This window comes from Psychrobacter sp. SZ93C1, from assembly GCF_015864635.1.
GTDB lineage: Bacteria > Pseudomonadota > Gammaproteobacteria > Pseudomonadales > Moraxellaceae > Psychrobacter > Psychrobacter fozii.
On sequence record NZ_JADYWY010000005.1, the window covers coordinates 1 to 115,343 of the forward strand.

At 43.2% G+C, this 115,343-nt stretch carries 93 protein-coding genes, 1 tRNA gene, 1 pseudogene and 1 CRISPR repeat array (1 of these 96 running past the window's edge); of the genes and pseudogenes, 60 read left to right on the plus strand and 35 right to left on the minus strand.

Annotated elements, in window-relative coordinates:
- Positions 1-14: 14 nt before the first annotated feature.
- The 8 genes from I6E83_RS07760 (at position 15) to I6E83_RS07795 (ending at position 8,128) form a co-directional block, all read left to right on the plus strand.
- A complete protein-coding gene (locus I6E83_RS07760; RefSeq protein ID WP_227680873.1) occupies positions 15-1,088 on the plus strand; it encodes a copper resistance protein B in 1,074 nt (357 codons plus the stop codon).
- A gap of 13 nt (positions 1,089-1,101) precedes the next feature.
- Positions 1,102-1,587: a DUF305 domain-containing protein gene (locus I6E83_RS07765; protein ID WP_197100958.1), complete on the plus strand. Its 486-nt coding sequence runs from the start codon at positions 1,102-1,104 to the stop codon at positions 1,585-1,587.
- A gap of 431 nt (positions 1,588-2,018) precedes the next feature.
- On the plus strand, positions 2,019-2,297 hold the full coding sequence (locus I6E83_RS07770; protein WP_197100960.1) for a DUF5676 family membrane protein: 279 nt from the start codon (positions 2,019-2,021) through the stop codon (positions 2,295-2,297).
- Positions 2,298-2,437: 140 nt separating this feature from the next.
- The gene (locus tag I6E83_RS07775; protein ID WP_227680874.1) at positions 2,438-5,113 is read left to right on the plus strand and encodes a copper-transporting P-type ATPase; all 2,676 of its coding nucleotides are present in this window, start codon (positions 2,438-2,440) and stop codon (positions 5,111-5,113) included.
- Between the two features lie 80 nt (positions 5,114-5,193).
- The gene (tatA, locus tag I6E83_RS07780; protein WP_197100962.1) at positions 5,194-5,454 is read left to right on the plus strand and encodes a Sec-independent protein translocase subunit TatA; all 261 of its coding nucleotides are present in this window, start codon (positions 5,194-5,196) and stop codon (positions 5,452-5,454) included.
- Between the two features lie 55 nt (positions 5,455-5,509).
- Positions 5,510-5,881: a Sec-independent protein translocase protein TatB gene (tatB, locus tag I6E83_RS07785; RefSeq protein ID WP_197100963.1), complete on the plus strand. Its 372-nt coding sequence runs from the start codon at positions 5,510-5,512 to the stop codon at positions 5,879-5,881.
- Entirely contained in the window at positions 5,878-6,744 is an 867-nt protein-coding gene (tatC, locus tag I6E83_RS07790; protein WP_197100964.1) for a twin-arginine translocase subunit TatC, read from the plus strand. The genes tatB and tatC overlap by 4 nt, the downstream gene beginning before the upstream one ends.
- A 91-nt stretch (positions 6,745-6,835) precedes the next feature.
- Positions 6,836-8,128 carry a hypothetical protein gene (locus I6E83_RS07795; RefSeq protein ID WP_197100965.1) on the plus strand — a complete coding sequence of 431 codons (1,293 nt, stop codon included), beginning with the start codon at positions 6,836-6,838 and terminating at the stop codon, positions 8,126-8,128.
- A gap of 40 nt (positions 8,129-8,168) precedes the next feature.
- On the opposite strand, the gene I6E83_RS07800 is transcribed toward I6E83_RS07795, so the two are convergent.
- Positions 8,169-8,528: a hypothetical protein gene (locus tag I6E83_RS07800; RefSeq protein WP_227680875.1), complete on the minus strand. Its 360-nt coding sequence runs from the start codon at positions 8,526-8,528 to the stop codon at positions 8,169-8,171.
- Positions 8,529-8,751: 223 nt separating this feature from the next.
- Between I6E83_RS07800 and I6E83_RS07805 the strand changes: the two genes are divergently transcribed.
- Positions 8,752-8,994, plus strand: coding sequence for an EamA family transporter (locus tag I6E83_RS07805; RefSeq protein ID WP_197100967.1), 243 nt, complete (start codon positions 8,752-8,754; stop codon positions 8,992-8,994).
- Positions 8,995-9,913: 919 nt separating this feature from the next.
- Here the strand turns inward: I6E83_RS07805 and I6E83_RS07810 are convergent.
- The 12 genes from I6E83_RS07810 to paaZ form a co-directional block, all read right to left on the minus strand.
- Positions 9,914-10,096: a hypothetical protein gene (locus I6E83_RS07810; RefSeq protein WP_197100968.1), complete on the minus strand. Its 183-nt coding sequence runs from the start codon at positions 10,094-10,096 to the stop codon at positions 9,914-9,916.
- A 14-nt stretch (positions 10,097-10,110) separates the two neighbouring features.
- Positions 10,111-11,244, minus strand: coding sequence for an SEL1-like repeat protein (locus I6E83_RS07815; protein WP_197100970.1), 1,134 nt, complete (start codon positions 11,242-11,244; stop codon positions 10,111-10,113).
- 140 nt (positions 11,245-11,384) lie between these two features.
- Positions 11,385-13,514: a CRISPR direct-repeat array (repeat unit 28 nt; unit sequence TTTCTAAGTCACCTATGCGGTGAGGAAG).
- Positions 13,515-13,692: 178 nt separating this feature from the next.
- Complete coding sequence (cas6f, locus tag I6E83_RS07825) at positions 13,693-14,307, minus strand: type I-F CRISPR-associated endoribonuclease Cas6/Csy4 (protein WP_197100972.1); 615 nt, start codon at positions 14,305-14,307, stop codon at positions 13,693-13,695.
- Between the two features lie 3 nt (positions 14,308-14,310).
- A complete protein-coding gene (gene csy3 / locus I6E83_RS07830; protein ID WP_197100973.1) occupies positions 14,311-15,336 on the minus strand; it encodes a type I-F CRISPR-associated protein Csy3 in 1,026 nt (341 codons plus the stop codon).
- Positions 15,337-15,407: 71 nt separating this feature from the next.
- Positions 15,408-16,376, minus strand: coding sequence for a type I-F CRISPR-associated protein Csy2 (gene csy2, locus I6E83_RS07835; RefSeq protein WP_197100974.1), 969 nt, complete (start codon positions 16,374-16,376; stop codon positions 15,408-15,410).
- Positions 16,373-17,752, minus strand: coding sequence for a type I-F CRISPR-associated protein Csy1 (gene csy1 / locus I6E83_RS07840; RefSeq protein ID WP_197100975.1), 1,380 nt, complete (start codon positions 17,750-17,752; stop codon positions 16,373-16,375). The genes csy2 and csy1 overlap by 4 nt, the downstream gene beginning before the upstream one ends.
- A gap of 74 nt (positions 17,753-17,826) precedes the next feature.
- Positions 17,827-21,315 (minus strand): type I-F CRISPR-associated helicase Cas3f, encoded by a 3,489-nt coding sequence (cas3f, locus tag I6E83_RS07845; RefSeq protein ID WP_197100976.1) that lies wholly within the window; start codon positions 21,313-21,315, stop codon positions 17,827-17,829.
- Positions 21,316-22,311 carry a type I-F CRISPR-associated endonuclease Cas1f gene (gene cas1f, locus I6E83_RS07850; RefSeq protein ID WP_197100977.1) on the minus strand — a complete coding sequence of 332 codons (996 nt, stop codon included), beginning with the start codon at positions 22,309-22,311 and terminating at the stop codon, positions 21,316-21,318.
- A gap of 428 nt (positions 22,312-22,739) precedes the next feature.
- Positions 22,740-23,306: a hypothetical protein gene (locus I6E83_RS07855; RefSeq protein ID WP_197100979.1), complete on the minus strand. Its 567-nt coding sequence runs from the start codon at positions 23,304-23,306 to the stop codon at positions 22,740-22,742.
- A gap of 69 nt (positions 23,307-23,375) precedes the next feature.
- The gene (locus I6E83_RS07860; protein WP_197100980.1) at positions 23,376-23,861 is read right to left on the minus strand and encodes a hypothetical protein; all 486 of its coding nucleotides are present in this window, start codon (positions 23,859-23,861) and stop codon (positions 23,376-23,378) included.
- 608 nt (positions 23,862-24,469) lie between these two features.
- Positions 24,470-25,792 carry an MFS transporter gene (locus I6E83_RS07865; protein WP_197100981.1) on the minus strand — a complete coding sequence of 441 codons (1,323 nt, stop codon included), beginning with the start codon at positions 25,790-25,792 and terminating at the stop codon, positions 24,470-24,472.
- Between the two features lie 239 nt (positions 25,793-26,031).
- Positions 26,032-28,083, minus strand: a complete 2,052-nt coding sequence (gene paaZ / locus I6E83_RS07870) for a phenylacetic acid degradation bifunctional protein PaaZ (RefSeq protein ID WP_227680877.1) — start codon at positions 28,081-28,083, stop codon at positions 26,032-26,034.
- Positions 28,084-28,346: 263 nt separating this feature from the next.
- Between paaZ and paaA the strand changes: the two genes are divergently transcribed.
- The 16 genes and pseudogenes from paaA to I6E83_RS07950 all read left to right on the plus strand — a co-directional run.
- On the plus strand, positions 28,347-29,285 hold the full coding sequence (gene paaA / locus I6E83_RS07875) for a 1,2-phenylacetyl-CoA epoxidase subunit PaaA (protein WP_197100983.1): 939 nt from the start codon (positions 28,347-28,349) through the stop codon (positions 29,283-29,285).
- A gap of 23 nt (positions 29,286-29,308) precedes the next feature.
- Positions 29,309-29,599: a 1,2-phenylacetyl-CoA epoxidase subunit PaaB gene (paaB, locus tag I6E83_RS07880; RefSeq protein ID WP_197100984.1), complete on the plus strand. Its 291-nt coding sequence runs from the start codon at positions 29,309-29,311 to the stop codon at positions 29,597-29,599.
- A gap of 15 nt (positions 29,600-29,614) precedes the next feature.
- On the plus strand, positions 29,615-30,370 hold the full coding sequence (gene paaC, locus I6E83_RS07885; RefSeq protein ID WP_197100985.1) for a 1,2-phenylacetyl-CoA epoxidase subunit PaaC: 756 nt from the start codon (positions 29,615-29,617) through the stop codon (positions 30,368-30,370).
- Between the two features lie 24 nt (positions 30,371-30,394).
- A complete protein-coding gene (gene paaD, locus I6E83_RS07890; RefSeq protein WP_197100986.1) occupies positions 30,395-30,895 on the plus strand; it encodes a 1,2-phenylacetyl-CoA epoxidase subunit PaaD in 501 nt (166 codons plus the stop codon).
- 72 nt (positions 30,896-30,967) lie between these two features.
- Complete coding sequence (gene paaE, locus I6E83_RS07895) at positions 30,968-32,026, plus strand: 1,2-phenylacetyl-CoA epoxidase subunit PaaE (RefSeq protein ID WP_197100987.1); 1,059 nt, start codon at positions 30,968-30,970, stop codon at positions 32,024-32,026.
- Positions 32,027-32,123: 97 nt separating this feature from the next.
- A complete protein-coding gene (locus I6E83_RS07900) occupies positions 32,124-32,894 on the plus strand; it encodes an enoyl-CoA hydratase-related protein (protein ID WP_197100989.1) in 771 nt (256 codons plus the stop codon).
- On the plus strand, positions 32,894-33,685 hold the full coding sequence (gene paaG, locus I6E83_RS07905) for a 2-(1,2-epoxy-1,2-dihydrophenyl)acetyl-CoA isomerase PaaG (protein WP_197100991.1): 792 nt from the start codon (positions 32,894-32,896) through the stop codon (positions 33,683-33,685). Before I6E83_RS07900 ends, paaG begins: the two co-directional genes overlap by 1 nt.
- A gap of 2 nt (positions 33,686-33,687) precedes the next feature.
- On the plus strand, positions 33,688-35,214 hold the full coding sequence (locus I6E83_RS07910; RefSeq protein WP_197100993.1) for a 3-hydroxyacyl-CoA dehydrogenase: 1,527 nt from the start codon (positions 33,688-33,690) through the stop codon (positions 35,212-35,214).
- 31 nt (positions 35,215-35,245) lie between these two features.
- The gene (gene pcaF, locus I6E83_RS07915; RefSeq protein ID WP_197101227.1) at positions 35,246-36,451 is read left to right on the plus strand and encodes a 3-oxoadipyl-CoA thiolase; all 1,206 of its coding nucleotides are present in this window, start codon (positions 35,246-35,248) and stop codon (positions 36,449-36,451) included.
- Between the two features lie 65 nt (positions 36,452-36,516).
- Positions 36,517-37,818, plus strand: a complete 1,302-nt coding sequence (gene paaK / locus I6E83_RS07920; RefSeq protein ID WP_197100995.1) for a phenylacetate--CoA ligase PaaK — start codon at positions 36,517-36,519, stop codon at positions 37,816-37,818.
- A gap of 67 nt (positions 37,819-37,885) precedes the next feature.
- Positions 37,886-38,821 carry a PaaX family transcriptional regulator C-terminal domain-containing protein gene (locus tag I6E83_RS07925; RefSeq protein ID WP_197100997.1) on the plus strand — a complete coding sequence of 312 codons (936 nt, stop codon included), beginning with the start codon at positions 37,886-37,888 and terminating at the stop codon, positions 38,819-38,821.
- A gap of 51 nt (positions 38,822-38,872) precedes the next feature.
- On the plus strand, positions 38,873-39,472 hold the full coding sequence (locus tag I6E83_RS07930; RefSeq protein ID WP_197101230.1) for a gamma carbonic anhydrase family protein: 600 nt from the start codon (positions 38,873-38,875) through the stop codon (positions 39,470-39,472).
- Between the two features lie 78 nt (positions 39,473-39,550).
- Positions 39,551-41,881 (plus strand): primary-amine oxidase, encoded by a 2,331-nt coding sequence (gene tynA / locus I6E83_RS07935; RefSeq protein WP_197100998.1) that lies wholly within the window; start codon positions 39,551-39,553, stop codon positions 41,879-41,881.
- Between the two features lie 164 nt (positions 41,882-42,045).
- Positions 42,046-43,470: an aldehyde dehydrogenase family protein gene (locus I6E83_RS07940; protein ID WP_197100999.1), complete on the plus strand. Its 1,425-nt coding sequence runs from the start codon at positions 42,046-42,048 to the stop codon at positions 43,468-43,470.
- 222 nt (positions 43,471-43,692) lie between these two features.
- Positions 43,693-45,351 carry a GMC family oxidoreductase gene (locus tag I6E83_RS07945; protein WP_197101000.1) on the plus strand — a complete coding sequence of 553 codons (1,659 nt, stop codon included), beginning with the start codon at positions 43,693-43,695 and terminating at the stop codon, positions 45,349-45,351.
- Positions 45,352-45,467: 116 nt separating this feature from the next.
- A pseudogene (locus I6E83_RS07950) lies at positions 45,468-45,661 on the plus strand (IS3 family transposase); the annotation flags it as partial.
- 594 nt (positions 45,662-46,255) lie between these two features.
- Here the strand turns inward: I6E83_RS07950 and I6E83_RS07955 are convergent.
- From I6E83_RS07955 to I6E83_RS07965, 3 genes are all read right to left on the minus strand, one after another.
- A complete protein-coding gene (locus tag I6E83_RS07955; RefSeq protein WP_197101001.1) occupies positions 46,256-47,374 on the minus strand; it encodes an NAD(P)-dependent alcohol dehydrogenase in 1,119 nt (372 codons plus the stop codon).
- 96 nt (positions 47,375-47,470) lie between these two features.
- Positions 47,471-48,517 (minus strand): TRAP transporter substrate-binding protein, encoded by a 1,047-nt coding sequence (locus I6E83_RS07960; protein WP_197101002.1) that lies wholly within the window; start codon positions 48,515-48,517, stop codon positions 47,471-47,473.
- Between the two features lie 106 nt (positions 48,518-48,623).
- Positions 48,624-49,985: a lyase family protein gene (locus tag I6E83_RS07965; RefSeq protein ID WP_197101003.1), complete on the minus strand. Its 1,362-nt coding sequence runs from the start codon at positions 49,983-49,985 to the stop codon at positions 48,624-48,626.
- A gap of 34 nt (positions 49,986-50,019) precedes the next feature.
- On the opposite strand from I6E83_RS07965, the gene I6E83_RS07970 reads away from it, so the two are divergent.
- The 25 genes from I6E83_RS07970 to I6E83_RS08090 all read left to right on the plus strand — a co-directional run bounded on the left by I6E83_RS07970 (position 50,020) and on the right by I6E83_RS08090 (position 74,884).
- Positions 50,020-50,808 (plus strand): IclR family transcriptional regulator C-terminal domain-containing protein, encoded by a 789-nt coding sequence (locus tag I6E83_RS07970; protein ID WP_197101004.1) that lies wholly within the window; start codon positions 50,020-50,022, stop codon positions 50,806-50,808.
- Between the two features lie 582 nt (positions 50,809-51,390).
- Positions 51,391-52,443 carry a TRAP transporter substrate-binding protein gene (locus I6E83_RS07975; protein WP_197101232.1) on the plus strand — a complete coding sequence of 351 codons (1,053 nt, stop codon included), beginning with the start codon at positions 51,391-51,393 and terminating at the stop codon, positions 52,441-52,443.
- 119 nt (positions 52,444-52,562) lie between these two features.
- On the plus strand, positions 52,563-53,474 hold the full coding sequence (locus I6E83_RS07980) for a TauD/TfdA dioxygenase family protein (protein WP_197101006.1): 912 nt from the start codon (positions 52,563-52,565) through the stop codon (positions 53,472-53,474).
- 12 nt (positions 53,475-53,486) lie between these two features.
- The gene (locus I6E83_RS07985) at positions 53,487-54,266 is read left to right on the plus strand and encodes a class II aldolase/adducin family protein (RefSeq protein ID WP_197101007.1); all 780 of its coding nucleotides are present in this window, start codon (positions 53,487-53,489) and stop codon (positions 54,264-54,266) included.
- Positions 54,267-54,512: 246 nt separating this feature from the next.
- On the plus strand, positions 54,513-55,724 hold the full coding sequence (gene pcaF / locus I6E83_RS07990) for a 3-oxoadipyl-CoA thiolase (RefSeq protein WP_197101008.1): 1,212 nt from the start codon (positions 54,513-54,515) through the stop codon (positions 55,722-55,724).
- Positions 55,724-56,896, plus strand: coding sequence for an alpha/beta fold hydrolase (locus tag I6E83_RS07995; RefSeq protein ID WP_197101010.1), 1,173 nt, complete (start codon positions 55,724-55,726; stop codon positions 56,894-56,896). Before pcaF (I6E83_RS07990) ends, I6E83_RS07995 begins: the two co-directional genes overlap by 1 nt.
- 76 nt (positions 56,897-56,972) lie before the next feature.
- Positions 56,973-57,701 carry a protocatechuate 3,4-dioxygenase subunit beta gene (gene pcaH / locus I6E83_RS08000; RefSeq protein WP_197101011.1) on the plus strand — a complete coding sequence of 243 codons (729 nt, stop codon included), beginning with the start codon at positions 56,973-56,975 and terminating at the stop codon, positions 57,699-57,701.
- Positions 57,702-57,704: 3 nt separating this feature from the next.
- The gene (gene pcaG / locus I6E83_RS08005) at positions 57,705-58,337 is read left to right on the plus strand and encodes a protocatechuate 3,4-dioxygenase subunit alpha (RefSeq protein ID WP_197101012.1); all 633 of its coding nucleotides are present in this window, start codon (positions 57,705-57,707) and stop codon (positions 58,335-58,337) included.
- A 75-nt stretch (positions 58,338-58,412) separates the two neighbouring features.
- Positions 58,413-59,603, plus strand: coding sequence for a 4-hydroxybenzoate 3-monooxygenase (pobA, locus tag I6E83_RS08010; RefSeq protein ID WP_197101013.1), 1,191 nt, complete (start codon positions 58,413-58,415; stop codon positions 59,601-59,603).
- A 45-nt stretch (positions 59,604-59,648) separates the two neighbouring features.
- A complete protein-coding gene (locus I6E83_RS08015; protein ID WP_197101014.1) occupies positions 59,649-60,323 on the plus strand; it encodes a 3-oxoacid CoA-transferase subunit A in 675 nt (224 codons plus the stop codon).
- The gene (locus I6E83_RS08020; protein WP_197101015.1) at positions 60,320-60,964 is read left to right on the plus strand and encodes a 3-oxoacid CoA-transferase subunit B; all 645 of its coding nucleotides are present in this window, start codon (positions 60,320-60,322) and stop codon (positions 60,962-60,964) included. The genes I6E83_RS08015 and I6E83_RS08020 overlap by 4 nt, the downstream gene beginning before the upstream one ends.
- Positions 60,965-61,134: 170 nt before the next feature.
- A complete protein-coding gene (locus tag I6E83_RS08025; RefSeq protein WP_197101016.1) occupies positions 61,135-61,662 on the plus strand; it encodes a TRAP transporter small permease in 528 nt (175 codons plus the stop codon).
- Positions 61,659-62,948: a TRAP transporter large permease gene (locus I6E83_RS08030; protein ID WP_197101017.1), complete on the plus strand. Its 1,290-nt coding sequence runs from the start codon at positions 61,659-61,661 to the stop codon at positions 62,946-62,948. Before I6E83_RS08025 ends, I6E83_RS08030 begins: the two co-directional genes overlap by 4 nt.
- Positions 62,949-63,076: 128 nt before the next feature.
- Positions 63,077-64,531 carry an aldehyde dehydrogenase family protein gene (locus I6E83_RS08035; RefSeq protein ID WP_197101019.1) on the plus strand — a complete coding sequence of 485 codons (1,455 nt, stop codon included), beginning with the start codon at positions 63,077-63,079 and terminating at the stop codon, positions 64,529-64,531.
- A gap of 139 nt (positions 64,532-64,670) precedes the next feature.
- Entirely contained in the window at positions 64,671-65,717 is a 1,047-nt protein-coding gene (locus I6E83_RS08040) for a TRAP transporter substrate-binding protein (RefSeq protein WP_197101021.1), read from the plus strand.
- 123 nt (positions 65,718-65,840) lie between these two features.
- On the plus strand, positions 65,841-67,448 hold the full coding sequence (gene mdlC, locus I6E83_RS08045; RefSeq protein WP_227680878.1) for a benzoylformate decarboxylase: 1,608 nt from the start codon (positions 65,841-65,843) through the stop codon (positions 67,446-67,448).
- A 159-nt stretch (positions 67,449-67,607) separates the two neighbouring features.
- Positions 67,608-69,062: a NosD domain-containing protein gene (locus I6E83_RS08050; RefSeq protein WP_197101024.1), complete on the plus strand. Its 1,455-nt coding sequence runs from the start codon at positions 67,608-67,610 to the stop codon at positions 69,060-69,062.
- A gap of 524 nt (positions 69,063-69,586) precedes the next feature.
- On the plus strand, positions 69,587-70,138 hold the full coding sequence (locus I6E83_RS08055; protein WP_197101025.1) for a hypothetical protein: 552 nt from the start codon (positions 69,587-69,589) through the stop codon (positions 70,136-70,138).
- A 6-nt stretch (positions 70,139-70,144) separates the two neighbouring features.
- Complete coding sequence (locus tag I6E83_RS08060) at positions 70,145-71,824, plus strand: hypothetical protein (RefSeq protein ID WP_197101026.1); 1,680 nt, start codon at positions 70,145-70,147, stop codon at positions 71,822-71,824.
- Complete coding sequence (locus I6E83_RS08065; RefSeq protein WP_197101027.1) at positions 71,821-72,462, plus strand: hypothetical protein; 642 nt, start codon at positions 71,821-71,823, stop codon at positions 72,460-72,462. Before I6E83_RS08060 ends, I6E83_RS08065 begins: the two co-directional genes overlap by 4 nt.
- Positions 72,459-73,004, plus strand: a complete 546-nt coding sequence (locus I6E83_RS08070) for a DUF4376 domain-containing protein (protein ID WP_197101028.1) — start codon at positions 72,459-72,461, stop codon at positions 73,002-73,004. Before I6E83_RS08065 ends, I6E83_RS08070 begins: the two co-directional genes overlap by 4 nt.
- Complete coding sequence (locus tag I6E83_RS08075) at positions 73,001-73,453, plus strand: enoyl-CoA hydratase (RefSeq protein WP_197101029.1); 453 nt, start codon at positions 73,001-73,003, stop codon at positions 73,451-73,453. Before I6E83_RS08070 ends, I6E83_RS08075 begins: the two co-directional genes overlap by 4 nt.
- Before the next feature lie 47 nt (positions 73,454-73,500).
- The gene (locus I6E83_RS08080) at positions 73,501-74,019 is read left to right on the plus strand and encodes a hypothetical protein (RefSeq protein WP_197101030.1); all 519 of its coding nucleotides are present in this window, start codon (positions 73,501-73,503) and stop codon (positions 74,017-74,019) included.
- Entirely contained in the window at positions 73,997-74,353 is a 357-nt protein-coding gene (locus I6E83_RS08085) for a hypothetical protein (protein ID WP_197101032.1), read from the plus strand. Before I6E83_RS08080 ends, I6E83_RS08085 begins: the two co-directional genes overlap by 23 nt.
- Before the next feature lie 36 nt (positions 74,354-74,389).
- Positions 74,390-74,884 (plus strand): glycoside hydrolase family 108 protein, encoded by a 495-nt coding sequence (locus I6E83_RS08090; RefSeq protein ID WP_197101033.1) that lies wholly within the window; start codon positions 74,390-74,392, stop codon positions 74,882-74,884.
- 353 nt (positions 74,885-75,237) lie between these two features.
- Here I6E83_RS08090 and I6E83_RS08095 read toward each other — a convergent pair whose 3' ends face one another.
- From I6E83_RS08095 to I6E83_RS08110, 4 genes are all read right to left on the minus strand, one after another.
- Positions 75,238-76,449 carry a tyrosine-type recombinase/integrase gene (locus I6E83_RS08095; RefSeq protein WP_197101034.1) on the minus strand — a complete coding sequence of 404 codons (1,212 nt, stop codon included), beginning with the start codon at positions 76,447-76,449 and terminating at the stop codon, positions 75,238-75,240.
- Positions 76,450-76,623: 174 nt separating this feature from the next.
- A tRNA-Arg gene (locus tag I6E83_RS08100) sits at positions 76,624-76,699 on the minus strand.
- A gap of 73 nt (positions 76,700-76,772) precedes the next feature.
- A complete protein-coding gene (locus I6E83_RS08105) occupies positions 76,773-77,582 on the minus strand; it encodes a hypothetical protein (protein WP_197101037.1) in 810 nt (269 codons plus the stop codon).
- A 72-nt stretch (positions 77,583-77,654) separates the two neighbouring features.
- A complete protein-coding gene (locus I6E83_RS08110) occupies positions 77,655-78,182 on the minus strand; it encodes a hypothetical protein (protein WP_197101039.1) in 528 nt (175 codons plus the stop codon).
- A 443-nt stretch (positions 78,183-78,625) separates the two neighbouring features.
- On the opposite strand from I6E83_RS08110, the gene I6E83_RS08115 reads away from it, so the two are divergent.
- From I6E83_RS08115 to recD, 3 genes are all read left to right on the plus strand, one after another.
- Positions 78,626-83,107: an exodeoxyribonuclease V subunit gamma gene (locus I6E83_RS08115; RefSeq protein ID WP_197101040.1), complete on the plus strand. Its 4,482-nt coding sequence runs from the start codon at positions 78,626-78,628 to the stop codon at positions 83,105-83,107.
- Between the two features lie 76 nt (positions 83,108-83,183).
- Entirely contained in the window at positions 83,184-87,647 is a 4,464-nt protein-coding gene (locus I6E83_RS08120; protein ID WP_197101041.1) for a UvrD-helicase domain-containing protein, read from the plus strand.
- A 74-nt stretch (positions 87,648-87,721) separates the two neighbouring features.
- Positions 87,722-89,914: an exodeoxyribonuclease V subunit alpha gene (gene recD, locus I6E83_RS08125; RefSeq protein WP_197101042.1), complete on the plus strand. Its 2,193-nt coding sequence runs from the start codon at positions 87,722-87,724 to the stop codon at positions 89,912-89,914.
- A gap of 114 nt (positions 89,915-90,028) precedes the next feature.
- Here recD and I6E83_RS08130 read toward each other — a convergent pair whose 3' ends face one another.
- Positions 90,029-90,592: a hypoxanthine-guanine phosphoribosyltransferase gene (locus I6E83_RS08130; protein ID WP_110923410.1), complete on the minus strand. Its 564-nt coding sequence runs from the start codon at positions 90,590-90,592 to the stop codon at positions 90,029-90,031.
- 102 nt (positions 90,593-90,694) lie between these two features.
- Positions 90,695-91,363 (minus strand): hypothetical protein, encoded by a 669-nt coding sequence (locus tag I6E83_RS08135; RefSeq protein ID WP_110923411.1) that lies wholly within the window; start codon positions 91,361-91,363, stop codon positions 90,695-90,697.
- A gap of 316 nt (positions 91,364-91,679) precedes the next feature.
- Here I6E83_RS08135 and I6E83_RS08140 point away from each other — a divergent pair, with 316 nt between their 5' ends.
- The 3 genes from I6E83_RS08140 to I6E83_RS08150 all read left to right on the plus strand — a co-directional run bounded on the left by I6E83_RS08140 (position 91,680) and on the right by I6E83_RS08150 (position 94,937).
- Positions 91,680-93,371, plus strand: a complete 1,692-nt coding sequence (locus I6E83_RS08140) for a carbon starvation protein A (RefSeq protein ID WP_110923412.1) — start codon at positions 91,680-91,682, stop codon at positions 93,369-93,371.
- Between the two features lie 220 nt (positions 93,372-93,591).
- A complete protein-coding gene (locus tag I6E83_RS08145; protein WP_110923532.1) occupies positions 93,592-93,858 on the plus strand; it encodes a cory-CC-star protein in 267 nt (88 codons plus the stop codon).
- Between the two features lie 62 nt (positions 93,859-93,920).
- The gene (locus I6E83_RS08150; protein ID WP_197101043.1) at positions 93,921-94,937 is read left to right on the plus strand and encodes an ArsA family ATPase; all 1,017 of its coding nucleotides are present in this window, start codon (positions 93,921-93,923) and stop codon (positions 94,935-94,937) included.
- 67 nt (positions 94,938-95,004) lie between these two features.
- Here the strand turns inward: I6E83_RS08150 and I6E83_RS08155 are convergent, their stop codons facing one another.
- From I6E83_RS08155 to I6E83_RS08165, 3 genes are all read right to left on the minus strand, one after another.
- Positions 95,005-96,567, minus strand: a complete 1,563-nt coding sequence (locus I6E83_RS08155; RefSeq protein WP_197101044.1) for a DUF3482 domain-containing protein — start codon at positions 96,565-96,567, stop codon at positions 95,005-95,007.
- A 47-nt stretch (positions 96,568-96,614) separates the two neighbouring features.
- The gene (locus I6E83_RS08160; protein ID WP_197101045.1) at positions 96,615-97,589 is read right to left on the minus strand and encodes a sterol desaturase family protein; all 975 of its coding nucleotides are present in this window, start codon (positions 97,587-97,589) and stop codon (positions 96,615-96,617) included.
- An 83-nt stretch (positions 97,590-97,672) separates the two neighbouring features.
- Positions 97,673-99,046: a DUF2868 domain-containing protein gene (locus tag I6E83_RS08165; RefSeq protein ID WP_197101047.1), complete on the minus strand. Its 1,374-nt coding sequence runs from the start codon at positions 99,044-99,046 to the stop codon at positions 97,673-97,675.
- A 254-nt stretch (positions 99,047-99,300) separates the two neighbouring features.
- Here I6E83_RS08165 and I6E83_RS08170 point away from each other — a divergent pair, with 254 nt between their 5' ends.
- Positions 99,301-100,047, plus strand: coding sequence for an SDR family oxidoreductase (locus I6E83_RS08170; protein WP_197101049.1), 747 nt, complete (start codon positions 99,301-99,303; stop codon positions 100,045-100,047).
- Between the two features lie 27 nt (positions 100,048-100,074).
- Here the strand turns inward: I6E83_RS08170 and I6E83_RS08175 are convergent, their stop codons facing one another.
- The 3 genes from I6E83_RS08175 to prpF form a co-directional block, all read right to left on the minus strand.
- Positions 100,075-100,701, minus strand: a complete 627-nt coding sequence (locus tag I6E83_RS08175; protein WP_197101051.1) for a GNAT family N-acetyltransferase — start codon at positions 100,699-100,701, stop codon at positions 100,075-100,077.
- A 119-nt stretch (positions 100,702-100,820) separates the two neighbouring features.
- Positions 100,821-102,674, minus strand: coding sequence for an ABC transporter ATP-binding protein (locus I6E83_RS08180; protein ID WP_227680879.1), 1,854 nt, complete (start codon positions 102,672-102,674; stop codon positions 100,821-100,823).
- A 67-nt stretch (positions 102,675-102,741) separates the two neighbouring features.
- Positions 102,742-103,995: a 2-methylaconitate cis-trans isomerase PrpF gene (prpF, locus tag I6E83_RS08185; protein ID WP_197101053.1), complete on the minus strand. Its 1,254-nt coding sequence runs from the start codon at positions 103,993-103,995 to the stop codon at positions 102,742-102,744.
- A 104-nt stretch (positions 103,996-104,099) separates the two neighbouring features.
- On the opposite strand from prpF, the gene I6E83_RS08190 reads away from it, so the two are divergent.
- Positions 104,100-104,321: a TA system antitoxin ParD family protein gene (locus I6E83_RS08190; RefSeq protein ID WP_068404729.1), complete on the plus strand. Its 222-nt coding sequence runs from the start codon at positions 104,100-104,102 to the stop codon at positions 104,319-104,321.
- A gap of 17 nt (positions 104,322-104,338) precedes the next feature.
- Complete coding sequence (locus tag I6E83_RS08195; RefSeq protein WP_197101055.1) at positions 104,339-104,629, plus strand: type II toxin-antitoxin system RelE/ParE family toxin; 291 nt, start codon at positions 104,339-104,341, stop codon at positions 104,627-104,629.
- A gap of 109 nt (positions 104,630-104,738) precedes the next feature.
- Here I6E83_RS08195 and acnD read toward each other — a convergent pair whose 3' ends face one another.
- From acnD to I6E83_RS08225, 6 genes are all read right to left on the minus strand, one after another.
- Entirely contained in the window at positions 104,739-107,396 is a 2,658-nt protein-coding gene (gene acnD / locus I6E83_RS08200) for a Fe/S-dependent 2-methylisocitrate dehydratase AcnD (protein ID WP_265091212.1), read from the minus strand.
- A 653-nt stretch (positions 107,397-108,049) separates the two neighbouring features.
- Complete coding sequence (gene prpC / locus I6E83_RS08205) at positions 108,050-109,177, minus strand: 2-methylcitrate synthase (RefSeq protein WP_197101056.1); 1,128 nt, start codon at positions 109,175-109,177, stop codon at positions 108,050-108,052.
- Positions 109,178-109,273: 96 nt separating this feature from the next.
- On the minus strand, positions 109,274-109,927 hold the full coding sequence (locus tag I6E83_RS08210; protein WP_110923424.1) for a DUF2059 domain-containing protein: 654 nt from the start codon (positions 109,925-109,927) through the stop codon (positions 109,274-109,276).
- Positions 109,928-110,024: 97 nt separating this feature from the next.
- Complete coding sequence (prpB, locus tag I6E83_RS08215) at positions 110,025-110,918, minus strand: methylisocitrate lyase (protein WP_110923425.1); 894 nt, start codon at positions 110,916-110,918, stop codon at positions 110,025-110,027.
- A 352-nt stretch (positions 110,919-111,270) separates the two neighbouring features.
- Entirely contained in the window at positions 111,271-112,545 is a 1,275-nt protein-coding gene (locus tag I6E83_RS08220; RefSeq protein WP_110923426.1) for an NRAMP family divalent metal transporter, read from the minus strand.
- A 225-nt stretch (positions 112,546-112,770) separates the two neighbouring features.
- Entirely contained in the window at positions 112,771-113,784 is a 1,014-nt protein-coding gene (locus I6E83_RS08225) for a LysR family transcriptional regulator (protein WP_110923427.1), read from the minus strand.
- A 230-nt stretch (positions 113,785-114,014) separates the two neighbouring features.
- Between I6E83_RS08225 and I6E83_RS08230 the strand changes: the two genes are divergently transcribed.
- A complete protein-coding gene (locus tag I6E83_RS08230) occupies positions 114,015-114,920 on the plus strand; it encodes a hypothetical protein (RefSeq protein WP_197101057.1) in 906 nt (301 codons plus the stop codon).
- Positions 114,921-115,018: 98 nt separating this feature from the next.
- Here I6E83_RS08230 and I6E83_RS08235 read toward each other — a convergent pair whose 3' ends face one another.
- A protein-coding gene (locus I6E83_RS08235) for a VIT family protein (protein ID WP_197101058.1) crosses the window boundary here: on the minus strand, positions 115,019-115,343 show its final stretch. The gene runs 374 nt beyond the window's last position; the window shows 325 of its 699 coding nt (coding positions 375-699); its start codon lies beyond the right edge, outside the window; its stop codon occupies positions 115,019-115,021.

Consider the following 115,343-nt stretch of genomic DNA (forward strand, 5'->3'; position numbering starts at 1 on the left):
ATATGAGGCTTATTATGAAAATATCTAAGAAAAATCTGCCATTTATTGGTTTGTCATCGCTAGTCTTGCTCACATCATCCTTTGCAACAGCTGCTGAGATGTCTGATATGGATCACAGTGGTATGGATATGTCGGGCGATATGTCTGATATGGATCACAGCGGCATGGATATGTCAGGTGATATGTCTGGCATGGATCATAGCGGTATGGATATGTCAGGTGATATGTCTGATATGGATCACAGTGGCATGGATATGTCAGGCGATATGTCTGATATGGATCATAGCGGTATGGATATGTCGGGCGATATGTCTGATATGGATCATAGTGGTATGGATATGTCAGGCGATATGTCTGGTATGGATCACAGCGGCATGGATATGTCAGGCGATATGTCTGGTATGGATCACAGTGGCATGGATATGTCTGGTATGCAAGGTGGGCAGCCACCAGCCGATGCTCGCAGTCCAGACTATTCAAATGGGGTTCCCTACGGACAGTATGGTAAGCCAATGATGATGGGCAGCATGCCATTATGGGGAGTGTCAGTAGACGACTTGGGCTATCAGTTTGATGAAGACCAAATCAACTTCGAGGCGACGGGTTGGTACGGTACTGATAGCAATCGTATAAGACTACGCACGGAAGGTAGTGCTCAGACTAAAGATGATAAAGAAATAGATAGCTTGAGCTCGCTTGCTTATTGGAAACCACTGAGCATTTTTTGGAATGGTGAAGCTGGTGTCGCTTACGATACTGAAAACGATAACGCTGCAGTGATGGCAGGTATTGTCGGCACCGCGCCGTATTTCATCGAAACAGATGCGAGAGCCTACTTATATACCGATGGTCAACTTCGTCTTGATCTGGGCGCAGAGTACGAATGGCGTTTGGATCAGCATTGGGTGGTCATACCAGAGGTTGGATTGACTGCCTTTAGTAAAGATGACCATGATAATGGTATTACCAAAGGCTTTAATGAAATGGAAACCGAGGTAAGGCTGACTTACGAGATGTTCAGTCGCCAGCTAGCCCCTTATGTGGGTGTTAGTTATGAGACAGCGCTTGGCAANATATTATTAAAATAATAGAAGATATACTATGAATACTTCAGATCAAAACAACATGAATCATCAACAGGGCATGAACCCGTATGTAAAGTTCACCCTGATGATTGTGACGTCTACGATTGTGATGTACATCATGATGTATTTCAATACTTATGAATGGGATCATATTTACTTTAGTGAAACCCGAGCTTATATGGCGCTATATATGGGTGCCGGTATGGCAGTGGTCATGTTGGCATTTATGACCAATATGTATAAGAAGACCAAGGTCAATTTGATGATCTGTGGTCTAAGCGTATTGATGTTTGCCGTCGGAATTTGGGGCGTTAGATCACAAGCAACTGTCGATCAAGTCGATTGGATGCAAGCGATGATACCGCATCACTCGATTGCTATTCTCACCAGTAGTCGCGCTGATATTGAAGATCCGCGTGTACAGCAGCTTGCTGACGATATTGTAAAAGCACAAAAGCGTGAAATCGCTGAGATGAAGCAATTGATTGATGAGCTTGAATAACGATCTATACTGATAGGAATATTTTAAACAAATAAAATAATGGTCTATCAAATGATAGACTTAAGCATATAGGTCTTTTTATTCAAAGCTACTTTCACTACAGAATCAAAACATTGCTCATGAAAAAGCAATAAAAGGCTGAGTATGCATGGTTCACTTTCCCTACTGGCCTTCTGGCTGCTGCAATTGTTGTCTCTTTTAGTGCTTACTCCTATATCAAAATCTCTAACGCTTACCCGTCAGCTGGCGGTGCTGCGACGTACTTGCATCAAGTATATGGAGACTGTTTGACGACCGGTTTTAATGCTCTGCTGATGTAATTTTCTATAATTATTGCGCAAAGCTTTCTGGCTCGGATGTTCGGGTCATATACCATACCGTTGTTTGGTGGTGACGAAAGCGGTGTATAGCATCCACCAAGGAGAGTCAAGATGAACGAATTGAATTCAAAAGCGAATACTTTAAGAATTGGTCCTGTGGGCAACAGCTTTTCTCTGTTTCTGCTCATTAGCTATCTCTTGTGCATAGGCTTTGGCCTACTCGCACCTGAGCAGATAAGCATGCATGAGGCTTGGGCACCGCTGCTACCTGGTTTTGAATGGCTGACATGGTCAGGTTTCCTAATTGGATTTGTCGAATCCTATCTTTATGGTTGGTATTTTGCGATTGTGTTTGTACCGCTATATCGCTGGTTTGCTAAAGCAGGATGAGTCTAGCGTAGCCATTGAATCTTCGGCTCAGATAGGTCAGCTATGCTGAGAACGACGGACAGTGCGCCAATCTTGGATGGGATCAAAAGCTGGTGACTTAGACCTAAACTATCATTGCAATCAATAACGGGAACATAGTCATGAAACACGATACGACGAAAAATACTTCGGATAGCGAAGACCATGATTGCTGTGACGGTACAGCTAATACAGGCATAGAATCCAATAAAGATACCACTTACGATAAGGTACCAACTGGTTACAGTGGAACCATTTATACCTGTCCGATGCATCCAGAGGTGAGAGACGTTACAGATAGCGGCTGTCCAATATGCAAAATGTCTCTTAAATCTGCAGACACTGTTGCCGAGATGGTAGCAATGAAAGATGACCATGCAAGCTGCCATAGCCCGTCGAATACCGATGCCCATCTTACTAAAGAGAGTAAATACGACAAAGTACCAGAAAATTACAGCGGTACCGTTTATACCTGTCCTATGCATCCCGAAGTCAGAGATGTGGAAAAAAGCGATTGCCCAATATGCGGTATGTTTCTCAAACCTGAGGACGAGGTTGCTGATGAAGACAGTCATGCACACTGTCATGGAAAGAATACTGACCGTACTAAGGTAAACTCTATAAAAGGCGGCAAGTACGATAAGGTGCCAGCTGGCTACAGCGGAATCATTTATACCTGCCCTATGCATCCCGAAGTCAGAGATATTGAGAATAGTGGTTGTCCCATATGTGGCATGGCACTTGAATCAGAGACTGTTACTAGTGGTGAAGAGGATACCTCAGAGCTCGATGACATGACTCGGCGTTTTTGGATTTGTACCGTGCTGACCGTTCCTTTATTTTTATACGCAATGAGCGATATGGTAGGTATAAATTTAGACAGCTTCATTCAAGGCGGTCAGGGCGATATCGCTGGGCAGATTGCTCAGTGGATACAGTTGGCGCTTGCGGTACCAGTGGTGTTATGGGGAGCAGCACCTTTCTTCGTGCGAGGTTGGCAATCCATAAAAAGTCGCAACCTAAATATGTTTACCCTAATTGCGATAGGTGTAGGCACAGCATTTGGTTTCAGTCTGGTAGCAACCTTTATTCCGGGCATTTTCCCAGACAGTTTTAGGGATGCATCTGGTCGAGTCGGTGTTTATTATGAAGCAGCAGCGGTTATCACGACATTGGTACTACTAGGTCAGGTTCTAGAGCTTAAAGCCCGAAGCCAGACTTCTGGCGCAATTCGTGCTCTTCTTGAGTTGGCACCACCAAATGCAAGGCGGGTAGATGAGCAAGGCGTTGAGACAGAAGTTTCCCTTGACGAAGTTATCAGTGGCGACAAATTACGGGTTAAGCCAGGAGAGAAACTCCCTGTAGATGGCATTGTGCTTGAAGGCAGCAGCAGTATCGATGAGTCGATGGTAACGGGGGAACCTATTCCGGTTTCTAAAGCAAAAGGCGATACGGTTACTGGTGGTACAGTAAACGGCACGGGAACCCTACTGGTTGAAGCGGTTGACGTGGGTGATGACACGGTACTGTCCAAGATCGTCAAAATGGTTGCTGAAGCCCAGCGCAGTCGTGCACCAATACAGAAGCTGGTGGATAAGGTGGCTGGATGGTTTGTGCCAATTGTCCTTATCTGCTCTATCATAACTTTTATCGTCTGGGCTATTTTCGGACCTGCGCCTGCCATGGCCTTTGCACTGGTCAACGCTATTGCAGTGTTAATCATCGCTTGCCCTTGTGCGTTAGGACTTGCCACGCCTATGTCGATTATGGTCGGTACTGGCAAGGGTGCTCAGAATGGCGTGCTTATCAAAAACGCTGAAGCGTTAGAGAGCATGGAAAAAGTCGATACCATCGTTGTCGATAAAACGGGAACATTAACCGCAGGCAAACCAGAGCTCACTGCCATCGAAACACTTGGTGGCTTAGATGAAAATGAACTGCTTATACTTGTCGCTGCGGTAGAGACTGCCAGCGAGCATCCTTTGGCAGAAGCTATCGTTAAAGCTGCGCAGGAAAAATCTCTTGATATTGCTAAAGCCAGTGATTTTAGCTCAACCACTGGCGAAGGCGCACAAGCGCTGGTTAATGGCAAGCAAGTCGCTGTAGGCAACTCAAAATTTATGCAACGTCTTGATAGCTTTGACAGTACGCTTTCAGAACGTGCTGATAAGCGCAGAAAAGACGGCGAAACGGTAATGTTTGTAGCAGTAAACGGCCAAGCTGCTGGTTTAATATCAGTCGCTGATCCGATCAAGCCGAGTACCAGCGAAGCGATATCTTTACTGCATCAGGCTGGACTAAAAGTGGTCATGCTAACAGGTGACAACGAAATAACCGCTAGAGCCGTTGCCAGTAAGTTAAATATTGATGAGGTACATGCTGACGTCTCTCCAGAAGACAAAAACCGTATTATCAAAGAGCTACAAAATAGCGGCAAGGTCGTGGCGATGGCGGGTGACGGTATTAACGATGCTCCCGCTCTTGCACAGGCTAACGTTGGCATTGCCATGGGCACAGGAACAGATGTGGCTATGGAAAGTGCTGGCATCACGCTAGTGAAGGGTGATCTGATGGGAATCGTCAGAGCCCATAAACTGAGTCATTCTACGATGCGAAATATCAGACAAAACCTGTTTTTTGCGTTTATCTACAATGCGCTTGGTATACCGCTTGCGGCAGGCGTTCTGTATCCATTCTTTGGGCTGTTGCTCAGTCCAATGATAGCGGCCGCTGCGATGAGTCTATCTTCAGTATCTGTTATTGGCAACGCGCTGCGATTGCGTCGCTTGAAACTGTAATTTCGGTACGGTAGAGCAGTTTCTAAAGCACACATATACATACTGGTGTTATCAAGACTTTAAAATATAAGGATCACGTTATGGGCAGCTTTTCTATTACACATTGGCTGATTTTATTGGTTGTGGTGGTCGTCGTATTTGGCACCGCTAAGCTTAAAAATGCGGGCAAAGATTTAGGCGGTGCAGTAAAGGGTTTTAAAGAAGCAGTCAAAGATGAAGAAACCTCGCATGCTCGCAATAATCGTTCACTTAACCATGAAAATAGTAGTCCAGTTGCAAATACTCAGATTGATGATACAGAAATCAGCCCTGTCACCACTGATGATCAGCACAAAGCATGAAGCGCGCCGCTTATAAATAGCGGCACTAAATAGTCTTTTAATATATGTGACTGTTATGTTTGATATCGGGTTTTCCGAGTTACTCTTGTTTGGCATCATTGCTTTAATCGTATTGGGCCCAGAGAAACTGCCGCAGGCTGCGCGTACGGCTGGGCAATGGTATGCCAAACTGCGCCGTACAGTATCCACTCTACAGTCTGAAATAGAAGCTGAGCTAGATCTGGCTGAAACGCGCCAACAAATACAAAGTGAGCTTGTAAAAATCCGTCAGACTGAGTCAGATATGAAGCGTGAACTAGCAGAGATGCGCGGTAGTATGCAAAAGTTTGAAGACTCGCAGAATCAGAGCTTAGACGCTTCACATCAACCAACCGATTCTCATCAGCCAAACATTTCTTCTTCACCTATAGAAAAGGTGAATGAATGAGCTTATTTAAACGCCAAAAAAATCGACAGAAAAAGTTAGTGGATACAAATGCTAAAGTTCCAGACACTGCCCATAGTGATGAGGCTGATAATGTGCTGAATGCGCTCAGTGATATGCCTATTACTGAACATTTGATTGAACTACGCAAGCATCTCATCAAAATATGCGTAGCCGTTTTGATTGTTTTCTTAGCATTGGTAGGATTTTCACGCGAGCTCTATAATCTTTTATCAGACCCATTGGTAGCGCAGTTGCCAGCTAATTCGACTATGATTGCCACTGATATAACGTCAAACTTTATGGCACCCATTCGCTTAACGGTTTTTGTCGCCGCATTTTTAGCGATGCCTTATATTCTGTATCAAATTTGGTCGTTTGTCGCCGCTGGCTTATATAAGAAAGAGAAGAAAATTGCTATTCCTGTGCTGTTATCTTCGATATTTTTATTCTATACGGGTGTTGCTTTTGCCTACTTCGTCGTGCTCAAAGGTGTATTGAAATTTTTTATCCTATTCGCGCCGCAGAACGTTATACCGATGACCGATATTGACAGTTATCTGAGCTTTGCCCTCAAGTTGTTTATGGTGTTTGGACTGACTTTTGAAATTCCAGTGGTTACCTTACTACTGATAATGGTTGGAATCGTTTCTACTAAGAGTTTAGAAGACAAGCGCCGTTATATCATTGTCGGCTGCTTTGCGGTTTCAGCGGTAGTAACACCGCCTGATGGTATATCCATGCTCTTGCTAGCGATTCCTATGTGGCTATTGTTTGAGTTGGGTTTATTCTTAGCAAAAATGTTAATCAAAGAGGAACGAAGCACCACTTTAGACTCAGGAAGTGAGACATTAAAAAGCAACTAGCATCATCGTAAAAAAGCCAAATACCCCTTTTGTTTTTTGCTGTTTACTAGAGTATGTCAGCGTAAGTAATCTACTTAACGACGAGGTTTAAATGGAACACTTAACCAGCAACAACGATGAGACGAATGACGGTCTCGCAAATCGACTGAATCAAGAGTGCTACTGTATTACTCTCGATCGTAAAGCGCTCAATACAAGCCTTCAAGATCAATTAATGGAAACTAGAAGCAATCCAATAGGAGCGAATGAGCTTAATAAGCTTTTTTCAGCAACACCGGTGTTCGTCCCCAAGACAGAGATAGCGACGATGGAGCAGATCGTTGACGCTATCGAGTTGGCTGCCAAGCTGTCGCCGTATCAAGAGCAAGCGCTGTCGTGGGCACCAGAAATCTCTGCTTTTGACCCTGGTCCAATAGGGGCTCTCATGGGCTATGACTTTCACTTGGGTCGTGACGGTCCTCAGCTCATTGAGGTCAATACCAATGCTGGTGGCGCGTTTCTTAATGTGTTGCTCGCTCGTGCACAAAAACGCTGCTGTAATGCCTCACAGCAGAGCGCTTTAACCACTCAAATGCTAGACGCATTTGAGGAGTCAGTGTTTACTATGTTCAAACAGGAATGGCAAAGACAGTCTGCTGTTGCTATGCCCAACCGAATAGCTATCGTGGATAATGATCCTAAGAGTCAGTTCATGTTTTTGGAGTTCCAGTTAGCACGTCAACTGCTCCAAGCTAGAGGCATTGACACTGTGATACTAGATCCCTCTGAACTCGACTATGTCGATGGCAAGCTGACAGCGCATGGTAAGCCCATTGATATGATCTATAATCGGTTGGTCGACTTCGCATTTGAGGAGCCTGACCATGCACTGCTTAAGCGTGCGTATCTAGAAGGTGCTGTGGTAGTAACGCCTAATCCTCATGTCCATGCTATGTTGGCTAATAAGCACAATCTGACCTTGCTATCCGATCCGCAAACATTGCGCGCTTGGGGACTGAATGATGCAGCAGCAGAATGTCTCGAAAAGTCTGTGCCAAGGACTAAGCTCGTATCAAGAGACGAGACAGCAGAGTTGTGGCGTACTCGGCAACAGCTGTTTTTTAAGCCAGTTGCTGGTCATGGAAGCAAAGGGGTCTATCGCGGTAGCAAGCTGACTCGACGCGTTTTTGAGAACATTCTTGATGAGGATTATATCGTACAGACCTTTGTTCCTGCAGGAGAGCGATCAATAAAAATTGATGACACTGTAACAACGAGAAAGGTGGATATACGTCTTTATACGTATGACGGACAACTGCTACTACCTGCGGCGCGTGTGTATCAAGGTCAGACGACTAATTTCCGTACACCAGGAGGTGGGTTTGCGCCCGTCTTTCAGGTGTAATGAGCTAAATAGCACCAACTGCTCTTAATGCTAACCTCTATTAATTGGATATCTGCCAACCTAGGAACATCCACTTGACAGTGTAGATTAACAGTATCGGAATGACCACCCACTGAACGAGCGGCAACGCACCTATGCTTAATAACGGAACATCAGGCATCAGCCCACTATAATTCCACCTTTGGCCAGCGCCAGTTGCCCAGTATTCAAAGAGTATTGTTACGGTCAGGCCAACGCCAAGGTATATCGATAAAGTCGACAGATGCCACGGCTTTGCAATCCAAAGCCAATCTTTTACAAACAATGCCGCAAGCACGTAGGCGCCAAAAGCAATATTGGCATCACCGACGGTCGCACGCGTACAAAGCCAGACCACGTCCCAGTGTCTCGCTTCGGCCATACCGGAGAAGAACGGTACCTGTGCCATCTCCCAAAAAAAATGGAGAAAGAAACTTACGCTCCATATCATTAGGGCAAGCACTGCTGATGTCGCTGCTCGGCGGGATAGGTTTGCAAGAGTCATCATTCCTCCAAAAATAGCCATAGCAATAAATACAATTTTATGTTTACTCGATCGTCGTTACCAGACCGAAACGCCGCTTACTGGCGTCTCCTAAAGGCAGATGAGCATTTACATCTCAACCCTGATTGGCTTTGTACTGTGGCCATATTTGCTCAGTCGAAATACTGCCTCCAAGGTTATGCCGTTTCCTCTACTAATGCCAGCATTTGGTATGGCAATCTCAGTATTGCTCACAGGAAAAATAGTGACGTGGTGGAAGATGCGGGCGATGATTTTGGTTTTGTCAGGGTTGTTATTGGCAAATATGAAGATAAAGCTGGAAAGAAAGTACCAGCCAATATAACGTTAGCTGTTCTTGTCCTCATAAACAGAGTTTACGTTAAATGTTTTTGAGACAAAAAACTGAATTCACAATGGATAGTTTTTCATAAGTAATAAGCATCATATGCACAAAAAACCGTAGTAGCGGTGAGTGCTGCCACTTATTCGTTTGGTCTCTATGGTCTTGACTAGCAATACCGATATGGAATGCGTTTTTCGAATCATTAGATTGCTGTTTAATGTCTTGATAATCGGCAGATGATATGCTTTTCTTCGTTTGGACAGATAAGTACCGTAGTTGTTTGGAAGTTAGCGATCGATACTATCTATTAGTGCTTATCACTTAGGTAATGAGTTGATGACTTGGTCGTTATATCCTGTATATTGACCTCCACTAATAATTTACGAGGATTAGCAAACAATTAAAAGCCAATTTGTTAATATTGGAAGCAAAATAATGAAATACACGACAGCAGGTGACGCCTTGCTATGCTTTTAAGCTTTTAGAGACAAAATTGATGACAATTCTATTTAGAGTGACTCAGGAATTAGCTAGAGTTTGTAGGTGTATGAATGGATAAGATAACTAGAAAAGTAGTTTAGGGTGATAGCTTGGGAGTGGAAAGTGGAGCGAAAACGTTCTATTAATAGAAGAGTAAAGCTTAGACTCCTGATACAGATTGACCTGTAATTATAAGATATCAAAATAAGGTTTGATGTTATTTTAAATCACTTCTTAAAATTTATAATATTTTTCATTATTAATCCATATAGCTCAAGCTACTTTTTGTTCAATGAACACATGCATGACAGACTCGATTAATTATCGACATGAAAGAAATGTTGATCATAAACGCGAATGCCTGTGTGTCTAAATCATATAAATTTGGTGGTAAGGATAAGTGGTTTGTACTGAAGGTGGCTTTGACACCATTATTCACTCATAATACAATAGCTGATAAGGTTCTACTGCTTTCTTTAGTATAGATATTGAGTAAGGCAGTCTCTACCGGAAATTGATTCACTACTTGATCGGTATCATCGAGCGATGAGTTGGTTTTTATCTCCGCCGCGTGAGCGCTTAAAACTAGGCTGGCTAGTAGACAGAATGTGACTGTTTTCATATGGACTTGTTCTATTATTGGGTTAATTCTCGATATTGAATACAGCCGTAGCGATTACCGTTTTGACAAGCTTTAGCATACCATTTGGTTGCTTCAGCATCGTTTTGAGTGACTCCATCGCCATTGAGATATAACGAAGCAAGCATCAATTGAATAGAGTAGTCGTCTTTGCCACTTTCTACTATTTTATTTAACCATTTAAACGCTTGAGTATAATCTTGCGCGACATCTTCACCATCGTAGTACATCATTGCTAGCCCCGTCTGCGCCAGCAAACTCCCTTGATTCGCTGCTTTTTTATACCACTTTATAGATTCATCATGACTTTGAGCTACACCCTCACCTCTAGAGTACATCCTAGCAAGCTCTGTTTGCGCGCTAGTATGTCCGTGCTCAGCCGCTTTTTGATACCAGTAGGCTGACTTCTGATAATCTTCTTCAGTACCATAACCATCGTAGTACATAAAGCCTAATGCGTACTGAGAACGAACAACATACTCATCGTCTGGGTCATCTCCATTAGCCATTTTTTTAAATAATTCAAGCGCTTTTATTTGACTTTCATGATCGTCGTAGTGATCATGATACTCATATGCAAGATTAAACAAAGCGGGAACATAGTTTTGTTCTGCTGCTTTTGTAAGCCAATATTTTGATTTTTCTGGATCTTTAGGTACTTCATTGCCGTAAGCATATATTAGCCCTAAACCAAACTGTGCTTCGGCTACGTTTTCTTTGATTGCTTTTTGATACCACTTAAAGGCTTCAGAGTAATCTAGCTTGACATGTATACCATCATGATAAATACCGCCAACCTTCGCTTGGGCGACAGCATTACCTTGCTTAGCCGCTTTTAGGTACCAGCTCAAAGATTTTTTAGCATTTTTATCTACTGCTTTACCTTCATAATATAATTCTTGAGGTTCAAAGTTAACAACTTTACGATCCCGTTTTTCTAGCGCTTCATATTTTTCGGCAAGCTCAAGCTGAGCATTGACATCTCCTGATTCTGCTAATGCTTTAATAGACTCAAAATCTGCTGCTAATGCGGAACCACTTATACCCAAGACTAAGACTACTATGCCTATTTTCTGGATAAAGGTTTGAAACAAACTCATCTTTTTATCTTCCAGTATTTTAATAAACAAATGTTACACTATTTTAAGGGTGTTCTATAATTAAATGATTGTCAGTTTAAGATATCGAACGTATACCCTGCTATCATTAGCTCACTATAACTACCAATATCTTCCAAAGTATTTAGGAAATATATTTGCATCACACGAGATTTCTAAGTCACCTGAGCGGTGATGAAGCTTGTTTGGTCATCATTTACCCATGCACCATATTTCTAAGTCACCTGAGCGGTGATGAAGATTGGTGACGATTCCGAATCTGTACTTGGTTGTTTCTAAGTCACCTATGCGGTGAGGAAGGCGGGCATCCTCACGCGACTGGACGCACTGGATTTCTAAGTCACCTATGCGGTGAGGAAGTAGTATTACGACTGTTTATGATTGATGTTTTATTTCTAAGTCACCTATGCGGTGAGGAAGATGGTGGTTTATTGGCTGACCCATCTATCGGTTTTCTAAGTCACCTATGCGGTGAGGAAGTATTTCGGATCGGCGGCTTGGAAAGCGTTTATTTTCTAAGTCACCTATGCGGTGAGGAAGTTGCTCGGCTTCCAACAGGCGTTACTTACAGATTTCTAAGTCACCTATGCGGTGAGGAAGTGGTCGTTTAGCCACTCTTGATCCAGTGGGGTTTTCTAAGTCACCTATGCGGTGAGGAAGTAGCAAATAGCCCTCTGGAACAGGTTTCAGCGTTTCTAAGTCACCTATGCGGTGAGGAAGATACATAATGTAATCTTGCGACGCCGTTATTATTTCTAAGTCACCTATGCGGTGAGGAAGACGGTAATAGTTGGTCAACCCCTCTTGAGTATTTTCTAAGTCACCTATGCGGTGAGGAAGGCTAGAATGGGTTTTTTGTACTTGGGGCGGTTTTTCTAAGTCACCTATGCGGTGAGGAAGAAACAAAAAGACTTGTCTTGTTAAGTGGGTAAATTTCTAAGTCACCTATGCGATGAGGAAGAGGTTTTTGTTAGCTCGGTTTTCTGCAATCACTTTCTAAGTCACCTATGCGGTGAGGAAGAACATCAATCTTAATGGCTGTGAATACTCAGATTTCTAAGTCACCTATGCGGTGAGGACGATCGCTTTAATGTTACTCTTCTTGCCCCATAGTTTCTAAGTCACCTATGCGGTGAGGAAGAGCAGCCCAAGCAGGCGCACCAGTGGCAGAAGTTTTCTAAGTCACCTATGCGGTGAGGAAGTATCCTTATAAACCTACATCTGATTGGGTTAGTTTCTAAGTCACCTATGCGGTGAGGAAGTATCCTTATAAACCTACATCTGATTGGGTTAGTTTCTAAGTCACCTATGCGGTGAGGAAGGCCACTTAGAGAAGACCACTAAGGAGAATAAATTTCTAAGTCACCTATGCGGTGAGGAAGAAATGGATACCAGTACAATACTTTGATGATAATTTCTAAGTCACCTGAGCGGTGATGAAGGCTCAAGCAAGGCTTATGCTGCTATCACATACTTTCTAAGTCACCTGAGCGGTGATGAAGGCTTTGGTGCTAATGAACCTTTACCTTTTGGCTTTCTAAGTCACCTGAGCGGTGATGAAGTCCTTCTTTATCAACTGAAACACCCTATTTAATTTCTAAGTCACCTGAGCGGTGATGAAGTATATAATACTTATGTGCCTAGTCATTTAAGTTTTCTAAGTCACCTGAGCGGTGATGAAGAGAACTGACGGGAATACCACCAAACATAGTTGTTTCTAAGTCACCTGAGCGGTGATGAAGTCAGGAACTTCTAAAGGTGTGATTCCTTTCATTTTCTAAGTCACCTGAGCGGTGATGAAGTCTATTGAGTCGGCAAGGTAGCCACTTGATAATTTCTAAGTCACCTGAGCGGTGATGAAGCAATGTGGTGGTGGGTTGGAATGTTTGCTCTTTTTCTAAGTCACCTGAGCGGTGATGAAGGATGAGTACATACCGCAAATAACGTGGCAAATTTTCTAAGTCACCTGAGCGGTGATGAAGCTGGCTGTATTTATCATTAAAGGCGAGGGGGTTTTCTAAGTCACCTGAGCGGTGATGAAGATCAGTGAAGAAGCAGAAGCTAGCGATATAGTTTTCTAAGTCACCTGAGCGGTGATGAAGTAGAGTGGCTTCTAATGTGCTTCCTATGCAAATTTCTAAGTCACCTGAGCGGTGATGAAGTATTTATCCAATACCATAGATTATGCCTATCATTTCTAAGTCACCTGAGCGGTGATGAAGGGAATAGATACGGTACAGGTAGAACTTATATATTTCTAAGTCACCTGAGCGGTGATGAAGAGGAATTATACCTCAAAAAAATCAGTTACAACAAGGCGTAGAGGGCAAAACACCCTATTTTACCCTCCAATTTTCACATTGATATAACTTATTGATTTAACTACAAGTTTTTAAACAGTCGGAAAAAAGGGTTTTTACGCCCTATTTTTGGGTAATTCGTCATTACCTCGACCAGTGCTTACCAATGTGGCACGGTAATACTGTTTGTCATACCGTTCATACCATACACCGTAAATCGACCTGCTTTTGCCTCACTACGAGGCTGTTGCAAGACTTTTAAGGGGTAATAACTCTTATTGGTTTCGCTACGCATTCGAATAAATGGCAGTGCCATTTCAGGCTTGCGTTTGGCGACGATAACCATCGCTTCATCGTAGCTGATCGATAGCTTTTTGGCTAAGGTTTGCGCTTGCACATCGATAGGCTTGAAGCGATAGCGATGTACGCTAACATAGCTAATTGCTCTATCTGTCGGTACTTGTTTGATGCCTTTGATATGCACATAATCGGTTAATCTCTCTAACCATTTATCGAGATTGAGAGTGTCTAGCTCTCTTTGGCTAGGAGAGAAGACGCGAAGTTTCAGCCCTAATTTAGATGATTTACCTTTTTCATCATAATGATAATCAGGGAAGCTGACACCGATGGATTCAATGCCATGCTTGTTTTTCATTTCTGCTAGTGCAATATGAAATTGGGCAAATAATTTACTCCAAATAAAATAAGGCGCTATTTCAGGGTCGGGGATGATGGTAATCTCGCAGTAATGGATAAGGCTTGTTGATTCAGTCATCACTTACTCCTTGCCGCTAGCACCGAACACGCCACCACGGATAAGTACACCCATGACATAGTGCTGCTGATTGACGTCTGGCGCATCACCCTTCAATACCCAATTATCAAACAGGCTATAGAAGTCCATTTTTTCTTTAGGTTGACGGAAAGCGGTGCCCAAAGTTGTGACCGCACCATACGGCTCGACAGCGATAGGGAACTCGGCATTAGGATACCAATCATCGATAGTGCGAATAGCATTGCTGATCTTTTGAGAATGCATGCCTGCATTATTCTCAGAGCCTTTGCAGTCACTGACGCGGTACAGTACCTTACTTTTTTTGCTACCAGTATCTAGAATGAGCTCCTGTGAAGGATATACCTCTTGACCATAGCCAATGATCGCTTGTGCTTCTACATATAGGATAATGAACGCTTCGCCATTTAGACCTGCTTTAACCCAATCAGCTACTTGTTTGATATTTGCGTCATCACTATCAAAACCCTTTAGCCCATAGGCTTTTGCATCGTCAACAGTGACGGTTTGCTCATTGCACTTAACCGTTACTTTGATACTTTCAGTGCCTACACGATTGCGCCATAACCAACGCGCATTTAGTACATTGATCGCATACCGACGCGCCAATTCATCAACACCTTGAGCGTCGATATAATCAGTGACCACTTGCTCTAAAGCCTGTTGATAGTCTTGATCATTACAGACGTTAGGCTTGCCAGTAAAAGGCAAAACTTTCAGGCTGAAGCGTGCGATTAAAGTATCGTTGTTCTCGTCCAATGACGCCGAATCTACTTTTTGCAAATTGGCTTTTTCGGTCTCGGCATCTAGTTTGGCTGGATCATTAGTAATGGCATTTTTTAATCGATTACTAATCGTTCCACGTACGGATTTTTCTTTGACGATGACGGGTGAAGCCGTTTTATTCTCGCTACTTCCTTGACTATCTTTTTGCCATAGATAGGCATCTGATACATCTAAGTTACGCTCAAAGGCCAGAACGGAAGCGGTTTTTAGGGCTATTTTTGACATGTAATTCTCCATGATTATAATAAATGAAAAGTTAATTGAACGGATTAATAAGTGATTAGAACAAAATAAAATTAAAACTCTTGATTTTGAGTGACTAAATAAAGTGATTCATCATCGTAACGGTAGCGCCAAAAGGCATTAGCGATATCATTGTCACCGCCTACACTATTTAAACGCTGCGGATATACCCATTTACCAAGACTATATAGAGCTTCAACATATTGACTAGGATATTCAGGATTGCGCACGTTTTGCATCGTTCCAGCGTCATATAAATCAGAAATGCCTTGATAACCTATTGGCATTGGAACTAACCAGCCATGACCGCTTTTACGTGAAGTCGTTAGCCATTTCGTCTCTCCATTCTTTTGGGTTTCGGGAATATGATGTAAAGCACTAACATCTATCAAAGCATCGAGTGGTGTGGCATCAGGATTGACTGTTTGAAGGTCATTGATGATTTGGGCAAACTCATCTTGCGCGTCCATTAATACAAAGGCAGGTAAAAGCTGCGGTATGACTGCGCTAATATCATCACTGTCGAAAAACTGCACTGGCTCAAATCTTGCTAAGCCCTGTACGCTACCACCAGCCATACGCTGCTGCTGTAGCCATTGCTTGGTTTTTTGTATGGCATGGCCTTGTTGCTCATGGCTTAAGGTGTCTGTACCTAATATCTCAACTACAAAGCTCATCGTTAAATGGCATTTACCTTCTTCAATAATTGACGCGGTTTTGCCATCCTTTTTGATAGGATTACGTGTCTGATTAAAAGTGTAATTATTATAACTATTAGGTCGATACATGTGCGGTTGGCAGTCGTGACAGGCCAGCAATACACCGCCTAAACATATATCAGACAGCTGCTCATCATCCGCCATCTTGCGCGACATCGCATGAAAACTACCCAAAAAACCAGTGATAGCAGGGAATCCATAAGTCAGCGGACTTGAGATAGTATTCGCCCCCTCAATAACGACTTTCTTGAACAGCAAATAGCCAATCACACCAATACTATTATCATCATCTATGCGGCTCATAAAAATACTCCTTTGCCCGCGCGCTCATAGCGTTTTTTCATATCTTCAATCTCGCGCTCCCATTCTAAATGCGCGGTATCGCCAAAATCACTGGCAATTTGCTTAAATTCAGCTTGCATCAAGGTATTGAGCCAACGCGCAAAACGGTGAATAATTTGACTATGCCAAGCGTCATCTTGCTCACGCTCTGCTTTGAAATCTTCTTCACTATCGAGATCAGCGCGTTTGGGGTCGAGCCAGAGTTTCTCAATGCGGTCAAGCTCGTAGTCTTTTGACCAACCAGCGGGTAGGTTGCTGCGAATATCCTCTGCTGTGGCAAATATCTGATACAACACTTCATCGATAGCGTGTTTGCGAGCATCTCTGACATTGACAATATTGCGAGTGTCTTTGATAGCTTTAAAAATATTTTGGATTGCCTCACGCGCGTTATATTCCATAGCAGTATTAAAAATACTATTGGCGAATTTGGATAATTTAAACTCGCGTTCTTGTTTGATAATGGGTGGAAGAGAAGGGAGGAGATAATTGCGACCACCTTGTTTGCTCATGAGTAGGCTGACGTTCTGTGGTTTTGTACCGCCAAGTTGAAGGGTCGCTAAATCATTCAAGGTAACATAAGGTTGCTGTTCAGCAGTCTTTTTAAAACGGTTATCACGAGCAGCTTTATTGTCATCAGAAAACTTAAGGTGATTGACGCGTTGGTAAACTTCATGGGTAAGTACAGAAGGATAAAGCGGGACGATATTAATATAATTAAGCTGCTCAATATCGGTCTCTTCATAAGCGTCAATGACCCATAAGGTCTGTTTGTTACGCTCATGAGTAACTGGCTCAGTAATGTTATTTTGCAAAGCCTCTTTAAAAGTTTGGTGGTAAGTATTTGCAAGAGTTTGGTCACTGTTAAGTGAAGCAACAAAGTCAGTATTATCTGCTAAGATAAGGTCACGAATTTTAGTTGTCTCATTTATTTCAAAATCGAAAAAAGCGGCCAGGGGCAGGGCAGCGGCATTACCATTGGCATCAATATAGCTACTGTCTATTGAGTGCGTACCGACGATGGTTTGGGGTAAATTATTTATGGTTTCAAAACTGACATTATCGCCTTTGGCATCAGGGTGTACCCCTTTTGAGATATGCGTACCAAAATTTAATTGCTTTGCCATACGCGTTGCAGCGTCAGCAATCCAATTATTGACGCTATATTTATCTTTAGCATCTGCCAAGGTTTCTTTGAGTTCCGAGACCTTTTCGTGGTCGCCACACTCAACAGCTTTAATGAGCTGCTTTTGCTGCGTTTCAGTTTTTTTATCGTATTGACTGGCAAGGAAGGCTTTGACAGCATTACTTGCTAGCTCTAGTGGTATGTCGTTCAAGATAAGCTCCTTTTGTAACTTGTAAAATGAGTCTGTCAAATTATTGATCAGTGATACTTTTTTATGCCTGTAAGTTAATCGCGAACAAAGCCAAAAAACTCATGAAATGCCCAACCACGACTGTTATTAGCTTTGATACTGTCAAGCGACACCGACGAGTAGGTAATAGCTAATGAACGTAAACTCTTATCAGGCTGAGCCACTTTTAAGTCCTGCAAGACGTCATTCAATGAGGTGGTCAGCCAAGGTTTTATTTGCGAGTGCCCAAAATCAAAAGTTAGCGGCTGAATGGTTTTATTATGAATGGTAGATTTAACTAAGCCCTGTTCAAAGACATCTTCTGCAAAGTAAGCATCAAATCCTGTTGTGGGTATGTTGGTATCCTCGTCATCATGTACCATGCGCGGAATTAATAACCAGTCGTCTTGCGGAGTGCCTGCTCGAAAGGGACTTATTTGCTGTAAATGGGTATGGGCACGGTTAGCAGTGGCTTTGCTATCCCAGTACGCATTGATATAGTTGAGCTTGGGATTGTTTAATAAATGCCGCATAACTTGGTGTTCGAGGTCGCTCAGCGTTTCTACTGTTTTATCATGAGCTGCTTTAATCCTAGGTCTGGCATCAACTTGTGCTAATTGTTCTGAGGTCATCAGTTCATTCAAATCGTAGCTTGGAGGTTTAAACAGCGTGGTCTCAAACCCTGGGTGGGTAAAGATAGGGCGCTTGCCATTAGGATGTTTAAAGTAACGAATGTTATATTGCAGCAGTAAGATATTCGGCTCATTGGCGATTTTGTCAGGACGATGTCGCCAGACACGCCCAGCTAGCTGAATGATAGAGCGCATAGAGGAAGGTTCTACGATTGCCCAGTCATAATCATGGTCGCGCCCGACTTCTGCGACAGGAGTAGCAAGTACCATAAAGATATGATTTTTATTAGGGTTATTAGCAATGGTTTGCTTAATCTCAGAATGGTTAAAAATGCCAACTTTACTGTCGCTACGGTCTAAAATTCTATCCAGCTTATTTTCTAAAGCATTGCGTAGTAGTAATAGCTGCTTGGCGTGATAGCACGCTACATGGATCACCGTGTCATCTGGCACCGTTATGCCGTCTGCTTTAAATAACTGCATCGCAATATTGGTGATGTTGTTAATATTGGCAACGCGAATTAGTCCAATGCTTGCTTGCGTTTTTTTATTAGATTTATTTTTATTAGTATTAGGCAGCACCTCATGATGCTTATAGTGCAAGCCTATGGCAGCATCAACTAAAGTCTGCGCCAAAGTGTCATAAAACTGCGACACTTTATCCTTTGTATAGTCAGCTGAAAAAGGCAGTATTTCTGCTTGTCGTCTAATAGGTTGCTTGGCTAAATAACTGGCACGTTTTTCACAAAATTGTTTATGACTGTTTTGAAAGTCATTAACGTCGCTGCATTGTTTGGATAGCATCGCTTTGGGTTGTTCATCGAACCATGCGCAAACTACTTTTGGCGTAGGTTTATTCTGACTTTGATTAAATAGTTTGCGCCCCTCCATATAGGCTTCAAACAGTCCTGTCACCAAATCGGGGGTTAAGGTCGCAGACGAAAGCAGCACCCGCGTGCCAAAGAGTCCAGCAAGGTGTACCAAACGTGACAGCGCAGGCAGGTCAGCTTGATCAAAGTCATCAGGCTCATCGAGTATCAAGTCACTACTGAGCAGTCGGAGCATGGGGGCAATATATTTACCGCCGCGTTTGCATTCGCTAGCTTGGATAATATGGTCAACGGTGCAGGTCACGATAGGCGCAAATATTAAATCGCGTGCTTTAGGGCTAGCGATGACGGTATCAAGATTTAGATCTTCATAGTCTTTATAATCAATGTCGCTATCTACTATCTCATCTAACAAATCCTCGCTGGATTCACTACCAAAGCTTGTAGAGTCATTATCAGGCTCACCGTCTTTTTTGTAATCACCAATAATATCGGTGAACTCATCGTTTTTATGATCATATGCCATTTCAAACAGCTTTTTGTTGGCGCTACCGCCAACCAGTATCGCTAATTGATCGCCTTCCAACTTTAGGTTTTTTCGAAAGCTCAGGCCTGTTTGTAGGGTTAAAATGCGTAGGCCTAAAGCGATAGTAAAGCGCGCGCCCTTTTTGGGATCAGCTAAGGCATACATAATACGTGCATTACCGATGGTTTTACCTGCACCTGTCGATGCCATATTGACGCCAAAAAAACCATGCTCACGCGTGACTTCTTGTAAATCATAAGTCATCTTGAAGGCTTGATTCTGCCATTTAAAGCGCTCGATACCTGTGGGCTTGGCTAATGGGTCGTGATTACGCAGTGTTGGCATTTCGCTGGCGATAATAGGCAACGCACGGCAAAAGTGAGCAGTGAACGCACCAACGCCTAATAGATGTTCTTCAAGAGATTGTTTAACCGTTGGTGTGCTGGCGGTTCGGTCGGTATTAGCAGCTAGGTCTTTGAAGCGGCTATCCACTTTCATACAGCGAGCATCGTCTTCTTTGAGACTAGAGTAGTTATGATCGCCGACCATCAAGCACAGGCGAGATAAATGTAATAAAAATGGGTCGCTGATAGCTTTTTTAGATTCAAGCGCTTGTTGGCCAAGCTGGACTAGAGTAGGGTCATTTAATGCTTTTTTAGACCAGCGCTTGATGGTTTTTTGCCATGCTGGGCTATTGATTACCAATTGATCAAATTGCCAAAAGTCTTTTAGTTGTGCATCGGTCATTTCATCCAATGACTTGGGGTTTTTCACCCAATAGTCGATAGGACTTAACTTGCCATAAAATTGGCTTAACTCTGCTTTGATGTCTATCAATCCACTAGAGCTTTTTAAGCGTTCAATTTGTCTTGGTGAGTAATAGACTTTTTTAATCGGCGGCAGACGATGGTGAGTAACGATTAGCCAAGCGACCCACTGAGCCACTGGTGGCATCCCTTGTATATTGACGGTGTTTTGATTGGTATTAGACAGTAATTTTTCTATATCGTGGGTTACCAGCCACTTATCTAATTGCAGAAAATGGTTAAGCCATGCTTCGTCAGTGGTGCAATCGCCAATCATCAGCTCAAACAGCTTTAATGATATCCATTCATGGCGATAAGAATCCCCTTGTTTGCTACCTTCCTTGAGCTTCTTTTGGAAGCCAATTGTTGATTTTCCAATGTCGTGCAGTAGGGCGGCAAGTGTAGCAATAATCTGAATACTACTGGCATAACTCCATTCGTTTTCCCATTCACTATGTAGGATGTTTCTTTTGGTACGGTTGACCGGCACTATGCCAACTTCATTAAATTTACGCTTATTGCCCACTACCCATACTAGCTCCGTCAGCTGGCGCGTCTTATTACGATGACAGCTTACTGCCGTAGACTTAGTCGCTGATTTTCGTAGTAGTTGCTTAACCGTCTTAAGACCTTCCTCCGTAATGGCAGTTTGCCAAACATTACTACCAATACGATTAGCAAAAGCGTCTAAAATACGTCGTGTGCGTTTAAGCGATTTTTTCTCACACTGAGAGACAAAAGTAACAATCATTTATGCCTCCCAGTTTTTGGTCATCGCCAGGTTTTTAACTACCTCAAACTGATAATCCAACGCCTTGTGCTTGGTAAACATATTCAAGCATTCTTGCCTAAATTGCTGCTCACTCATGTTTTCAGCTGCGCATATAAAGGCGAGAGGTAGCACAAGTGCGTCCTTGATAATATCGGCAATATCAAACACCAAGGCACCGCGACGTGTTTTACCATGCATTACTGCAAAGCCATGCGGAATACCGAGCGTCCATGCTGTCGTAGCACCGAGACCGTAAGCCAGATAGTTGCCGTGATTAAGGAAGCCGTTCGCTTTATCGATACCGTCATGCTCACGAGTAAAGCCGTCATAGCCGGTATTTTTTGCCGCAAGCTTATAGAGCTGCTTGGTCAAGCGGGCTTCAAGCTGGAGTAAGTGCATGACCTCCTGTTGTTTATTTATTTGGTGAGTATTGGCGTCAAATAGGGTTTGTATCGCTTCTAGAGTACTATCAAAACCCCAGCGTTTTAGGTCGCTGTCTTTATTCCACACCATTTTTAGGTAGTCTAGGCGCGCATGCTGCAAATGTTTAGCAGCGGTTAAGCGTTTATGATCATCCCACCACCAGCTCATCCAACCTTGAATATATTCTGTAGGGCGATATTCACTTTGCGGGGTCATCCATTCAACATAAACTTCCCTTTCAGCGCCCATAAACAAAGGTGAACCACCACCGCCACAAAAACCTACCAAGACCCCAGCCTGTGATAGCAGACGCATCGCTGCTTGAGTGATAGAAGTGCCCGTACCTAGCAAGATAGAAGTGGTATTAGCGATCGGAATGTTATAATAGAGATTGGCTTTATCATCTTCAGTTAGATACAGCACGCGCCCATCTTTTTGCATAACACGGCAGTGCGATAGATAGTAGATATTGGCACGTTTAGAGTGCAGAATGTTTTTGAGATCTGAGGAGTCGAAGCTATTGTCAGTGTAGGCGTTACTAGGTTTTGCCATAATAGTTCCGTCCATCAGAGGCAGTATGCATTTTAATGAAAATTTACTTTAACGAAATTTTGTTGATAAAACAATGTGTAAAAGGACTTTGGCGACAACCCCTGATATTAACAACCTCACCTAAGAATAGTAAAGGCCTGAGAAGTCTATACGTCATATACAGCCTATCTTTAAGGGTCTTGAGGATTTTAGTCTCTCAGATAGGTTATGTAATATTGATATATTGACTACTATAAAAGTACTGCCATCGTTACCTGAAAGAATTTATTTTAGCAGCAGATAACGGCTCCGTGTTCGAACTAATTTTGCGGTAGTGCTTTGCAAGTGAGCCTGATATAAGAATGACGAGCGTATCCTCATTTTGATCACCATTTTCAAAATGAGGATAGGAACTAGGCTACTGATTATCGTTGCTCACAATGATATTTTTACCAAAATTCACAGGTCACCATTTTGTTTTTAGGATTGTAGATAGCGCCTAGGTCCTCTATTTCACCCCAGTACTCCACTTGACGAGTTTGAAAGTTTGACATAATAGTAGATATATTGGCATTGGATGAGAACTTTAAAGTGTTTTGACCACCTGATGATTCAGGTATAAAACTAAATATATATTCCTCTAGAGGTTGCCCACGGTAAGTGACGCCCTTATTAAAAATGACTCGATACTCAGTGTATATATCACCGATGTTCATTTTTACCTCTTTTATCGTATTACGATATTCTGACGACCACTGCGCCTTTGGCTTGACGAAATCCTCATAAGGTCTTTGACCCCTAATACTATTTATAAATACTGCATGTTTATCATAAACCTTTTTGTAAGGTGGCTGTTCACCATCACAGGCATCCTCCATCCAGCCAAATACATGAACCATATCACTGCTTTTAGTGCTGCTGAGGCTCTTAGAGAGTTCAGGTGCAGCCAGTGTATTAGCAGACAATAAAGACGCAGTTACGAACAACGCCAAAGAGGGTAGGTGAATTAATTTCATAATGACTCCAATAGATAAATGTAGCTGGTTAATGTGTAGCGTAATCAATAAACGATGGCCAAATAATGATTAAGAGATTCTATTGATAAACTCATAAGACACGCAGAAAGCAGCGTCTTGCTTAACGTATTTGAAACACTGTAGAACATCAGAAAAGTCAGGTTTTATGCTTTCATAGCGACTTTCTATGTCTTTATCAGAGATTTTTTTAAATGTTTTATGATGGAGTCTTACAACCTCGGCTGTCTTACCATTGAGTGAGACAGTCTCTTTTAAGTTTTGTATTTTTCCACTTGTATTAAAGTCAAACGTCGCATCATCCACGGTACGATAGATACTGCCATTAGAGAGTTTAAAATTCAGTTGGCTAATGGCATAACTCATACTTCCTCCTACGGCACCCTCATAAGTACAAGATTTTACGATGGCTTTATTTTTAATAATAGAGTTAACGATGGTACATTTGGTACTACCGTTGATATCGGCCATACCTGCAATAGCACTAACAGAGAGTAATGACAACGGAAGCGCCATGAGTATTTTTGAGAATTTCATTGATATGTCCTTTTATGGGTTTTTAACTTGAGCCGGAATGACTGCATTTTTTGCTGTTGAGTTCATTATAGCGACTAAAAAAACAGCTATTCTCTAGACCTGATGAACGATCGTTTGTCTAACGAAAGTCTTTTAGCATTACCCTGTTTTTAATAGTTAGAGCTTTTAGTGGCATTCGGAAGCAGATGAGTTCAGAGTCAACGCACAGCAGGATGGTATTGGAAAATTATCAATAAAGGAGGGAGTTGTATTTTTAGATCAAACTCTAACTTTAAACTACTCGCCCACATAAAAGCACAGATAAAAAAACACCCTTTAAGCTATATAAAACATAGCTTAAAGGGTGTTTTTTTATCCATAAAATACGTGATAGCGATGCTGTTTAATCACAATAGTTGTATTTTCTATCATCTAAAAATGAATTAGAACATCCTCTGCCATGTCAATGTATGTCAACCAAATATAGTAATACGAAAAACTTCGGTATTTCGATAGTTAGTCAGCTTTTCAACCGTTAAAGGTGAGGTGGGGCTAATTTTTTGTCGTATGCTGAGAAAATTTTTATACCATTTATATGGTGACATTTTCCACTATCTCTCTAAATTTATTTAGAGAGATAGATCAACGCCTTGTGGGTCTTTTTTAATCGTGTAAAGTGTGAATAGTGAAATTAATGAGACGATAGTAATATACAAACCAATCATCCATGACTGTTGATAAGTTGCCATAATCCATTGCGCAATCATCGGAGCGAACGCACCACCAATAATGGAACCTAATGCATAGCTGATGGATACCCCTGAAAAACGTACTTTTGCAGGGAACATTTCAGCAAATAGGGCTGATAATGGACCATAAGTAAAACCTAGGGGAATAGTCCAAACCACTAATGCTAGCATAAATAAAATGGGAGATTTGGTATCAATCAAAAACCACATTGGAATCGACCATAACGACAATAAGATATAGCCTAGTTTAAAAATCTTTAGACGACCAATCTTATCACCTAACATGCCGCCCCAAAGGGTTGATACTAACCAAGAGAAAGCAGCCGCAACTACGATTAGCATGGTTAAAGTAGGACTAAGTCCTAAGGCTTTTTGACCGTAACCCACCATAAAAGCGATGAGAATATAACCACCTGCATTCACTCCCATAAAGATTAAAGCCGCTTTAAGAACTGTTGGCGTGTGATCTTTGAATAACAATGACAACGGTGCAGAGGCTTCAGCTTTACGGCGATGCATGGCTTCAAACACTGGTGATTCTTTAACTGAACGACGGATAAAGGTGCCCACGATGATTAATGCAATTGATAATATAAATGGAATGCGCCAACCCCACTCGAGGTAGGCTTCTTTACCCAAAATCAAATTTAAGAGTAGCAGGACACCAGTCGCTAAAATCATACCGATGGGCACGCCAATCTGTGGGTAAGCCCCAAATAGTGAGCGTTTATCAAGGGGTGCATGCTCGACAGATAACAACGCTGCACCGCCCCATTCACCACCTGCAGAAAAGCCTTGGATAATACGTAAAAATACCAAAGCCAAGGGTGCTAATACACCAATTTGCGCATAAGTCGGCAAGAAGCCTATTAAGGTCGTTGACGCACCCATCAAAATCAGGGTTGTTACCAATACCATCTTGCGACCGTACTTGTCACCCAATCGACCACATACGATTGCGCCTAATGGGCGAAATAGGAATGAGATACCAACGGTAGCAAAAGCGATGATTTGGGCTAGCATAGGGTTAGATTTGCTGACTTCCGCGAAAAATAGGGGAGCAAATATAAGACTTGCGGCTTGTGCATAGATGAAAAAATCATACCATTCAATCGCAGTGCCAACTAGGGTGGCAGTGAGTACTTTCTTATCCTGATGTACAGCAAGCGAGGCGTTTTCAGCCATCGTGGTGGTAGTTGTCATTAGTGACTCCTTGTCTATATATTGTCCTAGAAACGACTCAACTGTTTAGCTATCCTAGCCAAATATTACCTAATATAAATTAATGATACTTTTTATTTATTAAAAATAAAATTATGTATCTCTTTTTTATAATTTAGCCATTATATAACCTGACGTCAATATGTTTTATCAATAAAGTTTACTTTAGTTGGCATAAAAGGAGTCATGACGCCCCCTTTTATGCCAAATCCGTATAGCTATCAAGCCTTACGCTCAACTAAGGTCAAGATGTCGTAAGTTGCGACCAAGTCGTTGCGTTGGTTCTTAACTTTGATATCCCATACTACAACGCCATGAGCTTTTTCCGCTGGGTCGCGTTGTGCCTTTGACGTCTTTTGTTTACAAGTTAATTCAACTTGAATGGTGTCACCAATCTTGACAGGCTCGACGAAGCGTAGGTTTTCCATACCGTAGTTAGCGATGACTGGACCAGGTGATGCGTCAACAAACAAGCCAGCGGCCGCTGATACGATAAAGTAACCATGGGCGACACGCTCGCCAAAGAACGAATCTGCAGCCGCAATTTTGTCCATATGAGCGTAAAAGTGATCACCACTTAAGCAGCCAAAGTTGACGATATCTGCCTCAGTCACTGTACGACGTGCGGTCAATAGACGCTCTCCAATACGAAGTTCATCGAATGATTTTTTGAACGGATGGACACGATCTTCAAACACTTGCGCACCAGCTGTCCAGCTGTGACCGACTTGGGTCAAGGCATTGGGCGAGCCTTGGATGGCAGTACGTTGCATGTAGTGTTTAACGGCTCGCAGACCACCAAGTTCTTCACCGCCACCGGCACGGCCTGGGCCACCGTGTACAAGTAATGGGAGAGGTGAACCATGACCCGTACTTTCACGAGCACTTTCGCTATCTAGGATATGTACACGGCCATGCCAAGGGGCAATTTTTTTCAATAAGGCTTCGATGTTTTCGTCTGCATTGCGCACGATAGAGGCAACTAAGCTACCTTCACCACGTGCTACAAGTGCACCAAGTTCATCTAGGTCGCCGTATGGCATTAGGGTGACAACTGGACCAAATGCTTCGATGCGATGGATATTTTCGGCTTGGCTTGGGTTATTACAGACCAACACGGTTGGTGGGTAACATGCTGATTTTTCTGCGTCGTCTACTTGTAAAGTGAAATCTTCACGTAAGTGACTACCGAATACCACTTCGGCTTCTTGGCTCAGTTGCTCGACTTTTTCTGCGACGTCAAGTTTTTGCTTCACGCTAGCTAATGTACCCATGGTCACGTTTTCACGGTTTGGGTCACCGACCACGACTTTTTGTAGTTTTTCAACTAGGCGAGTTTGCGCTGTTTCTAGCAAGGCGGCAGGAACAAACGCGCGACGAATCGCAGTACATTTTTGTCCAGCTTTGATAGTAATTTCGCGGAAGACTTCGCGTACAAACAAATCGATAGTTTCATCGTTGGCAGCTGGGCTTAAAATGGCACTGTTCACCGAATCGGCTTCCATGGTGAAAGGAATTGAATGGGCGTTTAAGTGTGGATGGGCTCGTAGTTTTTGACCCGTTACTGCAGAACCTGTGAAGGTTATGGTGTCTTGGGGATTCAGATGGTCAAACAAGTCATAGGTTTGTCCACATATCAGCTGCAATGAACCCTCTGGCAATAGACCACTTTCATGAATCGCGGCTACCACGGCATGAGTCAGCTCAGCGCCTTCTGTTGCAGGCTTGACGATACAAGGGACACCAGCTAATAGAGTCGGTGCGACTTTTTCTAACATGCCCCAGATAGGGAAGTTAAACGCATCAATATGAATGGCCACGCCCGTTTTCGGGCTCAAGATATGCTGAGCGCCAAACGTACCATTTTTTGATAGAGGAATCCAAGCATCTTCAACTAAGGCAGTCTCATCGCTGAGCTCACGGCGCACGAGGCTCGAATATGCAAATAAGGTACCGATACCTCCTTCAACATCGACCCAGGCATCTTTGCGTGTCGCACCCGTTGCCGTGGCTAAGGCATAAAAATCTTCTTTACGTTGAAGTAGATATTGTGCGACCAATTTTAGTGCATTAGCGCGCTGGTGGAATGTCCAGTTAGCAAGCGCTGAGCCATATTCTTTGGCGTACTCAACCACTTTTTTGGTATCGATACCAGCGCTACTGACTTGATAAATTGGTTCGCCGGTGACCGCATGATGCACGGTGCGAAAATCGCTTTGTGCAACGTAGGCTTTACCGAGGACGAGTGAGCTTAACGTTTTAATGTCTGACATATAAAAACTCCTTTTACGATACATTATAGATAAAAATATAAACTTAACGTGTCATAATCTGTATTCAAATCACTAAAAAGTCAAGCGTATTTAATATTATTAATATTTTTTTAAAAATTTAATATTATAAATATTTATTTAAAACAATAACTTATGAATAAAATAGCTAAAAAATAAAACGATACATAAAAATAGGTATTGATTTTAAAACAGTATCGCTTTAAATTAGATGACACAAACACTTGTTAAAGACGAGGTATCAAATGAACACGCAAGTAGAATTATTTGACAACAAGATTGAAAAGGACATTTCAATTGAGCCAAAAGATTGGATGCCAGATGCTTATCGTAAAACACTCATTCGCCAGATTGGTCAGCATGCACATTCAGAAGTGGTTGGTATGTTACCTGAGGGTAATTGGATTACTCGTGCACCAACACTCAAGCGTAAAGCCGTATTGTTGGCTAAAGTCCAAGATGAAGCAGGTCATGGATTGTATCTATACAGCGCCGCTGAAACCTTAGGCGCAGATCGTGACGATATGATGGACAAACTCGTTGCCGGCCGCATGAAATACTCATCAATATTTAACTACCCAACTCTAACGTGGGCTGACATCGCTGCTATCGGCTGGTTGGTTGACGGCGCCGCTATCGTTAACCAAGTGGCGCTTTGCCGGACGTCATATGGTCCATATGCTCGCGCCATGGTTCGTATCTGTAAAGAAGAAAGTTTCCACCAACGCCAAGGCTTCGAAGCCATGATGGTATTGGCGAATGGTACACCTGAACAAAAAGCCATGGCACAAGATGCAGTCGATCGCTTCTGGTGGCCAGTGCTAATGATGTTCGGTCCAAATGATGATAATTCACCCAATAGTGCTCTTAGCATGGATTGGAAAATCAAACTATTTAGTAACGATGAGTTGCGCCAAAAATTTGTGAATAACACCGTTTCACAGGTGTTACAACTTGGTTTAACCATTCCTGACAAAGATTTGACGTTTAACGAAGAAACGGGCAACTATGAATTCGGTGAAATTAACTGGGACGAACTCTTTGCCGTGATTGCTGGTAAAGGCCCGTGTAACCATGAGCGTGTCGAAGCCCGACGTAAAGCTTGGGAAGAGGGTAAATGGGTTCGTGACTCTGCTGCTGTCTATGCACAGAAACAACACGCCAATACTCAAAAAGCCGCTTAATATTTTTTAAAGGAAAATTAGCCATGGAAAGCAAAAATAACTGGTCACTTTACGAAGTGTTTATCCGTAGCAAACAAGGTTTAAGTCATCGTCATGTTGGTAGCTTGCGCGCGCCAGATGATGAAATCGCCCTGCAAAACGCGCGTGATGTCTACACTCGTCGTAATGAAGGTGTGAGCATTTGGGTAGTAAAGTCAGAGCTGATTACCTCATCGCAACCTGAGGAAAAACCAGAGTTTTTTGAGCCATCACTCGACAAGGTATATCGTCATCCTACCTTCTATCAAATTCCAGACGGTATTGAGCATATTTAAGGTAGGAGATAATCGATGAATAACCAAGCATTAACACAATTTTTACTTCATGTTGGTGATAGCCAATTGATCCTATCGCACCGCTTGTCTGAGTGGTGTGGACATGCCCCTGAACTTGAGCTTGATATTGCTTTGTCAAATATCGGTTTAGACTTATTAGGCCAATCACGTACGGTGCTGAGTCTGGCCGGACAAATCGAAGGCTTGGGCCGTGATGAAGATAACATGGCTTTTTTACGTACCGAACGTGAATATCGCAACCTATTGCTATGTGAACAGCCCAATGGAGATTTTGCCCAAACGATGGTGCGTCAATGGTTAATGGATCATTACCATGTATTGTTACTTGACGCGTTAAGCCAAAGCAGCCACGTAGATATTGCAGCCTTTGGTGTAAAATCATTAAAAGAAGCAAAATATCACGTACGTTTCTCAAGCGCCTGGATGGAACGCCTAAGCCTAGGCACCGATGAGGCACACCACAAAACGCAACAAGCGCTGAACAACCTATGGCGCTTTACTGCTGAATTGTTTGAACTCACCACTGACGAACAAGCCTTGGTTGATAGTGGCGTTTTACCGAAACTTGATCTTCTAAAAGCTGAATGGTTAGCGCAGATTGAAAGTGGATTGGCACGTTTGAACTTAACGTTGCCTGAGATTGGCGCATACCGCCATGGTGCGAAACAAGGCGCTCATACCGAACACTTGGGTTATATTTTGGCAGAATTACAGTACATGCAACGTGCTTACCCAAATATGAATTGGTAAACATACAAGACAGGGAGTCAAAGTATGCGGTTAATTCCACAAGTCACAGATGCCTGCTGGCAAGCCCTTAATCAGGTTCATGATCCAGAAATACCTGTTTTGACCGTGCTTGACTTAGGCATGATTCGGGGCGTTGATATCAACGCAGATAACGAAATCGTGGTGCGTTTAACACCAACCTATAGCGGCTGCCCAGCAACTGATATGCTAAAAGATGATATTACCAACACGTTTACCGAACGTGGGCTGAGCCCTGTAAAGGTGGTAATTGACCTGTCTGAAGCTTGGACGACCGACTGGATGAGTGAGGCAGGTAAGCAAAAGCTGCAAGAATATGGCATTGCACCGCCGCAAGGCGATTCACACAGCTGTGGTACTCACGTGGCGCTAACCGATGGTGTGACCTGTCCGCATTGCCGCAGTCAAAAAACCCGACTGATTAGCGAATTTGGTTCAACTGCGTGCAAGGCGCTGTATAAGTGCCTCGACTGCCTTGAGCCGTTTGATTATTTTAAATGCATCTAAGATAGGGGTAGTCGCGAGCTCGCACGTGACAGTCAGCTCACTAACTAAGCAATATGAAAGAAGGATTTTCGCATGAGTCAATTTTTGCCACTAACTATCAAGTCTATCCAGCCACAAACTGAGCAAGCGATTTGCATTGCATTTGACCTTGCTTCGGAAGACGCGACAACCTTTAAGTACCAACCAGGTCAACATTTGACTATCCGTCACATGACAGACAATGGCGAAATCCGTCGTTGCTACTCAATCTGTAGTGATGTGCAAGAAGACATGAGCATTGCCATCAAGAAGATTGATCAAGGACAATTTTCTACTTGGGCAAACGAACACCTAAAAGTAGGCCATACTCTAGAAGTTATGCCACCCCAAGGATTTTTCTTTCAAAAAGCCGCTAAAGCTGGTGGTCAAAACTATCTAAGCTTTGCTGCTGGTAGTGGTATTACCCCAATTTTATCTATCGTCAAAACGGTGTTAAGCACCCAACCAGATGCCAATTTTACCTTGGTATACGGCAATCGGTCATGGAAACAAACCATGTTCTCTGAGCAAATCATGGACCTTAAAGACCGTTTTAAAACGCGCCTACAACTGGTCAATATTTTCTCACGTGAGATGAGTGACAGCGAGATCTTTAATGGTCGTATCGATGCGAACAAATTACAACAATTGTTTGACGCCCAACTTATCAGTGCTGATGTCGACCACTGCTTTGCCTGTGGCCCAGAAGAAATGATGGAAGCCATTGAGACCGTATTGCCAAACCTTGGTATCGGTCGCAACAACATCCATACCGAGCGTTTCCATACGGGGACTGTCAACAAACCAACCGCCCAGCAAATCGAAAAACGTAGCGAAGAGAGCGTCAATATCATTTTGGACGGACGTGAACTGATCGTTGAAGTGTCAAAACAAGATGACAGCATCTTAGATGCGGCATTACGTGCGGGTGCTGACTTACCCTATGCCTGTAAAGGCGGTGTGTGTGCCACTTGCAAATGTAAGGTGATCGAAGGTGAGGTCGAAATGGCCGTTAACTATAGCCTTGAGCAAGAAGAGTTAGATAAAGGCTACGTACTCAGCTGCCAAGCATTACCTGTATCAGCCAACATACGATTGAGCTTTGACGCGTAATCGTAAGACGCTAGAAACATAGCTATTTATCGTTTTTATATTCAAAGTAGAGTTTAGCAAAAACTCCTTATTTCATTGTTTTTATTAGGATTCAGGGATGAATTACATTAAAACCTCCAGACCAAAAGAAGGCGTTGCACTAATTGAGCTGAATCGCCCAGAAAAACGTAACGCCTTAAATAACGCCACTTTGCAAGGAATCGTTGAACAGCTTCAAGCCTATGACGCTGACACCGATATAAAAGCGGTCGTCATTACTGGCAACACCCAATGCTTCGCTGCGGGTGCAGATCTTAATGAACTTATTCAACTCGATACCGTTAGCTTACAAACCGATATGCGCCCAACCTTATGGAAGCGAATCGATGAATTTAGCAAGCCACTATTAATCGCGGTCAATGGCTATGCACTCGGTGCCGGTTTTGAGCTGGTACTGCATGGTGACATCGTGGTTACGGGCGAAAACGCCCAATTTGGGCTGCCTGAAATTGGCTTGGGCATGCTACCAGGGGCTGGGGGGACACAGCGTCTAGCCCGCCTAGTGGGTCAACAGCTTGCCATGCGTTGGGCGATGACAGGTGAGAGGATTAGTGCGTTGAGCGCGCAACAACATGGAATTACCACCCAAATCTGCCCAACCGATTTGACCGTGCAATATACCCTTGATCTGGCGGCCAAAATCGCTAAACAAGCCCCTTTGGCCATTCGCGCCATCAAACAGTCACTTAAAACCATCCACGAAGTGAACTTGAGCCAAGGCCTTAAGCAAGAACGTCAGCTATTTGTTTGGCTTGCCGCCACCCAAGATCGCCAAGAAGGCATCCGTGCATTTTTAGAAAAACGTCAACCAATTTTTAGAGGTATGTAATGGACTATCAAACGATTCTCGTCGAAGAAAAAAATGCCGTCGGCTATCTTACCTTAAACCGCCCAAAACAGCTTAATAGCTTTAATGAAACCATGCACAAAGAAGTGGTCAGCGTGCTAAAAGCATGGTCAAAAGACAGCGCCATTCGCGCTGTAGTGCTTTCTGCTGAAGGTCGCGGTTTTTGTGCAGGTCAAGATTTAGGCGATCGCGCAGTTGCACCGAATGCTGATGCGCCAGATTTGGGCCTATCCATCGAGACTTACTACAATCCACTGATTAAGCTGATTACTGACATGCCAAAGCCTGTGATCTGTGCGGTGAATGGCGTGGCTGCCGGTGCCGGCGCGAACATCGCTTTAGCGTGTGACTTGGTATTGGCGGCCAAATCAGCCTCATTTATCCAAGCGTTTTGTCGTCTTGGGCTTGTACCTGATTCAGGCGGTACATGGTTCTTACCACGCGTTATCGGACGCGCCCGCGCGATGGGCTTAGCCATGTTGGGCGATAAGCTATCTGCTGAACAAGCGATGGCATGGGGCATGATTTGGCAAGTGGTCGAAGATGACGCGCTACGTAGCGAAGCCAGTAAATTGGCCGAACACTTGGCCAGCCAACCGACCTATGGCCTAAGCCTTATTAAAAAAGCCATCAATGTATCCGCGGACAACAGCCTAGAAGATCAGCTAATCTTAGAGCGGGACTTGCAGCGACTTGCTGGCCGCTCAGCCGACTATAAAGAAGGTGTCCAAGCTTTTATGCAAAAACGCACCCCAATTTACCAAGGACGTTAATCATGGAAACGAGGGATTTATCAAACGCAACCATTGCCGTTATTGGGGCAGGCACGATGGGGATTGGCATTGCCCAGTTGGCCGCCATGCACGGTCACACGACCTATCTCTTTGACGTAGATGTTGCCAAAAGTCAAGCCGCCTTATCGGGTCTGGAAAGCCAACTTGCCAAACGGGTCCAAAAAGGTAAGATGTCCCAAGTGCTACTTGATAGCACCCTAGAGAATTTATCTATTATTACAGATATTAATGAGATGGCAGCGGTGCAGTTGATCGTTGAGGCGATTGTTGAGCGTCAAGACATTAAACAGCAGCTTTTTGTCCAATTGGCTGATATTTGTGCTAATGATACGATTTTTGCATCAAACACGTCGTCAATATCGATTACAGCGATTGCCTCAGCAGTACCAAACCCTGAGCGTGTGGTGGGCTTACACTTCTTTAATCCAGCCCCAGTGATGAAGCTTGTTGAGATTGTTCACGGTTTACGAACAGCGACTGAGATTACAGACGGCTTGTTTAACTTGATGAGTGCTTGGAAAAAGGTACCAGTAATCGCCAAGTCTACCCCAGGCTTTATCGTCAACCGTGTGGCGCGTCCATACTACGCCGAAGGTTTTCGCGCACTGCAAGAAAACGCGACCACGCCTGCGCAGCTTGACTTTATCATGCGTGAATCAGGTCGTTTTGCTATGGGGCCATGCGAGTTGACAGACTTAATTGGTCAAGATGTCAATTTCTCGGTGACCCAAAGCGTCTACCAAGCTTTCTTCTATGAGCCACGTTACCGCCCATCGTTGGTACAGAAAGAGTTGGTCGATGCAGGGTGCTTCGGCCGTAAATCTGGCCAAGGATTCTATGAGTATAGCCAAACCCCAGCAACCCCTGCCTATACGTTGCCCACCGTTGAAGCAAACGATGGCGAGCTGCCTACCATTATTATACGTGGTGATTGGCTTTATGCCAAAGGTTTGGTTGAACGCTTACAAGCTGCTGATAGCCTCACGGTGACTCTTGAAGATGCAGACCAGAACAGTATCGAAATTGGTGATGTCAGCATCCGTTTATCACTGGGTGAATCCGTGGTGATTGATCATGGTGATGCCAAAGTCATGCTGATGGACTGGCATGCGGACTGGTCACAAGCCCGCGCTGTTGTATTGACTACCTCTATGGCCTGTAATGATGATGAACGTGAGCTGGTGACGCAAGCCTTTGCCCGCATTGACGTGCATGTTATTTGGACTGCCGACCATCCTGGTTTATATGTTTTACGTACCATTGCTATGCTCATTAATGAAGGCTGTGAAGCAGTGTTACATAACATCGCCTCTGAAGCAGACATCGACGCGGCCATGAAGTACGGCGTGAATTACCCCCAAGGTCCGTTTGAATGGGCACAAATGCTCGGCTACGATACCGTGCTTAACACGCTTAATAACTTACAACGTATTTATGGTGAAGAACGTTACCGTGCCAGCATGTATTTGGTAAAAAAATCCGTCACTTGTCACACGGCAAGCGCTTAAGCTTATTAATTTATTGTAAGGGGAAATTATGATGCAACAAGTATATATTTATGACGCCATTCGCACCCCAATCGGGCGCTATGCCGGTGGCTTAAGTAGTGTTCGTACAGACGATTTGGCAGCGTTGCCTATTCAACACCTAAAAGCTCAAAACCCAAACTTGCCATGGGATAAGGTCGATGAGGTAGTCATTGGCTGTGCTAACCAAGCTGGCGAAGACAACCGTAATGTAGCGCGTATGGCAACTTTACTTGCAGGCTTGCCTGATAAGGTGCCTGCTATCACCGTTAACCGTCTCTGTGCCTCTGGTATGGACTCGATTGGCATCGCCTCACGTTTGGTAAAAACGGGTGAGGCCGAGTTTGTATTGGCTGGTGGTGTCGAGAGCATGAGCCGCGCACCTTATGTCCAATCAAAACCGACCAGTGCCTTTCACCGCGCACCAGAAATTTTTGACACCTCCATCGGTTGGCGTTTTATTAACCCACTAATGAAAGCAGCGTATGGTGTTGATAGCATGCCAGAAACTGCCGAAAACGTGGCTGAAAAATATCAGATCAGCCGCGAAGACCAAGATCTATTCGCGCTACGCAGCCAACAGAAAACTGCCGCTGCCCAACAGGCGGGTCTCTTTACCGAAGAGATATTACCAGTTGAAGTCAAAACGAAAAAAGGCAGCATGATTGTTGACCAAGACGAACACCCACGTGCCGATTCTAGCTTAGAAGCCCTTGCGAGTCTCAAAACCCCATTTCGCAAGGAGGGCGGCTCAGTGACTGCGGGTAACGCATCAGGCGTCAATGACGGTGCTGCTTGTGTGCTAATGGGTAGCGAACGCTTTGGTCAAGCACACAATCTAACGCCGCAAGCGCGTATTGTGGGCATGGTAAGTGCTGGTGTCGAGCCACGCTATATGGGTATTGGTCCTGTACCTGCAGTACTAAAAGTACTTGAGCAAACCGGACTAATATTAGACCAGATGGATGTTATCGAGCTCAACGAAGCATTCGCCGCGCAATCCCTTGCCGTAATTCGCGAACTGGGTCTTATCGATAATGACGTACGTATCAATCCAAATGGTGGGGCCATTGCGCTAGGTCATCCTCTAGGAATGAGTGGTACACGTTTGGTCATCACCGCAATGAAAGAATTAAAACGTCGTAACGGTAGGTATGCGTTATGCACCATGTGTGTGGGTGTGGGTCAAGGCGTGGCAATGGTGATAGAAAACGTCTGATCACGGCTTTAACGGAGTTTTTTAATTGGAAATGTAGTCAGGATGACTACGAAAAGGAGTTTTACATGAATCATAACGTTATGGAACACATCGAAACCGCGTCAGTAGACGAATTGCGTAGCGTACAGTTGAAACGTTTGAAAGAAACACTCAAACACGCCTACGAAAACAACCCTGTTTATAAGAAGAAATTTGACCAAGTCGGTGTCCACCCCGAAGACTGTCAATCGTTAGAAGATTTAGCCAAATTCCCATTCACAACCAAATCAGATTTGCGCGACAATTACCCGTTCGGTATGTTTAGCGTCCCACGTGAACAGATCGTCCGTGTTCATGCATCATCAGGTACTACAGGCCAACCTACCGTGGTCGGTTATACCAAGCAAGATATCGTGACTTGGTCGGATGTCGTCGCACGCTCACTGCGTGCGGCTGGCCTTACTAGCAAAGATACCATCCAAGTATCCTACGGTTATGGCCTATTCACTGGTGGTTTGGGTGCGCACTATGGTGTTGAACGATTAGGCGCAACGGTTATTCCAATGTCAGGTGGCCAAACTGATCGCCAAGCCCAGCTAATCCATGACTTTAAACCAACCGCATTAATGGTTACCCCTTCTTACTGCTTGAACATTATTGAAGCGTTAGAGAAAAAATTTGGTACAGCTAAAGACTGTTCTATCAAAACCGGTATTTTCGGCGCGGAACCGTGGACGAATGCCATGCGCCAAGAAATCGAAGCACGCATGGGTATTGATGCGCTAGATATATACGGCCTGTCAGAAATCATGGGCCCAGGTGTCGCCATGGAATGCTTAGAATCTAAAGACGGTGCAACCATTTGGGAAGACCATTTTTACCCAGAAATCATCAACCCTGAGACCGGGGAGGTGCTACCAGACGGCGAGCTTGGCGAACTAGTGTTTACCACCATTACTAAGGAGGGCATGCCCATCATTCGCTACCGTACCCGAGATTTGACCCGCTTATTACCAGGCTCTGTACGCACCATGCGTCGTATGGAAAAGATTGTTGGTCGTAGTGATGATATGATGATCATCCGCGGTGTTAATGTGTTTCCCTCGCAGATCGAAGAACAAATTTTACAAATATCAAAATTACTGCCAAACTACCAAATTCATATCATCAAGCACGGCCACTTAGACACCCTACGTATCCATGTTGAGTCACGCATTGATGCCAGTGATCTTGAAGTGATGCAATTGGCCAGAAAGCTTGAACAAAAAATAAAAACCATGGTGGGTATCAGCGTTCAGATAGACGTCTTACCACAAGGTATGTTACCTCGTTCTGAGGGTAAGGCTCAACGTGTTGTTGACCTACGCAATGTCGCTGTGCCTGCTTAATGTAGTTAACCCCGCGCGATAGTCTCTTGGGTATTATCGCGTGCCTTTTAAATAATGAATAAATGACATGAACGCTAAACTAAAACAATATATCGATGAGCTTATTTGTGAAGACGTCTTAAGTGGCACCTCGTTAATTATGTCAATCTTTGGTGATTGTATCTTTCAACGAGGAGGGGTCATTAGTTTAGCCAGTCTGATTCAACTCATGGATGTGTTCGGTTTCAACGAACGCTCCGTGCGTACTGCGGTGTTTCGCTTGGTGCAAAATGACTGGTTAAGCTCCGAAAAAATCGGACGTACCAGTTACTACCGCATTACAGAAGTCAGCCGTGAACGCTTTGCTGCCGCCCATGAAAAAATTTATGGTTTAAATCAGTGTGAGTGGGATCACAAATGGGACTTGGTGTTATTAAGTTCGGTTGAGCTTGGAAACAAAACCCTCCTCAAAAAAGAATTGGAGTGGTTAGGGTTTGCCAATATTACCACCAATCTCATGGCCTATCCTAGCTGTGATGAACTGCAGCTGCAAAACTTACTATTTAAGCTCAATATGACTGAACAAGTGGTAGTGTTTCGTGCCGAAGCCTTGCACTTATGGCAAGAGTCATACCCAACACTCAAGCGTATGATTGAGGTGAACTGGCCCATCGAGCAGCTGCACCAACGCTATGATAAATTTATTAACGATTTTCGTAATGTTTTAAGCCTCATTGAAGATGATGATCTTAATGAACTACAAGCGTTTCAAATTCGCATTCTACTGATTCACCAGTACCGACGTATCTTATTAAAAGATCCGAATTTACCTCTAGAACTATTGCCATCGGATTGGCTGGCACTGACCGCGCGTAATTTGACCAGTAATGTGTACCAAATGATTATTAGTTCGTCTGAAGAGTTTTTTCTTAACATTGCTCGCACTGCTGAGGGGACCATGCCGCCAGCACGGCCACAGTTTTATAAACGCTTCGGCGGGTTAAAGTTTGCTGAAGGAACTTAAGCAAATGATGGCTGTAAACTTTGTTTGATATTTTTTGATAAGGAAACGATGATGCCTTGCTATGCCATTGACGGTGTAATACCGGTTATTAGCCCAGATGCTTATGTTCATCCAACTGCCGTGATCATCGGCGATGTGGTGATTGAAGCAGGTGTATATATTGGTCCATTCGCTTCATTACGTGCTGATTTCGGTGGTATTCGTGTTAAAAAAAACGCCAATATCCAAGATAATTGCATTATACATGGCTTTCCCAACCATGTAGTAGTGGTTGAAGAGTATGGACATATTGGACATGCAGCCATTCTACACGGCTGCATTGTGAGAAAGAATGCACTAGTCGGAATGAATAGTGTCATTTTAGACTTAGCAGAAGTAGGTGAAAATAGCATTATTGGTGCTAATAGTACCGTCAAAGCGAAGATGGTCATTCCGCCAAATGTCATTGCATTTGGCAGCCCTGCAAAAGTGATAAGAAAACTTGAAGAAAAGGAATTGGCTTGGAAAGCTCATGGTACTCAGCAATATATAGATCTTACCAAACGTTGTTTGTACTCCTTAAAAGAAGTTGAGCCTTTAACCATGGATGCAGACGAGCGGTTAACACATAAGCAATTTAATGCCCAACATCATATCAAATCAGAACTTTGATAATAAAGGCCATCAATATTTAGCGGCTATTTCAAAAAGTAAAATCTATATCCATCCACAATAACAAGGAAGTTATTCATGAGACACTCAAGCCATCACCAAAAAATCAACGCTACAATCAGTAAAAAATCTCATCACAATATCACATTCAAGTCTACTTTAACGGCGCTAGTCGCCAGCTTAGCTTTTATTTATGGCGGTCAGGCACTGGCACATGGTGGTGAGGTGCACATGGTTCCGATTGAGGAAGCAATGTCCACAGCGGGTGCAGAGGTCACCTATGACAGTTATGCTGATATGTATACCATTACCAAAAACTCTACACGAGTACAGATCAAACCCAGTAGCGCAACTGCCATGGTTAATGGAAAATCCTTAAAAATCACCAACCCACTGGTTATGAAAGATGGTCAAGCTTTGGTGCCTGATACCTTGGCCAATGAAATACTCCAATCCAATTTAGACCAAACCTTTAAAGTAGAGAGCATACCGCATCCACTCAATACTTTGAGCAGTGATGAAATTAAGCAAGCGACCGCTATTATTCGTAAAGCCAAACCGAAAGAAACCAACTTAAGGTTTGCCGATATTCGTCTAAAGCAACCTGACAAAGATGCCGTGTGGCGTAACGTAATTGATAAAAAACCTTATGTTGGCGATCGTGTAGTCACTTTTACAATTCTAAAGGGTAACACTGTCATTGAAGGTGAGGTGGATTTAAACACCAAGTCACTTACCAGCTGGAAAACGCTCGAAAATACATTTGGTATGGTATTAGTCGATGATTTTATGGCCATACAAGACATTATTCAAACTAGCCCAGAGTATAAAACTGCTTTGAAAAAACGGGGCGTTGATGACGTGACAAAAGTGGTTGGAACACCATTGACTGTCGGCTATTTTGGGGGAAAAGATGGACTTTTAGATCAGCAACAGAGGATTTTAAAAATTGTCTCTTACCTAGATGTTGGGGATGGCAACTATTGGGCACATCCGATCGAAAACTTAGTAGCCGTTGTCGATTTAGATAAGAACAAGATTATTAAAATCGAAGAAGGCGGTGTTATTCCGGTACCTATGACCCCGCGCCCAATTGATGGTCGCGATAAAAAGGTTGTGACCAATAAACCACTGAACATTATCGAACCAGAAGGGAAAAACTATACCATTACTGGTCGAAACATTGAGTGGAACAATTGGAAATTCCATATTGGTCTAGACAGTCGTACCGGTTTACAGCTCAGCACCGTGACCTTTAACGACAAAGGCGTAGACCGTAAAATCATGTATCAAGGCAACTTAGGCGGCATGGTAGTCCCTTATGGTGACCCCGATATGGGTTGGTACTTTAAGTCTTATTTAGACTCTGGCGAATATGGCATGGGCACCTTAACCTCCCCGCTAGAAAGAAACGTTGACGCACCAGAAAACGCGGTACTCCTTGATGCGGTGCTTGCAGATTATGAAGGCAATCCTTATACCATTCCGAATGCCATCGCCGTGTTTGAACGTTATGCAGGCCCTGAGTTTAAACACCAAGAAATGGGACAGAAAAATGTCAGTACTGAGCGTCGTGAGCTGGTCGTACGCTGGATCAGCACCATCGGCAACTATGACTATATTTTTGATTGGGTGCTTCAGCCAAACGGTACCATTGGTATCAATGCCGGCGCTACTGGTATCGAGGCGGTCAAAGGTGTTATTGCAAAAACCATGCATGATCCAAGTGCTAAAGAAGACACACGTTACGGCACACTGATAGACCATAACATCGTTGGCACCACGCATCAGCATATCTATAACTTCCGCTTGGATATGGATGTCGATGGCGAGACTAACAACATCAAACGTATAGAGCCAGTCGTCGTACCCAATGTGCGCAGTGGCCCGCGTACCAGTGCAATGGAGACTCGCGAGACGACAGTAGTGACAGAAACTAAGGCGCAAGAGAATTTTGACCCTACTACTGTGCGTTTAATCAGTAATGCCAGTAAAGAGAATCGTATGGGTAATCCGGTTTCTTATCAGATGATCCCATTTGCAGGTGCGACTCATCCCATTGCGAAAGGCGCTAACTTTGCAGATGATGAGTGGTTATTTAATCGTCTTAGCTTTATGGATAAACAAATTTGGGTGACAAAATACAAGACGAATGAGTTATATCCAGAGGGTACTTATCCCAATCGCTCTGATAAAGATACGGGGCTAGGAGCCTTTGTTGCAGATGATGAAAATATTCATAACAAAGATTTGGTGGTGTGGCTAACCACGGGCACTACTCATATAGCCCGGGCTGAAGAATGGCCTATTATGCCAACAGAGTGGGTGAATATTCTGCTTAAACCGTGGAACTTTTTTGATGAAACCCCTTCGTTAAATCTTAATCAAAGTAAAGATGATAGTAAGTAAACCCACCGTATTTTTAAAATAATTGGCTTTAATGTGGTACTTATATTGTTGCATTAAGGCCCGTTATTTTTAGCGTTATTAAAGCCAATTGTTTAAATCTACTATTTTTAAATCATGCGGGTTAATTCTATAGACAATAGATCCTAACAATAAGAGGATGAATAATGGAATCTTTTAATTTAATTATCGGCGGTAAAAGCGTTGCCACTACCGATTATTTTGATGTCATCAACCCTGCTGATAAATCTGTTATTGCCTGCTGCCCAAAGGCCAGTGTGGCTCAACTAGATGAAGCAGTCGCAGCAGCCAAAGCTGCGTTCCCTAGTTGGTCAGCACTCACCTATGCAGAGCGCCGTGACCACTTAGTGCAGCTTGCTGATGCGGTTGAAGCTCGTGCTGATGTGCTTATGAAGATGCTAACCAAAGAGCAAGGTAAACCCACAAAAGGTTTTGCCGATTTGGGTGCAGGCTTTGAATTGGGTGGTGCATTGGCTTGGATACGTGCGACTGCCAGCATGGCGTTAGAGCCAGAAACTATCCAAGACAATGACTTAGCCCGGATAGAATTATATCGTAAGCCACTGGGCGTTGTGGGCTCAATTACCCCATGGAATTATCCCTTACTCATCGGTATTTGGCACATCATTCCTGCTTTGCTCACTGGTAATACCGTCGTCATGAAACCGTCTGAGATGACTCCATTGACCGTACTATGCTTTGGTGAGATTGCTAAAAATATTTTGCCAGCAGGCGTATTGAATGTGGTAACTGGCAAAGGTAATATTGGTGCGGCGATGTCTGCACATGTGGACATTCAAAAGATTGTATTTACAGGCTCAACCCCAACGGGCAAGGCCATTATGAAAAGCGCTGCGGTGAATTTAAAACGTCTGACGCTTGAGTTAGGTGGCAATGATGCTGGTATTGTACTGGCGGATGCTGATATTGAAGCCATCGCGGGTAAGATTTTTGCAACCTCTTTTATCAATAATGGCCAAACGTGTGCCGCCCTAAAACGACTATATGTGCATGAATCCGTGCATGATGAGTTGTGTGCAGCCTTGACCACGATTGCCAAAAGCATGAAGACAGGTAATGGGCTTGATGAAGACACCGACTTTGGACCTTTGCAAAATGAGGCACAATTAAATATTGTCAAAGCCCTTGCTCAAGATGCCAAAGAGCGCGGTGCAAACTTCTTATGTGGCGGGGAAGTGGTAGACGAGACAGGCTATTTTTATCCCATAACGTTGGTGAGTCATATCAATGATGGCGCAAGATTGGTTGATGAAGAACAGTTTGGACCGATTCTCCCCATTATTAAGTTTAGCGATATCGAAGAGGCGATTGCCAGTGCCAACCGCTTATCCGTTGGACTTGGCGGTTCAGTCTGGTCAACAGACATCGAACAAGCACAGAGTATCGGCTCACGTTTAGACTGTGGCACTGTGTGGATTAATAATCATGCCATGGTGCAACCCGATGCCCCGTTTGGTGGTGTTAAAGACTCTGGGTTTGGTATTGAGTTCGGAGAAGCTGGTCTCAAAGAGTTTACTTCTATACAGACCATGCAAGTTTTTAAATCTTAATAGATATTTATTACATAATAAGTATCTAGTGATCGCTAGTTAAATGCAAAAAATATGGCCGAAGTAGAACACGTAGTGAGTACTTATCTTTAGAGATGCTAAAAGCACCAGATTACATGGTTGTTAGTAGAAAAATCAGTTATCTGAAGATGGTTAGCTATTTTAATTGAAGTAGGCTCATCTAAAATAAAGGAATATAGCTGACAATAAAAAGGAGTTTTAATGTCTACTAAAAATAAATCAAAAGGTATTTCACGTCGCAATTTTTTAGGATACACCGCAGTTGCCTCAGGTGTACTTATGTTGTCTAAGGGTGCTATAGGTGCGAGTATTAATCCTATAGGTAGCCATAGTAAAGAATTCGATTATGTGATTATTGGCGCAGGTTCGGCAGGCTGTGTACTTGCGAATCGTCTAACTGAAGACGGTAGTCAGGTACTTATTATTGAAGCAGGAGGTCCCGATAACAGTGAAATGATATCAACACCCATGCGTTTAATTGAGCTATGGGGTACCGAATATGATTGGGACTATAAAACAATACCGCAAAAAAATGCACACCATCGTATCTTAAATTGGCCACGTGGTAAAACGGTTGGCGGATCGTCGTCGTTAAATGCTATGATTTATGTAAGAGGAAATGCATCTGATTATGATGATTGGGCAAATGAATTAGGTTGTGATGGGTGGTCTTATAACGATGTATTACCATATTTCAAAAAGTCAGAAAATTACTCACGTGGTCCAAGTGTCTATCATGGCGGTGACGGGCTACTTCATGTTACTGCAGATTTCATTCCTCATCCAGTCACGAAAGCAATAGTTAATGCTGCTATAGAGTCTGGTATCCCTTTCAATGATGACAGCAATGGGGAGACACAAGAAGGGGTCAGTTATACTGATTTGAATACGAAAGATGGGAAGAGACATTCCACAGCGGTCGCTTTCTTACGGCCAGCTCTCAATCGTCCTAATTTATCATTAATAACTAACTCACGCGTCCATAAAGTAAATACAACAAAGGGTGTAGCAACAGGTGTTACATATCGTCAAGAAGGCGCTATCAAAACAGTCAAAGCTAAAAAAGAAGTGATTGTATGTGGCGGTGCGATTGAATCTCCTCGTATTTTGATGCTATCAGGCATTGGGGCAAAATCAGAGTTAGAAAAGCTTGGTATTAATGTGATTGTCGATAGCCCCGGTGTAGGTAAAAACCTCCACGACCATAACTTAAGCCCTGTAATATATGAAGGAAAGAAGGAAGTTCCACCACCAAGTGACATGTCTATTCAAGTATTGCATGCTCATATGTTTGCAAAAACTCAGACAGCTCTACCAGGGGCCGATATGCAGCCACTTTTTTTCCATGTTCCTTATTACGTACCTGGTCAAGATAGTTCCGTTCAAAATGCATTCTCTCTAGTAGCTGCAGGAGTTAGACCGACCTCACGCGGTAGGATTACACTAAACAGTTCTAATCCTGATGATAAGATGAATATCGATCCAAATGTACTTGATACACAATATGATGTCGATACATTAGTGACTTCGATTAAACAAATGCGTAATATCGCAAACCAACCAGCCTTAAAAGAATGGCGTGGTCGAGAAGTATATCCAGGTGAAGATGTTAAAACAGATGAACAAATTGCAGAGTACGTGCGTTCGTCAGTTGTAAGTTACCATCACCAGAACGGCACCTGTAAAATGGGAAGTGATGGTTTGGCAGTGGTGACACCACGATTAAAGGTTCGAGGTGTTAAAAAACTGCGTGTGGTAGATGCCTCTATTTTCCCGTTCGTTATGGCTGGTAATACAAATGCACCCACAATTATGGTAGCAGAGAAGGCAGCTGACATGATTAAAGAGGACAATACATAAACTATGTATGGAGTCAGATATCCAAATCGGACTCCATGTTAATATTTTTCAGCCTTTAAAAATAAATCAAGGTTACCCATAAGCTAATAGCTTATGGGTTTTTTTAGCTATGTTGGGCAGCAGTAAAATATTTATACATCAAAGAGTTGGTTAGTTATGCCATTAATAAGCGCATGACAGCAGATTTAGTATCAATATGGCATTTAAGAATAGACGACCCAACCAAAAGCTGATTTGGTATTCTGACAGAAGTAGTCAGTACTGCAGCCATGCCTGCCACAAGATCATCAAGAAGCATCAGTTTAAGGGCTAAACGAGTGCTAAAGGTAACTGCTTTGACAAACCCCAATATTAACAATACCACCTAAGTAAAATACCAAATTAAAAAAGTTACCGAGGCTATATTTGGTATAGCGTTGGCAACCTTTTTTTATGTTTTTAATATCTAAAAATAAGTTTATACGTTCATTATAATTAGATTTTCAGCCTCTCAATAGCGAAGTCATCATCACCTAAGAAAATATGTCCTGGCTTGTAGATTGTAGTCACTAAGAAACAGATCAAAAACACAAATGTTTAGTATGGAAATAGATTTTTAATCAATTGTCTGAGCAATCCGATGATGAATAAACTTTGTTAGATGCAGCTATTTCTGATGCCTCCATAGTTTTTCAAGCATAAATAGTGCGTCGTACCTAGTCCTACATCAAATAAGTATGCCTCACCATCACGAATAACAGAAATAACTGAACCAGCTTATTTAGCGCTAGTTATTGACATACCTATTCTAAGCTTAATTCAAGCGTTATGAAATGAACAACCTTGTTATAGAGTAAGAGCGTTTAAATCATAGAGCAGGATCATCTAATCTGTTGCATCAACTTGTAGTAAGAACATCGTCTGACTACATTCTAACGATAGGCTTAATAGTGATGCCTTTCTCACTATCTTCTGCTGCTTTATTAATATCCTTGAGATCGTAAAATTTAACCAGTTTATCGAATGGGAATTTACCCGCCATGTAAAGGTCTACCAGCACGGGTATTAAAGTGCTTGGCACACTGTCACCTTCAACCACACCAATCAGCTTTTTGCAGTTTTGCATGATATCGGTCAGATCTAACGCAGCTGTTGTGCCAGGCTTTGGGGCGCCAACAATAGCTCCGATGCCGCGAGGGCGTAATGAGGTAATCATATTTGAGACCAGGACACCTATACCCGTAGAATCCATCGCAAACTGCGCACCGCCGCCCGTAATTTCTTGAATACGTGCAACAGTATTTTCTTCTTTGCTGTTGATTACATGTGTTGCTCCAATCTTCAGCGCCAGCTCCAACCTCGAAGGTACAATATCAACTGCGATAATCGTCGTAGCACCAATCGCTGCGGCTGCCATTACTGCTGATAGTCCAACGGCACCGCCGCCCCACGCAATGAAGCTAGAACCAGCTGTGACTTTGAGTGCATTCATGACGGTACCTGCACCTGTTTGAATGCCACAGCCTAAAGGTCCCAGTAGTTCAAGTGGTGCATCTTTGCGAACTTTGATAACGTTGCGCGCATTTGCCACAGCATACTGACCAAACGATGACTGACCAAAGAATCGATCATTCAGTTCGGTATCGTTGCTTGCAATTAAGGCATGAGAACCATCAACTCTTTGACCAGAAAAATTATACTGATTAAAGTTTTCGCAATAAGCAGGGTGACCTTCATGGCAAGAATCACATTTATTGCAGTTTAAAAAAGTCATAACAACATGGTCGCCAATAGCGATGTCTGTTACTTTACTGCCGATAGACTCAATAATACCAGAGCCTTCATGCCCCAGTACTATTGGGTGCGGAACAGGGAAAACTTGATCTCGGGCGATCATGTCGGTATGGCACATGCCGGTTGCTACAACACGTACCAGCATTTCGTCATCTTGTATAGTATCGGTTTTGACTTGCTCAATTTGGAATGGCCCATCTTTTTGGCGAATCACTGCTGCCGTGTAGCTAGTAGGGGTTGTCTGTGTCATGGCGATTCCTCTGAGTTACTGGCTAAAGATGCTAGAGTCATACGTTTTTCAAGTTTTATTAACAATAGCAATGTTGACGAAAATAATGTTAAGCGATTAAGACTGACAAGTAGCACTGGCTTCTTTGGCTTTTTGATACACTGTTTGTGCGTCTAAATTCAGCGCTGTGACATCTTTTAGGTACTTTTGAGTACCAGCTTCTAACGGACCTTTCCATTTTGGATCGTTTAATGGGTCTGGAATGTCTATCATCGTGTCACCCTTGGCTTTGGCTTCTGCCATATATTTTGCATCTTCTGCATCAAATACTTTGCCTGCCGCTGCTGCCATTTGCATGCCTGAGTTGTCATCAATAACTTTTTTGAGGTCGTCCGGTAGGCTGTTATATTTGTCTTTATTCATAGTCACCATAATGGCGGAACTATAAAAAGGGATATTAGTGTGGGTGTTGGTTAGCTCTATCAGTCTAAAAGACCCTGTTGCATCCCACGGCAGACTTAATCCATCTAACACACCGCGTTGCAGCGACGTATAAATATCCGTCGCAGGTAAGCCCACTGGCGTGCCGCCTGCCGCTTCAATAATATCGCCTGCAATGGCAGAGGGACGACGCATCCGTAAGCCTTTTAAATCATCTGGCGTGCGAATGGCTTTATCAATGGTGTGCATGCCGCCTGGGCCTGTACCCATCATAAACAATAGATGGGTGTCCTTATACTCATCCGCTATCACTCCATCGTCATATAAGGTTTGGAGCATACAGTTCATTTGGGTTGCTGAGTTAGAAAGCCCTGGTAGTTCTGCTACTTGGGTCAATGGAAAGCGTCCATTGGTATAGCCTTGAAGCTGGGAGCCTATATCGACAGTACCTTTAGCAGTGGCATCATAGGTGGCATCAGGTTTACTCAGGGTCGCTGAAGGATAAAGCTCAACTTTGATTCGACCGCCTGATTCTTGCTCAATCTTGTTAGCCCAGGGTTCAAAGATTTCGGTATGGGTCGCTGCTGTGGCTGGCCAAAAATGAGAGAAACGCAAAGTGGTCGTTTCAGCAGCATCTGCTGTCGCCGTGTCGCTTGATGGCGAGCAGCCAGTGAAACCAATCATTGCGGCCAGTGCCAAACTGATCGGGAGTATTTTTGTCATCATAAGTTCCTTTTGTGATGTTTGTTCTAAATAAGAATTTATGTTCGCATAAAGAATTAAAATACGCTTTTTTTACTTTGCTGTCAATCAGATTGCAGCTTTGGTTTTACTCTATCAAATTCGTATCTAATATTATTTTCTCAATAGCATTTATAACCACCTGACATTGCCTGTGTGCTGCACCGCAATAATTTAGCGGAGATAAAACAACCAATAGGGCGGGGTCATCAAACAAAGATGGTGACGTTGCTGCTAGTAGCGGCAAAAAACTTGCTACAAATCCCTGATGGTTAAGGTGTGCATCATGACTGGCCTGTGCGATTAATGGATAGATTTTATCTTTACTTGACTCAAAATGGCGCTGCAAGTTTTTGATAAGGTGGGCGTCGCTGTTTAAATCCAAATTGGCATCCATGCGTTTAGGGTAGACTTGCAAACCTTGCAACAATGTTTTGAGATAAGAAGCAGCACCTGCCATCAAAGCAGTCCCTTCTGTTAAAGGCACCCAGCTGGCATGCCATTGTCCTAATGCGCGCTCAAAGGGCTGTGCGGTTGTATTGCTTATCACGCTCATATGCCCGTGCATTCTTAATGTCGCCGCTTTGATTAAGGCACACAATATTGGGTTTCGTTTGTGCGGCATTGACGATGACCCTCCCATACCTGCAGTGGCAGGCTCGGACACTTCACCCAGTTCAGATTGGCACATAAGAGCAATGTCTTCGACGATATTTTCCATTGCGCCTGCACAGGCATCTAATATAGATGCGATAGCATGAATAGGCTGTCTATTGGTATGCCAAGGGAGCAAGGGTACGGATAAGCCTAGCAATGTGGCAACCTGCTGCGGCAAGTCATGCTGTTCATTTTTTTCATCACTCATGCCAACGGGACCGCCCCATTGCAGGTAAAACCCTGATTGCTCTATTTTCTGTAAATTGGGAACGACCGCTATTAAGGAGGCTGCCCACTGTGAGACTTTTGCCCCAAAAGTGATGGGTAGCGCTTGTTGCATCAGTGTTCTGCCAGACATAGGGGTTGCATCATGCTGTTCAATCAAAAGACTACAAGCTTTGAGCGCTGCTATCAAATCTTGGTTAATACGCTGAAAAGCAGTTTTGAGCATCATCATCATCGCGGTATCAATGACATCTTGACTGGTCAGCGTTTGATGAAAGTAGGGCTTTATGTCTGAGGGTAATAAGGCTTTGGCTTGAGCTACAAAGGGAATGGCAGCATTGCCTCCTAAATAAGTTTGTGCACTGATAGCATCAATATCAAACAAATCTAGCGTCAATGCCTGCTTAGATTGCTGATGTGTATTGTGCGGTAATAGGTGATTTTTTTCTCGCACCGCGACTATGGCTAGCTCGAAATCTAGCATCGCTTGGATGAACAGACGGTCAGATAAGTCGTCGGCGATACTGGGGTGTACAAAAGGCTGATTGATTAATCGATTGATTTTCATTTAAAATCCCTAGTTTTGGTAAGTATAAAATAGTATGCCTATGAAACAAGATAAGAAAATATCTTCTGATAGTCCAGACTTCGTCGCCTCTCTTGCAGGTGGTTTGAGCGTTTTGCTGACGTTTGATGAAAACCACTCGACGATGACGTTGAGCGAAGTGGCTGAACGCACCCATATGGATAGAGCAAAAGCGCGGCGCTATCTGTTGACCTTGCATGCCCTTGGTTATGTCCATAAAGATAAGCGCCAGTTTAAATTGTCACCTAAAACGTTGAGTCTTGGCGCCAGCTACTTGAGCAGTATGCATCATCACGAAATTATTCAATTTTATTTAGAACGTGTGACCGAACAAACAGGGGAGTCTTGTTCATTTGCCGTATTAGACGGTGACGAAATAGTTTATATTGCCCGTTCTGCAGCTCAGCACCGGTTGTTGTCTATTGCTATAGCGATTGGCACAAGGTTGCCTGTTGCTTATACGTCTATGGGGCGTATTATTCTTGCCAACTTGCCTCAGGAAGAGCTTGAGGCGCAGCTGAATAAAATTGAGCTAAGCGCACACACACCGAACAGTATTACTGACCTTAAAATATTTGCACAAATGCTAAAAGACGCCAAAGAACAGCAATATGCAGTTGTCGATCAAGAGTTGGATTCAGGTTTGCGCTCACTGGCACTGCCTGTTTATAAATCAAACAATGAGCTGATTGGTGCGATTAATATCAGTACCAATGCCATGCGTGTCTCTCAAGATATTTTGATTGAAACGTTTTTACCGCTACTACGTGACTGTGCCGAAAAAATACAAACATACTATATCTAATATAATAACTGGATCTAGCGGAGTAACTAAATGTAGCAAGATAGACAGCTTTAATAGGCTAGCTGAGCCAAAAGTCTTATTTTGCTATACTTTATAAAAATCTGTGATGAGGTTGTCACTCTTATTAAATTTTTATGAAACATATTTTATTTTTAAGCCAGAGACAATGTATTAGATTGTCACTAGGAAAAGGTTGTCAACGCTATTTTAGATCAAGCGCTGACAACCTTTTTTTATCTTTTACTCAAGTCAAACATACAAAGTTTAAGCTTAATATGCTGATTTTCCTCATTCAGAATGATGGCAAGCACCAAAAAAATAAATTATTGACAGCATAATAAAAAAAGTATAGCTTAGTTCACAATATGAACATTAATTCTAATTAAGAACAATATATCATATTTGTAGAATACATAGGCGTCATTATTAACGGCAAGCCATCTTTATGCTCCACAAAGATGGCTTGCCGTCAATAAGGAAGCTAATCATTGATCATAAAGCCAAGGATGGCAGTGCTGCTTGCCCGCTTCAATAGCCGTCAAGCTGACTGACGTATCGTCTATATTCAAGGAAGATAGCGCAATGAAAGGCAAATTCAAGATTAAAGGCATGTCTATGCTAATTGTATTAGCACTAGGTATGGCAGGTTGCTCGGGTCAAGCAGATGGCGCAAGTGCTAAAGCTGACATCACTGTTTTAAGGTTTTCACACTTTTGGCCTGCCACTTCTGCGATGCATGTTGAGGTGTTTGAACCGTGGGCCAAAAAAATTGAGACTGAGTCCAATGGCCAACTAAAGGTCGAAATTTATCCGTCAGCCACATTGAGCAAGCCTGAAGCCATGTATGACTCTGCTGCCAAAGGTATCATTGACATTGGCTCTCAAGCACATGGGTATACGGCTGGTCGTTTTCCGTTGACTCAAATTGCTGAACTTCCAGGTCTTTCTAATTCTGCAACGCAAATGGGTTGCATTCTACAGACGCTTTATGACGATGGCACCATTGCCAGTGAATATAAAGACACGCATTTATTGTTTATGATGGGTGCAGGCCCTGCGGCGATTCATACGGTGGATAAACCGATTCGTATTCCTGCTGACATGAAAGGTCAGCGTATCCGCCGGCCCTCTGCCATTGCAGGTGATATCATTGAAGCCACAGGCGGTACACCAGTCGGCCTGCCAGCAAATGATTTATACACGTCTTTACAACGCGGCGTGATCGATGGACTCAGCTTTCCTTGGCAGCCAACCGGTGACTTCCGATTACTAGAGTTAACCAAAGCCCATACCAACATTCCTTTTTATAATTCAGCGTTACTGGTGACCATGAATAAAAACAAATATGACAGCCTTCCTGATAATCTCAAAAAAGTCTTAGATGACAATTCAGGCAAAGTCATGGCCGATTTGGTAGGTACAATTACTGATAAAGAAGATGCCAAATTTAGAGCAGAGGCACAAGCAGCCGGGCATACGATGATTGACATCCCTGATCCGCTGAATGATCCTGACTGGAGAGGCCCTTTAATGGAAGGTACTCAAAAATATTTGAAAGATGTTAAGGCTTTGGGCTTAGATGCTGATGGTGTGTACGAAAAAGTAAAAACCGTCAGTGAGAGCTGCAATGTTTAATGCATGACTAGATGAGTTGTCATAATGACTGTGAACTCTATCGGGGTTTCAGTCTTAGCACGGCTATACTCATCTCAACCCTATTATCAATTTTTACTGAATTTTAAAGGATTAAAATGATGAAAAACATCACACACCCAACGGGCCTCTTTGATAACAGTGCAAGAGACTACAAGCATATTACGGCAGTTCCTTTGGCAGCTGCGATGGGGGCAGAAATACAAGGTGTCGATTTAAGCAACCTAACAGATGAAGCTTTTGCCGAAATTGAAGCGGCGTTGTATCGACACAAGCTGATTTTTTTTAGAGATCAAACGCTGTCTTTTACAGATCATGAGAATATAACCCTGAGGTTTGGTGAGTTTGGCACAGATGCTTATACCAAAGGGGTGGTTGGTCACGAGAACATTCAACCAGTCATTAAAGAGGCCACAGTTGAGACCAAAATGGTGTTTGGTAGTGGTTGGCACACGGACTCTGCTTTTTTAGACTGTCCACCTGCCATTGCCATCAACTATGGTAAAGACATGCCTCCTTATGGCGGTGATACACTATTTGCGAATTCTGTATTGGCGTATAACAATTTAAGCCCTGCCATGAAAAAAATGATAGACCCACTCAAGGTATGGATGAGTGCCAAACATGTGGTTGCCTCTATGCAGGCTGAGCGAAAATCAAAAAAAGCGAGTGAGCTTGGTAGCCTTGAGCTGGATGTAGATACCCAAAAGATGATAGAAGGTACATATCACCCATTGGTCAGAACTCATCCAGTCTCAGGAGAAAAATCGCTATATGTTGATAAAACCTATGCTTGCGGCATAGAGGGCATGACAGAAGAAGAGTCACGGCCTTTGCTGGATTTTTTATCTGGTTTTGCCACGCAAGAGTCTTTTGTCTGCCGACTAAAATGGTATAACAATACGGTGATAATGTGGGACAACAGAATCTGTTTGCATCAAGCATTTAATGATTATGATGGCCACAGAAGAGAGATGTATCGTGCCGTCGTCATGGGTGAAAAACCACAATAAAAGGACAATACCATGAAAGATATTTTTGACTCGATAGTAACGCCTATAGGTTACAGTGACGTTGAGTGGCAAGCCAGAATAGAGCTGGCGTTGTGCTATAGAATGGTAGACTACTATGGGTGGACAACACAGGTCTACAATCATATCTCATACCGCATACCCGGTACAGAGCATTTGCTGATTAATGCCTTTGGCCTTTTATATAGTGAAATAACGCCCTCAAACCTTGTAAAAATAGACTTTGATGGCAACAAGCTTGATGATTCGCCATACCCTGTCAATAAAGCGGGCAATGTGATTCATACCGCCATTCATAAAGGTCGCCCCGATGTGCATTGTGTGATGCACACACATAACACTGATGTACAGGCAGTAAGTGCATTGGCATGTGGTTTTATACCGTTGTTTCAAGAAGCTTATATGTTTCATGAGCGAGTGGGTTACCATCCTTTTGAAGGCATTGTGCTCGATGAGAGGGAGCAAGAGCGGCTTGTAGATTCTATTGGCACAAAGAACCACACGCTCATGCTCAATAATCATGGCGTTATAACCACTGGTCCTGATGTAGCATGGGCATTTATGCGAATGTACCAAATGATACAAGCTTGTCAGGTTCAGCTAAAAGCTATGGCTTCTGGTGGCGAGTTACTACAAGCGAGTGCAGATGCCATGAGCAAAACAAGAGAGCAGTTTGAGGGAGGCGAGGCCCAAGCGGGTGCTCAGGTTAGATTACCCGAATGGCCTGCATATTATCGCTTGATGAATCGAATTGACCCTAACTGGATAGGATAGCTCCCTCTTATTGATATGCACTGTGCTATTAGTTTATGCCTATTAATGAGTGTGTTGATGGCGATAAAAACCCATGGTAATGCATGGGTTTTTTATTTAAAAAAACCAGTGCTTGATATTGACAGATACCAGCAAAAGGTATAAATTAATTCACTATACGAACAATAATTCTAATATAGAACAAAATAGTATTCGTTAAATCATAGCAATTAGTCGTATCAACCTTATCTCTAGGGAGAGAGAACCATGACAGCAGTCTATATTTGTCATCCAAAACGATCAGCGGTTGGCCGCTACGGCGGTGTACTAGCCGATATTCGCCCTGATGATTTGTTGGCACAAGTTATTAAAGCAGTACTGGCAGATGCGCCTGACTTTGACCACAGTGCCATTGAAGACAGTTTTATGGGCTGTGCTAACCAAAGCGGAGAGGACAACCGTAACGTTGCACGTATGAGTGGATTGTTGTCAGGCTTGACAGAAAAAGTACCAGCAACCACCATCAATCGGTTGTGCGGTTCAGGTCTTGATGCAGTGGGAACGGCTTTTCGAGCAATCGTGAGTGGTGAGATGGAGTTGGCCCTCGCAGGTGGCGTGGAGTCGATGACCCGTGCCCCCTTTGTGGTTGGTAAACCCGAAAAAGCCTATGATCGCAGTCAAAAACTACAAGACACCACCATGGGCTGGCGCTTTATCAACAAAAAGCTTGATGCTGTTTATGGTACAGAAGCAATGCCGCGTACAGCAGAAAACCTAGCAGACAAATACAATATCTCACGCGAGGACCAAGATGCATTTGCTTTATGGTCGCAGCAAAAAGCTGCCCAAGCACAGAGTGATGGCCGCTTGAACGCTGAAATTACCCCCATTACTATTGAAAGACGTAAGCAAACACCGCTCATTGTTGATACTGATGAACACCCACGCCCCAATACCGATATGGCGGCATTAACAAAACTACGTCCCATATACGAAAACGGCACGATTACCGCAGGCAATGCCTCTGGCATTAATGACGGGGCTGCTGCCATGCTTATCGCAAGTGCAGCAGCCGTGCAAAAATACGGTTTAACACCCGTGGCAAAAATAGAGGGTATGGCAACCGCTGGCGTGTTACCAACTATCATGGGTATTGGACCAGTACCTGCCACTCAAAAATTGCTCAAACGTCTCAATCTTAGCTTAGATGATATTGATATTATTGAGCTTAACGAAGCGTTTTCTGCGCAAGCATTGGCATGTTCACGCGAGTTGGGTCTTGATGACCGTGATGCGCGTATCAACCCTAGAGGCGGTGCCATTGCCTTGGGTCATCCGCTTGGCGCATCGGGCGCCCGCATTTTGATTTCAGCCATTCATGAATTACAGCACACCAAAAAAGACCGCGCGCTTTGTACCATGTGTATTGGCGTTGGGCAGGGAATTGCCTTGGTGGTTTCACGAGTAGGAGCAGAATAATGGCATTTTTAGCAACAGTAGCACATCTCATTGCTTACCAAGACAGTGGCGAAACCTACTTACCCGCCTTATTGATGGCGCATCCATTGGGAATGAGCCATGCAGTATGGGATGAGGTATGTGACCAATTACACGGACACTATCGCTGTGTGCGTTGGGATCTACCAGGGCATGGCAGTAGTGGTGTGGCGACAGATGGCTTATCAATAGCGCTGCTTGCCAATGATGCACTGGCACTAGCAGACGCCTTAGATATTGAAAACTTTAGTTTTATTGGTACCTCCATTGGCGGCGTCATTGGTCAACACTTATGCCAAATAGCGCCACAGCGTTTAGAGCAAGTGTGGCTTACCAATACGGGTGCGGTCATTGGTACTAAAGAGGCATGGGCTGAGCGTGCAGACGATGTTCGCAGTTTGGGGCTGACTGAGATGGCAGAAGCGATTGCGCCGCGCTGGTTTTCACCAGGCTATGTCGAACAAAACCCTGAGGTGTTACAAGGATGGCAAGTACAGTTATCTCGCAATGATAATGAAAGCTATGCCAAACTTTGTGAGGCATTGGCACAAGTCGATAACCGTGAAAACCTAGTGGGCTATGCTGGTATGGTTGCGTTGTTGGGCGGCGCTCAAGATGTGTCGACACCCCCTGCTACGCTCAAAGTACTACAAACGGCATTCACTACTGCAACGTTGACCATATTTGAAGAGGTGGGTCATGTGCCATCTGTTGAAGCATCGCAGCAATTGGTTGACTATATGCAGCGTAATGCGGAGCGTACATCAGTTGGCGAAACTGGCATTGATTATGAGCAAGGTTTGAAGCAGCGTAAACGCATTTTGGGAGAGGCGCATGTTGCAAAAGCATCCAAAACTGCCAACACTTTAGACAGCCCATTTCAGCAGTTTATCACCCGTACTGCATGGGGCGAGCTATGGGGCGATAGCAGCTTGACAGTGCAACAACGCAGCATGATTACCACTGCAATATTGGCGGCGCTTGGCCGTGATGGTGAGCTGGGGTTGCACTTACGTACGGCAAAGCGTTTGGGCATTAACGAAAATCAGCTGCGCCAAGTGCTTATGCATGTGTCGATTTATGGTGGTGTGCCTGCGGCCAATCATGCATTTTCTTTGGCCAAAGATAATGGCTGGGGCGATGCGCTTCTTTAATGTCGCATTTAACAGCGTTAAATCAACAAGCACACGTTATTGATAAACCTGCTTTATCGCAATGGAGAACAATGCAATGAACCATAAACATCCTTCTTTTTTACCGCGCGATCGGACATGGCAACCTGCGCAGTATACCCCAGGTTACAAAACATCAGTGGCACGTTCACCGCGCCAAGCATTGGTCAGTATCCAAAAATCCAGTGTCTCTGAGCGCAGTGGTCCTGTGTTCAATGGCCTAGAGATTGGTCAATATGATAACGACTTACTCATGAACTTTAGGACAGAAGGTGCACCAGTCGGTCTACCTGTCGGCGAGCGCATCATTATGCACGGTCGTGTGATTGATCAGTTTGGCAAGCCAGTTGCAAATACCTTGGTTGAGATGTGGCAAGCAAATGCTGGCGGCAAATACCGTCATAAGAAAGACGGTTATTTGGCACCATTAGATCCTAATTTTGGCGGGTTCGGCAGATGTATCACAGATGCAGATGGCTGTTATCGATTTCGTACTGTGCGCCCAGGCCCTTACCCATGGCCAAACGGCATTAATACATGGCGTCCAGCGCACATTCACGTATCGGTCATGGGGCCTTCAATCTCAACCCGTTTGATTACCCAAATGTACTTTGAAGGTGATCCACTTATTCCACTGTGTCCTATTGTACAAGTGTTAAAAGACCCAGAAGCAGTCGAGACGATGATTGCCCGTCTAGATATGACCATGAGTAAGCCAATGGATTGCTTAGCGTACCGTTTTGATATTGTGGTTCGCGGCGCATTACAAACCTACTTTGAGGAGTAACCCATGTACAGTCAATACAAATTGCAAGATGACAGTGGTTTGCTGCGCGAGACCGCATCCCAAACAGCAGGGCCTTTCGTCCATATTGGTTTGGCATTAGAAATCGCCGGTTTTGAGTCGCGCTCAGATGAAATATGGCAAGACTTGGCCAAAGCAGATGCAGTCGGTGAGCACATTGAGCTGGTTGGCCATGTGTACGATGGCAATGGTGAGGCCGTACACGATGCGCTCATCGAAATATGGCAAGCAGATAGCAGCGGTCATTACATTAGTGAATTTGACAATAAAAAACCATTCACCAGCTTTGGCCGTAGTGCTTGTGCATTAGATGGCGATTTTCATTTTAATACGGTTAAACCTGGACAAGTGGCCTTTGATGGTCAGCATGGCAAACCCATGGCACCGCACATTAATATCGCTATTTTTGCGCGTGGCATCAATTTGCATTTGCAAACCCGTGCTTATTTTGATGATGAGCAAGATGCCAATGCCAATTGCCCCATTTTAAACAGTGTGCCGTCTACCGAGCGCCGTCAAACTTTAATCGCTAAGAAAGAATCAAGCGCTGGCAAACCTCGCTATCGTTTTGATATCTATTTGCAAGGGGATGGTGAAACCGTATTCTTCGACTTTTAAGCCGGTGCACTGAATAACACACAGTCAATCTATTCAATCAACAATCGCAATGTATACAGTAATGAGAGGGATTTCATGAATTATAAAACTCAAGTCGCTATTATTGGCGCAGGGCCATCAGGGTTATTACTTGGTCAACTACTGACCAAGGCTGGCATTGACAACGTTATCTTAGAGCGTAAAACAGCAGAGTATGTATTAGGCCGTATCCGTGCGGGAGTACTAGAGCAGGGGACGACTGACCTGATTCGTGAATCAGGTGCTGGCGCACGTATGGATGCAGAAGGTTTGATTCATACGCACACTGACTTTAGCTTTCAAGGTGAGCACCATCAAATAGATGTAGAAAAATATAGTGGCGGCAAACATGTCACGGTATATGGTCAAACAGAAGTGACTCGCGATTTGATGGCGGCGCGTAAGACGGTTGGCGGTGTGACGATCTATGAGGCCGATAACGTCGAGCTGCACGATCTTGAATCAGACAATCCTTATGCCACCTATGAGCTTAATGGGCAATTATGCCGCTTAGATTGTGACTATATAGCTGGGTGTGATGGCTTCCACGGTGTCTCACGCAAATCTATTCCTGCCGATAAGCTAGAAGAGTTTGAAAAGGTTTATCCATTTGGTTGGTTGGGACTGATGAGTGACACGCCGCCCGTTAACGATGAGCTAGTCTACTGTGCCCATGAACGCGGCTTTGCGCTTTGTTCTATGCGCTCTCCAACCAGAAGCCGCTACTACATACAAGTGCCAAATACCGACAAAATTGAGGATTGGACTGAAGAGATGTTTTGGGATGAGCTAAAGCGCCGTATTCCACCAAAAATGGCAGAACGCCTAGTGACTGGTCCTGCGCTGGACATGAGCATTGCGCCACTACGTTCTTATGTGTGTGAAACCATGCAATACGGTAAGTTGTTTTTATTGGGAGATGCGGCCCATATCGTACCGCCAACAGGGGCTAAAGGCTTGAACCTTGCCGCCAGTGATGTAGAAACAGCGTTTCGTTTATTTGTAAAAATCTATGAAGAAGGGCGGACTGATCTGATTCCACGCTATCAAGAAATCTGTCTAGCCCGTGTTTGGAAGTCAGTCCGTTTTTCATGGTGGATGACTATGCTATTACACCGTTTCGAAAGCAGCGAACGTTTTGATTTTCGCGTACAACAGGCTGAGTTTGAATACTTTATTAACTCAGAAGCAGGGAAGGCGACTATCGCTGAAAACTACGTTGGATTGCCTGTTGAGCCTTTAGAGTAAACCTGTCTGATTTAGCGATTCAACTCTTTTATATAGGACGATGCAATGTTAAATAAAGTGACAGATTCTGCCATCGAAGCCATGAGTAATATCAATGATGGGGCAACCATTTTGATCGGTGGTTTTGGTTTGGCTGGTCAGCCCGCGCAATTGATTGATGCGCTGATTGCCCGTAATGCTAAAAATCTAACGATTGTGAGTAACAACGCAGGTAACGGTGAAACAGGATTGGCCTTATTACTAAAATCAGGCTGTGTACAAAAAATCATCTGTTCTTTTCCGCGCCAGCACGACTCACATATTTTTGATGATCTATACCGAGCAGGTAAAATTGAGCTAGAAGTAGTGCCGCAAGGCACGTTGGCGGCCCGTATGCAAGCTGGAGGCAGCGGCCTTGGCGCAATATACACACCAACCGCATTCGGAACACTACTGGCCGAGGGCAAAGAGACTCGGGTTATTGATGGAAAAAACTATGTATTAGAATACCCCATCAAAGCAGATTTTGCCCTCATCAAAGCTTTTAAGGGAGATCGCTGGGGCAATTTAACGTATCGCAAAGCGGCACGTAATTTTGGCCCCATTATGGCGGCTGCATCACACCACACGATTGCCCAAGTCAGTGAAGTGGTAGAACTGGGTGCGCTTGACCCTGAACACATCGTTACCCCAGGTATCTTTGTACATGAAGTCGTTTGTATTCAAGGAGAAGCATCATGAGTGAGTATAAACCGCGTTCCGTTGATGAGATTGCTCAGTGCGTTGCCCAAGATATCAAAGAGGGAATGTATGTCAATCTAGGTATTGGCCAACCAACCCGAGTGGCTGACTTTTTGCCAAAAGACAAAGACATCTTTTTGCACAGTGAAAACGGTGTTTTGGGTATGGGCCCTGCCCCTGAAAAGGGTCAAGAGGATGGGGATCTCATCAATGCAGGTAAGCAATACATAACTTTGCTGAAAGGCGGCAGTTATTTTCATCATGGCGACTCTTTTACCATGATACGAGGTGGCCATATTGACCTGTGTGTGCTAGGCGCGTTTGAAGTTGCCGAAAACGGTGATATTGCCAATTGGTTTTTGGGCCGAGAAAATGATATTCCGGCTGTTGGCGGCGCTATGGATTTGGCCGTTGGTGCCAAACAAGTTTACGTCATCATGGATCATGTCAGCAAAAATGGTGAGCCAAAAATTGTCAAGACTCTCAAATTACCTATCACAGGTGAACGATGTGTCAATCGAATCTATACCGATTTGGCCGTCATTGATGTGACTGAGCAGGGCTTGGTTGTCCGTGAGATGGTCGCAGGTCTGACTTTTGATGCGCTACAAGCCAAAACAGGTGCGACGCTCATAGGTTAGTACCAAAAACCCCGCGATTACAGTCTACCAATACAAAATATTTACCCATCAAGAAAGGACTCAATGATGAATCATCATCTCTCTTTTAGAGGGGTGCAGGCGCTATTGCCTGCGATCTCTAATTTCTCTGGCCATAGCATGGCAGTACTTAGCGAGCTAGGAGGTATCAAATGACACCTTTAGTAAAGCTCAGTCAGGGAATCTCTAAGTTATGTCAATTTATTGGCGGCATCAGTCTTATTATCATTGTCTTGGCCACTATGATAGACGTGGTGACTCGCTATGTGTTCAAGCTCACTAGTGGTGAGGTTGGGTTCACGGTGAAGGGCAGCGTAGAGATTGTCTCTTATTTCATGCTGTTTTCTTTATTGGCCGCTTTTGCCGCTTATGTCGAACGCTCTCAAATCATTGTTGATATTTTTACCCAAAAAATGCCGCAGTCTATCAAAGGCTACATGATGGGCACTTTTATGATGGGGTTTTTCTTGATAGGTCTCGTGTTTGCATGGGGGCTCTATGAGAGTGCTTTTGATGCGCTAGAGTACGGCAAGGTAACGCAAGACCTTCGAGTCTCTATGATGCCCATCTATCTTATCAGTGCCTTTTTGAGTCTTTTACTCGCCATTCGTGCGCTTATCGAATCTATTACTATTTTTAAAACGGGCGAGTTTTATGACGCCGAGGAGACAGGCGCATGAGTCCAGAAATTATTGGTGCGATCGGTTTGTTGTGCATGATTGTGATGGTGATGTTACGAGTGCCAGTGGCACTTGCCATGCTAGGCGTTGGGTTAGTAGGATTTGGTGCTGTGACTGCGCCAAGTGGCGCCCTACAGATGCTAAAAGACGTCCCTGTTGACGTGTTGGCAAAATATGATTTTAGTGCCATTCCTCTGTTCATTTTGATGGGCGTGTTTGCGACACATTCGGGTATGGCAAGTAAGCTTTTTGATTCAACACGAACTATTTTTGGCGGTGTTAGAGGCAGCCTTGGTATTGCTGGTATTGGCTCATCGGGTATCTTTGCCTCGATTTCAGGGTCATCTTTAGCGACCGCATCGACAATGGCTCGAGTGGCATTGCCGCAAATGGAAAAATACGGTTATCAGCCAGGCTTTGCTTGTGGGGTTTTGGCCGCAGGTGGGACGCTTGGTATCATGATTCCACCCAGTATTGCTTTACTGGTTTATGCGATTTTAACGCAACAGTCAGTCGGTGACATGTTTATCGCTGGGTTTTTGCCTGGTATTTTGGGCATGGTCATGTATTCAATCACTGTCATGATTATAGTGCGCTGGAAGCCGCATTTGGCACCCCGCGGTGAACGAACGCCATGGAAAGCCAAAATACTGTCATTAACGGGTCTTATACCTTTTAGTTTTATTTTCATCGTCATTATTGCTGGTATCTTCTTTGGGATATTTACGCCCACTGAAGGGGCTGCGGTTGGCGCATTTGCTGCTTGGGGTTATGCCTTTGTTAAAGGCATGAGACTTGAGGGGCTAAAGCGTTCGTTAACAGAAACCTTGGCCTTATCTGCAGTCGTGTTCTTTATGCTGCTGGGTGCAGAAGCGCTGGGTTATTTTATTTCTGTGTCGCAGATGTCCAATACATTGGCATCGTGGATTGGTGGTTTGGCCGTTAGTCCTATGGTCGTTTTGATCTGTATTTTGTTCATGTACTTTGTGCTTGGGCTGTTTATGGATGCCTTGGCTATGTTGGTGATTACTATTCCTGTGGTATACCCAATTATTTTGGCATTGGGATTTGACCCAGTTTGGTTCGGTATTATTGCCGTATTGACAGTAGAGCTTGGGCTGATTACCCCGCCAATGGGCATGAATATTTTTGTGATTAAGGCGGCTGCACCGCACATAAAGCTCGCTGATATGTTTCGCGGCGTTGCCCCCTTTATTGTATCGGACTTGGTTCGACTGGTGGTTTTAATCGCTTTTCCAGCGATATCTTTGGTGCTTTTGAGCTAGACTTTGTTGTCTGAGCACCTCGCATGATTCATGACACAGCGTATGATTATGCTGAACATCAAGCAAAAGCTGTTTGTGCTGCAATCGTAATACGCTGGTTAGGTTATTGTTTTCAATAAGGAATTTATATGTCCAACTATACTGATTTACATTATCATTATATGGCTGGTGAGTGGCGTGATGGCAGGTCGAGCCACAGCATTGTCACGAGTAACCCGTTCACTGGTGAAGATATCGCCACGTTTAAAGCTGCCAGCTTAGATGATATTAATGAGTCTTATGAGGCACTAGAGCAAGCACAGCAAGACTGGTGTCAGACCAACCCTTATGCTGTAAGCCAGATTGTTGAGCAAGCGGCAAAAGTAATAAGCAATCGCCGAGACGAGTTGGTTGACTTGCTGGTGCGTGAGTCCGGTTCTACCGTGATGAAAGCCAATATCGAGATTGATGCCTGTATTGGGGTTATTAAAGTGGCCGCCGAGTATCCGTTTTTATTAGAAACTACGGTTGCACGCTCAGCCATTCCCAATAAGTTCAACCACATTATTCGTAAGCCAGTAGGTGTGGTAACGGTCATTGGACCCTTTAATTTTCCAATGTTTTTAGCCATGCGATCGGTAGTCATGGCCTTGGCAAGTGGCAACACCGTATTATTAAAGCCTGCCTCTACCACACCCATTACTGGCGGTATCTTACTGGCCAAAATCTTCGAAGAGGCAGGCTTGCCCGCAGGTGTGTTGACAGTGGTTGTGCCAAAAACCTCTGAGATTGGCGATGCGCTATATACACACCCGATTCCTCGTGTGATTTCGTTCACTGGCTCTACTGAGGTTGGTCAGCGCATAGGAGAGATGACTGGCCGTGAAATCAAGCGTTCTATTTTAGAGCTTGGTGGCAATAATGCCTTTGTAGTGCTTGACGATGCCGATATTGATTATGCGGCACGTTCTGCAGTCTTTGGTCGGTTCTTACACAGTGGTCAGATTTGTATGTCAGTGAACCGTGTCATTGTTCATGAGTCTATCTTTGATGCGTTTGCCGAAAAGTTTGTCGAATATACAAAAGGACTGAACGTTGGTGACCCATCAAGACCTGATGTGTTGGTGGGGCCTTTGATTGATGAGCGCGAAGCTGTGCGGGTAGAGCAGGCCGTACAACAAGCAGTGCAAGAAGGTGCTGAAATACTTCTTGAAGGTGAGCGTGACGGTGCGCTCGTTTATCCATATGTTCTAAAGGGCAGTAATGACGTTTATTCTGCACGTACAGAAATGTTTGGCCCTGTGGTTACGTTGATTTCACATAAAGGCGATGCTGATGCCTTACGTTTAGCAAACAACACCGATGCTGGATTGAGCGGTGCTGTGCATTCTGCAGATATCTCCCGAGCACAAAGGTTTGCGGCAGGATGGCGCACAGGCATGGTTCATATTAATGATCAAAGTGTCAATGATGAGCCGCGCGTTGCTTTTGGTGGTGAAAAAGCATCAGGGGTGGGCCGCTTCGGTCGTCATATCACCTTCGATGAGTTCACGACTTATCAATGGGTGTCGGTACAAACTGAACAGCGTCCATATCCGGTTTAGTGATTATTAACAATTGACTTTTAACATATATATGATTGTTATTATTACCAATCATTCAGACATATGAGAATGGCATAGATTGGAAGCTATGCCCATTTATCTATCATAATAATTGTCTACCATCAAAAAGGAATTTATCATGGGCAAAAAAATTTCATTGAGTTTGATAGTTGCCGCTGTCATCGGTATTACAGGTTGTTCAAATTCAAGTGATAGCGCCACACAAAGTGCTCAAGAAGTCACAACCCTACGTTTTTCACATTTTTGGCCAGCCACCTCGACCACAAACACAGAAATATTTGAATACTGGGCAAAAAAAGTAGAGGCAGACTCTAAAGGAAAAATTAAAATTGAGATATTTCCTTCTGCAACACTCAGTAAACCAAACGCAACCTATGATGCGGTTGCCAATGGTGTGGTCGATATTGGGTCTACGCTCCAAGGCTATACCAATGGCCGCTTTCCATTGACTCAAATTTCTGAGTTGCCAGGACTCTCAAACTCGGCAACACAACTAAACTGTATGCTCCATAATCTATATGACGATGGTGTGATTGCAAGTGAGTATGAAGACACTCATGTGTTGTTCATGATGGGTACCGGACCTGGTGGTTTTCACACGGTTGACAAGCCAATTCGCACACCAGATGACTTAGCCGGGATGCGTATTCGAGGTCCTTCAGCCATAACGGGCAATATCATTGACGCGGCAGGTGGCACGCCAGTGGGGTTGCCAGTGACCGATCTTTACACCTCTTTGCAGCGGGGTGTATTGGACGGAATAAGCTTGCCTTGGGATGCTATGGGTTCCTTTAAGTTGACAGAGATAACCAACACTCATACCAACATCCCTTTTTATAGCTCGCCGATTGTTGTGACCATGAATAAAAATAAATATGAAAGCTTGCCAGATGATCTTAAAAAAGTCATCGATAATAATTCGGGTGCGGCGATGGCCAAAATAGCTGGCAAGGTGTTTGATGAAGATGACGCAAGATATATGGCTGAAGCCAAAGCTAAGGGCGATTCAATCATAGATATCCCCAATCCACTAGAAAATCCTGAATGGAAAAAACCTTTAGAAGCGGGCACACAAAAATATTTAACAGATCTTGCCAAGCTGGGTTTGGACGCTCAAACAGCTTATCAAAAAACTATAAAAGCTAGTGCCGCTTGTCAGTCTTAATGGCTAGGTCACTTGCTCCGATAGTAGGGTCTGTAAAGCAGTCAAATATTCAACAGACCTTAGTATTAACAATTTTGACAATCAACGCTTAGCAATAAGCAATTAGTGACAAGGATGTCTTTTATGTCTTCTATGCAGCATACAGATACTGTACAACAAGTGACGTTTCGTTTGATGCGTGAACTTAATATGACAAAAGTATTTGGTAATCCCGGCTCTACTGAGCTTAATTTTTTGAATGATTTTCCTGAAGATTTTGAATACATATTGGCCTTACAGGAGTCATCTGTTGTGGCGATGGCCGATGGTTATGCTCAAGCATCTGGTAATGCCGCTTTTGTCAATCTGCACTCAGCAGTAGGGGTTGGCCATGCCTTAGGAAATATATTCACAGCATATCGAAATCACACACCTTTGGTCATAACGGCAGGCCAGCAATCTCGTAGCATCTTACCATTTGCGCCTTATCTTGGCGCAGATCACGCTGCCGACTTTCCAAAACCGTATGTTAAATGGAGTATCGAGCCTGCGCGTCCTGAGGATGTGCCATTGGCAATCGCTCAAGCGTATCATATTGCAATGCAGCATCCACGTGGTCCAACCTTTGTATCGATACCCTCTGATGACTGGGACAAAACAACCTATATGCCTCATTACTCAAAAGTGATTGAGGGCACAATACCAACGGCGGCAGCCATTGATCAGCTGTTAGAGGTACTCAAAAACAGTCAAAATTTAGCCATAGTTGTTGGTGCAGATGTCGATAGGCAGGGCGCATTTGATACTGCAGTTAAACTGGCTGAGCGGCTACAAGCACACGTTTGGGCAGCACCGTATTCGAGTCGAGCCAGTTTTCCAGAAGACCACCCTCAGTTTGCAGGGTTTTTGCCTGCGCTTCCTGCGCATCTGTCAGAAAAACTGTCTGGGTATGATGTGATTCTGGTGATTGGCGCCCCTGTGTTTACGCTACACATTGCAGGAGATGTGACGATATTTGATTCAGCAGTCAAAATATATCAAATTACCGATGACCCAAAATATGCGGCATTTGCATCGGCAACCACCACTTTATTCGGTTCAATCAATCACAGTATTAGTGCCATGTTGGATAAAATCTTTCCTTTATCTGATTCTCAGAGTGACAAATTTGTCACGCCGCTGCGTCCTGCTACGCCCAAGGTAATGGGCGCAACCCCTATTCCAGTGGAATATGCCATTGATCTACTGTCACATGCACGATCATCTGACTCTATCATCGTCGAAGAAGCGCCTTCTCACCGATCTGTCATTCAACGTTTTTTACCCATTACACAAGCGCAAGGGTTTTTTACGATGTCTAGTGGCGGTCTTGGCTATGCATTACCGGCATCAGTAGGAGTCGCATTATCCACCAATAAACGGGTTGTGTGCTTGATTGGTGATGGGTCTTCTATGTATTCCATTCAAGCTGTTTGGACGGCTGCGCAGTTGAATTTGCCAGTGACATTTATTGTGCTAAACAATTTCGGGTATGGCGCCATGCATTCTTTTGGCAAAATCATGAAGAGTCAGTCTGTACCAGGGCTCGATTTGCCCAATATCGATTTTGTTCAATTGGCTAATAGTATGGGGTGTGAAGGTGCTCGTATCAAAGAGCACGAAAATCTGCCCGAAGCAATCCATAAAGCAGTCAATACATCGGGTTGTTATCTATTAGAAATCATTGTTGATGCAGATACCGGTAATATTTAGCAGCTATTTGTAATGCTGTGAGTTCCATTCAATAAAAAAGTATGATTTTAGACTTATATCTATATAAATATGAGTGTGAAAGGTTTTTTGGATTACTTGAGTTAGGTGGATAAACTTAAAACCATCAAGAAATAATAATTCATTGATAAGGAGATAGAAATGAAGAATGTTATTCCAGTATTAGGTATCATTGCCTTAAGTTTTAGCAGTCTTGTACAAGCTGATACATATATAGTTAATAATTATGCTGATGATAATTCACAAGGAACACTACGCTGGGCAATTGAACAGTCTAATACTAACAACACACAAGGAAATGAGATCTTAATCCAAGCTGTTGGTAGAGCACCTTATATAATTAAAGCTAGTAAACCATTGCCACCAATAAAATCCTCAGTGAAAATTATTGGAACGGAATGGGCTAAAACAGGAGAGTATATTGCAATTGATGGTTCGCAATATATCAAAGGCGAAGGTGCGAAAGCGTGTCCAGGAGCTAATCCTAAACAATATGGAACAAATGTACGTACTACGACATTACCAGGATTGGTTATACAAGATGTTGACGATGTGACGTTAAAAGGTTTAGGTATCCATCGTTTCTGTATTGGTGTGCTAATTAATCGTTCAAGTAATAATTTAGTTCAACACAATCGCATAAGTAATAATTATGGTGGTTCTGGTGTGATGCTTACTGGTGATGATGGTCAAGGTAATCCCACCTCAACGACAACTATCAACAATAAAGTGTTAGATAACTTATTTATTGATAATGGTGACGGTTTAGAGCTCACACGTGGTGCTGCGTTTAATCTTGTGGCAAACAATGTTTTTACTTCCACTAAATCTAATCCAGAGCCTTCGCAAGGTGTTGAGATTTTGTGGGGCAACGATAATACTGTAGTTGGTAATAAGTTTGAAAATTATTCTGATGGGTTGCAAATTAACTGGGGAAAACGCAATTACATCGCATATAATGAACTAACCAACAATTCAATTGGATTCAATTTATCGGGTGATGGTAATATTATTGATAGTAATAAAGTGCATGGTAACCGTATAGGTATAGCAATACGCTCAGAAAAAGATAGTAGCGCACGTACTACTTTAACTAAAAATTTAATTTGGGACAATAGTAAGGATATTAAACGTTGCGAAGCGGGTGGTTCTTGTGTGCTTAACCAAAATTTAGGCGCAATTATCTTTGGTGTTCCTGGATTGGAGCATGCTGATTTTATTGGGTCTCGTGGTGGTGGTGTAGTAATTGAAGGTGCGAATCTTCAAAAAACTTGTGCTAAGTCAGATAAGGATAATTGTAATAGTATTCCCAATCAAGCAATTCAAACACCGGAATTAAGTGTAAGTAAAGGGGATATTGTGGCAGAGATTAAGGCACAGCCAAACCAGCGTTATCAGCTAGAATTTTTTGCTAATAGTCGGGCAGGTTTTCAAGAGGCCGAACAGTATCTTGGATCAAAAATGGTAGTAACCAATGCTAGAGGAAAAGCAAAGGTGTCTTGGAAGACTATAACGGGCGTAGCAACAGTTACAGCCACATTAACTAATCACCTAGGTGCAACTTCTGAACTGAGTCCTGCTGTAGTTGTTCCTTAATGTCGTATTTTTTACTTAGAAACTATTATAAGCTTTGGTATGAAAGCTCTCACCTAGGTAAAATTCACGGTTTTCAAGGCATTTCAAGCTATTAATTATAAATCTTGAAATGCTTTTTTGTATTTTAAGGGTAGAGCATTACTCTCATATCTTTAAGATGTATTGAAATTCTAAGTGCTTTGAAATAAAAAGCTTTGGCTCCCGATATATTTTATAAAAATATTAAATTAAAACTGATTTAAACCCTATTTTTACAAAGAAACCCGATAAATCTGATTATTAGTAACTTGATGTATAGTCAAAACCCAATATTAAGTCCCCTACCTAGATAAAAATATGTGATCGATAAAGCCTTTCAAGCTATGAAATATCAAGCTTGAAAGGCTTTTTTGTGTTTTGAGGGTGAGGAGTTGCTTTTATGTTTTTAGTGGATTTTGAGTTTCTGAATGCTTTGAAATCAAAAGCTTTGACTCCCAACTAATTTTATAATAACATGATTATTATTCACTATTTTATGATAACTAATGAAAAATATTAAGTTAAAGCCAACTCAAAAGCTTCTTATATTAAATAAGGATAATTTATTCATCCATAATGATGCTAGAAAAGCACTAAAGATTTGGCATCAATTTAGACCGAAAACGTCGGATATTAATATGCATGCTTTGGATGATTATTATCGTCAACCATTACGTTTGGTAGCTGGCTTGGATGATACTTACTACTTCTTTAATGATTTTTGCAGAGTTGATCTTTTGCTAAGAGAGGAGATGGGTTTACGACAGCCGTGTCTTATAGGTGCTGAAAATCTAAATGACATCAAACGTCTAGCTTGGGCACAAGTTTTACAGTTGGCTTTCGTGAGGGGTTTGTACCATCCTGGATTTTTTAAAGCGATAAATAACAATGCACCAAAGCATATGATTTGTGAGCTCATGAAGGTTCGCGTTTTAACGATAGAGACTTATTGTCAGTTCGCTGGTATCAGCCAAAGCACATATGAATATCAACAAGGCAAGTCAGCACGTGAAGAACCAATTCTGGGACTTCCTAAAAGCATGAGCTGGTTGGAGTAATAAGCTATGTTAGATATTAGGCGTTTTGAGGAAAGTATTGCTAGGCAAGTATTAGATAAGTTGATACCACTTGATTCTCCGTATTGTCAAAAAATTCAACAGCTTGTTGTTCATGTTGTCAGCTTTATGCCTAATTATCATATCGTGATTGAAGGTTGGTCTAATATCGAAATGACATCTCTAACGACCATTGAATGTCAAAATATTGTTGAAGAAGTTATAAAGGAAGGGAAGATAGAGGTATGGGCGGTCACCTATATGTTGACGATTTTCTATCAAGTCCATGGCGAGATAAAAGTGGGTAGTAGTGCTTGGCGATTTATAAGTGGTTATCTACAAGCCATATTTATCATTGCAGCTCGGCAAGATAAGCATTTCCCCAAAGTTAATCAATTGGGCGTACGAGTTAGAATGGGGCTGAAGCCCAACAATCCACAAGGTGAGATAATTGATAATCTGATCACTCTACACTTAGAGGACTGTTCGCTACAGCAAGTTCTGACCCATTTGCGAGCATACGAGCATGAAACTCGAGTAGGAGAAGAATCAGGAGTACTTACGAATAAAAAGCTAGCAAGTAAAATTGGTCAAATCAGGTTGGCTTATGAGGTGGTCGCTGAAGATAAAGCTTTCATAAGTAAGAGGCGCTCTGCAAGCAGTTCGAAGCAAGAAAAGAAAACGAATACTAGAAAAAGGTATGTCGATGTTGATGACGAGCCGTTTTGCGCAATAACGTTTGGTGGTACGCATCAAGATAATAATATTGCTTTTGATGAAAACTTAGCTGAGAGTGACCCGATGCAGCTTGTAGACAACGGTTTCAAGCCAGCCAGATACGTGGCTAAGTCATCTGAGTTACAGCAGTGGAAGCTCAAAAATAACTATCTACATGCTAGGCGCAATCAGTTCCGTTTTCCTACTAATACTAGGCAGTTAAGTATTACTGGTTATCAAATGGTATTTGCCAGGCTATGGAAACTGTTTTTGACAGCAAGCTATACGGTGCGTCATTCATATGCAGTTCTTATACTATCACTGCTTAGTGGTCGCAAGATTCCAGATATCATTCATGAGTTGCAGCTAGAACGCAGTCTACGTTCGTGGCTTAAGTATGACAGTTCTAATGAGTCACATCTGGGTAGTATGAGCACCATGATTAACGTCACGCCAAATCGTCGAAGCCATTTATTGAAGCACAGACAGAGTCATGGTAGTGATTTTAAAATGCCGCTACCTATAGAGCTGCAATCGGTCATCGAAAACAAACTATCTGTTTCGGCTGATGAAGTTTTAGATGTGTTGAGATACGTTAAAGATCAGATCGGCATGCCAGCATTGACGAGCCAGCACATTGAGTCAGGCTTATTCATCATCATAAAAAATAAGATCGATGAACCATTACACGCAGATATGATTACTGGTGTGGATGTTAGGCATAGCTCGCCATTGTATTACATCAGTATTGAAACCAAAGTTTTGGAAGAAACCTACCGAAAAGCCATTTACCTTATTACTCGATATTGTGATGTTGATAGTCAAAATAAAATTCGACAACAAACCGGTGCTGAGATTGTGAGTAGCCATTACAAGCAATACATTGGCAGTGATATGGTACTAAAAAAACAGCATGCAAACAATTCTTTGAGCAGCTGGCAAGTGGCGCTGAAAGCTTTAATGGTTGTTTGAAGTGTAATCCAAGTAAAAAACAGGATCGTTACATCGAACAGTTCAACGCTTATAGTATTTGGCTGTGGCACATCATTATCATTCAAACTGGTATAAGGCCTGTCAAACATGCACCAGGTACATCTACTCAAATGACATTGGGTGGCACACCTCAAGCTAGAGAAATTGCTTTGACAGTCCCAAGAGGTGACAAAGGTGAAACAGGCAACCTACCGAATATCTACCCAACAACAACTCTAGATGCGCCAAACGTACATATAGCAAGCGATGGCACTTTTAAGCGCTCTAACGATACAAACAACGCCGCTTCGAGAAAAGTTGGAACAGCGCAAGGAAATTTGGCAGAAAGAAATGCCTTAGGTCGCGTGGTAGGAGTTGAAGCTATTGGTGTGGGACAAACTTGGCAAGACGTAACAGCTTCAAGGGTAGTAAACACTACATACACCAACAGCACAGCTAAACCCATTATGATTTACGTGTACTTTGGCTTAACAACCACGGGGTCGGATTTTTTGGTAGATGGTGTTGCTACTATGTCATCAAGCGCTAGTGCTGGTACGTCAGGGCAGGTTATTGTGCCAGTAGGTTCAACCTATAAATCACAATCAAGCTTTACAACATGGACGGAACTGCGGTGAAATATTATAAATTAGATAATCAGGTTTTTGCTTTTGAGTCTGACGGCTCACAAGATGAGTTTATCACTGACCAAATGGTTTTAATGACTGACAACGAAGTCTTATTCCACCAAAACAATGACGGCACACTAACTTATGATGCTGAGACAGACAGCATTATTGTCGATGACGCGCTAGTTGCTGCTAAAAAAGAGCGTGAGCAGTTACAAGTTTGGGAGAACATAAAATCATTACGTCAAGATAAAATGACAGGTGGTGTCTATGTGCTAAGCGTCGATAAGTATTTACACACTGATGAAACTTCCTCTATCCAGTATGCACAGATTGGTACAGCTATCAGTCTTGGTATGTTTCAACCCATGAACTGGAAAACAATGGAAGGTGACTTCATTGAACTAACAGAAGCTATTTTTCGGGAGCTACAGATAGAGATGATTGTTAATACTCAGAGTGTTTATGCTCGCGCTGAATACCATAAATATATGATGATGCAATCTGACAATCCGCTTGATTACGACTATTCGACAGGATGGGCAACATGAGTAAAGTTTATCTAGCGTTTTACTATAAAGACCGCAAGATTGAGAGCCTGCAAACCTTTTGGTATCGAGCATTTGACACGCTGACAAAAGTCGTCACATTGGGGCGTTATTCGCACTGTGAAATAGCAATCGAAAGTGCAGGTCAATACCGCTGCTATAGCTCATCAAAGCGTGATGGTGGTGTACGTGTTAAGCGCATGGCGTTACCTTCTAATACGTGGGATTTGGTTGATATATCGCCCCTAATCACCGAGCGAGGCGTGATGGACTTTTACGCTAAGACAAAAGGCATGGGTTACGATGTCATTGGCCTGCTATCACCAGTCGTCGGCAACATCCACGATAAAGACAAATGGTTTTGTTCGGAATGGTGTGGTGCAGCTTTAGGATTTCAGCAGCCAAATAAGCTATCACCTATCTCGCTTTATCGATTAGTCAGCAAATTATAAGAGCCGCCATATTGGCGGTTTTTTATTATCTAAAATTAGGGGGCTAGATGCTTAAAATTAAGTTTTGGCAGCTATGGTGGGCTTGCATAGCTGCTCTAGCTGCATCGTACCCGATTAGCGCATGGGCTACTGACCGCATTATTGATGCAGGTGTATTGCCAGCGCCTTTTCTACTGAGTTGGGCAGGCGTTTGGGTTTTTGCTACAGCAGGTGGTCTATGTGCTGCTTTTGTCAAAATACCCGAAATTGATAAGAGTTTCTATTATCCAAGCCTAGCAAAAGCATTAATCGGTGTGTTTATGGGTGTTGCATTAAGCCTGGCGGTAAATACATTCAATGAAGCGCAATCAGGCGCTTTGCCACTTTTTGCACTATTGGCAGGTCTATTTAGTGCGCCATTGGTGGCAGGTACGATGGTTTGGATCAGCAATCAAAAGCGTATAAATAAAACACTCAATCAAGCGGTACGTAGTCGCACTGGATTGGACACGTCAGTAGATGACGACTTTCAAATTGACACAGCTTACAAAAAAGGAGGCAGCGATGATAGCGCCAATCTATCTTGATTTAACGATGGCGGTATGCGCTGTTGTCCTAGGTTTGTTTGTCATGTTGACACGTATGCGAGTCGTGGACAACGGAGTTTATACGCCCATACTCGAACTAGCTTTAGTGTGTGCAGGTGCGCTAAGTTGGGCGGTTTATGGCTTCTTAGCAATATCAGCTATTACATCATACCCGCCATTGCACACAGTCGGCTATCAAGGCCACTGGGGTTATACGCTAGCAAGGTTTTTAGGCTTCGTTGCTTGGATGCTAGCGCTACTATTAATCACTAGGTATAGCGCATATATGCAGGTTCGAAAGGTATCAAAGAAATGCAAATACCACGCCCCATAACGGGGCTTTTTTAATGTCTAAAATAAGGCACAATTTATGAACGTGTTCGAAATGATTTTTGATAGATTGATGGACAACGAAGGCGGTTACGTCAATCATCCGAACGATCCCGGTGGTGAGACAATGTATGGTGTCACTAAGCGAGTTGCTAATGCTCATGGTTATTGGGATGATATGCGTAAGCTACCCAAATCACTAGCAAAAGAAATCACTGAAAAGTCATACTATAAAGCAGTGAAAGGTGATCAGTTGGATCGCTTAATTGCATGGCAGCTTACAGATGCAGCTTATAATCACGGTAACCGCCAGTCAGTCAAATTTTTGCAGCGTGCGGTTGGTGCTAGTGCAGATGGTTTGATTGGCCCACGTACATTGGCTGCAGTTGCAGTAATGGATAAAAACGATGTAGTATTCTTATTTAATGCTGAACGTTTAGAGTTTTACACTAGCATTCGTGGTTGGTTAAGTTTTGGGAAAGGGTGGGCAAGACGAGTAGCCGGTAACTTACGCTTTGCAGCTAGCGATAATTGAGCCCTGCCAATCGGCGGGGCTCTTTTTTTGTGTCTGCAACTAACACATCACACCAAATTGGCTCATAAAAGGATGAAACATCTCAGCATTGCATAGAAGTCCTTTTATATAAAGCGCTGCAACTGCTGTAATAGTCAGAGCTATCAATACCAATAATCCTGTCATCGCCCAATTGTTTAGGTTTTGATTATCACATGTTCCACAATACCAATAGTAATGCTTTATTCTAGCCCCGCAGTCTGGACATCTCTTATGATTAATGAACACTCAATTTATTTCCTATATCTAACTTAGATTCAAATTATATAATACTCGTATAAACCCAATAATTGTTAATTAATATTCAAGAGTTATTAATCAATGGTTGCTTTTAATTCATCGAGATAATCAGCCCACGCTTGCATCATTTCACGACGCTCATCTAAAAAAATCGTACGATTATAAGCACGACCGTGCATGTCCCTGACATTATGTCCCAACTGCATTTCAACCAAGTTTTCAAGGTATTTTAGTTTCTCAACTATCAGGGTTCTAGCAGTTGCCCTAAATCCATGTATCGTCTGCTTGGTCCCGTCATACCCCAATCGCTTTAAAGCCTGATTCATTGTATTTTCGCTCATTGGTTGTACGGTTGTATGAATAGCAGGGAATAGATATTTACTGCGAGCGTGTAGTGATAGCTCACGTATTATCTCAATGGCTTGTGCCGGCAATGGCACTATTAAGGATAGACCAGTTCGTCTTTGAGTTTTACGAGGTGTAAAAGTCCAAGTCCCTTCATCAAGATCGAAGTCATCCCATAGCGCATAACGTAACTCGCCAGCGCGCACAAATAGCATCGGCATTAATTTGATGGCTGTGCGTACTTCAAAGCTACCCTCATAAGTATCAATGGCGTTCAGCAAAATTCCTAATTCTTTTGGATCAATAATAGTAGGGTGGTGCTTTGTTGTTGGAGCCTGTAATGCTCCTATTAAGTCTTGAGTTATATCACGCTCACATCTGGCAGTCTGCACACCATACCTAAACACTTGGCCCGCAATAGTTCGCATCTTAATTGCTGTCTCATAATACCCTTGCACCTCTGCGGTTCTACATGCCTTCAATACGTCAATCGGCTTGATATCAGTGATAGGTATTTCACCAATGTGCTTATTCAGACGTTTAAGCTGTCTATTGTTATTTGTGATAGTGGCAGGGCTTACATTGCGCTTACGGCTCATGTAGTCCTCTGCTATTGCTGCAAACGTATTATTAGACAGTAGCTCTTGCTCACGTTTATCATCAATTTTCTGCTGCTGTGGATCGATACCTTGCGCCAATAGCGCGCGTATTTCCGATCGCTGTTGCCTTGCTTGTGCCAAGGTAACATCAGGGTAAAGCCCTAGCGTCATAGTCGCGTGCTTTTTGGTTATTGGTCTAACGTAATTCATACGCCAAGATTTAGCACCTAGCTTTGTGATATACAGATACATGCCGCTACCATCTGCAAGCTTGTAAGCCTTGTCTTGTATCTTCGCTTGCTTGACTTGCGTATCAGTCAAAGCCTTGATGGTTTTGGCCATTTTAAAGGTATCCTGTTTAAAGGTATTTGTAGATACCTGCTAGAATACCTCTAAAATGCTGTTATGCAAAGGTATCGTAAGTTATATAAAGTTATGATGTGATATGTTAAGGCATCAAAAAACCCCACAGCGTATAGGCTATGGGGTTATATGATAAATTATGATAATATTTATTGGTGCGCCCACCAAGACTCGAACTCGGATCGATCGCTTAGGAGGCAACTGCTCTATCCTGTTGAGCTATAGGCGCATTATGGAGTGACATTGTAGGAAAAAGCAGTCATAAAAGCAATCAACAAAATATAAAAAAAGACAATTTATGCTCATTCACCATTGCTAAGGGCATCAGCGACATTGGTTGATCCAGTTTCCGATACTTGTTGTGTACGTGATGTTGGATTAAATAGATCATTGACGCTGTTTTTATAACCCTCGATATTATAATAATCGTATTCTTTTAAGATATCTTGTCCTGTGCTTGAGAGTAAAAAGTTGCGGAACGTAATAGCAGCCGTGTTATCTGTCAAAATAACCCCTTCAAGCGTTTGCTCATCTTTTAACGCATAGCTAAAAGAATTCAGAGTACGTGCTTCTATATTGATATTACCATCAGTATCTTCCTCATCTTCATGACTAAATAGATTTTCTTTACTGGGCTCATCTGCACTGTCGGTAAGGGTATTACTTTGCTTGATTTTATCTTGAGCAGCTTTAAGCTCTGCTTGTAACGGTGCGAGTCTTTCTGTCGATAACCTATCATTAGCGATAATCATATCGACATCAAATACAAATTTTGACGGCTTGCTAGTGTCGTTATCTGATAAAGTTAGGATGTCACTTGCAGGGACGTAGTTTGCCACTACCTGTATGTGGGGATATCGAGACTCGAATCTAGCAATGATATCGTCTAAAGGTATCTGTAGACTTTTTTCCGCTTGCAAGTATACAGCACTATCATTCAGTGAATTTGCATCATCTTGAGTAGTGGTAGCTGTCGATGCATTTTTGTTTGCCATGATTGGCAAAGGATCTGTATTTTTACGGTTACTGGTATACAACCAAGCAAATATTGCAATGAAGATGACGAGTAGTATTAAAACCAGCCCAGCTAGCAGCAGTTTGTAGTCTTTCATGTATGACTGCTCTTTTTTTAATTGTTTTACGTTGGGTTTACATAAAAAGTTGTGATGGATTTATAATATATTTTAGATCTTTTGGTGCAATACCTCATCTGCTAAATCTGCGAGCATGTCTGCGAAAACATCTGTTTCTAACGGTAGCGTTGTTTTTTGCTCATTATTGTCGCTACTTAGCTGATTCTCTGTATTTGATGGGATAGGAGGGGAGTTTGAAGGCAAAGCAGGTTGATCGTTAGTTGTTCTCGCGGGCATTGTTTGGTGCGCAGCCAAAGGCGACTCGCCGGAGGTAAGTTTTTCTGTCAGCCATTTAAATCCATGTGCTTCCCACCATGCTTCAAAGCGTGGTAACGTACTCCCGCGCACAGCAACTGGCAAGTTTAATGTGCGAAGCTTTTGTGCCAGTATAGGGTCGCTAATGGCTTGATGGATACTGAGATAGAGCGATTTACTGTCATCAGTATAAGGTTGTCTGTTTTGCCACGATCTATCATCAATTTTCATACGTGGCAATTGCCACAGTTCACCGCGATAGTAAACGACGTACAAACGTCGCTTAGGGTGAACAAAAATGGCATCAATAGGACGCAAGGGCATAATATTTCGTTATCCCGCTGATAAAAAAGGTTGAGGGTACATAAACTATAACAGCTATTTTAACAAAAACGACGATAGTCTTTTTTGATCTTCACAATTCGACGGGAAACGACACTAAATGTCGTGAACAATTGTACTGATAGCATATATACTAGTAAACTATAGCTATCAATGGCACACTGATCATCAGCGTATTTCCATCATTTCTATGACTCAATAATCATTGATAGTTGTCGTTATTTTCATGCTATATAAAACTGCAATGTTAGCAGAAGCAAATGTTGACCACGACTACGAAATATAGATTCACCAGTGTTGTTCAACAGACCCTATTATAACAAGTTTATTTTAGCTAAATTTTTGCTAAAACGATAGATACCTCAAGACCTTCAAGCAAGATTCGTTCGTTTTGCGCTTCCATACTTCCAATCAGATTAGTGTCTATGTTTACCATTATTCAATCGCACCGCACCGAAAACCTTGTAGATCAACTGCTTATACAATACCAGTCCAAGGGTCAGCCTGTTTTTGAGCCTTTTATTGTCATTGTGCCCTCAATGGTATTGGGCGATTGGTTGGACAAGACGATTGCCAGCCGTGCTGGTATTAGTACGTTGGTGCGTACTAAGTTCTGGGGTCAGTATCAATGGACGCTGATGCAAGATGTATTGACTCGCCATAATGCGTACTTACTGGCGCAAAACCCTGAAGCGACAACTCTAAACGTGCCGGAAGTGGCGGTGTTGTCACCAACGGTAATGCAATGGCGACTGTTTGGGTATTTGACTTACTATCAAGAGTCGATTGTTGCAGATGAAAAACATCCGGTTTATCCATTACTGGCATCTTTGATTGATGACCCACAGGCAAGTGCTCAACAAGACAGCTTACAACAGGATAAAGCGCAACAAGATGCCCGTATTTGGCAGTTGGCAAGCGATTTGGCGAGGGTGTTTAACCGCTACTTGACCCACCGTGAGGATTGGTTGGCGCTATGGTCGCACAACGAGCCGCTGGATGTAGATGAGTTGATAGCAGATAAAGATGCACTGTCACTGCGCTTTGATAAATATGCGCGTGGCACGCCTGAGTGGTTGGTCGAGCATTATGTTGAGTTGGAAATTGCCCAACGATTCTTGTGGGCGCATTTATTTGCTGATGTTCATCTACACCGTGTGGCACTGGAGCGTGCGTTCTGGTCGGCTTTAAAAGGTAACAAGGCGAATGAGCGCGATCAGTTGCCCAAAGTACTGCGTATATTTACCATCCAGCAACTGCCACAGACCGAGCTAGACTTCCTACAGCGCTTGTCGCAATACATGAATATCACGCTATTGCATTACAATCCATCAAAGCTGTTTTGGGCGGATATCGTCGATAAATCGTGGTTACAGCGTCAGCAGATTATTAATCCTGAAAGCGTGTTTTTGCGTGATTATGGTCACAGTTTGCTATCACGTTTAGGCAAGCAGTCGCGCGATGCGTTTGCCATGCTTGCCAACTTGTCTGGTAATGAGCAGTACGACGATGCGCTGGTTGAATGGCAAGATAACTTTGATGAGACGCTGAGCATTGGTTCTAATAATGGGGTTGCTGCTGAGTACATCGATGATACTAGTAGCGCTCAGAATAGTCCAAGTTTGTTAAAGCGTTTGCAGAACGATGTGCTGATGCTGGATGAGCAATCGACCCAGCAAGCAACGGCCGCTACAGTCTCGCAAGCGGTAAGTAAGCAACTAGAGCCAAGCTTTGATGAAGAAAAGCCAGAAACGGCCTGGTATGAAGATGAAGCGTTAGAGAATAAGCGCTTTGAGAAAGACCGCTTTTGGGCAATCTCTTCGCAAGATAATAGCCTAAGCATTCATTCGTGTCATAGTTTGCAGCGCCAGCTTGAAGTGTTGCGTATTATGATTGGCCGTTGGTTGAACGAACCTATCAAACTGGGTGAAAAGAAACGTCATATATCTGACATTGTTGTGCTGCTACCCGATGTTGAACGGCATCATGCACTGATTGGCTCTATTTTCGTTAATGGTAAGGGTCAAGACGGTTTGACTTTGCCTGCTAAAGTGACTGGTGTTGTTGATGCCGATATTCGCCAGTTGTGGGAAGCGATTATCGGTTTTTACAAGCTATTGGGTAGTCATAGTGCTCGTTTTGAAGCAGCTGAAGTCTTAGACTGGCTCATGTTACCGCCTTTATTTGAAAGCTTTGGACTGACTCATGAGCAGATGAGCCGTGGCTGTGATTTGTTGGTAGAGGCGGGCTTTATCCGTGGTTTTGACGAGCTACATCTTAAGCAAACTTTGGATAGTAATGACTATGACTATCGCTTTAGCTTTGCACAAGCACTAGACAGATTGACCCTAGGTCTGGTCATGCCAGAGGCTGAGTTGAGCGACTGCTTATATGCTCTAAATGAAGATGAGTGGCCAAGTACTGCATTGCCAGAAATGACCTTGCCGTTACCACAAGTGAGCCTAAATGATGCGCTGATTGTTGAAGCGCTTTGCCGCATTTATACCGGCTTGGTTGCACGTCGTGATGACCATACACAAAAAATGAAAGCGGAAGATTGGCTCGATCAGATTGAGACACAAGTTATCCATCGCTACTTTGGCGATGTGGACCAAACGCGTACCATGCGCGCCATCTACAACGCGATGAATGGCTTTAAATCAAGTCTGCGAGCCAATCGTCACTATAGGCAGTACGCTAGTGGTGATGTCGACAACAGAGAAGTGGAGCAGAGGCTGGCAGGTGTGGAGCAGTTGCCGCTCAAGCTGAGCTTTATGCTAGACAGTATCGAAAACGAGCTTGAAAGTCAGCAAGTCAGTGCGGAACCGACAGGTGTGATTACCTTTGGTCGATTTGGTGCACTAAGAAACGTGCCGTTTGAGTTGGTAGTGATGCTCAATATGGATCTCTCTGAGTTCCCAGGGCGTGACCGTGATAACCGCTATGATTTGATGAAAGCGACCAATGCACGCCGTGGTGATAGAGTTAGTGAAGATGATGACAATGGTGCATTTTTAGATGCACTACTATGTGCGCGCAGTGCTTGCTGGATGTTCTATAACGGTCAAAGCTTGACGGACACTCATGAGCATCTGCCTGCCAACCCAGTGAGCGAGCTATTGCAATTCCTACAAGGTGAGGTGCAATGGCAGGTGAACTCGCTGGAGACATTACCTAAGGATATTGATCCCACTACCGAAAGTCTCAAACGCTATTTGCCTAAATTGATTAAGCAGTGGTTAGTAACTGAGCATCCTGCACTGCCTTTCCATGAGAGCCTGTTTGAGACAGAAATTGAAGGCGCTGATGTTTTTGAGCAAGTTCCTCCTGATATTGATGACAATGCTAATGCCAATATTACTATCAATGCTCAGGATTCCAGCCCTGTCGATATGATTGACGAGCTGGATACTCTATTAAATACAGCCATGCGCAAAACCAAACTGGCTCAGAAAAAACAGTTTCCACCTGCGCCGCTTTGGCAAGCGGTGTTTGATACATTGAAGGGGCGAGTATCTAGTGAGCCTATGCAACTGGTCGGCTTACCTACAAAAGTACAGTATGAGTCAATCGCTCAGGTGCTTGGTCAAGGCTTGGGTCAGCTAGGTCAAGTAGATAATCAAACCTTGTCTGCATTGGCTGAATTGTTGGCGCTAGATACAGCTGTTGATGCTAGCAATGTCAATAACATAACAGAGGCGTTATCTGATAGCATATTTAATGTTAGTGAGATAGATATTGAAGGGGTGTTGGCTTACCAAGTACGCCATCCTGCCAAAGCATTTTTACGGTCTCAGAAGGTACATGTGGTGCAAGGTGAAGAAGCACTGTCGCAGCAAGAGCCGCTATTCTTGGACAGTCTGACTACCTATCAAATCAAAGATCATTTGATTAAACAGTTGGTTACTGATGAGAATAAGAAGGATGATAGTAATGCAGCGGATGAAACCACTACGCCAATCCTGATGTATCAAAAAATTATGCCCGCTGGTGTCGCTCGCCAAACTACATTACCCAATCAACAAAAAAAACTACAACAGAAATGCTTGGAATTCAAAGAGCAATTAATGGCTAATGGCTTTGATGAGAGCAGTATTCTCAACGAGAGTGGAGCAGATGTCGCTACAGTATTACAGCTACTGACGCCAACTGCCGAGCATCCGGTTCAGATAGAGCTAAAAAATATACTGAACAATACTGATAACGAGTCAGGCAATCAGACGTATATAGAGGGTGTAGAAGCACTGCTTAAGCTGTTGCCGAAAGTTATTAAGATCAAAGGCTCAGTACCTATATTAGCACCCATATCAATTATTCAGGCGGGCGTGCATTATGCTCAGCAATCACCCAAGCAATGGTTAAATATACTGCCCAATTCTGCCAGTCCCAGGCATTTACTCAAGTTTTGGTTGTCACATTTGTATTGGCAAGTGGCCAGACGTACCACTGCCGAACAAGTGGTATTAAATGATGGCGTGAGTATTTGGCGCTTCAATAAGGCTAGCTCACAAGTTGGTAACTATAAAGATGTAATCGCATTTAAACTAAGCCCAATTGTCTATGAAGACGCTGTAATTGAGCTGATAAAATGGGCAGTTTTTGGCAAGTTAACGGGTCAAGTACCTATTACATTATTACCAGAATATGCACTCAATTACCTTGATAAGTATCTAAAGCCTGAAGAAGGTGGCGGTAATAGCTATTGGCCAAAACGTGCCGACTTCTCCGACTGGTTAAGACCTAACTACAACTCAGATACGGTATACGATACTTGCTCGCAGCATGCCATTTGGCAATACGTACTGCGTGACCAAGATGCGTTTAAGGCTTTGTCAGCAGCGTTGACTACATTAGCTCAGCCACTGTATGAGCCGATGTTTAATGCGTTAACTAACTTAGATGGTTAGCTCATTATCTAAAGCAGCCCCTAATTAATTTTTGCTATTTTGTTCTAATAAATAATAATTAAAAGTATGCGCCCATATGACAGACTTTACTGACCAAACCAATATCATTGACTTGTCTACACAACCGAATTTATTCGATGAGTATTCAGATGAGCTGCCTTGTTTGTCTGCTATACCTGAACGTAAAGCCGATGTCATACCAGCAGTCGATGTTGACCTAACGGGCAAGCACCTAATTGAAGCCTCAGCTGGTACTGGCAAAACTTGGACGTTGACCGGTATTGTACTGCGCCTACTGATCGAAGCGAGACGTGCACCAGAGCAAATCATAGCCACGACTTTTACTCGAGCTGCCGCTGCCGAAATGCGTCAGCGTATCCATGATCGTTTGGTAGATTTTTATCAGCTATTACAATGGGTCAATAGCCTAAGTGCTGATACTAGCAATAAAGAGAGTCTCTATCCCAACATACTACAAGTCATGCCTGAGGGTAATAAAGATGCACAAGCAGGCAGTAATTCAGACGTAGACGCAAACGTTGAGACAGGTATTGACGATTTAAATCAAGACCTTGCTGCTGATAAGCAAGCGGCGGCAGAGAAACGTAAACAGGCAAAGAAAGACCGTGAAGATTGGCTGGTCAATCAGGCCAAATATGTGCGTTTAGATGGCATTATGCAAGATCCTATTAACTTGCATCTCGTCGGTTATTTGCTCGATCACGTGTACAGTTACCCCATGGCGGAAGCTATCAGGCGTACGGCACTGGTACTCACCACATTGGATAAGCTATTCGTAGGCACACTTGATAGCTTGGCGCAAAAATGGTTGACGGAGTACAGTAGCGAAACTGGTCACCAGCAGGGTATGGGGATTATTGAAGACAGCAGTATTGAGCAGGTGACTGACAGTATTATCCATGATGAGCTGCGTCAGTTTCAAAGCCGTTTGTATTATGAGCAGCCCAAACTCTATGCGCTAATGGATCAGCAAGGTAAGCTGACTGCAGTGGGTGATCATAAGAAATATGTGACTCGCTCGCTCAACTTTATCTCTGCGCCAATTGATGAGATAAGGCATGAGAAAAGCTTTGACTTTGATACATATGAAAAGTTAATCAATGAGTTTTCTCAGTTAGATTTAGCCGATATCCAGCCTTATTTAAATCCTGATTATAGAAAGTCTCAAGGATTTCGTGGTGGTTCTAATTTAACCAAACAGTTTGATGCCATTATTGAGGTGCACCAAAAGATATCGAAGTATCAGCTGACATTTAATAGCTATTTAAATGAGAGCGAGAATAAGATTTTGACATCATTGCAAGATGCCAGATATCCAGATGAAGATGGCAAAATTAAGAACTTTAATAAGAATAAAGAAAAAGAGCATCAGACGCTTTTTGAGTTAGAGACTATTAGCAAGTTAATGGCTCTCTTAGACATGCTTAACAGTCTAAATCAGCATATTTTGTTAGTATTGGCCAATCTTAACCGTCATATTGTGCTGGCTGTGCGTAATAGGCTGCCAGTTATTTTAGAAGAGCGCGGCGAGACGACTTTTAGTCTACAAATGGTACGCTTAAACCAAGCGCTAACTGGTCGCCAAGGAGATAAGCTGGCGCGTTATATTCGTCATCACTATCCTGTGGCATTGATTGATGAGTCACAAGATATCAATGGCGAGCAAGCCATTATGATTGAAAGTATTTATTTACCAAAGAATAAGCGTAAACAGTCGGACAGTGACAAGCAGGCAACCACTAAAAAAGCCAATCATGAGTTTCTGCTATTGGTTGGTGATCCCAAGCAGGCTATTTATGGGTTTCGTGGTGGCGATGTGGCCAACTATAACTACATGAAAGCCCAATTTGATAAAAGTGCCCTTTGGACGCTTGATATCAACCGCCGTTCGAATGCGGGTGTGATTAACGCATTGAACTGCTGGTTTGGCATGGCTGATGCAACAACTGCTGAGAATAAGCTGTCGCAGTTGGGCACTGGTATTCACTACCAACATATCAAAGCGGCAAAACCGGAATATGAGCTGTCTTGGTTTAATGAGTCAAATAGTCTAGATGATGTACTGGTGACAGAGGTGCTTTCTGCTCAGTCCGTGAGCTTATTGCATCTGCCTTATGACAAGGACAAAGAGTTTGATTACGATGAACATGAAATAACAGCTCGCCATATAGCCACTTTGCTTAATAGTGGTCAGACACTTAAAGGTAAGCCGATTCAGCCGAGTGATATTGGGGTGCTGGCACGTGCCAAAAAAGATCTGAAACGCGTTGAAGATGAGCTGGTAAAACTTAATGTGCCGACCTTGACGACCAGTGATGTCAGCATCTTTGAGACTATCATGGCAGAAGATGTGGCAGCATTGTTGAGTGCTATGCTATATCCGTATCGTCATGACATGATTAATCGGGTGTTGACCAGTCACCTATATGGACTGAGTATCAAAAATATCAAAGCCATGATGAGGGATCATGAGTCAGGCATTACCGAGGGTAGCAGTAAGTCAAGCGCCCATTCAAACAGTTCTAATTTGAAAAATCTCTCAACTAATGAAGCTACTGATACTAAAAAAAGCTATCAAGACTTTATTACCTATCTAAAAGAAGGGGCACAGCGTTGGCAGCACTTTGGCATCTTATCGGCGCTACATTATTTATTAGATAAAAGCCCTGTGCAGCCGCAAGGCGTTTGGCAAGCCCTAGCTGCTCATCCAGAAGGCGATCGCCATATCATGGACTTGCGTCATGTGATGGATATCTTGGCGCAGTATGGTCTAGGTATGGGTGAGCATGAGCTACTGGCGTGGTTCAGGCAGCATATAGATGCAGCGCCCAACAGTGATTGGGCTAAGCAATATCCGCTACCGACAGAGTCTGGCGTGCAACTGATGACCATTCATAAGTCAAAAGGGCTTGAGTTCCCTATTGTCTATGTATTGGGAATGGGTGATGCCAGTAGAAAGTCTGGGAATAAGGAAGACTATGGGCTGTATCTATATAACGCGCAACAAGCGCCCTCAGCGTTAGTACAGCAGTCGATAGACAGTCAATCAACAGGAAATCAGCGCCGCTTCTCACCATTGCAAGGCTCTGCCACGGTTGAGGGTTACTATACGGATATCGAAACACAAGAAGGTTTTGATGAGATAAGACGGCTTGGTTATGTGGCATTTACTCGGGCCAGTGAGCAGCTTTATGTGGTGCTGCGAGATCCGAGTAACAAGACAGGGTTTGAGCTAAAGCCAGTGTTTTATTGGTTTGAATCGCCAGAAGCAAAGTTCGAGCTACCAGATAGGCTCAAAGGCATCGTAGGCATGCTCAGAGGGTATAAGGTTAATGAGTTTTATGACAATAATTACGCCAACTCAGCAGGCGTAAATGACAGTGCTCAGCTAGCCGCAACCAAATCAAGTGCTCATAAGCCTACAACAGAGGCTATTGAGTACGCGCCATTTTCTGAGGTGATGAAAACCAATTATTTTTATGGTTGGGCTAAGACCAGCTTTACGGCTTTGGCACGTCAGCTAGATGAATCTACACAAGCAATGGCGATAGTGGATGAGCGTATTGATGATGCGATAGACATTGATATGACAGAGTCTTCTGTTTCAGACCTCCTCAAGTCAGAAGATGATATCCGTTTTACCTTTGTAAAAGGCGCCAATGCTGGTACGTTTTTGCATGAGATATTTGAACAGATTGATTTCATTAATAAAGCCCAGTGGTCTCAGGTTATTGATAGAGCCATTAGTAGCTATCAGTTGCCGCTCATATATAGCAGTGCTGAACAACAGAGCCGCAGATCACAAGACAACAAACAAAGAAATAGTGATGGGTTTGATCTTGAGTCAATAGATACAACGAAGCATGAGGCGTTAATCAATTGGATTGAAGAAGTGCTACATGCGCCATTACTATCTTCTAATCAACCTTTGATATCTCTTCATAAAGGTAAGCGATTTGCTGAGTTAGAGTTCAACATGGGGCTGTCAGAGAACTTCAAAGCCCAGGATATCAGTAGGCTTTTTCAACAGTATTTACCTGATGAGACAGATAAACATGTCACTCTAGTGCCGCAAAACAAGGCACATCTGTATCGTTATCTGCGTGGTGAGATTGACTTAGTGTATGAGCATGCTGGCAAGTATTATGTGGTCGACTATAAGAGCAATTTTTTAGGAAATAGCCTAAGCGATTACAATGAAAATACGCTCAAGAAAGCAATGTCCAAAGCAGGGTATTGGCTACAAGCAGCGATTTATCAAGTGGCATTGCATCGGTTCCTTGCCATGAGAATCAGTGATTATACGGGTAACGAAGACAAATATTTAGGTGCTGTAGAGTACGTGTTTTTACGCGGTGTGTATGATCCAAATGCTAAAATCGCTGACACTATATCTCAAGATAATAATAAGCCTAGCAGTAACAATTTAGAGAATCATAACTGCTATGGATTGGTCACTTGGGATATTCCCATCGAATTTATCAAAGGTTTAGACGCACTATTTGGCACGCCAGATTAATAAACTTAATATGATAATTAAATGGGCAAACATTGTTATAACATTTAATCAGACCAAAAAGAGACAAGCACACGATGAGTAATAATAACAATAAGAGCAAGTCAGCCATCAGCTTACAAGAGAGCTGGGCAAGTAATCTCAGTGATTATATTTTGCTACGCCGTCAGCAAACGCATGTAGCATATAACGTGACAGATATAAAGGTAGAGGCTGAGAGTAAACATATCGGTAAGACAGAGGATAACGGCTTATTTACGGCTTTATTCGTTATGTTGGCCACTCATTTGGAAGAGGGTCATACCGTATTGACCATTGAGGCAGCTGAGCATGACACGCCGCTACAAGGTCAAATTAATGGTGAGTTGGTCGCACTATATGCGTGGCAGCAGAACTTACTAGTGATGATGGCAACGCCAATACTCGCATTAATGGACGCTCAAATAGACACGCCATCAGAAGACGACCCTTCAATTGAGCTGTCATTATTTGGATCATTAGATGCTTTGTTTAGTAAACGAGCTCAGCTATGGGCGCAGCTAGCACTTAGCAACCATGAAAAAGAGATGATGGTCAAACGGTTTGATGCGATTGCTATGCTATACCAGCGCCTAAAAAACACGAACTTAATGACTTTTATTCAGACAATTCATGAGCATACGTTATTTTCTGACGTTAATCTTAATACTAGTATTAAAAATAGCCTAAGTAAAAATAAACCTATCATATACCAAATGCAAAAAATCAAAACAGATAGTGAAACGAAAATATCGTTCACCTTTTGGTTACACCGTGCTTGGCAAGCGGAATTTAATTTAGCAAAAAATATCAATAATATCTTAAGTCAGCAAGTAAGCCCTTTACAGATAGCAATACCTGAAAACCTTCATGAACACCAAGTGAAGGCGATCAATGTCGCTAATAATAATGCGTTTAGTATTATTACTGGCGGCCCAGGTACAGGTAAAACATATACCGTGGCTCAATTGGTCATTGCGCTACAGCAAGCGACAGAGAGTGGGGTGCCTGGGGCTGAGCATATTCGGTTCAGTACGGACAGTGCCAGTTTGGCATTGGCCGCACCGACTGGTAAGGCTGCCCAACGAATGCAAGAGTCTCTGCAGGCGGCTTTAGACGCGGCGAATGTAGAACTGCAATTGCAAGAAGCAAAAACCATTCATCGTCTGCTAGGTATCGGCCGAACAGGCAGGCCTCGTTACAATGCGGATAACCCACTAGGAGAAGATATTATCATCGTTGATGAAGCATCGATGCTCGGGGTAGAGTTGGCCAATTATCTTGTGAGTGCGGTAAAACCAGGTGCAAGGCTGATATTATTGGGCGATGCGAACCAGTTAGCAGCAGTAGATGCAGGGGCTGTATTGGCTGATCTCTGTCGTATTCCACTACTGCAATCTATTCATGCAGAGCTAACCGAGAGCCGCCGATTTAGCGCTGATTCAGGTATCGGCAAGCTGGCCTCGCAAATTAATAAAGCAGAGGTAGATACGCAAGCTATTTGGAAGTTGTTAAAACAAGATAAAGCATTGAGCTTTCAATATGTGAATACGCTACAAGCGGAGTCTATATTAGATAATAAAGAAAAAAATAGCCTAAGCAACAAAGATATGTTATCAAAAATAGCTCAAAATTACCATTCATACGTAAATAAGATTCAAAATTTACTGAAAAATCCAATAGGAAAATCTATGCCAGAATCAGTAAAAAATACTGTATCTCTATTAATGGAAACATTTAACCAATTTAGAGTCTTAAGTGCTGGTCATAATGGCGAGTGGGGCGACCATTATATTAATAACTATCTCACCCAGTGGCATCTGGCTAAACTAAAGCTACCGTTGGGTCAAAACACATGGTTTCATGGCCGTCCTGTCATGGTTCTACAAAACAACTATGAACTGGGATTGTTTAATGGTGATATTGGTTTCTGCTTACAGACCAGCGATGATAGAAGCCGACTAGAAGTGTTTTTTGAGAATAAAACACAGGGAATTGCGGTCAACTTGCTAAATGAAGAGGTAATCGCCACCGCATATGCAATGACCATTCATAAGTCGCAAGGGTCTGAATTTGATCATGTAGCGATTACTTTTGATAATAGTCATGCAAGACTACTGAGTAAAGAGCTTATCTATACAGCTGTGACTCGTGCTAAGAAACAGGTGACCATTTATAGTACCAAACACGCTCTAGAAAAAGCGGTTCAAACGCCAACTGAGCGCCATACAGGTTTGGCATTACAGTTTTAGTCGCTATCGAAAATTAACTTTATTCATAACCCAATATTCATGACACAATAAAAAAGCATCCAATTTGGATGCTTTTTTAGGACTTAAATATTTTTAAGCAATTAAGACTAAGAGTTAAACTTTCTCTTCTTTGATAGCATAAATGCCTGGCAAGTGACGCAAGTAACCATGGAAATCCATACCACAGCCATAGACGTAACGGTCAGCAACATTGATACCAACAAAATCAACGTCAAACCCTTCAACTTTACGATCGTGTTCTTTGTTGAGCAAAACGCAAGATTCAAGTGATAAAGGTTTTTCTTTGCTTAATTCTTCGACGACTGTTTTTAAGGTAATGCCTTCATCAAAAATATCATCAATCAGTAATACGTGCTCGCCCTCGATGCTAACATCAGGTTTGTATTTCCAATCTAACTCATTAGTACCTTCGTTATCGCGATAACGTGTCGCATGGATGTAATGCATGCGATGGTAAAAGGTTAGGTGAGTCAATAATTGACCCGCTGGGATAAGTCCGCCATTCATAACGACCATGACGATTGGGTTTAGACCAGCATAATGCAGGTTAAGTTGAGCAGCAAGACGTTCGTAAGCAGCAGCAACTTCGATACTGCTGATAAGGCACTCTGAGTTGCGTAGTGTTTTTTCGATTTCTTGGTTACTGATTTGGGTCATCGGATGCGCCTTCGGTAAAAAGTGCCGCTTATTTTAGCAAATTTTAGTGAAATTTCCCAATAGCATATGACTTTTGGGGCAAATTTAATCTAATACTGGGGCTTATTCTGATTTTTCTACGATAAAAGGGCGGTAGTAGTTGGCTAAACGGTTTAATGAGCTGTCAGGTAAGTCAGGTAATAGCTTATTCAGTGCCATACTCATACCTTTATCAATAGCAGCTTTAGCAACTGGCACTGATTTTCGTTTAATCATACCCAGCTTCAACGTTTCGGCATAACGACTAATGAAATGCGTTAATGTTTGGTCATTCATCGTTTCGAGTGCTGTTTTGAACGCTTTTACATCTACGTGATCAGGGGTAATAGCGGAAAATCCTTTATCGATCAGTTGACCATCTGCTTCAGATAATTTGAAGCCTACTCGTGTTACCCCGTCATTATCAATAAAAGTCGCATGATCTCTCAAAAAGTGAAAGCTAGGGAGTACTTCTTCATTGTTTTCTTTACCGAGTAAAATATTGAGCAGTGTATCTGCTGTTTTTTCAACGGTAATCACTATCTTCTGCATAGAGGCTTTGCGTTCAGGATTTGGTGTAATCTCAACCAGTCCAACCAGTAGATTGTCGATCAAATCACGTGCCGTTTGATGGGTGAGTGCATCACGATAAGGGTAGTAGTCTACGGTCTCATTTGAAGCAACGACTTGTTCGGCTTCCTTCACCAATACTTTTAATTTATCTGAGGGTACGAATCCAAAATAGTGCGCCATGATGCTTCCTTTGTTCGCTGTTTCGATGGTTGCCTGATGTTATATCTATCATTAAATAAGTACTACTTTTACAGGATGCTTATTTAAACCTGTGCCGAGTATTTACTCAAAATTTATCACAATACGTCTCATTTAGTGACTTTTTATAATTGTACAGTCTAGGTTTTTTAGCTAGTAATCATATTAAAATATCGCTATTATTCTGCTACAACGGGATGGGCTGCTCGCGGCACACTAATTTATCATATTTTAAATATTTTGATTTAAAAAGCTTGAACTCATAAGGCTATATGCCACTTGTCTAGGGAGAGATAAGATGAATAGTGCTATTGTACTACTATTTGGCGTCGCCGCCATGCTCTGCGGTTACGTGTTTTATTCAAAGTTTATCGCCACAAAAATTTTAGCACTGGACGATAGTCGTCCCACGCCAGCTCATACTATGAAAGATGGTATAGATTATGTCCCCACCAATAAATATGTATTGTGGGGACATCATTTTACGTCAGTCGCAGGGGCCGCACCGATTATCGGTCCTGCAATTGCCGTGATATGGGGTTGGTTGCCTGCCATCATTTGGATTGTGTTCGGCACAATCTTTATGGCGGGCGTACATGATATGTCGGCTATTTGGGCAAGTATGCGTAATAGAGGTCAATCGATTGGTTCTATTGCTGGTACCGTTATGGGTACCCGTGTGCGCAGTCTGATGATGATCGTCATCTTCTTGTTATTGCTGATGGTCAATGCTGTATTTGGCGTTGCTATCGCTAACATGATGATAAAAACACCATCTTCTGTATTACCAGTTTGGGGCGCGCTAGTCGTTGCCTTTATCATTGGTCAGTGTATTTATCGCTACAATATGAATTTGGTTTGGGTATCAATTATCGGGGTAACTGCGTTATACGGACTTATCTATCTTGGTCCTATGTTCCCTATTGTATTGCCTGAGACTATTTTCGGGTTACCTGATAATGCAGTATGGATTATTATCTTGTTTGCCTATGCAGCGGTTGCTTCGCTACTGCCTGTATGGATGCTATTACAACCACGTGATTATATTAATGGTTTACAGCTATTCGTCGGTTTGATTTTATTATACGCTGCGATTTTTATCGCGACGCCTGATATTGTCGCGCCAGCCATTAATACATCATTACCAATGGACACACCTTCACTGATGCCTTTGTTGTTTGTCACGATTGCTTGTGGTGCTATTTCAGGGTTCCATGGTTTGGTTGCGACAGGCACGACTTCTAAGCAGATTGACAAAGAAGGAGACGTACGTTTCGTTGGTTACTTCGGCGCATTGGGCGAAGGTATGCTCGCACTGGGTGCCGTTTTGGCCGCAACAGCAGGTTTTGCTACGCTTGGTGATTGGGAAGCGGTTTACCAAAAATTTGGTGACGGTTCGATTGGTGCCTTTATTGATGGTGGTGCAACCATTTTGAATGCTGGTGTTGGTATTGATATGGTGCTATCACAGACTATGCTTACCGTAATGGCTGCATTGTTTGCAGGCACTACGATGGATACTGGTGTGCGCTTACAGCGTTATATCTTCCAAGAGTTTGGTGAGATTTACAAATTACCCATACTTAATAAAAGTGTCGTTGCAACGTTATTAGCCGTCGGAACTTGTCTATTATTAGCATTTGGTGCTGGTGGTATTGATGGTGCTGGTGGTATGGTTATCTGGCCACTGTTTGGTACAACCAATCAGTTAATGGCTGCTTTAACCTTAATGATCGTAACGGTTATCTTGTTACGCAAAGGCAAGCCTGTTTGGTTTACCTTAGCGCCGTTGTCGTTCCTATTGGTTATGACTGTATTAGCACTATTGATTCAGCTTAAAACTTTTTTCACGGACGGAAATTGGTTGCTTATCATTATGGACATCATCATTTTGATAGCGACTATTCTAGTCACGTTTGAGAGTCTATCAGTATTGCGCAAAGAATGGTCGCTACACAGAGGTAAAGGCAAAATCGAAGATGATGCCTAATATCTGATACCTAATAAGTGTCAATCATTTAAGTGCCATCGAGTATTTAATTAATAGGCCAGTACATATATTGTAAAGAAACAAAAAACGCTAGCAGCCATTGCTGGCGTTTTTTGTATCAAATAGGCATGATAGATAACAAGACGTAGGAGATGAAAAAGTTATGGACGATACCAATATGTCAGATAATGCCAAGCCAAGCGATACCACATCAAATGACATGCCAGATATTAAGCCATGGTGGCAACGGTTTACCGCTGGCCTAAATGAGTTTTATCATGCGCCATACCGTCAGACGATGGCACGTGCGGCACGTGATGAAGAAGATTTTTTTATGCTACTCATGTTCGCTGAGAGCCTAGGCATTGATAATCCTGCCAGCTTTTATACACTAGAGCTACAGCCTTTATTTTTAGAAAATTTCCACGAATGGCACACCAGAATGGGTATGGATAGATGTCCCTTTGACCACGTTGGTTGCTGCTAATGGCAGTGATAAAAATAAGCTAAGCATTGATTGCACAATGAGAAAAGAGACGAGATAACAACATGGCATTACATTCCTTACAGGCTTTGGTAGAGCAGCTGGCGGCACAACCGATTATATTTATCGGTGGAAAAGGCGGTGTGGGAAAGACCACGACTGCCGCTGCACTTGCCAGCTATTATGCAAGCCAGCAGCAAAAAACCTTGATTGTCTCTACTGATCCAGCACACAGTTTGGGCGATGTATTAAATATTCGACTGAAGAACGAAAAAACAGTGATATCACCTTATCTGGATGCCATTGAGCTGAATCCTGACACCATCGTTGACGAACACTTTGCACAAGTTGAACGCACGATTAGAGCCTATGCCAATCCAGATATGATGCCTAAGATTCGAGAACATTTGCAGCTATCAAAATCGGCACCAGGCGCACAAGAAGCGGCGATGCTTGAGTCTATGTGCCAGCATTTAGTGAACGCTGCAGATGCAGATTACGATCATATTATTTTTGATACGGCACCAACAGGGCATACTCTGCGGTTACTGGTACTACCTGAGATGATGGGTGCGTGGACGGATGGGCTGCTTGCACAGCAGCGCCGACAGTCTAAATTGCGCTCGGTGGCAAACCATTTGGACAGTCACAATCAAAAAAATGATAAAAATGATGTGGCAAATCCATTTGCAGCAAAAAAATCCGACCGCTGGGAGCAAGCTGTATCTGTGTTAGAGAAACGCAAACAGCTGTTTCGTCAGGCAGGAGTACTGCTTCATGACCGTACCCAAACAGCGATTGTATTGGTCATGACCGCCGACGTATTGCCATTAGCTGAGACCAGACGCGCAATCAAACAGTTAGAAGAAAGTAAACTCACGCCAGCAGCGATAGTCATCAATCAGCTGATAACGCCTACTCAGTCTGATGATTTTTGGCAGCAGCGTGCGGATAGACAACAGCAAATTATGCAAGATATAGAACAAAGCTTTACCAAGTATCCGCTATATCCGATCTATCTGCAGCAAACTGATGTACGTGGTACTGATGCACTCAGTGCTTTATTGCGACCAGTACTATAAATATTCGAGAATAACGCTGGCAATTACTTTATTTTCCATGTTTGTAATTATGATAAGTTCAGTTTGGCTAGTCATGATTATACGACTGCAATTTAGCTGAAAGCGACCATGCCATATCTGCCCGTAACAGCTGAGCTTGTTCAGATTTCCCACTACTAAGTGATGACCATTGCGGCTTGCCACGTGCTTTTTTCAACTCACTTGGTAATTTGTGCGTTGGCCATGGCGTCACTAAGTTGTCGTCTTCATTCTCGTCTGATTCACCGTTGTTTTTTGCGCCTTTGTATATCAGCTGGGTCGCATCTGTGGCAGCATGTCCACGATGACGTAGTGCCGTGAGTAAATCTATCGAGCGAGTGGCTAATAGTGTCAACGTAGCAGGATCAATGTATAAGCGTTTTACCCCAGTAATCCTATCAGCAATACTACTAGTATTAGACAACAACCCTCCTGCAATACCACCAATCGCTGCACCCAAACCCAATGTGGTGCCTAGTGCTGCTGCATCAACACCTAAGCCTAATAGTGCGCCGGCTGCTGCTCCAGAAGTCGTGCGTATGCCGTAGCTCTTTAACAGCTCAGGGTCAAATGGGTCTTGCTGGTACGCTTGTAATTCAAGTGGTGTTGCAGCAACCGCATTGTCATAAAACTTATATAAATTAAGCAAATTATGCTGCATAGCACGCTCGCTTTGGCGAACAGCTTCCTGCATTTGTGCCAATACTGGCATAGGATCGTCGCTGTCATTAATCTCACGTACGAAAGCGGCGACATTGATCAGAAAATCAGCAATGATAATATTTGCCTCATCACTCAGTTGTGCCCAGTTTTCCGTCCGACGCTGCATCAGCTGCTCCAGCATCTCAGAATGGGTAAGCATCGTGGCAAGGTTTTGCCATAATCGCATTTCATCTTCGAACTCAAAAGCAACTGAATCAAAACGCGTGGATATATGCAAGTTTCGTCTTGCCAGCATCGTCTGCCATTCGTCGATATTAGCATCTTGACTGTCCGTGAAATTAAAGACAGGCATTACAGGAATAGCAGCCCAAGACAAAATAGCCAGCTCATCCTTATACTTACCCAACACTGGCTCACGCGCATCAACGACGTAAATGGCCATATCGCTTGCCAGCAGTTGCCGAATCACTTTGGCTTCTTGGCTATAGTCATAGTTGTCTGAATGGTCTACACCTTGGGCAATATCCGATGCCAAGAATTGCTGCAAGCGTTCAATACCATCACGCCGACTGGCTGTATTATCTTCTAACCAATCCATCAATCCTGAGGCATCTTCTAGACCAGGGGTGTCATATAGTGCCACTAAGACTTCGCCAGTTTGGCTATCTGTCAGTTGCGCCTGCTCGACATGCCGTGTGGTGGCAGCCTCGTTTTTGACCTCACCAAAATAAACGTCACGTAACAAAGTACGCAAAATAGAGGTCTTACCAGTATTGGTATGACCAACGACCGCCAGTTTGAGCGCTTCACCACTGGCTATCGTTTTCTTAGTCATCGTGGTATCAGCAGCAATAGTCTCATGCGTTACTTCATACCCTTTATCTGCAAAGAGGCCAGCTGGTTTATCATTATTTTTATTGCTTTCATGAGTGTTATTGTCATTATTCATAATGGAATCTTATATTAATGATGGATATGCAAAAGCGTTATAAATCGTTATGCCGCACTGGGTGGTCTGAACAATACTTTCAATTTTTTCTTAAATCCTTTGGCACGAAAGACACGCTGCCACATACGATAAAACACACCAAAGATTAAGCCAATAATATTATGGTGACTGGTTTCACCAACTGCGCCATATTGTACGGGGTTATTGATGGTATCTTCTTCTACATAAGTCCCAAACCAGCGATCAAAGATAATAAGCACGCCGCCATAGTTTTGGTCAATGTATTCGTCGTTGGTACCATGATGGGCACGGTGATTGGATGGAGTGTCAAAAATATACTCAACCCATTTGGGAAATTTGCCCACGGTTTCAGTATGAATAAAGAATTGATAAATAAGATCAAGCGCGTAAAAGAAAAACACCCACACTGGATGCACACCAAGCAGCATCAGCGGCACAAAGAATAACCACCAACCTGTGACTGAGTACAGTAAGCTTTGGCGCATGGCAGTGGATAGGTTCATCTTATCATCAGAATGATGCAATACATGGGCAGACCAAAACCAATTCATCCGGTGCGAGGCACGATGGAACCAATAATAACTAAACTCAACCGCGATAAATATAGGAATAGCCGTCAGCCAAGTAACATCGATGGTAAACAATCGATATTGATACAACCATAAACAGATGGGTATGACGATAAGGGCTTGTACCACTAGCTCAAAACCCAAATAAGAGCCACCCAAGCTAAAGTTGGTCATCGCACGTCTCCAACTAAAGCTTTGACCATTACCACGCTTAGATTGATAAAACCATTCTGCTAGGAACAATAAGAAAAATGGTCCACCTGCCAGCGGCAATAGCCACTCCTGCCAGTGCGCAGGAAAAATATTTGTTAGTATTGGGTGCCATGACTCAGGAGAAATGGTCAAAATCGTTTGATTCAGCGCCTCTTTATAACCATCCAATACCTGACCATATTGACCTAGCGTCATCAGTTCGTTATCTGTTGCTGTCATACTGGACTCCTTTCCATTATAACTATCCTTACTGCATAACGTATCAACGTATCAACGTATGAGGAACCTTAAAGCTAGTATCACTAAGTGTCTGCATCCACCAAACCGATTTTTCGAGCAGAAAGCGCTGTCTGCCACTGCTGATAGCGAACGCCTTGGTTTTCCACTTGCTGTGACTTTGAAACATCGGCAGTCGGGCTAGTGTCGCTAAGCAGTTTTACGATCAGTCCCTCTTTTGCATGACTGGCAATCTGATCAAGCTTACGCAATGTGCCACGGTCAGGCAGCGCTTTGTTATGAATACCAAGGACAACCTGTACTGGATGACTGTCTAGATAGGTCTTTAACCTTGCCATATCGTCACGATCATCTACGATACCAAAATTTTCTACATCGCCTTCAAGTGTGTTATCAAGACCTGATTCCCACCAGTTATTTTTCTCGGTTGGGTATTCAAGTAGCGCAACCAGTTTCTTGCCAGCACTCACCGTTGCTTTTGGTGCGACAGGGGTAGGTGCTTCATTAAAATCATCGGCGTCCACCACATGACGTTGCCAAAAATTCAAAATCTTCTGATAATAAGGCAGTTTGATATCCAAACGCATTTTTTTACGGCGGAACATTAAAGCACAAAACGCCCAAGCAATCGCTCGCGGTACGATACCGTACATCAGCAAGCTACCAACCAATAACCCTGCCCATTGCCTTGCAACAGATAATGGCATGGCGTCAGTCACCAATCGACTCTGTGCGATAGCCGTACTGTCTGGCACACCAAATCCCACCATGCTAGGTAACCAGCCTAATACCTGAGTCAAAGTAATAAGCGCCTGATCAGACAGTAAGGTCGACTCCCAACTAAAGCTGTACTGGCGCACAATCAACAAAAATATAATCGCCAGTAGCATACCCGTTAATGTCGCGAGCCACAATTGATGGCTAAATCGACCGAGATACCAACGCATACCGCTGTGCTGCAATTGACGTTCGTACAAGTTAACCGCTGCCTTAGTCACATCATCCTTGCCACGTATTAGGTAACTGGGACTGACAAAACTGGCAAACCAATTAGAAGATTGCTTGCCTTGATTAATCAGCGTCATGGCGAGCCAGCCCAAGAGCATAATAGTATGAAACCCTAATAGACAAACCAGCACGTAAAAGAAGTTAACCACATTGGCCTGTAATAGCGTAAACAGCCCTAAAAATCCTGAAATACACCACACCACGCTCATCACGACCATGATGCCTTTGATACGGCCGTCAATTTTACCCAAAACTTGTGCCAACGCACCGTTACTATCGATACGTGAGGCTCGGCGATGCAGCTTTTGGATGGGTTTGCCATCTTCGCCTTGCAGTTTTTCTGTGATGAGTAGCGGGTCAGTGGCAAACACATGCTGCTGCGTCTCAAGCGTGCGTACCAACTCAGTCAATTGATCTTGGGGTGATAGCATAATGCGATAACATCCGTATAAAAGCGTTGATTTAGAATGGTCGTAATTGATTATTGTAGCGTATATATAATAACGATAGCCTTTATATCAACGATTTTATTTTTGACACCATAGCGGTCTTATAATTGGTAAATTATATTCATAAATGCCGAATCTTTAAACATTTCCATCATGGTAAAGACTATAAAAGTGCGCCAAAATGAACGATAAACTAATAAAAAATCGGTCAAAAATAATCTAAAAAAGGAATCATCATGAGTAATAAAACTTATCTAATCATCGGTGGTACAGGTGGCATTGGTAAAGCCATGATAGAGCAGCTAACCGCCAGCACGATGCATGACACACTTGTCTTTGCTACTCACCATAAGAATATACCTGATTTTGAAGCACCCAACTTACAGTGGATATCGATGGATGTCTGCGATGAGAGCAGTATCGAGCAAGCGGCTGACATCATTAAACAGCAAACCACTCATATCGATTGGGTCATTAACTGTGCGGGATTATTGCATACCGACACGCAGCAACCAGAGAAAGCACTGCGTCAGATAGAAACTGATTTTTTCTTACAGAATATGCAAGTGAATGCCTTAGCGAGCTTGCTGATTGCCAAGCACTTCAAACCGCTACTGGCGAAAGCTAAACGTAGCAATGACACGCCCGCAATTTTTGCGACGATATCAGCGCGCGTGGGTAGTATCAGTGACAATCAGCTAGGCGGTTGGTATAGCTACCGGATGAGTAAAGCAGCACTCAATATGGGAATGAAAAATCTGAGTATCGAATGGGGAAGGTCACTCAAGGATGTATGCGTGGTTGTCATGCAGCCAGGAACGGTCAATACGCAACTCTCAGCGCCTTTTCAGAGTAATGTGGCTGACGGACATTTATTCTCGCCAGCCTATAGTGCAGAGTGCTTGTTAGAAGTACTGAGTAATATGACCGCCACTCAATCAGGTAGCTTTGTAGATTGGGCTGGAGAGTCGATACCGTGGTAATTATAAAGATGGTTTCACGAGATTGATTTAGGTCATTAAATATAACAAACCTAAAACAAACAAGGCCGCCATAATCAGTAGTAAAAAGCTCAGCACTTTACTTGTCGTAGAGGACGCACCTGTACTTTCCTTTTTTACTTTAACTTTTTTGACAACATGCAAAACCATTTTTACATGCTCGATATTGTCTTCGAGATAATGCTCACCCTCTGGTACAAACCCTAGAGATTCGTAGAAGCTAATCAAGTAAGCTTGTGCAGAGATGATAATAGGGCGCTTTTTACCGTATTTTTTACGGCAATGCGCAATGGCATGATTCATCATATCTCGTGCTAAACCGTCCCCTCGATGCGCGGCTAACACCAGCACTCTGCCAATAGAGGACATAGAGGTATCGCTTACTTTGGTCGTAGCATCAGATGATGATAAGTTAGACCGTAACTTATTAAATTCAGGCGGGATAATGCGACAATACGCCACCAATGCCTCGTTCTGATGCGCAATCAAATGCAGACAATCAAAATCCAGCTCATCCATATCTTGATAAGCACAGTTTTGTTCGACCACAAACACTTGTGAGCGGGCTTTTAAAATATGATACAGATCAACAGAGGTTAACTCATCGAACGTTTTAATAGAAAAGGTACAGGTCATAATTAAGCAGCTTTTAACGAATTGATAATTGAGGTTAAGTACAACATTAAATGGTGGTTAAATATTGGAACATTTCAAGTAATGCGCATTATAACGATTTAAGTACGTATTAACCATTCCTAACCATTTAGGGTTTGACTGATTTTGTCCAAGTTCAAGCTGTCTGACATCGCACTAAAGATTTCAAAATACTTGCCGCCTTTATCATACAGCGCTTCATGCGTACCCGTTTCTACTACTTGGCCGTTTTCTATCACGACTAAGTCATCGGCATCGATGATTTGAGCGATATTGTGCGAGACCATAATCACGGTTCGGTCTTTTTTAATCAGATCTAAGCTCTTTTTGACTTGTTGACTGGCTATGGCATCTAGGCTAGCGGTAGGTTCATCCAAAAACACAATGGGCGGATCTTTTAAAAACATACGTGCCAGTGCAATACGCTGCTGTTGACCACCGGACAGCGATTTTGCCGTGCTCTCATAGCCTTTGGCCAAAGCGACAACTTGATCATGTATAGAGGCTTTTTTTGCCGCAATCACGATGTCTTCTTCACTAGCATTCATATTGCCATAGCGAATATTTTCGCTAATAGTGCCAGAAAAAATATGATTGCTTTGTAGCACCAAACCAATGTTTTGGCGTAGCTCATGAGTGTTACACTCTGCCAAATCATGTCCATCCAAATAGATCTTGCCAGCGTCCGGCTCATAAAACTTCACTAGCAGGCTGATAATGGTACTTTTGCCAGCGCCAGAGAGGCCGACCAAAGCCGTAATGCGATTGGGCCTTATGGTAAAGCTCACATCTTTTAAAGCTTGAGTGCCATTAGGGTAGGTGAAATCAACGTTTTTGAGTTCGATATGACCTTTTAAATCAGTGCTCTTGATACCATCGATATTTTCGACTTGCTCATCGTCTTCTAGTATGTCGAAGAACCCTTCGGCATAGGTCAGTGCATTATTAATCTGATCATAGATACGGTGCAGCTGACGGATAGGGGCGGCGACATTTTGAAACAGCATGACATGAAACAAAATCATACCGATGGTCATCTCGCCCTTTAAGACAAAGTAGGAGGTCAGTAGAATAATGACCACTACACCGATCTGCTCAATGAAAGTCTTTATCGCATCATAAATAAAACCAATACTACGGATACGCAGTTGATTGTCAGTCATGTCTTTTTGAATGGTGAAATGTTTGTCAGCCTCAATCGACTCACGGACGAAGGACTTGACCACACTGATAGAGTTAATCAGTGAGATAACGAGACCGCTTTTGGCCTCTCTAAAATCTCGCATCTGCCGACGAAAACCACGCAAACGTTGTGCTTGCTTTTGACTGATGAAAAAGTAAATCGGTATGATAATCAGACCGACTAGACCAATCCAAAAGTTGGTCGAAAACATAATAATCAGCGATACGGCAGCACTGGCAAACAGCGGTAGCATATCGATAAAAAAGTTTTGTACCAAGCTTGTGAGACTATTCACACCATAGTCAATACGGGTTTGCAATTTACCACTATCGTTTTCGCTACTGGTATAAAATGCCATGCGATAGGTAAGGATACGCTCGATGATGCGCTGAGACAAATCACGTGATAGATTGATACGAATCTTTTCGCCAAAAAATCGCTGTCCAAACGATATAAATATTGAGAGTATCTCTTTAGTTAAGAGCACCGCACTAATAATGCCAAGCATGCGCAGGCCTGCTTCCCAAGGCTCGGTAAGCGTTGCGATTTCAGTCAATGTATCGACAGCATAACGCAGTACAAAGGCATTCACTTGCGCGGTGAACGAGCCGAGTACCGTCAACACCAACGTTAGTATAATTAATGCTTTGTAAGGCGCTGCAAATATAGCAAGCTTTTTGAGAATATCCCACAACAAAGCTCGCCGCTCAGTTTTCTTGAGCGGTGGCTGGTTGTTTAATGGGGTTTTGCTAAGTTTAGGAGTGGTCGACATTTTATTAGGTTAAAGTAAACGGTCTTAAAAAGCTATGGTGAATAACAACTATGCAGATAGTAGATGCTTAAAACGCATCCGCTGGTACAAATATTTCACCAACCATAATACGACGGGCTGAGCGGCTCATAGAGACTTTTTTGGCTTGCCAACGACCGTCGACTTGTTCTGTTTTTCCACCGACTAACAACGTACCTGATGGGTGGCCAAAACGCACTTCATCGAACTTCTGACCACCAGCGGCCTCATTTACCAATGTACCTTGTGTGGTTGCGGCTGCTGCAATGGCGACGGCTGCTGTCCCCATCATGGCATGATGCAATTGCCCCATACTCATGGCGCGTACGACCAAATCAATCTCACCTGCATCGACCGATTTACCACTAGAGGCGGTATAGCTCTGTGCTGCGCCTACCCAAGCGACTTTGGGAATATGTTGGCTGGTCTGCGCCTCGCTCACGTCTTTAAACAATCCCATCGCCACACCGCCTTTGGCGCGAATTACCTCAAGTTTGGCAAGTGTCTCGCTGTCGCTATTAACGTCGCCTTGCAACTCAGTACCCGTAAAGCCCAAATCTTCAGCTTTCATAAAGATGGTCGGGATACCAGCGCTAATAAAGGTGGCTTTGACGCTATCAGCATTTAGGCCACAGCCAGTTACATCGAAGTCATCGACCAAGTTGCCAGTAGGGAACATATCACTGGTGGCATCTACAGGGTCGATAAATTCAATTTTGACTTCAGCCGCTGGGAAAGTTACACCATCTAATTCAAAGTCGCCTGTTTCTTGAACTTGTACTTTGTTTTGCGCATCCAAATAAACAGGTACATGCGCAATGATGGTTTTTCCAATATTCTCTTGCCAGATACGCACTTCACAAATGCCGCTATCTGCATTGTCATTGATACTGTTATTGATCTTGTCAGCATCGACCAGACCCATATTAATGGCACAGGCACCGACGGCTGCAGTTAAGTTGCCACAGTTTCCTGCCCAGTCAATCATAGGTTTGGCGATATTAACTTGCCCGAACAGATAATTCACATCGTGATCTGAGCTAGAAGAGGCCGATAAAATGACCGTCTTTGATGTGCTAGAGCTACCATTACCCAATCCATCAATTTGTTTACCGTAAGGATCTGGACTGCCGATCACACGTAGCAAGAACTTATCACGTGACTCGCCAGCGACTTGGCAGCGTTCGGGTAAATCAGAGAGTTTAAAGAACGTGCCTTTTGAGGTACCACCACGCATATAGGTAGCAGGGACAGAGATTTGTGGAGCGAAAGCTGTTTTATTTTTTGAAGTTACTTGGGTCATTACATGGATTCCTTTTTTATGCTTATTAGAGTGATAGTCGTTGATATAGTATTTTTGTGGTAAAATGCCACAAGCGTCAATATTTTTTGAATATGGAGAATTTTATGTCCACTGCAAGCATACGTCTCAATAAAGCATTGGTTGATAAAGCCTATGCAATATCTAAAGCACAACATCGCACCCCGCCAAAGCAAATAGAACATTGGGCAACCATTGGACAAATTATGGAAGACAATCCTGATCTATCTTATGAATTTGTTCGTCAGCTTTTGATTGCGCAAGCAGAAGTGGATGCTGGTATGGTTGAACCTTACGAATTTGGATAATGTATTTTGGATAAATAATGACTCAGTCTTTAAGTATTGTTCAATCATATAGTTTTAAAAAAGCGGTTAAAAAATTATATAAAAACCAGAAAGCTGATTTAGATAATGCTGTACGTGCCATCATTGACGATCCTGATCTAGGCGTGCAGAAAGTAGGCGACTTATCGTCCGTACGTGTCTATAAGTTTAAAATGCTAAAGCAGTTAACATTATTGGCTTATATAATTGATGATGGTCAGCTTGTCCTTACTTTGTTAATGGTTGGCACACATGAGAATTTTTATCGTGATGTTAAATTAATGCTTTAATAATCGCTACAAAGCATTAGTCTCACTATTTGTCACATCTAGAGACTAAAAAACCGATGCCATATCTCCATATAACATCGGCTCTTTGATTACTCAAAACATATAATACTTAGACAATATCCAACGTACCCTCGATAAACTCTTTGGCAAAGCGTTGCAGCATACCGCCTGCATTGTACATTTTGACTTCATCAGCAGTATCAAGTCGGCAGATAATAGGCGTCTCAGTGGTGCTACCATCAGCACGATGGATCACTAGAGTCATCAACCCGCCAGCAGAAACTTCGCCAGTCACATCAAAGACTTCGGTACCGTTAATGCTTAAGGTCTCACGAGTGACGCCTGGCTCGAACTGTAATGGCAATGCACCCATACCCACTAAGTTTTGGCGATGAATACGCTCAAAATCTTCGGCAACGACTACTTCTACACCAGCGAGACGGACGCCTTTGGCAGCCCAATCGCGGCTTGAGCCTTGACCATAACCATCGCCTGCGATAATGATAAGTGGCTGCTCACGGTTCATATAGGTCTCAATTGCTTCCCACATACGCATGACTTGACCTTCTGGCTCAACACGCGCCAGTGAGCCTTGAATTACCTCGCCATCTTCATCGCGCACCATTTCGTTCAATAGTTTAGGATTGGCAAAGGTGGCACGTTGTGCGGTTAAATGGTCACCGCGATGGGTGGCGTATGAGTTGTAGTCCTCGGCAGGCAAGCCCATGGTATCTAAATATTCACCAGCAGCTGATGCACCCAAGATCGCATTCGATGGTGACATATGGTCGGTTGTGATGTTATCACCCAACACAGCCAACGGACGTAAACCTGTTAGCGTATTCTTTTTCGCCATTTTGCCTTCCCAATACGGTGGACGGCGAATATAGGTCGTCATTTCACGCCAGTCATACAGTGGGCTTAACGCTTTGCCTGTGTCTTTTTTGGCTTCATCAAACATAGGGATATAAACGGCATTAAACTGCTCAGGCTTGACTGCTTTGGCGACAATGGCGTCAACCTCATCATCATCGAACCAAATATCTTTTAGATAGACGTCATTACCTTGTTGATCTTTACCCAATGAGTCTTTTTCGATATCAAAACGGATGTTACCAGCGATGGCGTAAGCGATAACCAGTGGCGGCGAAGCCAAGAATGCTTGCTTAGCATATGGATGGATACGACCGTCAAAGTTACGGTTACCAGATAGCACTGCTGTGGTAAACAAATCATTATCAATGATTTCTTTTTCGATATCAGGGTCTAGCGCGCCACTCATACCATTACAAGTGGTACAAGCAAAACCAACAACGTCAAAGCCGATCTCTTGTAGCTCAGGCATCAACCCAGCTTCTTCTAAATACATTTTGACCGTTTTTGAGCCGGGTGCTAATGATGATTTTACCCAAGGTTTACGTAATAAGCCTTTTGCATTGGCGTTACGGGCGACGAGGCCTGCAGCAACCATGTTGCGTGGGTTTGAGGTATTGGTACAACTGGTGATCGCCGCGATAATAACGGCACCATCTGGCATCATGCCATCTTTTGGTTCTGGTAGCTTTTCATCAGCACCATGAGCGATACCTTTGGCAACTAAATCTGTGGTGGACACACGTGCATGCGGGCGAGAAGGGCCTGCCATATTACGTACCACGGCTGATAGATCAAACTCAAGCACGCGGGCGTACTCAGCTTTTTCCATGCCGTCAGCCCATAGGCCAGTTTGCTTGGCATATTGTTCGACCAATTTGATCTGAGCCTCAGAACGACCAGTTAGGCGTAGATAGTCGATGGTTTGCTCATCGATATAGAACATCGCTGCAGTGGCACCATATTCTGGTGTCATGTTGGAGATAGAGGCACGGTCGCCTACGGTTAATTGACGCGCGCCGTCACCGAAGAATTCAATATAAGTAGACACCACACCAGCATCACGTAAAAACTCAGTCATCGCGAGTACCAAATCCGTACCCGTAATGCCTTTTTGCAGTTTGCCCGTTAGTTTGACACCAACGTAATCAGGTAGGCGCATATAGGATGGATTGCCCAGCATCACGCTTTCAGCTTCCAATCCACCAACACCGATGGAGATAACACCCAAGGCATCAACCATTGGGGTGTGGCTATCCGTACCCACCAAGGTATCGGCAAAAGCGACTTCTTCACCCGCTTTGTTTTTTACCACTTGTACGACAGGTGACATTTTTTCTAGGTTAATCTGATGCATGATGCCATTGCCCGGTGGCACGACATTCACATTATCAAAGGCGTACTGACACCAGTTGATAAAGTGAAAACGGTCATCATTACGGCGCTCTTCAATGGCGCGGTTTTTCTCAAATGCATTTTCTTCAAAGCCTGCATGTTCAACAGCCAGTGAGTGATCAACGATGAGCTGCGTCGGTACGATTGGGTTTACTTTAGAGGGGTCACCGCCTTGTTCCGCGATGGCATCACGTAGGCCAGCCAAATCCACAAACGCGGTCTGACCTAAGATGTCATGACATACCACTCGGGCAGGGTACCAAGGAAAGTCGAGGTCTTGTTTGCCTTCGATATGCTGCTTTAAGGCATTGGTTAACTCTTCTGGTGGGCAACGACGTACTAGGTTTTCACACAATACTTTTGAGCAGAATGATAGCTTGTCGTACGCGCCAGCTTCGATGTTTTCGACAGCCTCACGGGTATCAAAGTAATACAAATCAGTATCGGGCAGTGGCTTTTTAAAGGGTTCATTCATTGGTTGTACTAGTGCATTGTCCATAAGTCACCTTTAGCGGTTGGCTGGTTTAGATTAAAATTAATAAAATATATTCTCTTAGCAAAATCGTTGATAGTCTCGTTATTATCGATAAATAAAGACTTTGCTAAAAAAATAATATTGAACGTTTAGACATAAGATCCTAAAGCCAGTATATGACCGACTCCTAATGTCGTAATGAGTACAAAAAACCAATTGGTATGCAAGGACGGATAGTTTTGGCGAAATAATTTAGCCCAAGCCATCATCATGCATACTATATTGATGACAAACAAAGAACCCCATAAGTTGAGCAAAAAATCTAACCACTCTCTACTTAAACTATTTTGAGAAAAATCTATCGTAAACTTGATACTGGTATAACTAAAACTGAGTAGAGTGATTGCTGATATTATGAAAATAAATATATCTACTTTTGACGTCTTTTGGTTTTGGTGAGGATAGACGATAGGTTTGATTAGTAATACCACTAACCATAAGAAGCTTGCCACCCAAACGACATATGATGGCCATACTGTCATCATACTTCTCCAAACGTAAACGTAAACATAGATATCAAAAGTTAAGTGTAGAGTGTGCCATGCGCGCCAGTTAAAGGTTGTCTAACTCTCAGCACGCAAAGCACATCTTAAAAATAATTATTCTACTTTAAATAATCAGCGCGCACTCATATCTGGTACTGGACGCAGATCTTCACCCGTATATTCTGCACTTGGGCGAATGATACGGTTATTGGCTCGTTGCTCAAATACATGAGATGCCCAGCCTGTTAAGCGAGAGCAAACAAAGATTGGTGTGAACAGTTTGGTCGGAATACCCATAAAGTGATAGGCAGAAGCATGGAAAAAGTCAGCATTACAGAACAGTTTTTTCTCGCGCCACATGACTTCTTCACAGCGTACCGATACAGGGTATAGCACCTCGTCACCAACGTCAGCGGCTAGCTTCTCAGCCCAACCTTTAATCACGACATTGCGTGGATCTGACTCGCTATAGATCGCATGGCCAAAGCCCATGATTTTGTCTTTGCGTGCCAGCATAGCCATCATCTCTGTCTCAGCTTCATCAGCTGAACCAAAGCCTTCAATCATATCCATCGCGGCTTCGTTCGCACCGCCATGCAAGTGACCACGTAATGAGCCAATCGCGCCTGTGATACAAGAATGAATGTCAGATAAAGTAGAAGCACAAACGCGAGCGGTAAAGGTTGAAGCGTTGAACTCATGCTCTGCGTACAAGATAAGAGACACGTTCATCACTTTTGTATGTAGCTCGTTTGGTTTCTCACCTTTTAGCAGATGCAAGAAGTGACCACCAATGGTCTCATCATCCGTTTCGGTTTCGATACGCACGTTGTCATGCGTAAAGCGATACCAGTAGTTGATAACCGATGGGAAAACAGCAAGCATGCGATCGGTTTGATCGTTTTCTTCTGCAAAGTCAGTCTCGGTCTCAAGGTTGCCAAGCATAGAGCAACCAGTACGCAATACATCCATTGGATGTGCGGTCGCTGGGATACGCTCTAATACGTCTTTTAGTGCTTGTGGCAGACCACGTAAGCCTTTTAGTTTGGTCTGGTAAGCATCAAGCTCAGTTTGGTTTGGCAAGTTGCCATAAAGTAATAAGTAGGCCACTTCTTCAAAGATGCATTTGTCTGCCAGTTCTGACACGTCGTAACCGCGATACGTCAGACCTGAGCCTGATTTTCCAACGGTAGATAGTGCCGTCTTGCCAGCGACTTGACCGCGTAGACCTGCGCCTGAAAGTTCTTTCTGTGCTGCCATGATTAAATTCCTTTTGTGGGTAGCTTTTTTGGGTGAAAACGGTGTTTCTGATAATACTTTTATTGGTTAATGACTGACTATAGCGCCAGTTGAGCGTTACGCAGGTTGTTCAGGCTGTGGGCCACCTAAATCGACATTACAACGCTTAAATTCAGCTTCAATAGGCACGTTAAGCACTTCCATTGCGCTGCCTTCGCCTTCTGCATTATTAATCTTCATATACTTAACACCAAGCGGTGATTCCATGAAGGTTTGGATTTCAGTCATTTCTTCTGGGGTCGGCTCAGCCATTGGCGTTGCAATTTCTTCGCCATTCATGACGCGCAATTGCTCATTGCCAAAAGCAATCAACTTCTCTCCCACATCTGACGTATAAAAGTCATCCAGCTCTTGAAGCTCTGCCTCAGTAAACTGACTCTGATAGAAGCTATCAACTTCTGCTTTGCCTAAGTCTTCATCGCGCGACTCAAGGCAGCTGACTTGCTCTGCACTGAGCGTACCGCTATTGATAATCGGTGCAAACAATAAATTATTGACAGTATCTAGCGTAATCGTTGTCATTACTAAATCGTTTTGAGTAGCGGGTGCAGCAGCCTTATCTGTGGCAACAACTTCAGCAGTGCTTGCATCACTGGTTGTGTCGTCAGCGGTTTCTGGTGTTTTATCACAACCCGTCGTAAGCAACAACGCAGCGAGCGTGCAGCTAAAAATTGAAGATTTAACGATAGAGTTAGGGGTGAAAAATGACATAAATAACCTAAAGGTAAGTGAAGATGAATTTCGAGAAGATAAAACACTCAAAGGTGATTTATCCGTTCGGCGTTGCTAAGTAACTATTAACTATTAACTACTTATTACCAGCAAACAGTTTGTCTAGTGTCTGCTCAAATTCATGATAATTCAAGAAATCATACAATTCCATACGAGTCTGCATGGTATCGACAACTTTGTCTTGCGTACCGTCGTTCAGTAAATGCTGATAGACATTCAATGCAGCTTTGTTCATCGCACGGAAGGCTGATAGCGGATACAGCACCATATCAACTCCAACGCCATGCAGCTGATCAGTGGTGTACAAATCAGTCTGACCAAACTCTGTCATATTCGCTAGCACAGGAATATCCAATACATCGGTAAACTTACGATACATCTCGATATCGGTTAGCGCTTCAGCAAAAATCATATCTGCGCCAGCTTCTTGGAAGGCAACAGCACGTTCAACAGCAGCATCTAAACCTTCTACAGACAAGGCATCTGTACGTGCCATCACCACAAAGTCAGGATCGGTTTTGGCATCTAGTGCCGCTTTTAGACGATCAACCATCTCTGAGATACTAACGATTTCTTTGTTAGGGCGATGACCACAGCGCTTTTGCGCCACTTGATCTTCGATATGTACCGCTGCCACGCCGGCCTTTTCCATTTTTCTGATGGTCTGGGCAATGTTAAAGGCACCACCGAAGCCAGTATCGATATCAACCAATAGCGGTGTATCAACGGCATCGGTAATACGGCGGGCATCTTCTAGGACGTTATCAAGACTGGTCATACCCAGATCAGGCAAACCAAATGACGCATTGGCCACGCCGGCACCAGATAGATACAACGCTTGGTGACCCACTTGGGTTGCCATCATCGCGGTATAAGCATTAATAGCGCCAGCAATCTGTAGTGGTTGGTTGTTATCGTTTTTTTGTTTTAAGGCACTACGGAAGCGCGCGCCAGCAGATGATAAAGTCATGTTTTAATCCTTACTTGGAGGGATGATAATCTCTTTATTGTTATCGATTATACCCAATTATCAGTCACTGAGAAGGGAGTTTTTACTGTTATTGATTACAAAATTTAAATTATGTATTAAATAAAATTAATAATATTTGTATTACAAATAATGGTATCCATAAATCAATGGTTCATATGCATTACTATTCATTTTAGTAAAACGACTTCATTGACTGACCTTTAATATTTACATTTACTTACAAAGATAAGTTAAATACTTATCTGATTTTATAAATATCACGCAAGAAAAAAACCCTAATAGCGAGGCTAGAAGAGCTTTATAAATGATTAGAGGTACTATAGATAGGCGTCTAACCAAAGAGACCAGCAAGATTGGCTAAGAATAACAAGGCAACGCCACCTAGGAACAGTAAGCTTATAATTGAATAAACATTCATACCTGCTGATAGTTTTTTATGCTTTTTGACCAATGAATAATTTAACCAACCAAAGATAGGCGCAGACACAAACGCTGATATCATGGCAAATTTCAGCATGGCACCCAACTGTCCAGTGAAGAAAGTGATAATCACTAGACCACCACCGATGGCATAAGTCGTCCAAAAGGCGACTTGTTTTTTATTAATCTCGCTTTCACCTTTCAGTAGACGCCAGCACTCAGCATTTGCACGGCCATAGCCGTCAGCACAGGTAATCGTCGTGCCGAACATACACATAAAGGCGATAAAGGCGACCAGAAGCCTTGACCATTCACCGATGGTCGCCGTATACATGTTGATGAGCTGATCAATATAAGCGACGCCTGCGGTTTGAATTTCCTGACCAGAACCATACTGAACGAATACACCTAATGATAAAAAGAACAACGCTAAAATAGCAGAAACCAAAAATCCCACATTAAAATCAAGCAAACCTTGTTTGAGAGTGGTGTTGTCAGCTTTTCGCTTCGCAGATGTCCACATTGAGGTAATGGCAGCAAACTCAAGCGGCGCTGGCATCCAACCCATGAGCGCCACGATAAAGCCTAGCGTTGCTAAATTCCAAGGAGAGGTAGGAATAAAATCAGGCGTCATCACCGTCGGCTTGCCAGCAGCAATCAGTACCGCCAATACTGTGGCGGAGACCAAAGCAATCATAATCCACTTAGTCACACCATCCAGTAGTTTATAATGTCCAGCAAGTAGAAAGAACCAAGACACTCCCACTATGATCAATGACAGCACCATCGTTGATAGACCAAGAGACGCGGGTAGCATAAAGCCTAGTATCACCGCAGCAAGCAGAGTCACCGCTCCTGTACTAATCACCGCAGATAGGATAGACAAGATAAAGTAAATCCACAAATATGCTTTTGAGCGTTTGGCATAACCTGCGATCAAGCTTTCGCCCGTATCGTAGACATAATCAGTGCCGAAACGAAAGAAAGGATACTTAAACACATTGGCTAAGATAATCATGATAGCCAACTGCCAGCCATAGATAGCACCAGCCTGCGTAGAGGAGATAAGATGCGAGCCACCAATAGCAGCAGTCGCCATTAAAATACCAGGACCAAAAATGCGCCAGCTAAAGCCTTCTTGGGCAGTGCTGGCCATGTCGGAATTGTTGAGTTGTTGTGTGGTCATGAGTCCCTCGAAATAGTTAAATAGCTAGCCATCACGTCCTGTGATGTACTGCCAGCAACCATTACAGCAATGTGTACAAAAAAATAAGCGGTGACTGTATCACACCTTGTACGGCTCGTAATAATGATTATTTTTACGGTCAATACCAATAGATAGTTAACGATTGACCGTTTTTTACTGGGCGTGATAGCGAGATTAGCACTTAACAGTCAAGGTTGACAATACTCACATAAATTTCTGCTGACGATAAGTAATACCGCGCTGCTCATAAACGTGATAAATCGCACTGAGTAAGTCAGGAATACTAGGGTGAACGAAGTCTTTGAGCGTATGTAGATAGATAGGGGAGGTAACATTCTCATGCACCAAGCTTTGATAACTAATTTGCTCGGTGCGCACCGTTTTTAGGCTGGCAGGTACGAGGGTAATACCTTCGCCAGCAGCCACCAAACCCAGCGCTACCTGTAAGTCACTTACTGTTGTGGTCATAAATGGTGAAATACCGTATTGTGCAAACAAATGTAGTAATGGCTCGGTAATAGGTGTATTAAGTGTGGACTGCTTGTTGGTTGTACGGTTGTTTTTTGTATGAGCGGTCAACTTTACGCTCTGTGCGTTTGATGTCGATACGGTTGTAGCTATTGGTAAATGCGTTTGATGGTATAGGATCAAGCGGTTGTTTGCCAAATCTATCAAGCGCTGTTCACGGATATGCGCTAAGGCGTGTGCTTTTGGTAGCGCGACGACGTAACGCTCATGCCGTAGTAATATCTGTTGAATCCAAGGGTCTTTGTGAGCAAAGCGACCAAAGCCGATATCGATTTCACCAGATTTGAGTGCTTCTATCTGCTGATATGAACTGATGTCTTTTAGATTGACTTCGATGTCGGGGCTGGATTGCTTGAGCATCGCGATTATTTCAGGAAGCAAGCCATAAAGCACAGAAGGCACAAAGCCAATGTTTAAAATACTACTTGGTGCAGACAGTCGTTGAGTCATACTGGTAACCGTATCAATCTCTGTCAGTATGGTACTGATTTTATCGTAAAAGAACGCGCCTGCTTCAGTCAAATCTAGCGGCCGATGATAGCGATCGATCAACTCTACGCCCATATCTGTTTCGAGCTGTTTAAGTAGACGACTCAGGCTTGGTTGTGACAATCCTGTTTTGGTTGCGGCTGCACTAAAGCTGCGCAAATCTGCGATAGCGATAAATGCATTAAGCTGTTTTAAGTCCATACCCTTAAACCTGTTTTTATATATTGTCTTTATATTCATTAGCATATTGACGATATTATGCTGGATATATTTTACAAATATTATTAATATCAAATAAATTGTGCTTGAAGATAATATGGTGAGCAACTATATTGTTTGCTTACGCTATAGTTACAATTTGGTGATAAATATCACAACTCATTCTAGCAGTCATTTAATACCAGTAGAATAAACTGGTTTGGTATTATTCTATGAGCGACAAAAAAACGGATATCGAGACAGATTTTGAAGAGAGGTTGGCGAAAATTGCCAACAAAAAATCGCGTACCCGTACCAACAACGATATCTATGATCGCTTCATTAGCCGTGTGCAAAGCACTGAAGATGACAGCCGTGCTACTGGCAATATAAAGACACGAGAGAAAGCGTTAGATATAACCCCGACCGACACAGATACTGTTTTTGATTTCTCAAATTCAAACTCACTTGTAGAAGAAGAAACGTTCAATATCGATGAATCATTAAAGATAGAATCTGATGATACTCATACTCAGTTGAATAGTGACCATAACAAAGTCATGGATTCAGAAGCTGATATGCAATCTGACGCCAAAGCGACTACCTATAATGATGACTGGGCCACTCAAGAGGCGCAGATACAGGAAGTCGTTAATGAGCCAGCAGCAACAGCACAGAACAAGCTGGCAAGTAGCAAAAAACCGCTTATTATTGGTATCATTTTTGGCTCATTATTAATTGCTGTTATCGTCGCAGTGCTCATTTTCACTGGGGTTCTATCCACTTCAACGAATACTGCTGTGCCTGATAGTGCAAGCTCAACTCCCAATAGCAATATTGAGGCAGTTGAGACAGCAGTAACGACAAACAATATACCGGCTGAAGAGATTGAATCAGAAACAATCATAGATGATAGTAAACCTGAGGTGGAACCAAGCGCTATAGAGACGCCAGTAGCAGCTGCGAAACAAGGTGAAGCTACTAGCGAGAGTCAAGGCAGTACACCTAATGGAGCAAAGGCAACTGAGGCACCATTATCAGAAGCTGCCTCTAATGATTCGCAAGCTGATACTGCTATCAGTTATGAGGTATTTAGACAAGAATCACAAAATACAGTGTATCGTGAGACCAATGACTAGGTTTTACCTACCATATGCTTTGTATTATTAGTCAGGTGTTCATCGCTCTATCTAATGCACTTACCATTAAGATGGTACTGTTTTCAATGGAATCCCCTCTACACTACCACACCGAATAAACGTCCAATCATTGATGTGGCTAGCATTGCAATCGCTCCCCACGAAATGATCCGAACGATAGCAGGAATGACGGGCGCGCCGCCTAAACGGGCAGATATTACACCCAACAGAATGAGACCAAGTAAGGTAATGGATGCCAATGACCAAACCAATGCCTGCGCTGGTAATACCATGACACCAATCACAGGCAATATCGCCCCAGCAATGAACGATAATCCTGAAGCAACGGATGCATGAATTGGCTTTGCTTGGCTAAGATCGGTCAAACCAATCTCGTCACGGGCATGGGCTTCAAGGGCATCA

Bases quoted from the DNA above. Each gene is read 5' to 3' on its own strand.
- cas6f (WP_197100972.1), bottom strand. From the start codon at position 14,307: ATGACTGAATCAACAAGCCTTATCCATTACTGCGAGATTACCATCATC.
- I6E83_RS08210 (WP_110923424.1), bottom strand. From the start codon at position 109,927: ATGTCATTTTTCACCCCTAACTCTATCGTTAAATCTTCAATTTTTAGC.
- I6E83_RS07900 (WP_197100989.1), top strand. From the start codon at position 32,124: ATGAATTACATTAAAACCTCCAGACCAAAAGAAGGCGTTGCACTAATT.
- tatA (WP_197100962.1), top strand. From the start codon at position 5,194: ATGGGCAGCTTTTCTATTACACATTGGCTGATTTTATTGGTTGTGGTG.
- I6E83_RS07955 (WP_197101001.1), bottom strand. From the start codon at position 47,374: ATGACACAGACAACCCCTACTAGCTACACGGCAGCAGTGATTCGCCAA.
- I6E83_RS07770 (WP_197100960.1), top strand. From the start codon at position 2,019: ATGAACGAATTGAATTCAAAAGCGAATACTTTAAGAATTGGTCCTGTG.
- tatC (WP_197100964.1), top strand. From the start codon at position 5,878: ATGAGCTTATTTAAACGCCAAAAAAATCGACAGAAAAAGTTAGTGGAT.
- cas3f (WP_197100976.1), bottom strand. From the start codon at position 21,315: ATGATTGTTACTTTTGTCTCTCAGTGTGAGAAAAAATCGCTTAAACGC.
- paaK (WP_197100995.1), top strand. From the start codon at position 36,517: ATGAATCATAACGTTATGGAACACATCGAAACCGCGTCAGTAGACGAA.
- I6E83_RS07930 (WP_197101230.1), top strand. From the start codon at position 38,873: ATGCCTTGCTATGCCATTGACGGTGTAATACCGGTTATTAGCCCAGAT.
- I6E83_RS07995 (WP_197101010.1), top strand. From the start codon at position 55,724: ATGGCATTTTTAGCAACAGTAGCACATCTCATTGCTTACCAAGACAGT.
- pobA (WP_197101013.1), top strand. From the start codon at position 58,413: ATGAATTATAAAACTCAAGTCGCTATTATTGGCGCAGGGCCATCAGGG.
- I6E83_RS08155 (WP_197101044.1), bottom strand. From the start codon at position 96,567: ATGAATAATGACAATAACACTCATGAAAGCAATAAAAATAATGATAAA.
- I6E83_RS07970 (WP_197101004.1), top strand. From the start codon at position 50,020: ATGCCTATGAAACAAGATAAGAAAATATCTTCTGATAGTCCAGACTTC.
- paaC (WP_197100985.1), top strand. From the start codon at position 29,615: ATGAATAACCAAGCATTAACACAATTTTTACTTCATGTTGGTGATAGC.
- paaA (WP_197100983.1), top strand. From the start codon at position 28,347: ATGAACACGCAAGTAGAATTATTTGACAACAAGATTGAAAAGGACATT.
- I6E83_RS08030 (WP_197101017.1), top strand. From the start codon at position 61,659: ATGAGTCCAGAAATTATTGGTGCGATCGGTTTGTTGTGCATGATTGTG.
- I6E83_RS08120 (WP_197101041.1), top strand. From the start codon at position 83,184: ATGACAGACTTTACTGACCAAACCAATATCATTGACTTGTCTACACAA.
- I6E83_RS08035 (WP_197101019.1), top strand. From the start codon at position 63,077: ATGTCCAACTATACTGATTTACATTATCATTATATGGCTGGTGAGTGG.
- I6E83_RS08145 (WP_110923532.1), top strand. From the start codon at position 93,592: ATGCCAGATATTAAGCCATGGTGGCAACGGTTTACCGCTGGCCTAAAT.
- prpC (WP_197101056.1), bottom strand. From the start codon at position 109,177: ATGGCAGCACAGAAAGAACTTTCAGGCGCAGGTCTACGCGGTCAAGTC.
- I6E83_RS08230 (WP_197101057.1), top strand. From the start codon at position 114,015: ATGAGCGACAAAAAAACGGATATCGAGACAGATTTTGAAGAGAGGTTG.
- I6E83_RS07860 (WP_197100980.1), bottom strand. From the start codon at position 23,861: ATGAAATTCTCAAAAATACTCATGGCGCTTCCGTTGTCATTACTCTCT.
- pcaH (WP_197101011.1), top strand. From the start codon at position 56,973: ATGAACCATAAACATCCTTCTTTTTTACCGCGCGATCGGACATGGCAA.
- I6E83_RS08025 (WP_197101016.1), top strand. From the start codon at position 61,135: ATGACACCTTTAGTAAAGCTCAGTCAGGGAATCTCTAAGTTATGTCAA.
- I6E83_RS08130 (WP_110923410.1), bottom strand. From the start codon at position 90,592: ATGACCCAAATCAGTAACCAAGAAATCGAAAAAACACTACGCAACTCA.
- I6E83_RS07940 (WP_197100999.1), top strand. From the start codon at position 42,046: ATGGAATCTTTTAATTTAATTATCGGCGGTAAAAGCGTTGCCACTACC.
- I6E83_RS08060 (WP_197101026.1), top strand. From the start codon at position 70,145: ATGTTAGATATTAGGCGTTTTGAGGAAAGTATTGCTAGGCAAGTATTA.
- I6E83_RS08015 (WP_197101014.1), top strand. From the start codon at position 59,649: ATGTTAAATAAAGTGACAGATTCTGCCATCGAAGCCATGAGTAATATC.
- I6E83_RS08040 (WP_197101021.1), top strand. From the start codon at position 64,671: ATGGGCAAAAAAATTTCATTGAGTTTGATAGTTGCCGCTGTCATCGGT.
- I6E83_RS07805 (WP_197100967.1), top strand. From the start codon at position 8,752: ATGAGCATTTACATCTCAACCCTGATTGGCTTTGTACTGTGGCCATAT.
- csy2 (WP_197100974.1), bottom strand. From the start codon at position 16,376: ATGAGCCGCATAGATGATGATAATAGTATTGGTGTGATTGGCTATTTG.
- prpB (WP_110923425.1), bottom strand. From the start codon at position 110,918: ATGACTTTATCATCTGCTGGCGCGCGCTTCCGTAGTGCCTTAAAACAA.
- I6E83_RS07975 (WP_197101232.1), top strand. From the start codon at position 51,391: ATGAAAGGCAAATTCAAGATTAAAGGCATGTCTATGCTAATTGTATTA.
- I6E83_RS08090 (WP_197101033.1), top strand. From the start codon at position 74,390: ATGAACGTGTTCGAAATGATTTTTGATAGATTGATGGACAACGAAGGC.
- tatB (WP_197100963.1), top strand. From the start codon at position 5,510: ATGTTTGATATCGGGTTTTCCGAGTTACTCTTGTTTGGCATCATTGCT.
- I6E83_RS08195 (WP_197101055.1), top strand. From the start codon at position 104,339: ATGACTCAGTCTTTAAGTATTGTTCAATCATATAGTTTTAAAAAAGCG.
- I6E83_RS08115 (WP_197101040.1), top strand. From the start codon at position 78,626: ATGTTTACCATTATTCAATCGCACCGCACCGAAAACCTTGTAGATCAA.
- I6E83_RS08085 (WP_197101032.1), top strand. From the start codon at position 73,997: ATGATAGCGCCAATCTATCTTGATTTAACGATGGCGGTATGCGCTGTT.
- I6E83_RS07800 (WP_227680875.1), bottom strand. From the start codon at position 8,528: ATGGCCGAAGCGAGACACTGGGACGTGGTCTGGCTTTGTACGCGTGCG.
- I6E83_RS07855 (WP_197100979.1), bottom strand. From the start codon at position 23,306: ATGAAATTAATTCACCTACCCTCTTTGGCGTTGTTCGTAACTGCGTCT.
- I6E83_RS07945 (WP_197101000.1), top strand. From the start codon at position 43,693: ATGTCTACTAAAAATAAATCAAAAGGTATTTCACGTCGCAATTTTTTA.
- I6E83_RS07985 (WP_197101007.1), top strand. From the start codon at position 53,487: ATGAAAGATATTTTTGACTCGATAGTAACGCCTATAGGTTACAGTGAC.
- I6E83_RS07865 (WP_197100981.1), bottom strand. From the start codon at position 25,792: ATGACAACTACCACCACGATGGCTGAAAACGCCTCGCTTGCTGTACAT.
- I6E83_RS08020 (WP_197101015.1), top strand. From the start codon at position 60,320: ATGAGTGAGTATAAACCGCGTTCCGTTGATGAGATTGCTCAGTGCGTT.
- mdlC (WP_227680878.1), top strand. From the start codon at position 65,841: ATGTCTTCTATGCAGCATACAGATACTGTACAACAAGTGACGTTTCGT.
- I6E83_RS08080 (WP_197101030.1), top strand. From the start codon at position 73,501: ATGCTTAAAATTAAGTTTTGGCAGCTATGGTGGGCTTGCATAGCTGCT.
- I6E83_RS07810 (WP_197100968.1), bottom strand. From the start codon at position 10,096: ATGAAAACAGTCACATTCTGTCTACTAGCCAGCCTAGTTTTAAGCGCT.
- tynA (WP_197100998.1), top strand. From the start codon at position 39,551: ATGAGACACTCAAGCCATCACCAAAAAATCAACGCTACAATCAGTAAA.
- I6E83_RS07795 (WP_197100965.1), top strand. From the start codon at position 6,836: ATGGAACACTTAACCAGCAACAACGATGAGACGAATGACGGTCTCGCA.
- I6E83_RS07960 (WP_197101002.1), bottom strand. From the start codon at position 48,517: ATGACAAAAATACTCCCGATCAGTTTGGCACTGGCCGCAATGATTGGT.
- I6E83_RS08105 (WP_197101037.1), bottom strand. From the start codon at position 77,582: ATGAAAGACTACAAACTGCTGCTAGCTGGGCTGGTTTTAATACTACTC.
- I6E83_RS08165 (WP_197101047.1), bottom strand. From the start codon at position 99,046: ATGCTATCACCCCAAGATCAATTGACTGAGTTGGTACGCACGCTTGAG.
- I6E83_RS07980 (WP_197101006.1), top strand. From the start codon at position 52,563: ATGAAAAACATCACACACCCAACGGGCCTCTTTGATAACAGTGCAAGA.
- pcaG (WP_197101012.1), top strand. From the start codon at position 57,705: ATGTACAGTCAATACAAATTGCAAGATGACAGTGGTTTGCTGCGCGAG.
- csy3 (WP_197100973.1), bottom strand. From the start codon at position 15,336: ATGTCAAAAATAGCCCTAAAAACCGCTTCCGTTCTGGCCTTTGAGCGT.
- I6E83_RS08095 (WP_197101034.1), bottom strand. From the start codon at position 76,449: ATGGCCAAAACCATCAAGGCTTTGACTGATACGCAAGTCAAGCAAGCG.
- paaE (WP_197100987.1), top strand. From the start codon at position 30,968: ATGAGTCAATTTTTGCCACTAACTATCAAGTCTATCCAGCCACAAACT.
- acnD (WP_265091212.1), bottom strand. From the start codon at position 107,396: ATGGACAATGCACTAGTACAACCAATGAATGAACCCTTTAAAAAGCCA.
- cas1f (WP_197100977.1), bottom strand. From the start codon at position 22,311: ATGGCAAAACCTAGTAACGCCTACACTGACAATAGCTTCGACTCCTCA.
- recD (WP_197101042.1), top strand. From the start codon at position 87,722: ATGAGTAATAATAACAATAAGAGCAAGTCAGCCATCAGCTTACAAGAG.
- I6E83_RS07775 (WP_227680874.1), top strand. From the start codon at position 2,438: ATGAAACACGATACGACGAAAAATACTTCGGATAGCGAAGACCATGAT.
- I6E83_RS08150 (WP_197101043.1), top strand. From the start codon at position 93,921: ATGGCATTACATTCCTTACAGGCTTTGGTAGAGCAGCTGGCGGCACAA.
- I6E83_RS08110 (WP_197101039.1), bottom strand. From the start codon at position 78,182: ATGCCCTTGCGTCCTATTGATGCCATTTTTGTTCACCCTAAGCGACGT.
- I6E83_RS08225 (WP_110923427.1), bottom strand. From the start codon at position 113,784: ATGGACTTAAAACAGCTTAATGCATTTATCGCTATCGCAGATTTGCGC.
- I6E83_RS08160 (WP_197101045.1), bottom strand. From the start codon at position 97,589: ATGACAGCAACAGATAACGAACTGATGACGCTAGGTCAATATGGTCAG.
- I6E83_RS07910 (WP_197100993.1), top strand. From the start codon at position 33,688: ATGGAAACGAGGGATTTATCAAACGCAACCATTGCCGTTATTGGGGCA.
- I6E83_RS08180 (WP_227680879.1), bottom strand. From the start codon at position 102,674: ATGTCGACCACTCCTAAACTTAGCAAAACCCCATTAAACAACCAGCCA.
- I6E83_RS08190 (WP_068404729.1), top strand. From the start codon at position 104,100: ATGTCCACTGCAAGCATACGTCTCAATAAAGCATTGGTTGATAAAGCC.
- pcaF (WP_197101008.1), top strand. From the start codon at position 54,513: ATGACAGCAGTCTATATTTGTCATCCAAAACGATCAGCGGTTGGCCGC.
- I6E83_RS07925 (WP_197100997.1), top strand. From the start codon at position 37,886: ATGAACGCTAAACTAAAACAATATATCGATGAGCTTATTTGTGAAGAC.
- pcaF (WP_197101227.1), top strand. From the start codon at position 35,246: ATGCAACAAGTATATATTTATGACGCCATTCGCACCCCAATCGGGCGC.
- I6E83_RS08140 (WP_110923412.1), top strand. From the start codon at position 91,680: ATGAATAGTGCTATTGTACTACTATTTGGCGTCGCCGCCATGCTCTGC.
- paaZ (WP_227680877.1), bottom strand. From the start codon at position 28,083: ATGTCAGACATTAAAACGTTAAGCTCACTCGTCCTCGGTAAAGCCTAC.
- I6E83_RS08055 (WP_197101025.1), top strand. From the start codon at position 69,587: ATGAAAAATATTAAGTTAAAGCCAACTCAAAAGCTTCTTATATTAAAT.
- I6E83_RS08175 (WP_197101051.1), bottom strand. From the start codon at position 100,701: ATGACCTGTACCTTTTCTATTAAAACGTTCGATGAGTTAACCTCTGTT.
- I6E83_RS08220 (WP_110923426.1), bottom strand. From the start codon at position 112,545: ATGACCACACAACAACTCAACAATTCCGACATGGCCAGCACTGCCCAA.
- I6E83_RS08170 (WP_197101049.1), top strand. From the start codon at position 99,301: ATGAGTAATAAAACTTATCTAATCATCGGTGGTACAGGTGGCATTGGT.
- paaD (WP_197100986.1), top strand. From the start codon at position 30,395: ATGCGGTTAATTCCACAAGTCACAGATGCCTGCTGGCAAGCCCTTAAT.
- prpF (WP_197101053.1), bottom strand. From the start codon at position 103,995: ATGACCCAAGTAACTTCAAAAAATAAAACAGCTTTCGCTCCACAAATC.
- I6E83_RS07965 (WP_197101003.1), bottom strand. From the start codon at position 49,985: ATGAAAATCAATCGATTAATCAATCAGCCTTTTGTACACCCCAGTATC.
- I6E83_RS08135 (WP_110923411.1), bottom strand. From the start codon at position 91,363: ATGGCGCACTATTTTGGATTCGTACCCTCAGATAAATTAAAAGTATTG.
- I6E83_RS08075 (WP_197101029.1), top strand. From the start codon at position 73,001: ATGAGTAAAGTTTATCTAGCGTTTTACTATAAAGACCGCAAGATTGAG.
- paaB (WP_197100984.1), top strand. From the start codon at position 29,309: ATGGAAAGCAAAAATAACTGGTCACTTTACGAAGTGTTTATCCGTAGC.
- I6E83_RS07765 (WP_197100958.1), top strand. From the start codon at position 1,102: ATGAATACTTCAGATCAAAACAACATGAATCATCAACAGGGCATGAAC.
- I6E83_RS08050 (WP_197101024.1), top strand. From the start codon at position 67,608: ATGAAGAATGTTATTCCAGTATTAGGTATCATTGCCTTAAGTTTTAGC.
- paaG (WP_197100991.1), top strand. From the start codon at position 32,894: ATGGACTATCAAACGATTCTCGTCGAAGAAAAAAATGCCGTCGGCTAT.